General features: G+C 58.3%; 110 protein-coding genes and 1 tRNA gene (2 of these 111 running past the window's edge). 51 read left to right on the top strand and 60 right to left on the bottom strand.

The genetic code is table 11. The annotated features are described in order from the left end of the window. The 15 genes from nuoG to K5D32_RS04845 all read right to left on the bottom strand — a co-directional run. A protein-coding gene (gene nuoG, locus K5D32_RS04915) for an NADH-quinone oxidoreductase subunit NuoG (RefSeq protein ID WP_221599401.1) crosses the window boundary here: on the bottom strand, positions 1–1,055 show its 5' end (the start). 1,660 nt of this gene lie to the left of the window's left edge; only the first 1,055 of its 2,715 coding nucleotides appear in the window; the start codon lies at positions 1,053–1,055; its stop codon lies off the left edge, out of view. Between the two features lie 133 nt (positions 1,056–1,188). Then, positions 1,189–2,544 (bottom strand): NADH-quinone oxidoreductase subunit NuoF, encoded by a 1,356-nt coding sequence (nuoF, locus tag K5D32_RS04910; RefSeq protein WP_221576850.1) that lies wholly within the window; start codon positions 2,542–2,544, stop codon positions 1,189–1,191. After that, positions 2,541–3,038 carry an NADH-quinone oxidoreductase subunit NuoE gene (nuoE, locus tag K5D32_RS04905; protein ID WP_025259477.1) on the bottom strand — a complete coding sequence of 166 codons (498 nt, stop codon included), beginning with the start codon at positions 3,036–3,038 and terminating at the stop codon, positions 2,541–2,543. The genes nuoF and nuoE overlap by 4 nt, the downstream gene beginning before the upstream one ends. A 2-nt stretch (positions 3,039–3,040) precedes the next feature. Further along, positions 3,041–4,822, bottom strand: coding sequence for an NADH-quinone oxidoreductase subunit C/D (gene nuoC / locus K5D32_RS04900; RefSeq protein WP_221576851.1), 1,782 nt, complete (start codon positions 4,820–4,822; stop codon positions 3,041–3,043). Positions 4,823–4,894: 72 nt separating this feature from the next. Continuing rightward, entirely contained in the window at positions 4,895–5,569 is a 675-nt protein-coding gene (locus K5D32_RS04895; RefSeq protein WP_025259479.1) for an NADH-quinone oxidoreductase subunit B family protein, read from the bottom strand. Positions 5,570–5,579: 10 nt separating this feature from the next. Further along, positions 5,580–5,993, bottom strand: a complete 414-nt coding sequence (locus tag K5D32_RS04890) for an NADH-quinone oxidoreductase subunit A (RefSeq protein ID WP_221576852.1) — start codon at positions 5,991–5,993, stop codon at positions 5,580–5,582. Between the two features lie 455 nt (positions 5,994–6,448). Beyond that, entirely contained in the window at positions 6,449–7,774 is a 1,326-nt protein-coding gene (aceA, locus tag K5D32_RS04885; RefSeq protein ID WP_025259481.1) for an isocitrate lyase, read from the bottom strand. A gap of 507 nt (positions 7,775–8,281) precedes the next feature. After that, on the bottom strand, positions 8,282–9,022 hold the full coding sequence (locus K5D32_RS04880; protein ID WP_221576853.1) for a secretin N-terminal domain-containing protein: 741 nt from the start codon (positions 9,020–9,022) through the stop codon (positions 8,282–8,284). Between the two features lie 187 nt (positions 9,023–9,209). Beyond that, positions 9,210–9,632 (bottom strand): GNAT family N-acetyltransferase, encoded by a 423-nt coding sequence (locus K5D32_RS04875; protein WP_198728214.1) that lies wholly within the window; start codon positions 9,630–9,632, stop codon positions 9,210–9,212. Further along, positions 9,625–10,791: a cupin domain-containing protein gene (locus K5D32_RS04870; RefSeq protein WP_198728215.1), complete on the bottom strand. Its 1,167-nt coding sequence runs from the start codon at positions 10,789–10,791 to the stop codon at positions 9,625–9,627. Before K5D32_RS04870 ends, K5D32_RS04875 begins: the two co-directional genes overlap by 8 nt. Before the next feature lie 61 nt (positions 10,792–10,852). Beyond that, positions 10,853–12,223, bottom strand: coding sequence for an adenylosuccinate lyase (gene purB, locus K5D32_RS04865; protein ID WP_221599400.1), 1,371 nt, complete (start codon positions 12,221–12,223; stop codon positions 10,853–10,855). A 130-nt stretch (positions 12,224–12,353) separates the two neighbouring features. Further along, positions 12,354–12,974, bottom strand: coding sequence for a high frequency lysogenization protein HflD (gene hflD, locus K5D32_RS04860; protein WP_198728217.1), 621 nt, complete (start codon positions 12,972–12,974; stop codon positions 12,354–12,356). After that, positions 12,974–14,104 (bottom strand): tRNA 2-thiouridine(34) synthase MnmA, encoded by a 1,131-nt coding sequence (gene mnmA / locus K5D32_RS04855; RefSeq protein ID WP_221599399.1) that lies wholly within the window; start codon positions 14,102–14,104, stop codon positions 12,974–12,976. The genes hflD and mnmA overlap by 1 nt, the downstream gene beginning before the upstream one ends. A gap of 60 nt (positions 14,105–14,164) precedes the next feature. Continuing rightward, entirely contained in the window at positions 14,165–14,611 is a 447-nt protein-coding gene (locus tag K5D32_RS04850) for an NUDIX hydrolase (protein WP_221592677.1), read from the bottom strand. Between the two features lie 220 nt (positions 14,612–14,831). Beyond that, on the bottom strand, positions 14,832–17,057 hold the full coding sequence (locus K5D32_RS04845; protein WP_221576856.1) for an NADP-dependent isocitrate dehydrogenase: 2,226 nt from the start codon (positions 17,055–17,057) through the stop codon (positions 14,832–14,834). Between the two features lie 441 nt (positions 17,058–17,498). Between K5D32_RS04845 and icd the strand changes: the two genes are divergently transcribed. Next, positions 17,499–18,755: an NADP-dependent isocitrate dehydrogenase gene (gene icd / locus K5D32_RS04840; protein WP_221599404.1), complete on the top strand. Its 1,257-nt coding sequence runs from the start codon at positions 17,499–17,501 to the stop codon at positions 18,753–18,755. 81 nt (positions 18,756–18,836) lie between these two features. Here icd and cspD read toward each other — a convergent pair whose 3' ends face one another. Beyond that, positions 18,837–19,109: a cold shock domain-containing protein CspD gene (cspD, locus tag K5D32_RS04835; protein WP_025259491.1), complete on the bottom strand. Its 273-nt coding sequence runs from the start codon at positions 19,107–19,109 to the stop codon at positions 18,837–18,839. A 225-nt stretch (positions 19,110–19,334) separates the two neighbouring features. On the opposite strand from cspD, the gene clpS reads away from it, so the two are divergent. Next, positions 19,335–19,697 carry an ATP-dependent Clp protease adapter ClpS gene (gene clpS, locus K5D32_RS04830; protein WP_025259492.1) on the top strand — a complete coding sequence of 121 codons (363 nt, stop codon included), beginning with the start codon at positions 19,335–19,337 and terminating at the stop codon, positions 19,695–19,697. Positions 19,698–19,727: 30 nt separating this feature from the next. Then, entirely contained in the window at positions 19,728–22,001 is a 2,274-nt protein-coding gene (gene clpA, locus K5D32_RS04825) for an ATP-dependent Clp protease ATP-binding subunit ClpA (RefSeq protein WP_221576857.1), read from the top strand. Between the two features lie 92 nt (positions 22,002–22,093). On the opposite strand, the gene infA is transcribed toward clpA, so the two are convergent. From infA to aat, 3 genes are all read right to left on the bottom strand, one after another. Beyond that, entirely contained in the window at positions 22,094–22,312 is a 219-nt protein-coding gene (infA, locus tag K5D32_RS04820) for a translation initiation factor IF-1 (protein ID WP_002553999.1), read from the bottom strand. 101 nt (positions 22,313–22,413) lie between these two features. After that, entirely contained in the window at positions 22,414–23,121 is a 708-nt protein-coding gene (locus tag K5D32_RS04815; RefSeq protein WP_025259494.1) for an arginyltransferase, read from the bottom strand. 48 nt (positions 23,122–23,169) lie between these two features. Next, entirely contained in the window at positions 23,170–23,859 is a 690-nt protein-coding gene (gene aat / locus K5D32_RS04810) for a leucyl/phenylalanyl-tRNA--protein transferase (protein ID WP_221599398.1), read from the bottom strand. 492 nt (positions 23,860–24,351) lie between these two features. Here aat and ftsK point away from each other — a divergent pair, with 492 nt between their 5' ends. The 6 genes from ftsK to cysG all read left to right on the top strand — a co-directional run bounded on the left by ftsK (position 24,352) and on the right by cysG (position 31,855). Continuing rightward, positions 24,352–26,754, top strand: coding sequence for a DNA translocase FtsK (gene ftsK / locus K5D32_RS04805; protein ID WP_221576859.1), 2,403 nt, complete (start codon positions 24,352–24,354; stop codon positions 26,752–26,754). 69 nt (positions 26,755–26,823) lie between these two features. Beyond that, a complete protein-coding gene (gene lolA / locus K5D32_RS04800; protein ID WP_221576860.1) occupies positions 26,824–27,447 on the top strand; it encodes an outer membrane lipoprotein chaperone LolA in 624 nt (207 codons plus the stop codon). Between the two features lie 19 nt (positions 27,448–27,466). Further along, entirely contained in the window at positions 27,467–28,789 is a 1,323-nt protein-coding gene (locus tag K5D32_RS04795; protein WP_221576861.1) for a replication-associated recombination protein A, read from the top strand. Then, a complete protein-coding gene (crcB, locus tag K5D32_RS04790) occupies positions 28,789–29,163 on the top strand; it encodes a fluoride efflux transporter CrcB (protein WP_221599397.1) in 375 nt (124 codons plus the stop codon). The genes K5D32_RS04795 and crcB overlap by 1 nt, the downstream gene beginning before the upstream one ends. 16 nt (positions 29,164–29,179) lie before the next feature. After that, complete coding sequence (gene serS / locus K5D32_RS04785) at positions 29,180–30,460, top strand: serine--tRNA ligase (protein WP_025259501.1); 1,281 nt, start codon at positions 29,180–29,182, stop codon at positions 30,458–30,460. After that, the gene (gene cysG, locus K5D32_RS04780; protein WP_221599396.1) at positions 30,461–31,855 is read left to right on the top strand and encodes a siroheme synthase CysG; all 1,395 of its coding nucleotides are present in this window, start codon (positions 30,461–30,463) and stop codon (positions 31,853–31,855) included. A 39-nt stretch (positions 31,856–31,894) separates the two neighbouring features. On the opposite strand, the gene K5D32_RS04775 is transcribed toward cysG, so the two are convergent. The 7 genes from K5D32_RS04775 to K5D32_RS04745 form a co-directional block, all read right to left on the bottom strand. Beyond that, positions 31,895–32,890: a glutathione S-transferase family protein gene (locus tag K5D32_RS04775; RefSeq protein WP_221599395.1), complete on the bottom strand. Its 996-nt coding sequence runs from the start codon at positions 32,888–32,890 to the stop codon at positions 31,895–31,897. A 107-nt stretch (positions 32,891–32,997) separates the two neighbouring features. Then, entirely contained in the window at positions 32,998–33,999 is a 1,002-nt protein-coding gene (locus tag K5D32_RS04770) for a glycosyl transferase family protein (RefSeq protein WP_221599394.1), read from the bottom strand. Further along, complete coding sequence (locus K5D32_RS04765; protein ID WP_221599393.1) at positions 33,996–34,331, bottom strand: TusE/DsrC/DsvC family sulfur relay protein; 336 nt, start codon at positions 34,329–34,331, stop codon at positions 33,996–33,998. The genes K5D32_RS04770 and K5D32_RS04765 overlap by 4 nt, the downstream gene beginning before the upstream one ends. Beyond that, entirely contained in the window at positions 34,328–34,627 is a 300-nt protein-coding gene (tusB, locus tag K5D32_RS04760; RefSeq protein ID WP_221599392.1) for a sulfurtransferase complex subunit TusB, read from the bottom strand. Before tusB ends, K5D32_RS04765 begins: the two co-directional genes overlap by 4 nt. Beyond that, the gene (tusC, locus tag K5D32_RS04755; protein WP_221592685.1) at positions 34,627–34,989 is read right to left on the bottom strand and encodes a sulfurtransferase complex subunit TusC; all 363 of its coding nucleotides are present in this window, start codon (positions 34,987–34,989) and stop codon (positions 34,627–34,629) included. The genes tusB and tusC overlap by 1 nt, the downstream gene beginning before the upstream one ends. Before the next feature lies 1 nt (position 34,990). Next, positions 34,991–35,383: a sulfurtransferase complex subunit TusD gene (gene tusD / locus K5D32_RS04750; protein ID WP_221599391.1), complete on the bottom strand. Its 393-nt coding sequence runs from the start codon at positions 35,381–35,383 to the stop codon at positions 34,991–34,993. Between the two features lie 102 nt (positions 35,384–35,485). Then, positions 35,486–36,157 (bottom strand): Bax inhibitor-1/YccA family protein, encoded by a 672-nt coding sequence (locus K5D32_RS04745; protein ID WP_221576870.1) that lies wholly within the window; start codon positions 36,155–36,157, stop codon positions 35,486–35,488. Positions 36,158–36,279: 122 nt separating this feature from the next. Between K5D32_RS04745 and K5D32_RS04740 the strand changes: the two genes are divergently transcribed. Next, positions 36,280–36,367: transfer RNA gene (locus K5D32_RS04740), tRNA-Ser, on the top strand. A gap of 121 nt (positions 36,368–36,488) precedes the next feature. Here the strand turns inward: K5D32_RS04740 and K5D32_RS04735 are convergent. Continuing rightward, positions 36,489–36,701, bottom strand: a complete 213-nt coding sequence (locus K5D32_RS04735; RefSeq protein WP_221599390.1) for a DUF6124 family protein — start codon at positions 36,699–36,701, stop codon at positions 36,489–36,491. A 460-nt stretch (positions 36,702–37,161) separates the two neighbouring features. Between K5D32_RS04735 and K5D32_RS04730 the strand changes: the two genes are divergently transcribed. After that, the gene (locus tag K5D32_RS04730; protein ID WP_260407216.1) at positions 37,162–37,734 is read left to right on the top strand and encodes a DUF4823 domain-containing protein; all 573 of its coding nucleotides are present in this window, start codon (positions 37,162–37,164) and stop codon (positions 37,732–37,734) included. Positions 37,735–37,786: 52 nt separating this feature from the next. On the opposite strand, the gene K5D32_RS04725 is transcribed toward K5D32_RS04730, so the two are convergent. Continuing rightward, entirely contained in the window at positions 37,787–38,176 is a 390-nt protein-coding gene (locus tag K5D32_RS04725) for a GFA family protein (protein WP_221599389.1), read from the bottom strand. 199 nt (positions 38,177–38,375) lie between these two features. Between K5D32_RS04725 and K5D32_RS04720 the strand changes: the two genes are divergently transcribed. The 4 genes from K5D32_RS04720 to K5D32_RS04705 all read left to right on the top strand — a co-directional run bounded on the left by K5D32_RS04720 (position 38,376) and on the right by K5D32_RS04705 (position 44,186). After that, positions 38,376–40,493, top strand: coding sequence for a TonB-dependent siderophore receptor (locus K5D32_RS04720; RefSeq protein WP_221599388.1), 2,118 nt, complete (start codon positions 38,376–38,378; stop codon positions 40,491–40,493). A 240-nt stretch (positions 40,494–40,733) separates the two neighbouring features. Next, positions 40,734–41,165, top strand: a complete 432-nt coding sequence (locus tag K5D32_RS04715; protein ID WP_221576874.1) for a LexA family transcriptional regulator — start codon at positions 40,734–40,736, stop codon at positions 41,163–41,165. Then, a complete protein-coding gene (gene umuC, locus K5D32_RS04710; protein ID WP_221599387.1) occupies positions 41,152–42,426 on the top strand; it encodes a translesion error-prone DNA polymerase V subunit UmuC in 1,275 nt (424 codons plus the stop codon). The genes K5D32_RS04715 and umuC overlap by 14 nt, the downstream gene beginning before the upstream one ends. A 134-nt stretch (positions 42,427–42,560) precedes the next feature. After that, positions 42,561–44,186: a methyl-accepting chemotaxis protein gene (locus K5D32_RS04705; RefSeq protein ID WP_221599386.1), complete on the top strand. Its 1,626-nt coding sequence runs from the start codon at positions 42,561–42,563 to the stop codon at positions 44,184–44,186. Between the two features lie 768 nt (positions 44,187–44,954). Here K5D32_RS04705 and solA read toward each other — a convergent pair. From solA to K5D32_RS04685, 4 genes are all read right to left on the bottom strand, one after another. Beyond that, entirely contained in the window at positions 44,955–46,130 is a 1,176-nt protein-coding gene (gene solA / locus K5D32_RS04700; RefSeq protein WP_221599385.1) for an N-methyl-L-tryptophan oxidase, read from the bottom strand. 379 nt (positions 46,131–46,509) lie between these two features. Beyond that, complete coding sequence (locus tag K5D32_RS04695; protein WP_221592693.1) at positions 46,510–47,196, bottom strand: amino acid ABC transporter permease; 687 nt, start codon at positions 47,194–47,196, stop codon at positions 46,510–46,512. Positions 47,197–47,198: 2 nt separating this feature from the next. Further along, positions 47,199–47,927: an amino acid ABC transporter permease gene (locus K5D32_RS04690; protein WP_221599384.1), complete on the bottom strand. Its 729-nt coding sequence runs from the start codon at positions 47,925–47,927 to the stop codon at positions 47,199–47,201. Between the two features lie 79 nt (positions 47,928–48,006). Next, complete coding sequence (locus K5D32_RS04685; protein ID WP_221592695.1) at positions 48,007–48,813, bottom strand: ABC transporter substrate-binding protein; 807 nt, start codon at positions 48,811–48,813, stop codon at positions 48,007–48,009. Positions 48,814–49,366: 553 nt separating this feature from the next. Between K5D32_RS04685 and K5D32_RS04680 the strand changes: the two genes are divergently transcribed. The 14 genes from K5D32_RS04680 to K5D32_RS04615 all read left to right on the top strand — a co-directional run bounded on the left by K5D32_RS04680 (position 49,367) and on the right by K5D32_RS04615 (position 60,038). Further along, positions 49,367–50,290: a sigma 54-interacting transcriptional regulator gene (locus K5D32_RS04680; RefSeq protein ID WP_038400296.1), complete on the top strand. Its 924-nt coding sequence runs from the start codon at positions 49,367–49,369 to the stop codon at positions 50,288–50,290. 117 nt (positions 50,291–50,407) lie between these two features. Beyond that, positions 50,408–50,614: an ATP-dependent helicase HrpA gene (locus K5D32_RS04675; protein WP_221599383.1), complete on the top strand. Its 207-nt coding sequence runs from the start codon at positions 50,408–50,410 to the stop codon at positions 50,612–50,614. 69 nt (positions 50,615–50,683) lie between these two features. Beyond that, entirely contained in the window at positions 50,684–51,664 is a 981-nt protein-coding gene (locus tag K5D32_RS04670) for a harpin HrpZ family protein (RefSeq protein WP_221599382.1), read from the top strand. Between the two features lie 86 nt (positions 51,665–51,750). Beyond that, on the top strand, positions 51,751–52,068 hold the full coding sequence (gene sctI / locus K5D32_RS04665; protein WP_308125046.1) for a type III secretion system inner rod subunit SctI: 318 nt from the start codon (positions 51,751–51,753) through the stop codon (positions 52,066–52,068). Positions 52,069–52,077: 9 nt separating this feature from the next. Then, entirely contained in the window at positions 52,078–52,863 is a 786-nt protein-coding gene (gene sctJ, locus K5D32_RS04660; RefSeq protein WP_221599380.1) for a type III secretion system inner membrane ring lipoprotein SctJ, read from the top strand. Beyond that, positions 52,860–53,483: a hypothetical protein gene (locus tag K5D32_RS04655; RefSeq protein WP_221599379.1), complete on the top strand. Its 624-nt coding sequence runs from the start codon at positions 52,860–52,862 to the stop codon at positions 53,481–53,483. The genes sctJ and K5D32_RS04655 overlap by 4 nt, the downstream gene beginning before the upstream one ends. After that, positions 53,449–54,027, top strand: coding sequence for a type III secretion system stator protein SctL (gene sctL / locus K5D32_RS04650; protein ID WP_221576883.1), 579 nt, complete (start codon positions 53,449–53,451; stop codon positions 54,025–54,027). Before K5D32_RS04655 ends, sctL begins: the two co-directional genes overlap by 35 nt. 70 nt (positions 54,028–54,097) lie before the next feature. Then, positions 54,098–54,319 carry a serine kinase gene (locus K5D32_RS04645; protein ID WP_025259532.1) on the top strand — a complete coding sequence of 74 codons (222 nt, stop codon included), beginning with the start codon at positions 54,098–54,100 and terminating at the stop codon, positions 54,317–54,319. Next, on the top strand, positions 54,306–54,719 hold the full coding sequence (locus K5D32_RS04640; RefSeq protein WP_221576884.1) for a type III secretion system chaperone: 414 nt from the start codon (positions 54,306–54,308) through the stop codon (positions 54,717–54,719). The genes K5D32_RS04645 and K5D32_RS04640 overlap by 14 nt, the downstream gene beginning before the upstream one ends. Before the next feature lie 58 nt (positions 54,720–54,777). After that, a complete protein-coding gene (gene sctC / locus K5D32_RS04635) occupies positions 54,778–56,730 on the top strand; it encodes a type III secretion system outer membrane ring subunit SctC (protein ID WP_260407208.1) in 1,953 nt (650 codons plus the stop codon). Positions 56,731–57,039: 309 nt separating this feature from the next. Then, a complete protein-coding gene (locus K5D32_RS04630; RefSeq protein ID WP_221576886.1) occupies positions 57,040–57,393 on the top strand; it encodes a negative regulator of hrp expression HrpV in 354 nt (117 codons plus the stop codon). 101 nt (positions 57,394–57,494) lie between these two features. Then, positions 57,495–57,893, top strand: a complete 399-nt coding sequence (locus tag K5D32_RS04625; RefSeq protein ID WP_221577009.1) for a type III secretion system chaperone — start codon at positions 57,495–57,497, stop codon at positions 57,891–57,893. Between the two features lie 146 nt (positions 57,894–58,039). Beyond that, the gene (locus tag K5D32_RS04620; protein ID WP_221599378.1) at positions 58,040–59,707 is read left to right on the top strand and encodes a pectate lyase; all 1,668 of its coding nucleotides are present in this window, start codon (positions 58,040–58,042) and stop codon (positions 59,705–59,707) included. 1 nt (position 59,708) lies between these two features. Next, positions 59,709–60,038 carry an HrpW-specific chaperone gene (locus tag K5D32_RS04615; RefSeq protein WP_221592701.1) on the top strand — a complete coding sequence of 110 codons (330 nt, stop codon included), beginning with the start codon at positions 59,709–59,711 and terminating at the stop codon, positions 60,036–60,038. Between the two features lie 331 nt (positions 60,039–60,369). Here the strand turns inward: K5D32_RS04615 and K5D32_RS04610 are convergent, their stop codons facing one another. Next, positions 60,370–60,978, bottom strand: a complete 609-nt coding sequence (locus tag K5D32_RS04610) for an aspartyl/asparaginyl beta-hydroxylase domain-containing protein (protein ID WP_221576889.1) — start codon at positions 60,976–60,978, stop codon at positions 60,370–60,372. Positions 60,979–61,090: 112 nt separating this feature from the next. Further along, a complete protein-coding gene (locus tag K5D32_RS04605) occupies positions 61,091–66,496 on the bottom strand; it encodes an AvrE-family type 3 secretion system effector (RefSeq protein ID WP_221599377.1) in 5,406 nt (1,801 codons plus the stop codon). Positions 66,497–66,945: 449 nt separating this feature from the next. On the opposite strand from K5D32_RS04605, the gene K5D32_RS04600 reads away from it, so the two are divergent. Further along, positions 66,946–67,692 carry a YkgJ family cysteine cluster protein gene (locus K5D32_RS04600; RefSeq protein WP_221599376.1) on the top strand — a complete coding sequence of 249 codons (747 nt, stop codon included), beginning with the start codon at positions 66,946–66,948 and terminating at the stop codon, positions 67,690–67,692. Positions 67,693–67,725: 33 nt separating this feature from the next. Here the strand turns inward: K5D32_RS04600 and K5D32_RS04595 are convergent, their stop codons facing one another. The 23 genes from K5D32_RS04595 to sctW all read right to left on the bottom strand — a co-directional run bounded on the left by K5D32_RS04595 (position 67,726) and on the right by sctW (position 89,928). Then, complete coding sequence (locus K5D32_RS04595; protein ID WP_221599375.1) at positions 67,726–68,382, bottom strand: HAD family phosphatase; 657 nt, start codon at positions 68,380–68,382, stop codon at positions 67,726–67,728. Positions 68,383–68,388: 6 nt separating this feature from the next. Continuing rightward, the gene (locus K5D32_RS04590; protein ID WP_221599374.1) at positions 68,389–69,576 is read right to left on the bottom strand and encodes a sugar MFS transporter; all 1,188 of its coding nucleotides are present in this window, start codon (positions 69,574–69,576) and stop codon (positions 68,389–68,391) included. After that, on the bottom strand, positions 69,573–70,487 hold the full coding sequence (locus tag K5D32_RS04585; protein ID WP_221599373.1) for an ABC transporter substrate-binding protein: 915 nt from the start codon (positions 70,485–70,487) through the stop codon (positions 69,573–69,575). Before K5D32_RS04585 ends, K5D32_RS04590 begins: the two co-directional genes overlap by 4 nt. An 8-nt stretch (positions 70,488–70,495) precedes the next feature. Beyond that, positions 70,496–71,092: a GDP-mannose pyrophosphatase NudK gene (gene nudK / locus K5D32_RS04580; protein WP_221592706.1), complete on the bottom strand. Its 597-nt coding sequence runs from the start codon at positions 71,090–71,092 to the stop codon at positions 70,496–70,498. After that, a complete protein-coding gene (gene mtnP, locus K5D32_RS04575; protein ID WP_221599372.1) occupies positions 71,089–71,997 on the bottom strand; it encodes an S-methyl-5'-thioadenosine phosphorylase in 909 nt (302 codons plus the stop codon). The genes nudK and mtnP overlap by 4 nt, the downstream gene beginning before the upstream one ends. Beyond that, positions 71,994–73,106: a fatty acid desaturase gene (locus tag K5D32_RS04570; RefSeq protein ID WP_221599371.1), complete on the bottom strand. Its 1,113-nt coding sequence runs from the start codon at positions 73,104–73,106 to the stop codon at positions 71,994–71,996. The genes mtnP and K5D32_RS04570 overlap by 4 nt, the downstream gene beginning before the upstream one ends. Positions 73,107–73,108: 2 nt before the next feature. Beyond that, positions 73,109–73,807, bottom strand: a complete 699-nt coding sequence (locus K5D32_RS04565; protein WP_221528198.1) for an HAD family hydrolase — start codon at positions 73,805–73,807, stop codon at positions 73,109–73,111. Then, positions 73,804–75,174 (bottom strand): NAD(P)/FAD-dependent oxidoreductase, encoded by a 1,371-nt coding sequence (locus K5D32_RS04560; RefSeq protein ID WP_221599370.1) that lies wholly within the window; start codon positions 75,172–75,174, stop codon positions 73,804–73,806. Before K5D32_RS04560 ends, K5D32_RS04565 begins: the two co-directional genes overlap by 4 nt. Further along, positions 75,155–76,243, bottom strand: coding sequence for a DegT/DnrJ/EryC1/StrS family aminotransferase (locus tag K5D32_RS04555; protein WP_221599369.1), 1,089 nt, complete (start codon positions 76,241–76,243; stop codon positions 75,155–75,157). Before K5D32_RS04555 ends, K5D32_RS04560 begins: the two co-directional genes overlap by 20 nt. After that, the gene (locus tag K5D32_RS04550; RefSeq protein WP_025259558.1) at positions 76,240–76,752 is read right to left on the bottom strand and encodes an NUDIX hydrolase; all 513 of its coding nucleotides are present in this window, start codon (positions 76,750–76,752) and stop codon (positions 76,240–76,242) included. Before K5D32_RS04550 ends, K5D32_RS04555 begins: the two co-directional genes overlap by 4 nt. Beyond that, the gene (locus K5D32_RS04545) at positions 76,753–77,862 is read right to left on the bottom strand and encodes a DegT/DnrJ/EryC1/StrS aminotransferase family protein (RefSeq protein ID WP_221599368.1); all 1,110 of its coding nucleotides are present in this window, start codon (positions 77,860–77,862) and stop codon (positions 76,753–76,755) included. A 38-nt stretch (positions 77,863–77,900) separates the two neighbouring features. Next, complete coding sequence (locus tag K5D32_RS04540; RefSeq protein WP_025259560.1) at positions 77,901–78,911, bottom strand: Gfo/Idh/MocA family protein; 1,011 nt, start codon at positions 78,909–78,911, stop codon at positions 77,901–77,903. A gap of 662 nt (positions 78,912–79,573) precedes the next feature. Continuing rightward, complete coding sequence (sctU, locus tag K5D32_RS04535) at positions 79,574–80,659, bottom strand: type III secretion system export apparatus subunit SctU (protein ID WP_216705444.1); 1,086 nt, start codon at positions 80,657–80,659, stop codon at positions 79,574–79,576. Positions 80,660–80,683: 24 nt separating this feature from the next. Then, entirely contained in the window at positions 80,684–81,481 is a 798-nt protein-coding gene (gene sctT, locus K5D32_RS04530) for a type III secretion system export apparatus subunit SctT (protein WP_216705445.1), read from the bottom strand. 1 nt (position 81,482) lies between these two features. Further along, entirely contained in the window at positions 81,483–81,743 is a 261-nt protein-coding gene (gene sctS, locus K5D32_RS04525; RefSeq protein ID WP_025259563.1) for a type III secretion system export apparatus subunit SctS, read from the bottom strand. A gap of 14 nt (positions 81,744–81,757) precedes the next feature. After that, positions 81,758–82,411, bottom strand: coding sequence for a type III secretion system export apparatus subunit SctR (gene sctR, locus K5D32_RS04520; RefSeq protein ID WP_025259564.1), 654 nt, complete (start codon positions 82,409–82,411; stop codon positions 81,758–81,760). After that, on the bottom strand, positions 82,408–83,472 hold the full coding sequence (sctQ, locus tag K5D32_RS04515; protein WP_216705446.1) for a type III secretion system cytoplasmic ring protein SctQ: 1,065 nt from the start codon (positions 83,470–83,472) through the stop codon (positions 82,408–82,410). The genes sctR and sctQ overlap by 4 nt, the downstream gene beginning before the upstream one ends. Position 83,473: 1 nt before the next feature. Then, positions 83,474–84,037, bottom strand: a complete 564-nt coding sequence (locus tag K5D32_RS04510) for a type III secretion system HrpP C-terminal domain-containing protein (protein WP_221599367.1) — start codon at positions 84,035–84,037, stop codon at positions 83,474–83,476. After that, on the bottom strand, positions 84,034–84,498 hold the full coding sequence (locus K5D32_RS04505; RefSeq protein ID WP_025259567.1) for a hypothetical protein: 465 nt from the start codon (positions 84,496–84,498) through the stop codon (positions 84,034–84,036). Before K5D32_RS04505 ends, K5D32_RS04510 begins: the two co-directional genes overlap by 4 nt. After that, a complete protein-coding gene (locus tag K5D32_RS04500) occupies positions 84,485–85,840 on the bottom strand; it encodes a FliI/YscN family ATPase (protein ID WP_221599366.1) in 1,356 nt (451 codons plus the stop codon). Before K5D32_RS04500 ends, K5D32_RS04505 begins: the two co-directional genes overlap by 14 nt. Next, complete coding sequence (locus K5D32_RS04495) at positions 85,840–86,826, bottom strand: FHA domain-containing protein (protein ID WP_221599365.1); 987 nt, start codon at positions 86,824–86,826, stop codon at positions 85,840–85,842. Before K5D32_RS04495 ends, K5D32_RS04500 begins: the two co-directional genes overlap by 1 nt. Before the next feature lie 10 nt (positions 86,827–86,836). Further along, entirely contained in the window at positions 86,837–88,942 is a 2,106-nt protein-coding gene (sctV, locus tag K5D32_RS04490) for a type III secretion system export apparatus subunit SctV (protein WP_221599364.1), read from the bottom strand. Next, entirely contained in the window at positions 88,939–89,928 is a 990-nt protein-coding gene (gene sctW, locus K5D32_RS04485; RefSeq protein WP_260407201.1) for a type III secretion system gatekeeper subunit SctW, read from the bottom strand. The genes sctV and sctW overlap by 4 nt, the downstream gene beginning before the upstream one ends. A 390-nt stretch (positions 89,929–90,318) precedes the next feature. Here sctW and K5D32_RS04480 point away from each other — a divergent pair, with 390 nt between their 5' ends. Both K5D32_RS04480 and K5D32_RS04475 read left to right on the top strand, forming a co-directional pair. Beyond that, positions 90,319–90,873 carry an RNA polymerase sigma factor gene (locus K5D32_RS04480; protein WP_025259572.1) on the top strand — a complete coding sequence of 185 codons (555 nt, stop codon included), beginning with the start codon at positions 90,319–90,321 and terminating at the stop codon, positions 90,871–90,873. After that, entirely contained in the window at positions 90,873–91,454 is a 582-nt protein-coding gene (locus tag K5D32_RS04475) for a GNAT family N-acetyltransferase (RefSeq protein ID WP_201003167.1), read from the top strand. Before K5D32_RS04480 ends, K5D32_RS04475 begins: the two co-directional genes overlap by 1 nt. 207 nt (positions 91,455–91,661) lie before the next feature. Here K5D32_RS04475 and K5D32_RS04470 read toward each other — a convergent pair whose 3' ends face one another. Both K5D32_RS04470 and K5D32_RS04465 read right to left on the bottom strand, forming a co-directional pair. Further along, positions 91,662–93,245, bottom strand: a complete 1,584-nt coding sequence (locus K5D32_RS04470; RefSeq protein ID WP_221576907.1) for an aldehyde dehydrogenase (NADP(+)) — start codon at positions 93,243–93,245, stop codon at positions 91,662–91,664. 160 nt (positions 93,246–93,405) lie between these two features. After that, positions 93,406–94,284 carry a LysR family transcriptional regulator gene (locus K5D32_RS04465; protein WP_221576908.1) on the bottom strand — a complete coding sequence of 293 codons (879 nt, stop codon included), beginning with the start codon at positions 94,282–94,284 and terminating at the stop codon, positions 93,406–93,408. 106 nt (positions 94,285–94,390) lie between these two features. Here K5D32_RS04465 and K5D32_RS04460 point away from each other — a divergent pair, with 106 nt between their 5' ends. The 6 genes from K5D32_RS04460 (at position 94,391) to K5D32_RS04435 (ending at position 99,828) form a co-directional block, all read left to right on the top strand. After that, positions 94,391–94,930, top strand: coding sequence for a GNAT family N-acetyltransferase (locus K5D32_RS04460; RefSeq protein WP_221592716.1), 540 nt, complete (start codon positions 94,391–94,393; stop codon positions 94,928–94,930). A 6-nt stretch (positions 94,931–94,936) separates the two neighbouring features. Then, on the top strand, positions 94,937–96,103 hold the full coding sequence (locus K5D32_RS04455; RefSeq protein WP_221599363.1) for an MFS transporter: 1,167 nt from the start codon (positions 94,937–94,939) through the stop codon (positions 96,101–96,103). Positions 96,104–96,256: 153 nt separating this feature from the next. Beyond that, positions 96,257–97,330, top strand: coding sequence for an ABC transporter substrate-binding protein (locus K5D32_RS04450; RefSeq protein WP_221599362.1), 1,074 nt, complete (start codon positions 96,257–96,259; stop codon positions 97,328–97,330). Beyond that, positions 97,317–98,315 carry an ABC transporter permease gene (locus K5D32_RS04445; RefSeq protein WP_221539944.1) on the top strand — a complete coding sequence of 333 codons (999 nt, stop codon included), beginning with the start codon at positions 97,317–97,319 and terminating at the stop codon, positions 98,313–98,315. The genes K5D32_RS04450 and K5D32_RS04445 overlap by 14 nt, the downstream gene beginning before the upstream one ends. Next, positions 98,309–99,103 carry an ABC transporter ATP-binding protein gene (locus tag K5D32_RS04440; RefSeq protein WP_221599361.1) on the top strand — a complete coding sequence of 265 codons (795 nt, stop codon included), beginning with the start codon at positions 98,309–98,311 and terminating at the stop codon, positions 99,101–99,103. Before K5D32_RS04445 ends, K5D32_RS04440 begins: the two co-directional genes overlap by 7 nt. An 80-nt stretch (positions 99,104–99,183) precedes the next feature. Then, positions 99,184–99,828 (top strand): TetR/AcrR family transcriptional regulator, encoded by a 645-nt coding sequence (locus K5D32_RS04435; protein WP_221539948.1) that lies wholly within the window; start codon positions 99,184–99,186, stop codon positions 99,826–99,828. 89 nt (positions 99,829–99,917) lie between these two features. Here K5D32_RS04435 and K5D32_RS04430 read toward each other — a convergent pair whose 3' ends face one another. Then, positions 99,918–102,659, bottom strand: coding sequence for a glycoside hydrolase family 3 protein (locus K5D32_RS04430; RefSeq protein WP_221599360.1), 2,742 nt, complete (start codon positions 102,657–102,659; stop codon positions 99,918–99,920). 484 nt (positions 102,660–103,143) lie between these two features. Between K5D32_RS04430 and K5D32_RS04425 the strand changes: the two genes are divergently transcribed. The 13 genes from K5D32_RS04425 to K5D32_RS04365 form a co-directional block, all read left to right on the top strand. Continuing rightward, positions 103,144–103,362: a hypothetical protein gene (locus K5D32_RS04425; RefSeq protein ID WP_122321665.1), complete on the top strand. Its 219-nt coding sequence runs from the start codon at positions 103,144–103,146 to the stop codon at positions 103,360–103,362. Positions 103,363–103,448: 86 nt separating this feature from the next. Further along, positions 103,449–105,173 carry a type II secretion system ATPase GspE gene (gspE, locus tag K5D32_RS04420; RefSeq protein ID WP_221576914.1) on the top strand — a complete coding sequence of 575 codons (1,725 nt, stop codon included), beginning with the start codon at positions 103,449–103,451 and terminating at the stop codon, positions 105,171–105,173. After that, positions 105,170–106,372: a type II secretion system inner membrane protein GspF gene (gspF, locus tag K5D32_RS04415; RefSeq protein WP_221592718.1), complete on the top strand. Its 1,203-nt coding sequence runs from the start codon at positions 105,170–105,172 to the stop codon at positions 106,370–106,372. The genes gspE and gspF overlap by 4 nt, the downstream gene beginning before the upstream one ends. A 24-nt stretch (positions 106,373–106,396) precedes the next feature. Beyond that, positions 106,397–106,828 (top strand): type II secretion system major pseudopilin GspG, encoded by a 432-nt coding sequence (gspG, locus tag K5D32_RS04410; protein ID WP_025259586.1) that lies wholly within the window; start codon positions 106,397–106,399, stop codon positions 106,826–106,828. 9 nt (positions 106,829–106,837) lie between these two features. Further along, positions 106,838–107,272, top strand: a complete 435-nt coding sequence (locus K5D32_RS04405; protein WP_221599359.1) for a GspH/FimT family pseudopilin — start codon at positions 106,838–106,840, stop codon at positions 107,270–107,272. Continuing rightward, a complete protein-coding gene (locus K5D32_RS04400; RefSeq protein ID WP_198728703.1) occupies positions 107,272–107,643 on the top strand; it encodes a type II secretion system protein in 372 nt (123 codons plus the stop codon). The genes K5D32_RS04405 and K5D32_RS04400 overlap by 1 nt, the downstream gene beginning before the upstream one ends. Next, the gene (locus K5D32_RS04395) at positions 107,640–108,272 is read left to right on the top strand and encodes a prepilin-type N-terminal cleavage/methylation domain-containing protein (protein WP_221599358.1); all 633 of its coding nucleotides are present in this window, start codon (positions 107,640–107,642) and stop codon (positions 108,270–108,272) included. Before K5D32_RS04400 ends, K5D32_RS04395 begins: the two co-directional genes overlap by 4 nt. Next, positions 108,269–109,003 carry a general secretion pathway protein GspK gene (locus K5D32_RS04390; protein WP_221576918.1) on the top strand — a complete coding sequence of 245 codons (735 nt, stop codon included), beginning with the start codon at positions 108,269–108,271 and terminating at the stop codon, positions 109,001–109,003. The genes K5D32_RS04395 and K5D32_RS04390 overlap by 4 nt, the downstream gene beginning before the upstream one ends. Further along, positions 109,000–110,055, top strand: coding sequence for a type II secretion system protein GspL (locus K5D32_RS04385; protein ID WP_221592720.1), 1,056 nt, complete (start codon positions 109,000–109,002; stop codon positions 110,053–110,055). Before K5D32_RS04390 ends, K5D32_RS04385 begins: the two co-directional genes overlap by 4 nt. Next, positions 110,030–110,641 carry a type II secretion system protein GspM gene (gspM, locus tag K5D32_RS04380; protein ID WP_221592721.1) on the top strand — a complete coding sequence of 204 codons (612 nt, stop codon included), beginning with the start codon at positions 110,030–110,032 and terminating at the stop codon, positions 110,639–110,641. Before K5D32_RS04385 ends, gspM begins: the two co-directional genes overlap by 26 nt. Beyond that, positions 110,638–111,168 carry a general secretion pathway protein GspN gene (locus K5D32_RS04375; protein WP_221576921.1) on the top strand — a complete coding sequence of 177 codons (531 nt, stop codon included), beginning with the start codon at positions 110,638–110,640 and terminating at the stop codon, positions 111,166–111,168. The genes gspM and K5D32_RS04375 overlap by 4 nt, the downstream gene beginning before the upstream one ends. After that, entirely contained in the window at positions 111,168–113,468 is a 2,301-nt protein-coding gene (gspD, locus tag K5D32_RS04370; protein ID WP_221576922.1) for a type II secretion system secretin GspD, read from the top strand. The genes K5D32_RS04375 and gspD overlap by 1 nt, the downstream gene beginning before the upstream one ends. Positions 113,469–113,542: 74 nt before the next feature. Then, on the top strand, positions 113,543–113,702 hold the 5' portion of the coding sequence (locus tag K5D32_RS04365; RefSeq protein ID WP_221599357.1) for an alpha/beta hydrolase. The gene runs 557 nt beyond the window's last position; only the first 160 of its 717 coding nucleotides appear in the window; its start codon is at positions 113,543–113,545; the stop codon falls past the right edge of the window.

The raw sequence follows: 113,702 nt of genomic DNA, 5'->3' as shown, positions 1-113,702 counted from the left end.
AGCACCTGCGCCACCAGACGGATACGCTCCAGTTCACTGGCTTCGATACCCGAGTAGAAATGCTCGGCACCGACCAGTTCGCGCAGCGCGTAGTTGCTTTCCAGGCTGGCGCGTGGCGAGCCGATACCGACGATGTTACGGCCGCGCAGCAGGTCGGCAGCCGTATCCAGCGCTGCATCCAGGCTCAGCTTGCTGCCGTCTGCCAGCAATGGCTGACGTGGGCGGTCTTCGCGGTTGACGTAGCCATAGCCGAAGCGGCCACGGTCGCACAGGAAGTACTGGTTAACCGAACCGTTGAAGCGGTTTTCGATGCGACGCAGTTCGCCGTAACGCTCACCGGGGCTGATGTTGCAACCGCTGGAGCAGCCATGGCAGATGCTCGGCGAGAACTGCATGTCCCACTTGCGGTTGTAGCGCTCGGAGTGAGTCTTGTCGGTGAACACACCGGTCGGGCAGACCTCGGTCAGGTTGCCGGAGAACTCGCTTTCCAGCACGCCGTCTTCGACGCGGCCGAAGTACACGTTGTCGTGAGCGCCGAAAACGCCCAGGTCAGTGCCGCCTGCATAGTCTTTATAGAAGCGTACGCAACGGTAGCAGGCGATGCAGCGGTTCATCTCGTGAGCGATGAACGGGCCGAGCTCCTGGTTCTGGTGGGTGCGTTTGGTGAAGCGGTAACGACGCTCGTTGTGACCGGTCATGACGGTCATGTCTTGCAGGTGGCAGTGACCCCCTTCCTCGCAGACCGGGCAGTCATGCGGGTGGTTGGTCATCAGCCACTCGACGACACTGGCCCGGAAGGCCTTGGATTCGTCATCGTCGATGGAGATCCAGGTGTTGTCGGTGGCCGGCGTCATGCAGGACATGACGATGCGACCACGGGTGTCGTTCTCGTCGTTGTACTGCTTGACCGCGCACTGGCGACAGGCGCCAACGCTGCCAAGGGCGGGATGCCAGCAGAAATAAGGAATGTCGAGGCCCAGCGACAGACATGCCTGTAACAGGTTGTCTGCCCCGTCGACTTCGAGCGCTTTGCCGTCTACGTGGATAGTGGCCATGGTTCAAAGTTCTTCGTTGGCCCGGTGTCAGCGGGCGTGGCTAATGGAATCTTGTTATTCGTGCGACTCGAAACAGCCTGTGGGGGCGCTGTCGCACGATGGATGAAGGGCAGGGCCCTTCACCTTTAAAGGGTCATGCGCCGACGATGATCGGTCGTGCCTGGGGTGGGATGGCGGCGCTGGTGGGCGCGATGCCTGCCTCGAACTCCGGGCGGAAATATTTGATCGCGCTGCCCAATGGCTCCACGGCTCCCGGTGCGTGAGCACAGAAGGTCTTGCCTGGGCCGAGGAAACCGACCAGACCGAGCAGCGTCTCGATATCTCCGGCTTGCCCTTCGCCTTTTTCCAGCGAACGCAGGAGCTTGACGCTCCATGGCAGGCCGTCGCGGCAAGGGGTGCAGAAACCGCAGGATTCGCGGGCGAAGAACTCTTCCATGTTGCGCAGCAGGGACACCATGTTGATGCTGTCATCTACCGCCATGGCCAGACCGGTACCCATACGGGTGCCGACCTTGGCGATGCCGCCAGCGTACATTTGCGCATCCAGGTGCTCTGGCAACAGGAAACCGGTACCGGCGCCGCCTGGCTGCCAGCACTTGAGTTTGTAGCCATCGCGCATGCCACCGGCATAGTCTTCGAAGAGTTCACGAGCGGTGACGCCGAATGGCAGTTCCCACAGGCCCGGGTTCTTCACTTTGCCGGAGAAGCCCATCAGCTTGGTGCCGTGGTCTTCACTGCCTTCGCGAGCGAGGGATTTGTACCAGTCGATGCCGTTGCCGATGATGGCCGGTACGTTGCAGAGGGTTTCGACGTTGTTAACGCAGGTCGGCTTGCCCCACACGCCGACAGCGGCGGGGAAGGGCGGCTTGGAGCGCGGGTTGGCGCGACGGCCTTCCAGGGAGTTGATCAGTGCGGTTTCTTCACCGCAGATGTAACGTCCGGCACCGGTGTGGACGAACAGCTCGAAATCGAAGCCGCTGCCCAGAATGTTCTTGCCCAGCAGGCCGGCTGCCTTGGCTTCTTCCACTGCACGGTTCAGGTGCTTGGCGGCGGTGGTGTACTCGCCACGCAGGAAGATGTAGCCACGGTAGGTTTTCAGTGCGCGGGCACTGATCAGCATGCCTTCGATCAGCAGATGGGGCAGTTGCTCCATCAGCATGCGGTCTTTCCAGGTGTTGGGCTCCATTTCATCCGCGTTGCAAAGCAGGTAGCGGATGTTCATGGATTCGTCTTTGGGCATCAGGCCCCATTTCACGCCTGTAGGGAAGCCGGCACCGCCGCGTCCCTTGAGGCCGGCATCCTTGACGGTCTGGACGATATCGTCCTGAGACATGTCGGCGAATGCCTTGCGTGCTGCCGCGTAACCGTTCTTGGCCTGGTACTCGTCGAGCCAGACCGGCTCGGCGTCGTCACGCAGACGCCAGGTCAGCGGATGGGTTTCTGCACTGCGCGCGATGCGGTTGGCAGGGCCGAAGGAAGTCAGGGTCATACGTAGCCCTCCAGCAGTTTGGCGACGCCAGCAGGCTGTACGTCACCGAAAGTGTCGTCGTCGATCATCAGTGCCGGAGCCTTGTCGCAGTTGCCCAGGCAGCAGACCGGCAGCAGCGTGAAGCGGCCGTCGGGAGTTGTCTGGCCCAGGCCGATGCCCAGCTTGCTCTGGATTTCGCCAACCACAGACTCATGGCCGCCGATGTAGCAGACCATGCTGTCGCAGACGCGAATGATGTGACGGCCGACCGGCTGACGGAAGATCTGGCTGTAGAACGTTGCCACACCTTCGACGTCGCTGGCTGGAATGCCAAGAATCTCGCCGATCGCGTAGATGGCGCCATCCGGCACCCAGCCACGTTCCTTCTGGACGATCTTGAGGGCTTCGATGGACGCCGCGCGGGAGTCTTCGTAGTGATGCAGCTCGTGCTCGATGGCCGAGCGTTCTGTTTCGCTCAGGGCGAAACGGTCTGTCTGGATAAGCGTGCTGTTCATGCTTAGCGGTCCACGTCGGCCATAACGAAATCGATGCTACCCAGGTACGCGATCAAGTCCGCGACCATGCTGCCTTTGATCACCGAAGGGATCTGCTGCAGGTGCGGGTAACTTGGAGTGCGGATCCGGGTACGGTAGCTCATGGTGCCACCGTCGCTCGTCAGGTAATAACTGTTGATACCCTTGGTCGCTTCGATCATCTGGAAGGATTCGTTGGCCGGCATGACCGGACCCCACGAAACCTGCAGGAAGTGCGTGATCAGGGTTTCGATGTGCTGCAAGGTGCGCTCTTTTGGCGGCGGCGTGGTCAGCGGGTGATCCGCCTTGTACGGGCCTTCCGGCATGTTGCGCATGCACTGGTCGATGATCCTGATGCTCTGGCGCATCTCTTCGACGCGAACCATGCAGCGGTCGTATGCATCGCCATTGGCCGCAAGCGGGACTTCGAATTCGAAATTTTCGTAGCCGGAGTAAGGGCGGGCCTTGCGCAGGTCGAAATCACAGCCGGTGGAACGCAGACCTGCACCGGTGACACCCCATTCCAGGGCCTCTTTGGTGTTATAGGCGGCGACGCCGATGGTACGGCCTTTGAGGATGCTGTTCTGCAGCGCTGCCTTGGTGTATTCGTCCAGGCGTTTTGGCAGCCAGTCGACAAACTCCTTGACCAGTTTCTCCCAGCCGCGTGGCAGGTCGTGGGCAACACCGCCGATGCGATACCAGGCCGGGTGCAGGCGGAAGCCGGTGATGGCCTCGATGACCTTGTAGGCTTTCTGGCGGTCGGTGAAGGTGAAGAATACTGGCGTCATTGCGCCCACGTCCTGGATGTATGTACCCAGGAACAACAGGTGGCTGGTGATGCGGAAGAACTCGGCCATCATGATGCGGATGGTGTCGACCTTCTCCGGCACCTTGATGCCTGCCAGCTTCTCGACCGAGAGCACGTAAGGCAGGTTGTTCATCACCCCGCCCAGGTAGTCGATACGGTCGGTGTACGGAATGAAGCTGTGCCAGGACTGACGCTCTGCCATCTTCTCGGCACCACGGTGGTGGTAACCGATGTCGGGAACGCAGTCGACGATCTCTTCGCCGTCCAGTTGCAGAATGATGCGGAATGCACCGTGAGCCGAAGGGTGGTTCGGGCCGAGGTTGAGGAACATGTAGTCCTCGTTCTCGCCGGAACGCTTCATGCCCCAGTCTTCCGGACGGAAGCGTGCGGCTTCCTCTTCCAGTTGCTGTTTGGCCAGGCTCAGGCTGTACGGATCGAACTCGGTGGCGCGAGCCGGGAAGTCCTTGCGCAGCGGGTGACCTTCCCAGGTCGGCGGCATCATGATGCGGCTCAGGTGCGGGTGGCCCGGGAAGTCAATCCCGAACATGTCCCACACTTCACGCTCGTACCAGTTGGCGTTAGGCCAGATGCCGGTGATGCTTGGCAGGCTCAGGTCGCTTTCGGACAGGGCCACCTTGATCATCACGTCACTGTTACGTTCTACCGACAGCAGGTGGTAGAAGACGGTGAAGTCTGCATCGGGCAGGCCGCGGCGATGGGTGCGCAGGCGCTCATCGACACCGTGCAGGTCGTAGAGCATGGAGTAGGGCTTGTTCACCTGTCGCAGGAACTTCAGCACCTCGACCAGGTGGGCGCGTGCAACCCACAGCACCGGCATGCCGGTACGGGTCGGCTGTGCCGTGAAGGCCTCGGCGCCAAAGCGTGTATTCAATTCTACGACGACGTCTTGGTCGTCAGCCTTGTAAGGCGGGATGTACAGAGCGGTGTCTGCAGTCATAGGTCTCAATCACTTCGGTCAACGTACAGAATCAACCCGTTCTTGTCTTTTTTATAAGAAGAACGGGCTGGATCAGACTTCGTCGGGGCTGCGCAGGTTGGTGACCTGGATGCGCTGTTCGCGGCGCTGTTCCTTTTGCGAAGGCATTTCGGCGCGGTAAACGCCTTGATCGCCGACGACCCAGGAAAGAGGGCGACGCTCCTGGCCAATGGATTCCTGCAGCAGCATCAAGCCTTGCAGAAATGCCTCTGGGCGGGGCGGGCAGCCGGGCACGTACACATCGACAGGAAGGAACTTGTCCACGCCCTGCACCACAGAGTAGATGTCGTACATGCCACCGGAGTTGGCGCACGAACCCATGGAGATGACCCACTTGGGCTCAAGCATTTGCTCGTAGAGACGCTGGATGATCGGTGCCATCTTGATGAAGCAGGTCCCGGCAATAACCATGAAATCCGCCTGACGCGGCGATGCCCGGATGACTTCGGCGCCGAAGCGTGCGATGTCGTGGGGCGCCGTGAAGGCGGTGGTCATTTCCACATAGCAACACGACAGGCCGAAGTTGTACGGCCACAGGGAGTTTTTACGCCCCCAGTTGACCGCGCCGTTCAGCACGTCTTCAAGTTTGCCCATGTAGATGTTTTTGTGGACTTGATCTTCTAACGGATCGGAAACGGTTTCCCGTTTGCCGATTGGATACTGCTCATTAGGAGCATCCGGGTCGATCCTGGTGAGATTGTATTGCATCGCCAAAGCCTCATTGTTTTAGCTTCGCTTGCCGTTTACGGCGACCTTCAGGAGCCCAATCCAGCGCTCCAACCCGCCATAGGTAGACAAGACCTGCCAACAGAATTGCTATGAAAACGAGTGCTTCGACGAATCCGGTCCAGCCGCTTTCGCGGACGGACACAGACCAGGCAAAGAGATAGAGGGCTTCAATGTCAAAGATCACGAATAGCATCGCGACCAGATAGAATTTTGCGGAGAGGCGCAGGCGCGCACTGCCGGTAGGCAGCATGCCGGATTCGAAAGGTTCGTTCTTGCTGCGACCCCAGGCCTTGCTTCCCAGCAGGCTTGAGACACCGAGCATGAAGGCACAAAGACCGACAACACCGAGAAGGAAAATGGCGAAGCCCCAGTTGTGGGCAATCAAACCTGTCGTTTCGGGCATGCTGGCAGTCCTTGGAATAGAGAGCAAAGGTCTCTGTGCTTGATAAAGAGTGAGTCCGTGACGATATGTCGCAGAGGGAGCATCGGATTGATTTTATGTGCAAATACTTGGCAAGTAAATTTTCTACATCAAAATTATTTAATGAATTAATCGGAATTCGGGGACATGAAGGGCTGCAGGGCTTGCTGGCCGGGCATTGCCAAGGTTTTAACCATTTATTTTTCTTAATAGGGAAAAGCAATAAAAGGAAATTTGAATGATAATTAATATCATTTGAATGAGCCTTTTTAGTTTGCCGGGGTGTTGGGTGCTCCTGGTCTATTTTATTAAGTCCTTACAGTTGTATCACTGCCAGCCTGATTAAAGGTTGTCCTGGATCAATGCCGGGTGCCTGGCAGAAAAGAACAGGCCGCCCGAGAGGGGCGGCCTGTTCTTGTTTTCAGCTGCTCCGCAGATCAGTGGAACTGCTCTTCCTCGGTGGATCCTGTCAGTGCGGTGACCGATGAGGTGCCACCCTGAATCACAGTGGTCATGTCGTCAAAGTAGCCGGTGCCCACTTCCTGCTGGTGAGCCACGAAGGTGTAGCCCTTGGCCGCGTCGGCGAACTCCTGTTCCTGCAGTTTTACGTAGGCAGTCATGTCGTTGCGGGCGTAGTCGTGCGCCAGATTGAACATGCTGTGCCACATATTGTGAATGCCGGCCAGGGTGATGAACTGGTGCTTGTAGCCCATGGCCGAGAGCTCGCGCTGGAATTTGGCGATGGTGGCATCGTCCAGATTCTTCTTCCAGTTGAAGGACGGCGAGCAGTTGTAGGAGAGCAACTGGTCGGGGTATTCCTTCTTGATGGCTTCGGCGAAGCGGCGTGCTTCGTCCAGATCCGGCTTGGCCGTTTCGCACCAGATCAGATCCGCATAAGGCGCGTAGGCCAGGCCGCGGGAGATGGCCTGATCCAGTCCGGCGCGCACCTTGTAGAAACCTTCATGGGTGCGAGCGCCCGTGACGAAAGGTTTGTCGTAAGGGTCGCAGTCGGAGGTCAGCAGGTCGGCAGCGTTGGCGTCGGTACGGGCCAGGATGATGGTCGGTACGCCAGCGACGTCGGCAGCCAGGCGAGCGGCTACCAGTTTCTGTACGGCTTCCTGGGTTGGCACCAGCACTTTGCCGCCCATGTGGCCGCATTTCTTGACGGAGGCCAGCTGGTCCTCGAAATGCACGCCTGCCGCACCGGCTTCGATCATGCTTTTCATCAGCTCATAAGCATTCAGCACGCCACCAAAGCCTGCCTCGGCATCGGCCACGATCGGTGCGAAATAGTCGATATAGCCTTCATCGCCAGGGTTTTTTCCGGCTTTCCACTGGATCTGGTCGGCACGGCGGAACGAGTTGTTGATGCGCTTGACCACGGTCGGGACCGAGTCCACCGGGTACAGCGACTGATCGGGGTACATGGATTCGGCGGAGTTGTTGTCGGCAGCAACCTGCCAGCCCGAGAGGTAGATCGCCTGTATGCCGGCCTTGACCTGCTGCACCGCCTGGCCGCCGGTCAGGGCGCCCATGCAGTTGACGAAGTCCTTGTCCGGGCGGAAAGACGGCTTGGCACCTTGCGTAACCAGATTCCAGAGCTTGTCTGCGCCCATTTTTGCGAAGGTGTGTTCAGGTTGAACCGAGCCACGCAAGCGGACGACATCAGCAGCAGAATAAGTACGGGTCACGTTTTTCCAGCGCGGATTTTCAGCCCAGTCTTTCTCGAGAGCCGCTATTTGTTGTTCGCGTGTCAGTGCCATGGAGATAAACCTCATTGTCAGGTTTTGGTTGGAAGATCCTGCTCCGCCAAAACGCCTCGTTTATCGAAGGCACGGTAGATGGCTGCTCGCTGCTCAGAGGTCGGCAATGGGCGCGGTGGCGACGGGTGAGCGAAGGGCTCAAGAGGGGAAGTAGAAAGTCCGGATGGCCTGAGTGGGCACTTTGGCTCGTGGATGCCTTTGTGCTTCGCTCGCAGGAGCTGTCCGATCAACCGTCAACGCTTCCGTCCCTTGGGACAACTTCGTTCCAGTCGTAACCTTGTCAAACTGCCTTGTGGGCAGTCTCGACAGGAATCGGCTCAGGCTTAGAGCGTCGATCCTGAGGCTTTTTGAAGGCCTCTGATTAGCGGGAGCGAGGCAATCATGCCTCGCTCTTTTTTGGTCGTCAAACGGTTTGTAGTGCTTTTTTGCGCTCACTACATCTTTGGTCCAATGCGACCGTTTGGTCACTAAAAGGCCCGTGGGTGCTGGGTTGCGTGCCATTGCCGATTATTCAAGGCTTTCGACCTTGACCCGCAGCGTCATGTCGTCGCGACCCTGGGTGGAATAGCGTTGGGCTATGCCGCGCTGATCGGCCACGGATTGATCGCTGGAAGCGGCCAGAGTGATCCATTCACCCAGTCTACCGCTGACCTGGCTGTCAGTACTCTGGACCTTGATAGCGTCCGGACGCTCCTGGCTCAGGCGGTCACGATTGGTGCTGATGTTCAGGTGAACGATATCGCCGGTTATGCTGGCCGTGACATAGAAACCCTGGGTGACATTGCGATATTCGGTATTGCTCTGCGGGTAGCCATAACCGTCTGTGCGGGTGGTGGTCAGGGGAACGCTCTGGCCGGTCTGGATCAGGGCCGGCGTGCCTTCGGTGGCTTGCACTTGCTGGACGCCGCCGTCACGGCTGGAAGTGCCGTAGCTGATGATGCGTGAGGGATTGGCGCCGTTGGTGGTGCTGACGGCATTGTCGCTGGTGTCGACGCTGATGAGCAGGCGCTTGGGGGCAGTATCCAGTTGCGAGATCAGGGCGCGAAGTTCTTCGATCTTGCGCGATTCGGCATTGACGATCAGCTGATTGCCGTAGGCACTGACCGAACCGTCCGCTCCCAGAAAGGATTTGGCGACGGGTAGCAAGTCTGCGCTGGTGCGGTAGTTGAGCGGGACGATTTCGGTGGCTGCGAGCGTGCAGGTGCTGAACGCGACAAGAAATGAGGTGAGCAGGGTACGTAACAACATGTCCAATCTCCGCGATGGGCGCGTAAAAACCGAGTGTGCCACTTTGTCGGCCAGGGGTGGGTACAAGTTGAACGGGCAGATGGCAAAACGCCCCGGCATTTCCTGTCTGAGCATAGTCATGCCGCAGGAAAATGAAGGGGCGTTGCGTTATGTAGTGCCTTTTAAAATGCCTACATAGCGGTCTGGATCAGGCCTCGCGCACCATGTCGACGTGCGGCAGTCCGGCTTCGAGAAACTCGTCGCTGACCACGGTGAAACCAAAACGCTGGTAGAACGCAACGGCTTGAACCTGCGCGCTGAGTTTCTGCTGCTTCAGGCCGCGGGTCTGTGCTTCGTCGAGTATGGCTGTCAGCAGCATTTCACCGGCTTTCAGACCGCGCCAGTCCCTGAGGACCGACAGGCGACCGATCTCGCCGTCCTGCAGCAGTCGTGCTGTGCCGACGGCATAGTCACCCTCGCGGGCCAGAAAATGTATGGCGTCGCTATCCTCCGAGTCCCATTCCAGTTCCGGTGGTACCGATTGCTCGGCAATGAACACGGCTTCACGAATACGCCGGATATCGGCGTTATTCTTCTGCCAGTCCGCGACGGATACGGTGATTTTATTCATCGGCAAATCCCAGGCTTCCTTGTTTTACGAGTTCGCAAATCAGATTGCGTCCCTCTTCATCGGCCAACCATTGGCCGAGGTTTTCGCTGTGCAGCGAATCGGCCGCACAAATCAATTTAAGCAGTTCGCGCAGGCTGCCCGGCAAAAGACGACTTTGGCCGCTGGCGAACAGTAGCAGATCGTCATCAACTTCAGACCAGGCCAGGCGTGCGCTTGGGTTACGAATGAGAACTGCGCCCTGTTCCAGGCTGTCGAGCAGGTCTTCTTCTTCCAGCTCCGGGCCTGTGACCAGTTCCGGATAGCGAGGCTCGGTCATGAACTGGCCAAACCAGGTCAGCAGCAGGCGTTCATCGCTCATGTGCTCGGCCAGCAGGGCCTTGAGGCGATCAAGGGCGTCGTGCTGGATCTGGTGTGGATCGCTGACCGGCTGTGCGTCGGCGTCGGTGTAGCGCTCTTCGTCCGGGATGAACTGGCTGAGGAAGTCGGTGAAGTGAGTCAGGACTTCGGCGGCGCTCGGCGCGCGGAAACCTACCGAGTAGGTCAGGCAGTCGTCCACGGCAACGCCGCAATGGGCGAGGCGCGGCGGCAGATACAGCATGTCACCGGGTTCCAGGGTCCACTCTTCGGTGGTCTGGAAGTCTGCGAGGATGCGCAGGTCGGCGTGCTGCAGCAGCGGGCTTTCTGAGTCGCACATCTGGCCGATCTGCCAGTGGCGCTTGCCATGACCTTGCAGCAGGAAAACGTCGTAGTTGTCGAAGTGCGGACCGACGCTACCGCCTGGTGCGGCGTAGCTGATCATGACATCGTCGATGCGCCAGCTTGGCAGGAAGCGGAAGTTCTCCAGCAATTCGCTGACTTCAGGTACGAACTGATCCACGGCCTGGACCAGAAGGGTCCATTCGCGCTCGGGCATCTTGCTGAAGTCGTCTTCGGAAAACGGGCCGCGACGCAGTTCCCATGGGCGCTCGCCGTTTTCGATGATCAGTCGGGATTCGACTTCTTCTTCCAGGGCAAGGCCAGCCAGCTCGTCAGGGTCGATCGGGCTTTGGAAATCCGGCATCGCCTGACGGATCAGGAGGGGCTTTTTCTGCCAGTAGTCACGCAGGAAAACACGCGCGCTCATGCCGCCCAGAAGTTGAAGAGGAATATCAGGATTCATTTGTAAGCCCTTGAAATGAAAACGCCCGGCACAGCCGGGCGTGTGCAAAAGTTGCTGCGGGTCAGATGCGCTTGGCTTGGGCCACGGCATTGCCGATGTAATTGGCCGGGGTCAGCTTCTTCAGCTCGGCCTTGGCCTCGGCTGGCATGTCCAGGCCATCGATGAAAGTTTGCAGTGCTTCAGGGCTGATGCCCTTGCCGCGTGTCAGTTCTTTCAGTTTTTCGTACGGGTTTTCGATGTTGTAGCGACGCATGACGGTCTGGATCGGCTCTGCCAGAACTTCCCAGCAGGCGTCCAGATCGGCAGCGATACGCTGTTCGTTCAGTTCCAGCTTGCCGATACCCTTGAGGCTGGCTTCGTAGGCAATGACGCTGTGAGCAAAGCCTACGCCCAGGTTGCGCAGCACGGTGGAGTCGGTCAGGTCGCGCTGCCAGCGGGAGATCGGCAGTTTGCTCGCCAGGTGCTGGAACAGTGCGTTGGCGATGCCCAGGTTACCTTCGGAGTTTTCGAAGTCGATCGGGTTGACCTTGTGCGGCATGGTCGACGAGCCGATTTCGCCTGCGATGGTACGCTGCTTGAAGTAGCCCAGGGAGATGTAGCCCCAGATATCGCGATCGAAGTCGATCAGGATGGTGTTGAAGCGCGCAATGGCGTCGAACAGTTCGGCGATGTAGTCATGCGGTTCGATCTGGGTGGTGTAGGGGTTGAAGCCCAGGCCCAGTTCGTCTTCGATGAAGGCGCGTGCGTTGGCTTCCCAGTCGATGTCTGCATAGGCCGACAGGTGAGCGTTGTAGTTGCCTACCGCACCGTTGATCTTGCCCAGCAGGGGCACTGCTGCGATCTGGGTGATCTGGCGCTCCAGTCGATAGACGACGTTGGCCAGTTCCTTGCCCAGGGTAGTCGGGGAGGCTGGCTGGCCATGGGTGCGCGACAGCATTGGTACGTCGGCGAAGCGCTGGGCCAGTTCGCGGATGGCGTCGGCGATCTGGCGCATCAGCGGCAGCATCACGTTATCGCGACCTTCGCGCAGCATCAGGGCGTGGGACAGGTTGTTGATGTCTTCGCTGGTGCAGGCGAAGTGGATGAACTCGCTGACCTTGTCCAGTTCAGGCAGCTTGGCAGCCTGTTCCTTGAGCAGGTATTCCACGGCCTTGACGTCGTGGTTGGTGGTGCGTTCGATTTCTTTCACGCGCTCGGCGTGTTCCACGGAAAAATCTTCAGCCAGGGCATTGAGGATGGCGTTGGCTTGCGCGGAAAACGGCGGTACTTCGCTGATTTGCGGGTGAGCTGCCAGGCGCTGGAGCCAGCGAACTTCAACCATCACGCGAAAGCGGATCAGGCCGTATTCGCTGAAAATAGGGCGCAGGGCCTGGGTTTTGCCGGCGTAGCGGCCATCAACAGGGGAAACCGCAGTGAGCGAAGAAAGCTGCATGGGGTGGTCTCGAACAGTCGGGCATCGAAAAGGGCGCGTATCATACATGAAATTTCAGTCCGACTGGGTCGGACTGACCAGCGTAGATCGCGTCGTGCCTGGTGGGTAAGGGTCGCAGTTGCGTGGCGGGTCAGCCGTGCATCAGCGGATAGAGTTCTTTCAATAACTTGCGTCGGCTGAAGACCAGTTGCCAGCGATGACCGCCAACTTGCCGCCACAGACGTGCCGAGCGAATACCGGCCAGCAACAGGGCGCGGATCTTCGAGGCATTGTTGGGTTGCTGCAGGTTGCGCATGTCGCCATGAACCTGAATGCGCTGGCGCAGGGTGCTCAGGGTGTCCTGATACAGCGCACCGGTGGCAGCGATCACGTTTTCATGGGCGATGCCAAAATGTTCGGCCTGGGACTGAATCTGCGGCAGACGTTTGCCGATTACTTCCAGCATGTCATCGCGCTTTGCCAGTTGCCGCTCAAGGCCCAGCATCGACAGGGCGTAGCGCAGCGGCTCGCGCTGCAGGGTCGCCGGGTCACGCTCCAGAGCACTGACCATGGCGCGATAGCCTTCGCGCAGGTTCAGGTCGTCGCCGCCGTACACGTCCAGCGTGTCCTTGGGGTCCAGCACCAGCAGGCTGCCGATCATGCAGCTCAACCCGGCCTCGCTGACCTGTCCGGTCTTGGCGATCCGGTCTACCAGTATGGCGGCCTGGAATACGCCGCCCAGAGCGATCAGTTGCTCCTGAATAGGGGTCATCAACGCTTGTCCTTGCTCTTCCAGGGTTCGGCTATTTCGATCACACCGCCCCCCAGGCAGATTTCGCCGTCATAGAACACCACGGACTGACCGGGTGTCACGGCGCGCTGCGGTTCATTGAATAGGGCGCGGTAGCCATCGGCGGTCTTTTCCAGCGTGCAGTGCTGGTCGCCCTGGCGATAACGTACCTTGGCGGTCAGTTTCTTCGGGCTGCTCAGGTCGATGGGGTTGACCCAGTAGATCTGCGAGGTCACCAGCGCCTGGGAAAACAGCCAGGGATGATCGTTACCCTGGCCGACGATCAGTTCGTTGTGTTCCAGGTCCTTGACCAGTACATACCAGGGATCATCGCTTGCGTCCTTCAGTCCGCCGATGCCAAGGCCCTGGCGCTGACCGATGGTGTGATACATCAGGCCGTTGTGGCGGCCGATGACTTCGCCTTCGGTGGTCTTGATTTCGCCGGGCTGGGCAGGGAGGTACTGGCGCAGGAAATCCGTGAAACGGCGTTCACCGATAAAGCAGATGCCGGTGGAGTCTTTCTTCTTGGCCGTCGCCAGACCGTGTTTCTCGGCAATGGCGCGTACTTCCGGTTTCTCCAGCTCGCCGACCGGGAACAGGGTGCGGGCGATCTGTTCGCCGCCCACGGCGTGCAGGAAATAGCTCTGGTCCTTGTTCGGGTCCAGGCCCTTGAGCAGTTCGGTGCGGCCGTCGATGTCGCGGCGGCGTACGTAATGGCCGGTGGCAATCAGGTCTGCGCCCAGCATCAGGGCGTAGTCAAGGAAGGCCTTGAACTTGATTTCCCGGTTACACAGGATGTCCGGGTTGGGCGTGCGACCGGCCTTGTACTCTTCCAGGAAGTGCTCGAACACGTTGTCCCAGTATTCGGCGGCGAAGTTGGCGGTGTGCAGCTTTATACCAATCTTGTCGCACACGGCCTGGGCGTCTGCCAGGTCTTCGCGGGCAGTGCAGTATTCCGTTCCGTCGTCTTCTTCCCAGTTCTTCATGAACAAGCCTTCCACCTGATAACCCTGCTCCATGAGCAGGACAGCGGAAACGGATGAGTCCACGCCGCCGGACATGCCGACTATGACGCGCTTGTTTTCTGGGTTGCAGTGGGCTGGATCACGCATGGGGATTCAATGGGTGGCCTTGAAAAGGACGCGATTCTATCAGGCTGCGGGCGTCGAGTCTCACGCCTTGTCGCGCAGCAGGGCAAGACTGAAGTGTTCGCCATTCAGATAATCATCGACACAGCGCAGGACCAGCTCGCTGCGCCAGCGGTGCTGCTGGGTCATGAGTTCATCGCGTGTCAGCCAGACCGGGCCGACAATGCCCTCGTCCAGGGCGTACTCGGGATGATGGCGCAGGGCCTTGGCTGCAAAGCAGATGCGCTGGTAGGTCACGCCATTGCTGGGCGCTGTATACAGATAAATGCCGATCACACTGGTCAGTTCGACATCCCAGCCGGTTTCTTCCAGGGTTTCTCGCACGGCTGCGTGTTGCAGGCTTTCGTTCGGGTCCAGGTGTCCGGCAGGTTGGTTGAGTACCTTCTGTCCGCCCTTGATTTCTTCGACGAACAGAAAGCGGCCCTGATCTTCGACGATCGTGGCGACGGTAACGTGGGCTTGCCATTCCATAATGTTGTTACTCGTGTATTGCGCAGTCTCTGCGCAAGTGGGAGCGGATTTATCCGCGAGACGTCATTGAGGTCCATGGATTCTCTTCAGCTTCACGGGCCTCTCGCGACTAAAGTCGCTCCCACAGAAAGCATGAGGCTCGGTCCTGAAATGCAAAAGCCCCGGTGCGTGGCCGGGGCTTGTGCAGGTCAGACGCTGTGAGGCGTCTGGCCGTTGCCACTTACAACGCGGCGATGGCTGCGTTCAAGGTTGCGCTAGGGCGCATGGCTTTGCTGGTCAGTTCAGCGTTGGTGAAGTAGTAACCACCGATTTCCACTGGTTTGCCCTGGACAGCGTTGAGCTCGGCAACGATTTTCTCTTCGTTGTCGGTCAGTGTCTTGGCCAGCGGGCTGAACTGCGCCTTGAGGGCGGCGTCGTCGTTTTGAGCAGCCAGAGCCTGTGCCCAGAACAGGGTCAGGTAGAAGTGGCTGCCGCGGTTGTCGATGCTGCCGACTTTGCGCGAAGGCGACTTGTTGCGATCCAGGAACTCACCGGTAGCCTGATCCAGAGTCTTGGACAGAACCAGAGCTTTAGGATTGTTGTAGGCATTGCCCAGGTGCTCGAGCGAAGCGGCCAGAGCCAGGAACTCGCCCAGAGAATCCCAGCGCAGGAAGTTCTCTTCGACGAACTGCTGAACGTGTTTCGGAGCCGAACCGCCAGCGCCGGTTTCAAACAGGCCACCGCCATTCATCAGCGGCACGATCGACAGCATCTTGGCGCTTGTGCCCAGTTCCATGATCGGGAACAGGTCGGTCAGGTAGTCGCGCAGTACGTTACCGGTCACCGAAATGGTGTCCTTGCCGGCACGGGTGCGTTCCAGGGTCAGCTTCATGGCTTCGACCGGCGACAGGATCTGGATGTCCAGGCCCGAAGTGTCGTGGTCGCCCAGGTACTTCTGGACTTTCTTGATCATGACGCTGTCATGGGCGCGAGCCGGGTCGAGCCAGAAAATCGCCGGGGTGTTGCTGGCGCGGGAGCGGTTGACGGCCAGTTTGACCCAGTCCTGGATAGGCGCGTCCTTGGCCTGGCACATGCGCCAGATGTCGCCGGTTTCGACGTTCTGTTCCATCAGCAGGTTGCCCTGGCTGTCGGTCACGCGAACCACGCCATCGGTCTTGATGTGGAAAGTCTTGTCGTGAGAGCCGTACTCTTCGGCTTTCTGAGCCATCAGGCCGACGTTTGGCACGCTGCCCATGGTGGTCGGATCGAAAGCGCCGTTTTTCTTGCAGTCTTCGATGACAGCCTGATAGATGGTCGCGTAGCAGCGATCCGGGATCACAGCCTTGGCATCGTGCAGTTGACCGTCGGTGCCCCACATCTTGCCGGAGTCACGGATCATTGCAGGCATCGAGGCGTCGACGATGACGTCGCTCGGTACGTGCAGGTTGGTGATGCCCTTGTCGGAGTTGACCATCGCCAGTTGTGGGCGAGTGGCGTAGACCGCCTGGATATCAGCCTTGATTTCAGCCTGTTTGTCAGCTGGCAGGGCGCCGATGCGGTCATACAGATCGCCGATGCCGTTATTCAGGCTGAAGCCGATTTCTTTCAGGATGTCTGCGTGCTTGGTCAGCGCGTCCTTGTAGAACTCGTCAACGATCTGACCGAACATGATCGGGTCGGAGATTTTCATCATGGTGGCTTTCAAGTGCACCGAGAACAGAACGCCTTGCTTCTTGGCGTCTTCGATTTCGGCGGCAATGAAGCTGCGCAGGGCTTTCTTGCTCATGACCGAGCAATCGATCACTTCGCCAGCCTTGACGCTGGTTTTCTCTTTCAGGACGGTAGTAGTGCCGTCTTTGGCGATCAGCTCGATCTTGACGCTGTTGTCAGCCTCGACCAGAGCGGCTTTTTCGCTGCCGTAGAAGTCGCCGCTGCTCATGTGAGCAACGTGAGCCTTGGAGTCGGCAGCCCAGGCGCCCATCTTGTGCGGGTGCTTGCGAGCGTAGTTCTTGACCGAGAGCGGGGCGCGGCGGTCGGAGTTGCCTTCACGCAGAACCGGGTTCACGGCGCTGCCCTTGACCTTGTCGTAGCGGGCGCGGGTTTCTTTTTCCGCGTCGGTGGACGGCGCTTCCGGGTAGTCCGGGATCTTGAAGCCTTGTTCCTGCAGCTCTTTGATGGTCGCCTTCAATTGAGGGACCGAGGCGCTGATGTTAGGCAGCTTGATGATGTTGGCTTCTGGCGTGGTGGCCAGTTTGCCCAACTCGGCGAGATGATCCGGCACCTGCTGATCGGCGCCAAGCGATTCGGGGAAGCTGGAAAGAACACGGCCCGCCAGGGAGATATCACGTGTTTCGACGTCGATATCGGAAGAGGCTGTAAATGCTTCGATGATTGGCAGAAGCGAGTAGGTGGCGAGTGCCGGAGCTTCGTCAGTGAAGGTGTAGATGATCTTCGAGCGGTTGGACATTGGTATTAACTCTCTGTTTTGCTGAGCATGCACAAAATCTCGATATGCGCAGGGTATGCACTCTTGCCCAAAGTTCGGTCATGGGCCCAAGTCGAGGTTTATTCGCGGTGATGTTGGGTGCATCAGTCGAGCGTCAAGCTGCCGGGCGTGGCCATGGTCACTGCCCGACGCATATATAAGGCTGAAAGTCTGGTTCCAGACACTTCGGCCTTTATGACTCTGCGGTCACGTCGCGAGTATATCAAACCCTTGGCGCCAAGCATTAATGCTATGCGTGCTATCGAATGGCGACTATTCGCCGTTGGTCGAACGAATGCGCTCAAGATCAAGGGTTTCGGGCCTTTTCGGCGGCTTCGGACTGGCGGGCTTTGCCTGTACCTGCGGGGCTGACTAGGCTCAATGGCTGTCAGGATGTCCACTCAGCACGCACCGGAGTCCCGCATGGCATATCAAAAAACAAGAATCCCCGCCGTCGGTGAGAAGATCACTGTCAACGCAGACCACTCCCTGAATGTCCCCGATAACCCGATCATTCCCTTTATAGAAGGGGATGGGATTGGCATCGATATCACGCCGGTCATGATCAAGGTGGTCGATGCGGCCGTCAGCAAGGCCTATGGCGAAAAGCGCAGGATTTCCTGGATGGAAGTCTATGCCGGAGAAAAGGCTACGCGGATTTACGACCCGGACACCTGGCTGCCTCAGGAAACACTGGATGCGGTGAAAGAATACGTGGTTTCCATCAAGGGTCCTCTGACTACGCCGGTCGGAGGCGGCATTCGCTCGCTGAACGTTGCCTTGCGCCAGCAACTGGACCTGTATGTCTGCCTGAGGCCTGTTCGCTGGTTCGAGGGCGTGCCCAGCCCTGTCAGGAAACCCGGCGATGTGAACATGACGATCTTTCGCGAAAATTCCGAAGATATTTATGCCGGGATCGAATGGAAGGCCGGATCTCCCGAGGCGACCAAGGTCATTCGATTTCTCAAGGAAGAGATGGGTGTCACAAAAATCCGTTTTGACGAGGATTGTGGCATCGGGGTCAAGCCGGTTTCCCGTGAGGGCACCCGGCGTCTGGCGCGTAAGGCGTTGCAGTATGTGGTCGACAATGACCGCGACTCGCTGACCATCGTGCACAAAGGCAACATCATGAAATTTACCGAAGGGGCCTTCAAGGAATGGGCCTACGAGGTGGCCGCTGAAGAGTTTGGGGCGACGTTGCTGGAGGGTGGCCCGTGGATGCAGTTCACGAACGCCCGAACCGGCAAGAATGTGATCGTCAAGGATGCCATCGCTGATGCGATGCTTCAGCAGATCCTGTTACGCCCGGCTGAATATGATGTCATCGCAACGCTGAATCTCAACGGCGACTACCTTTCCGACGCGCTGGCTGCCGAGGTGGGAGGGATCGGTATTGCCCCGGGAGCCAATCTTTCTGACACCGTGGCCATGTTCGAGGCGACGCACGGGACAGCGCCTAAATATGCTGGCAAGGATCAGGTCAATCCGGGTTCTCTGATTCTGTCTGCCGAAATGATGTTGCGGCATATGGGGTGGGTTGAGGCGGCCGATCTGATTATCAAAGGCACCAATGGCGCGATTGCTGCAAAAACTGTTACTTATGATTTCGAGCGATTGATGGAGGGCGCAACTCTGCTTTCATCGTCAGCATTCGGCGATGCCTTGATCGCGCACATGTGAAGCCTGTGCTGAGACGCAGCAGCCAGTTCAGTCATCCTGAACTGGCTGTTTCTTTATGGCTGGCGTATGTGGTGGTCTGCTTCAGGCCGACACATTAGCTGGCTTTTGTGCTGCGCTTGAAGCATCTGCGGATGTTGGAGCAGTAGCTGTGGACGCAGACGAGATATTCACGGCATGTAATCCCTTTGGGCCTTGAATGATCTCAAATTGGACCGGTTGGCCTGCCTTGAGCGTTTTGTAGCCATCCATTTGTATGGCTGAATAATGAGCAAACAGATCTTCATCTCTGCCATCGGCAAGAATAAATCCATAGCCTTTTGCATTATTGAACCACTTGACTTTACCACTGAGCATAGCCATATCCCTCTGCAAAGGACTCCGTCTGGAGTATCATCCACCTCAATCCGCCTGGCCTAAAAAAATTTTGGTTGACTGCGCGGACCCTTTTTACCCAATGTGGGCTCTATTGTTTGTAACACCGATTAGCTGATAGTCAAGGTCATGCAGCGGTCTATGTAAAAACCGGCCAGGCTGCGACTAAATTATTCAATCCGCTCTTTACACGAACCTTTCTTTACCATGCATGCAATCAGCAAGATTCGACTAACATTCAATCAGGACGGTCCGCAGTCACACGAGGACGACTCAGCTGGCATTGCGTTGCAGGACGCCAAGCCCACCCTGCAGGCGCCACCGATGTACAAGGTGGTTTTGTTTAACGATGATTACACCCCTATGGATTTCGTCGTTGAGGTTCTTGAGGTGTTTTTCAACCTGAATCGTGAGCTGGCTACCAAGGTCATGCTGGCCGTCCATACAGAGGGGCGGGCAGTATGCGGATTGTTTACCCGCGACATAGCCGAAACCAAGGCAATGCAGGTCAATCAATACGCCCGGGAAAGTCAGCATCCACTACTCTGTGAGATCGAGAAGGACGGTTAAACGCCGGCCACTTGGGTATGAGGTGAAGCTATGTTAAACCGTGAGCTCGAAGTCACCCTCAATCTTGCCTTCAAGGAAGCTCGTTCAAAGCGTCATGAGTTCATGACGGTCGAGCACCTCCTGCTGGCTCTATTGGATAATGAGGCTGCAGCCACTGTCTTGCGTGCCTGCGGCGCAAACCTCGATAAGCTCAAGCATGATCTGCAGGAGTTCATCGACTCCACAACCCCACTGATCCCCGTCCATGACGAGGATCGTGAAACCCAGCCGACGCTCGGGTTCCAGCGCGTGTTGCAGCGTGCAGTCTTCCATGTACAGAGTTCCGGCAAGCGTGAAGTGACCGGCGCCAACGTACTGGTTGCGATTTTCAGTGAGCAGGAAAGCCAGGCCGTCTTCTTGCTCAAGCAGCAGAGCGTGGCCCGGATTGATGTCGTCAATTACATCGCCCATGGCATCTCCAAGGTGCCAGGGCACGGCGAACACTCTTCTGAAGGTGAGCAGGATATGCAGGACGACGAGGGTGGTGAGGCTTCTTCCTCAGGCAATCCTCTGGATGCCTATGCAAGTAACCTGAACGAACTGGCGCGCCAGGGGCGCATTGATCCTCTGGTTGGTCGTGAGAGTGAAGTCGAGCGCGTTGCTCAGATTCTCGCCCGTCGTCGCAAGAACAACCCTTTGCTGGTCGGTGAGGCGGGCGTCGGCAAGACAGCCATCGCCGAAGGGCTGGCCAAGCGTATCGTCGACAATCAGGTTCCGGATCTGCTGGCCAGTAGCGTCGTCTACTCCCTGGATCTGGGCGCATTGCTGGCCGGTACCAAGTACCGCGGCGATTTCGAGAAGCGCTTCAAGGCGCTGCTCAATGAGCTGCGCAAACGGCCTCATGCCATCCTGTTCATCGATGAAATCCATACCATCATCGGTGCGGGTGCAGCTTCAGGCGGGGTAATGGATGCTTCCAACCTGCTCAAGCCGCTGCTGTCTTCCGGCGATATCCGTTGCATAGGCTCCACCACCTTCCAGGAATTCCGCGGGATCTTCGAGAAGGATCGTGCCTTGGCGCGTCGCTTCCAGAAGGTCGATGTCTCCGAGCCGTCGGTCGAGGACACCATCGGGATCCTCAGGGGTCTCAAGGGGCGTTTCGAGCAGCATCACAGCATCGAGTACAGCGATGAAGCGTTGCGTGCAGCTGCAGAGCTGGCGTCGCGTTACATCAATGATCGGCATATGCCGGACAAGGCGATTGACGTCATCGACGAGGCCGGTGCCTTCCAGCGCCTGCAACCGGTGGAGCGTCGGGTCAAGTGCATCGATGTGCCACAGGTTGAAGACATCGTTGCGAAAATCGCGCGTATTCCCCCGAAACACGTCAACAGCTCCGACAAGGAACTGCTGCGTAACCTGGAGCGCGATCTCAAGCTCACGGTCTTCGGTCAGGATGCTGCCATCGACTCGCTGTCCACGGCCATCAAGCTGTCCCGTGCCGGGTTGAAGTCGCCTGACAAGCCTGTCGGTTCTTTCCTGTTTGCAGGTCCTACCGGCGTCGGCAAGACCGAGGCGGCGCGTCAGTTGGCCAAGGCGCTTGGCGTCGAGCTGATTCGCTTCGACATGTCCGAGTACATGGAGCGCCATACCGTTTCGCGTCTGATCGGTGCGCCTCCGGGCTATGTTGGTTTCGATCAGGGCGGTCTGCTGACTGAAGCCATTACCCGTCAACCACATTGCGTGTTGCTGCTCGATGAAATCGAGAAGGCGCATCCGGAAGTCTTCAACCTGCTCCTGCAGGTCATGGATCACGGCACGCTCACCGATAACAACGGGCGCAAGGCGGACTTCCGCAATGTGATCGTCATCATGACCACCAACGCCGGTGCCGAGTCGGCAGCGCGGGCTTCGATCGGTTTCACTCATCAGGATCACTCGTCCGATGCAATGGAAGTGATCAAGAAGAGCTTCACGCCGGAGTTCCGCAACCGTCTGGACACCATCATCCAGTTTGGCCGCCTCAGCCACGAAGTCATCAAGAGCGTGGTCGACAAGTTCCTCACAGAGCTTCAGGCTCAACTGGAAGACAAGCGTGTACTGCTCGAAGTCTCCGACGCGGCCAGAAGCTGGCTGGCGCAGGGTGGCTACGATGCGGCAATGGGTGCTCGTCCGATGGCTCGCCTTATCCAGGACAAGATCAAGCGTCCCCTGGCCGAGGAGATTCTGTTCGGAGAGCTGTCGGAGCATGGTGGTGTTGTGCATATCGATATCAAGGATGGCGAGATCACCTTTGATTTCGAGACAACGGCAGAAATGGCCTGATGGAAGTCCTGCCTGGCCCTCGGTAAGGGGTGCCGGGCAAGCGGACAAACAAAACCGCCGGGCATATGCCGGTCGTTTTCGTCAGTACTAGCTTAACGGGCGCGGTAGGTGATACGCCCTTTGCTCAGGTCATAAGGCGTCAGTTCGACGCGGACCTTGTCACCGGTAAGAATACGGATGTAGTTCTTGCGCATCTTGCCGGAGATATGCGCGGTTACGACGTGCCCGTTTTCCAACTCCACACGAAACATGGTGTTGGGCAGGGTGTCGACGACAGTGCCTTCCATTTCGAAGCTGTCTTCTTTCGACATGCAGTAAAGCCCTCGGTATACAAATGAGTGGCCCGGTGCAAGTGGCGCCAGGCAAAAGCGGCGTGCATTGTGCCCGAAAAAACCTCTTTAAGCCAAGGGCTTCAATACAGAGTGACCCATCTTTGATTGGTCAACAGCTCGATGGGGCGATATTGGGTCTTGTAATTCATCTTTTTACAGTTCTTGATCCAGTATCCCAGGTACACGGCATGCAACTGAAGCCGGGCTGCTTCGGCGATCTGCCACAAGATGGCATAACGCCCCAGACTGCGCCGTTCTTCATCGGGTTCATAAAAGGTATAGACCGCAGAAAGGCCGTTGGGCAAAAGATCGGTCACTGCGACTGCCAGCAGGCGCTGATCCAGCCGGAACTCGTAAAAACGCGAGAAGGGCAGGTCACGTACCAGAAAAGTGGAGAACTGGTCGCGACTGGGTGGGAACATGTCGCCATCGGCATGGCGTTGTTCGATGTAGCGCTGATAAAGGTCGAAGTGCTCTTCGGTGAACGCTGGCTTGGTGCTGCGCACCTCAAGGTCGGTGTTGCGTTTGAGGATGCGTTTTTGCTGCCGGTCGGGCACGAAGAGATTCACCGGGATGCGCGCCGGCACGCAGGCGCTGCAATTCTGGCAGTGAGGGCGATAAAGATGGTCGCCACTGCGACGAAAGCCCATATCCGACAGGTCGGCATAGACTTGCACGTCCATGGGTTGGCTGGGGTCCAGAAACAGCGTGGTCGCCTGCTCTTCGGGCAGGTAACTGCAGGTGTGGGGTTGAGTGGCATAAAACTTAAGCCGCGCCAGCTCTGTCATGATCGCCCCCGTTATCAGAATCCATGAATAAGAGTGTATGCCAGCCTTTCAAACTCGACTAGGCAACCAGTCGGCGTTATTGGGCTGATCCAGATGCCGGTGCAAGTAGTCGGCAAATGTCTGGCGCGGGATCGAGCGGGCGCCGAAGCTGTGCAGGTGCTGGGTAGGCATCTGGCAATCGATCAATACGAACCCCCAGGCATTCAGACGTTCCACCAATGTGGCGAAGCCGACTTTAGAGGCGTTGTCGGTGCGGCTGAACATGGATTCGCCGAAAAACAGCTGCCCCATGGCCAGGCCATACAGCCCGCCCACCAGTGTGTCCTGGTCCCAGACCTCGACGCTGTGTGCATGTCCGCGTCGATGCAGCTCCATATAGGCCTCCTGCATCGAACGGGTGATCCAGGTTTCGTTAGCGTAGCTGCGAGGTTCGGCGCAGGCCTGTATGACGGCTGCGAAGTCCTGGTCGAACGTGACCCGATAACGCCCCTGACGCATGAGTTTGCTCAGGCTGCGCGACACGTGTATTTCGCTCGGCGGCAATACGGTGCGAGGGTCGGGTGACCACCAGAGAATGGGCTGGCCGTCCTGAAACCAAGGAAAGCAGCCATGCCGGTAAGCCTGTATCAACCTGTCGGCAGACAAGTCGCCCCCTGCGGCCAGCAGGCCGTTGGGTTCGCGCAGGGCTTTTTCCAGGGGTGGGAAAACAAGGCTGTTGCGTTGCAACCAGGTCAGCATGGCATCAGAACTTCGCGGTAGGGGAGGGCGCACGGGTGATCATTTGCAACTCTGTACAATAAATGCGGTCACAACCGGTCGCCATTATGGTGTGTGTCGCAAGGTTTCGGTAGTGCAGGTACAAGATGATAGCCCGATAGCTTTCGATCTTCTGTCTCGCTGATAGAATCACCTCATAAGCCTTTGTCACAAAAGAGAATGCATGCTCAAATTGAACGTCATGAGGAAGGCTATGGCCCGTTGCGGTCAGTCCCTGTATGAAAACGACGATCATTGGGCGTTAAAAGCCGCTGTGAAGAGCTTTCCTACAGACCTTGGGACCTACAAAGCCGTACAATGCCGACTTTGCGCGTTATCATTCAGGTCATCTGTTCTGCGGGTGTTTCAGAGGTTCGCGATCCCGTTTTCGGCTGGAGCCGGTCGATACCGTTCAGCAGCCGTTCATAGTCAATCAACGAGATGTTCGCGCTTGAGCGCAGGAAATAAAGCGTTTTGAAAAAATCCACCACAGCACCCAGCTCTGTTCCGCTCTGGCGGCAGCAACTGCATTACCGGCTCAAGGAAGGTGCACTGATTGCCTTTGGTGCCTTGTGCCTGTACCTGATGATGGCTCTGTTGACCTACGATCAGAGCGATCCGGGCTGGAGCCATACCAGCAGCTCCGCGCAAGTCCAGAACGCCGCAGGCCGTGCGGGTGCCTTCTGCGCCGATATCCTGTTCATGGTCGTTGGCTATTTCGCCTACATTTTCCCGTTGTTGCTGGCCATCAAGGCCTGGCAGGTCTTCAGTCAGCGTCACGAGCCGTGGCAGTGGAGCGGCTGGCTGTTCTCCTGGCGCCTGATCGGTCTGGTATTCCTGATTCTGGCCGGTGCAGCGCTGGCGCACATCCACTTTCATTTCGCAGCGGGCTTTCCGGGCTCGGCGGGCGGTGTGCTGGGTGAAGTGCTTGGCGATCTGGCCAAGAAAGCCCTCAACATCCAGGGCAGCACGTTGCTGTTTATCGCCTTGTTCCTGTTCGGCCTGACGGTATTCACCGACCTGTCCTGGTTCAAGGTCATGGATGTGACCGGCAAGATCACCCTCGACCTTATCGAGCTTATCCAGAGTGCTGCCAACCGCTGGTGGGTCGCTCGTACCGAGCGTAAGCAGATGGTCGCGCAGTTGCGTGAAGTCGACATGCGTGTCGACGAAGTGGTGGCGCCGGTCGTCCCCGATCGTCGTGAGCAGGTCAAGGCCCGCGAGCGTCTGATCGAGCGTGAAGAGTCCCTGAGCAAACACATGACCGAGCGCGAGAAACACGTGCCAGCAGTCATTGCTCCGGCACCTGCCAAGGCGCCAGAGCCGAGCAAGCGTGTCCAGAAAGAGAAGCAGGCGCCGCTGTTTGTCGACAGCGCCATCGAAGGCACCTTGCCGCCTATCTCGATTCTCGACCCGGCTGAAAAGAAACAGCTCAACTATTCGCCGGAATCTCTGGCGGCTGTGGGCCATCTGCTGGAAATCAAGCTCAAGGAGTTCGGCGTCGAGGTGACGGTGGATTCGATCCATCCGGGGCCGGTCATTACGCGCTACGAAATCCAGCCTGCCGCAGGGGTCAAGGTCAGCCGTATTGCCAACCTTGCCAAGGACCTTGCGCGCTCACTGGCCGTGACCAGCGTCCGTGTGGTCGAGGTGATTCCCGGCAAGACCACCGTCGGTATCGAAATCCCCAACGAAGACCGCCAGATCGTGCGGTTTTCCGAGGTGCTGTCCTCGCCCGAGTATGACAATGCCAAGTCGCCGGTTACCCTGGCGCTGGGTCATGACATCGGTGGTCGTCCGGTCATCACCGATCTGGCGAAGATGCCTCACCTGCTGGTTGCCGGTACGACCGGTTCCGGTAAGTCCGTGGGTGTGAACGCCATGATCCTGTCGATCCTGTTCAAGTCCGGCCCGGAAGACGCCAAGCTGATCATGATCGACCCGAAAATGCTTGAATTGTCGATCTACGAAGGCATTCCGCACCTGCTGTGTCCGGTCGTGACCGACATGAAGGATGCCGCCAACGCCCTGCGCTGGAGCGTTGCCGAGATGGAGCGCCGTTACAAGCTGATGGCGGCCATGGGCGTGCGTAACCTTGCCGGCTTCAACCGCAAGATCAAGGACGCCGAGGAAGAGGGCAACCCGATTTCCGACCCGATGTATCGTCGTGAAAGCATCCATGACGAAGCGCCGTTGCTCACCACTTTGCCGACCATCGTGGTGGTGGTTGATGAATTCGCCGACATGATGATGATTGTCGGCAAGAAGGTTGAAGAACTCATTGCCCGTATCGCCCAGAAGGCCCGTGCCGCGGGTATTCACCTGATCCTGGCAACCCAGCGCCCGTCGGTGGACGTCATCACCGGTCTGATCAAGGCCAACATCCCGACGCGCATGGCATTCCAGGTATCGAGCAAGATCGACTCGCGTACCATCATCGACCAGGGTGGTGCCGAACAACTGCTTGGCCACGGTGACATGCTGTACATGCCACCGGGCACCAGCCTGCCGATTCGTGTGCATGGCGCGTTCGTATCCGACGAGGAAGTCCACCGTGTGGTGGAAGCCTGGAAACTGCGTGGCACGCCAAACTACAACGACGATATTCTGGCTGGCGTCGAAGAGGCTGGTAGCGGCTTCGATGGCGGTAGCGGCGAAGGTGGTGAAGACAGCGAAAGCGATGCCTTGTATGACGAGGCAGTGAAGTTCGTTCTTGAAAGCCGCCGTGCATCGATTTCAGCCGTGCAGCGTAAACTCAAGATTGGCTACAACCGTGCTGCGCGGATGATCGAGGCGATGGAAATGGCGGGTGTCGTGACGTCCATGAACACCAATGGCTCGCGTGAAGTCATTGCGCCAGGCCCGATGCGCGACTGATTTAATCCCATAGCGCAGGTAGCGTGCCCGGTACGCTGCCTGCGCTTCATGAATCCAATGAGGAATCCCATGCGTCTTATCCGCATGTTGTTGGCAACTGCACTGACTTTCTCCGCGATCCCGGCCCATGCCGACAGCAAGGACGTGGCGCGATTGACCCAGTTGCTGGAAAAATCCCAGACCCTCACGGCGCGCTTTTCCCAGCTGACGCTGGATGGCAGCGGCACGCAATTGCAGGAAACCTCGGGTGAAATGGCCTTGCAGCGTCCAGGCCTGTTCAACTGGCACACCGATGCACCCCAGGAGCAGTTGATGGTTTCCGATGGCAAGAAGGTTTCCCTCTGGGACCCGGATCTGCAACAGGTCACTATCAAGACTCTGGATCAGCGCCTGACCCAGACGCCAGCCTTGCTGCTGTCCGGTGATGTGTCGAAGATCAGCGAAAGCTTCGATATCACTGCCAAGGAAGCCGGTGGCGTGATCGACTTCGTGCTCAAGCCCAAGACCAAGGACACCCTGTTCGACAACCTGCGTCTGTCTTTCCGTAACGGCATCATCAACGACATGCAGTTGATCGACAGTGTTGGTCAGCGCACCAATATCCTGTTCACCGGCGTCAAGGCGAACGAGCCGATTGCGGCCGGCAAGTTCAAGTTCGACATTCCCAAGGGTGCCGATGTCATCCAGGAATAAAGAGGCTTAACCTCAGACCATGGACCTGTTTCGTAGCGAACCGATAGCTCAGCCACTGGCTGCACGCTTGCGTGCGACCAATCTGGACGAGTATGTCGGTCAGGAGCACCTGCTGGCTCACGGCAAGCCTCTGCGTGAGGCGCTGGAGCAGGGGGCTCTGCACTCCATGATCTTCTGGGGCCCGCCGGGTGTGGGTAAAACCACACTGGCGAAGCTGCTGGCCAAGGTTTCCGATGCGCATTTCGAGACCGTTTCGGCAGTGCTCGCCGGGGTCAAGGAAATCCGTCAGGCTGTCGAAGTGGCCAAGCAGCAGGCCGGGCAATACGGGCGTCGCACCATCCTGTTTGTCGATGAGGTCCATCGCTTCAACAAGTCGCAGCAGGACGCCTTTCTACCGTACGTCGAAGACGGCACCCTGATCTTTATCGGCGCGACCACTGAAAACCCTTCGTTCGAGTTGAATAACGCCCTGCTTTCGCGAGCGCGGGTCTATGTCCTCAAGAGCCTGGACGAAGCCGCCTTGCGCAAGCTGGTGCATCGGGCGCTGAACGAAGAGCGTGGCCTGGGCAAGCATCACCTGAGCCTGAGTGATGAAGGCTTCGAGATGCTGATGTCTGCGGCTGATGGTGACGGTCGGCGCATGCTCAACCTGCTGGAAAACGCCTCCGACCTTGCCGAAGACGGTTCGCAGATCAGCGTCGATCTGCTGCAAAGCCTGCTCGGTGACAGCCGTCGCCGTTTCGACAAGGGCGGTGAAGCGTTTTACGACCAGATATCGGCGCTGCACAAATCCATTCGCGGCTCCAATCCGGATGCGGCCTTGTACTGGTTCGCGCGGATGATCGATGGTGGCTGCGATCCGCTGTATCTGGCCCGTCGCGTGGTGCGCATGGCCAGCGAAGATATCGGTAATGCCGACCCTCGCGCCTTGCCGCTGTGCATGTCCGCCTGGGATGTGCAGGAACGACTTGGCAGCCCGGAAGGCGAACTGGCGGTGGCCCAGGCGATTGTTTATCTGGCCTGCGCGCCCAAGAGCAATGCGGTGTACATGGGCTTCAAGGCGGCGATGCGCGAAGCCACCGAACACGGCTCGCTGGAAGTCCCGCTGCATTTGCGCAATGCTCCGACCAAGCTCATGAAGCAACTGGGTTATGGCGAAGAATACCGCTACGCCCACGACGAACCCGATGCCTACGCGGCCGGTGAAGACTACTTTCCTGAAGAACTGGAACCACGCGAGTATTACAAGCCGGTGCCTCGTGGCCTGGAGCTTAAAATCGGCGAAAAGCTCAAACATCTGGCTTCATTGGACGCCGCCAGCCCTCGTCAGCGGAGAAAGTAGTGATTCAGACGATTCTTGCGGTGTCCGTAGCCGGTATCGCTGGTACATTATTGCGCTTTGCGACAGGAACCTGGGTAAGCGCCAACTGGCCGCGGCATTTCTATACGGCAACGCTGGCGGTGAATATCGTCGGGTGCCTGATAATCGGCGTGCTTTACGGCCTTTTTCTGATTCGCCCGGAAGTGCCCGTCGAGGTTCGTGCCGGCTTGATTGTCGGCTTTGTAGGCGGTCTGACGACCTTTTCATCCTTTTCACTGGATACGCTGCGCCTGCTGGAAAGCGGGCAAGTACCGATGGCACTGGGCTATGCGGGTATCAGCGTGTTCGGCGGGCTGCTCGCAACCTGGGTTGGCCTGTCCCTGACCAGACTTTGATAGACGAGAGAACGATATGCTCGATTCCAAACTGTTACGTACCCAACTTCAGGACGTAGCGGATCGCCTGGCTTCCCGTGGCTTCACACTGGACGTAGCGCGCATCGAATCGCTGGAAAACCAGCGCAAGACGGTACAGACCCGCACTGAACAGTTGCAGGCCGAGCGTAATGCCCGTTCCAAATCCATTGGTCAGGCCAAGCAACGCGGCGAAGACATCGCGCCGTTGATGGCGGATATCGACCGCATGGCTGAAGAGCTCAACAGCGGCAAGAAAGAGCTGGACAGCATTCAGTCCGAGCTGGACGCCATGCTGCTGAGCATGCCGAACCTGCCTCACGAGTCCGTGCCGGTGGGCGCTGACGAAGACGAGAACGTCGAAGTGCGTACCTGGGGCACGCCTGCTTCCTTCGATTTCACCGTTCAGGACCACGTTGCCCTGGGCGAGAAGTACGGCTGGCTGGACTTCGAAACCGCCGCCAAGCTGTCCGGCGCACGCTTTGCCCTGCTGCGCGGGCCAATCGCCCGTCTGCACCGCGCTCTGGCGCAGTTCATGATCAACCTGCACATCAACGAGCACGGTTACGAAGAGGCTTACACGCCTTATCTGGTCCAGGCACCTGCCTTGCAGGGCACCGGTCAGTTGCCGAAGTTCGAGGAAGACCTGTTCAAGATCTCCCGCGACGGTGAAGCGGATCTGTACCTGATCCCGACGGCAGAAGTGTCGTTGACCAACATCGTTTCCGGCGAAATCCTCGACCCGAAACAATTGCCTCTGAAATTCGTTGCCCACACGCCATGCTTCCGCAGCGAAGCCGGTGCTTCGGGGCGCGATACCCGCGGCATGATCCGCCAGCATCAGTTCGACAAGGTCGAGATGGTACAGATCGTCGCTCCGGACCAGTCCATGGAAGCGCTGGAAGGCCTGACCGCCAACGCCGAGCGCGTCCTGCAACTGCTGGAACTGCCATATCGCGTACTGGCGCTGTGTACTGGCGATATGGGTTTCAGCGCCGTCAAGACTTACGACCTTGAAGTCTGGATTCCGAGCCAGGCCAAGTTCCGCGAGATTTCGTCGTGCTCCAACTGCGGCGACTTCCAGGCGCGTCGCATGCAGGCCCGCTGGCGCAACCCGGAAACCGGCAAGCCGGAACTGGTTCATACCCTGAACGGTTCGGGTCTGGCTGTTGGCCGTACTCTGGTCGCGGTGCTGGAAAACTACCAGCAGGCTGACGGTTCGATCCGTGTGCCTGAAGTGCTCAAGCCTTACATGGGCGGCATCGAGGTCATCGGTTAAATGGAGTTCCTGCCGCTGTTCCACAATCTGCGTGGCAGTTGGGTGCTGGTCGTCGGTGGCGGCGAGATTGCCTTGCGCAAGTCTCGCCTGCTGGCCGAAGCCGGTGCGCTGTTGCGGGTGGTCGCGCCCGACATCGAAGAACAACTGCGCGAGTTGGTCGAGCGCAGCGGTGGCGAATTGATCCTTCGCGGTTACAGCGAAGGCGATCTGGACGACTGTGTACTGGTGATTGCCGCCACCGACGATGAACCGCTCAATGCCCAGGTGTCACAGGACTCCAGGCAGCGTTGCGTTCCCGTCAATGTGGTGGATGCGCCAGCCCTGTGTACGGTTATCTTCCCGGCCATTGTCGACCGTTCACCCTTGGTGATTGCGGTTTCCAGTGGCGGCGATGCACCCGTGCTGGCGCGTCTGATCCGCGCCAAGCTGGAAACCTGGATTCCTTCTACTTATGGCCAGCTGGCCGGGCTTGCGGCGCGTTTTCGCACTCAGGTCAAAGGGCTGTTTCCGGATGTGCAGCGGCGCCGGGCGTTCTGGGAAGATGTTTTCCAGGGGCCTATCGCCGACAGGCAACTGGCAGGGCAGGGCAGCGAAGCCGAACGGCTGCTGATAGCCAAGATCGCGGGCGATGCGCCCAAGGCTCAAGGTGAGGTGTATCTGGTGGGTGCCGGTCCTGGTGATCCGGACCTGCTGACCTTCCGCGCCTTGCGCCTGATGCAGCAAGCTGATGTGGTGCTGTATGACCGTCTGGTGGCTCCAGCCATTCTCGACCTTTGCCGTCGTGACGCCGAGCGGGTCTATGTGGGTAAGCGTCGCGCCGAGCATGCACTGCCTCAGGATCAGATCAACCAGCAACTGGTTGCCCTGGCCAAAGAGGGCAAGCGCGTTGTGCGTCTGAAGGGCGGTGATCCGTTCATCTTCGGTCGGGGTGGCGAAGAGATCGAAGAACTGGCTTCCCATGGCATTCCGTTCCAGGTTGTGCCGGGCATCACGGCGGCCAGTGGCTGCGCGGCGTATGCCGGGATTCCGCTGACCCATCGCGATTATGCGCAGTCGGTGCGATTCATCACCGGGCACCTGAAAGATGGCACCAGCAACCTGCCTTGGGATGATCTGGTTTCGCCTGCGCAAACCCTGGTGTTCTACATGGGTTTGATCGGGCTGCCGATCATCTGCGAGCAACTGATCAAGCATGGTCGTTCGGCGGATACACCGGCTGCATTGATCCAGCAGGGCACGACTTCCAGCCAGCGCGTCTTCACGGGCACTCTGGCCAACCTGCCTCAACTGGTGGCCGAGCATGAAGTTCATGCTCCGACACTGGTGATCGTGGGGGAAGTGGTTGTGCTGCGTGAGAAACTGGCCTGGTTTGAAGGCGCACAAGCCAGCGTTTGATCTTTGGGATAGTCCGCTTGCGGGCTATCCGTCCTCACCTCAGCTCCAGATTCCCTTGCCAGACAAACGCTCGCGGTCATGGCTGGCGTCCAGATTCAACGCCGGACCTTTCGGAACGATGCCTGTCGGGTTGATGGTGCGATGGCTGGCGTAGTAATGGCCTTTGATATGCTCAAGGTCGACTGTTTCGGCAATCCCCGGCCACTGATACAGCTCCTGCAGCCAGTTGCTCAGGTTGGGGTAGTCGGCGATGCGCCGTAGGTTGCACTTGAAGTGGCTGTAATAGACCGCATCGAAACGCACGATGGTGGTGAAGAGCCGAACATCGGCTTCGGTCAGGTATTCACCTGCCAGATAGCGATTTTCTCCCAGCAGCTTTTCCAGCACATCCAGCTCGCTGAACAAGGCATCGAAGGCTTCTTCGTATGCGCCTTGGGAAGTGGCAAAGCCTGCACGGTAAACACCGTTATTGACCGCCGGATAAATCTGCTCGTTGAGCGTGTCGATCCTTGATTGCAGGGCGTTCGGGTACAGGTCCAGATGATTGCCGGTCAGATCGTCGAATGCGGAGTTGAACATACGGATGATCTCCGCCGACTCGTTGCTGACGATACGCTGCTGCTGTTTGTCCCATAGCACCGGCACCGTGACGCGGCCGGTATAGTTGGCATCGTCTGCGGTGTAGCGTTGATGGAGAAATTGCAGATTGTCGAGTGGGTCGCCCGTCGAGCCGGTCTGCGGGTCGAAGGTCCAGCCATTTTCCAGCATCAGCCAACTGACCACCGAGACGTCAATCAGGCTTTCCAGGCCTTTGAGCTTGCGCAGGATCAGAGTCCGGTGAGCCCATGGGCAGGCCAGCGATACATACAGATGGTAGCGCCCCGACTGAGCTGCAAAGCCGCCTTCGCCGGTTGGGCCGGGTTTGCCGCTGGCCGTGACCCAGTTACGACGCTGGGCATTCTCTCGTTGGAATGCCCCGTCCTTGCTGCTTTCGTACCACTGGTCATGCCAGCGTCCTTCGATGAGAAGGCCCATGTCTGACTCCAATCTGTAAATGAATATAGGTTGTGAGTCAGTCTAATCGAGTTGGTTCGACAGAAAAGCGCAAAGAGTGGCCTTTCATGATCGACTAAATCGATAGGTTACAGGGCCTTATCTCGACGATCCCAAAAGCTTTGTGCTTGCTCGAAGGCTTTCTCGCGTTCAACTCCCAAACCGCGCAAGGCCAGCGCAATGGTGGAAATCAGGGCGAGTTGCGGGTAACTGTCCTCGATTTCGCCGCGCCACAAGGCCACCAGTTGCTGTGGTTCCAGGGTTGCGGGTTTGACATGGCGTCTTGGCGAGAGCGCAGGCCATTCCTCATCCCAGGCTTGCCCGTTGCTGGTGCCGTACAAATGGCTGATGGTGTCGGGGTTGATCTCGATTTCGCCGCCATCGCCCTTGACCACAATGGCATTGTCGCCCAGCAGCGTGCTGGCTTCGCGATGCACGCTTTGATAGCCAGGGTGAAAGATACTCTGCAAACCGCAGCGGGCATTCAGTGGATTGAGCACCCTGGCCAGGGAGTGAATCGGCGAACGCAGGCCCAGGGTGTTGCGCAGATCAATCATGCGCTGCAACTGCGGAGCCCAGTCGCTCAGCGGGATAAACGCCAGATTGTGTTGCTCCAGTGCGCTTTCCACCGCCTGCCAGTTGCGGCACAGCGGGATATCCAGCAGACCGAGCAATTGCTCGGTATAGAGCCGCCCGGCGGTATGCGCGCCGCCGCCATGCAGCAGCACCTTGATACCGTTTTGCGCCAGGCACTTGGCGGCCAGCAAATACCAGGGCAGGTGGCGCTTCTTGCCAGCGTAGGTCGGCCAGTCGATATCCACCTGCATAGGCTGGGCCGTCAGACGTTCGCGGACCGCTTCGGTGAAGCCGGCCAGTTCTTCCGGGCTTTCTTCCTTGTGGCGCAACAACATCAGAAAGGCACCGAGTTGCGTGTCCTCGACCTTTTCATCAAGCAGCATGCCCATGGCTTCACGGGCTTCTTCGCGAGTCAGGTTGCGGGCACCGCGCTTGCCTTTGCCCAGAATGCGGACGAACTGGGCAAAAGGATGCTCGGCAGGTGTTTCTGTGACGAGGGGAGCGTAATCGTTCATATGCAATTGGTCGGCTTCGGCAGGCCCGCCAGCTTGGCGGCCAGTTTGGCGGGAGTGCCATTGAACAGGCGGTTGAGGTGCATGCTGTTGCCTTTCTCCGGCCCCAGCTTGAGTGCCGTGTACTTGATCAGCGGGCGCGTGGCGGGCGAGAGCTGAAACTCTGCATGGAAATTTCGCAGCAGCTCCAGGATTTCCACATGCTCGGGGCTCAGGGCAATACCTTCCTCGGCAGCCAGCGCGTGGGCCACTTCCAGGGACCAGTCGTTCAGGTCCTGGAGAAAGCCATCCTTGTCCAGCGCAATGCTGCGTTCGGAAACTATCAGCTGTTTCATAACCAGGTATTGACCTTGTCGAAACGGATTGACAGCTCGACGAAGCCCGGATAGTCCACGCCAGTCGCGCCCTCGGGCAACTGCAGATTGCGGGCTTTCATATCTTCATCCAGCGCAAACAGCTTGAGTGCGGGCAACCGTTTTTCCAGTGTCTGCAAGGGTGTGCTGGCTGGCATCAGAGCGTAAGTCGCATCGCCGCACAGCAGCAGACCGTCGTCCGGTCCCAACAGGCTCAGGCAGCTATCCAGCCGAGTGTCGGCAAAGGGCGAGTGAGAAAGAACGTGCAAGGTAGCCATCAGATCGTTATCACTTGGTCGTAGCGGTCAATAAGGGCCGATAACTCGGCTCTTGCGGACAGATGATTGATTTCGGCATCCAGTTTGGCGTGAGGTATGCCGCGTGCTGCCAGGCTTTGGCCGCAGGCGTAGACATCTTCCACGCCAAACATCGACAGGGCTTTCAGATTGGCGGTGAGGTCTTTTTGTTGCAGGGCTGAGGCATTCTGCTGCGGCAACAACTGAAACACGCCGTCATCCATGAACAACAGGCCAACCGGCAAATCATAGGCGCCGCCCGCCAGCACGATATCCAGCGCTTCACGGGCACTCGTGCCTGCCCAAGGGGCTTGGCGGCTGATGATCAACAGTGACTTGGCCATTTCAAGGTCCTCCGAAACAGATCAACCGATCCGCCGATTGCACGGCATCGTGCAACTGGCCCAACCCGGACAATTCCCAGGGCTCAAGGAGGTTGGCGGACGGGCGCTGATAGCGTTCGGCTTCCTCTGTATTCAGCACGCCACGACGCAGGGCAGCGGCGATGCAGACCACGCCATCAAGCTGGTGCTTAACGATGAAGTCGCGCCATTGGCTGGGCAAATCCTGCTCATCCTGTGGCGATACGACATTGGCCGAAGCGCTGTGGACGCCATCCTGATAAAAGAACAGACGCACAATCTCATGGCCGCCTGCCAACACGGCTTCTGCAAACAGCAGGGCGCGTCGGGAAGAGGGCGCATGGGCCGCGGAAAAAAGGGATATGGCGAATTTCATTGTCGGCTCTGTCGGCGGAACATGCGCAATGATAAAGAATTCACGAAGGCTGGACAGCAAAAAGCCCGCGAAGGCGGGCTTTTTGTTGAAACCGGACAGCTATCAGTCGTCGCGGCTCATGATGCCGAAGATCTGCAACAGGCTGACGAACAGGTTGTAGATCGATACATACAGGCTGACAGTCGCCATGATGTAGTTACGCTCGCCGCCATGGATGATGGCACTGGTCTGGAACAGAATGCAGACCGAGGAGAACAGCACGAAACCTGCGCTGATCGCCAGTTGCAGACCGCTGATCTCGAAGAACAGGCTGGCCAGTACGGCACCCATCAAAACGAAGAAGCCAGCCGTGATGAAACCACCCAGGAAGCTCATGTCCTTGCGGGTCATCAGCACATAGGCCGACAGACCACCGAACACCAAGGCAGTCATCGCGAACGCCGAGCTGACAACTTCAGCACCGCCCGCCATGCCCAGATAACGGTTGAGGATCGGGCCAAGCAGGAAACCCATGAAGCCGGTCAGGGCGAACGTCGAAACCAGACCCCAAACCGAATCACGCAGCTTGTTGGTGAGGAAGAACAGGCCGTAGAAGCCGATCAGCACCACGAAAATGTTCGGGTAGCCGACGCGCATCTGCTGGGCTACAAATGCCATGACGCCGCTGAAAGCCAGGGTCAGAGCGAGAAGACCGTAAGTGTTGCGCAGGACACGACTAACCTCTAGCTGGTCGGCCTGCATGCCGGTTTTAAGGGCGTAATCCTGTTCGCGCATTGCGAAACTCCTTCCTGTTGAAATGTTGAGTTGCAAAGATCATAACAGAGGCGCTGCAACTGGCCACCCAGAGAGTTTGACAGCTTGTTTCATTCCGGTATTATGGCGCCCGCAACGCAAGTGGAAGTATGGCCGAGTGGTTTAAGGCAGCAGTCTTGAAAACTGCCGACTGTAACAGGTCCTAGAGTTCGAATCTCTATGCTTCCGCCATATTCGATACGTCAAAGCCCTGATTATTCAGGGCTTTTTCGTTTCTGGCCTTCGGTGGCCTTCGCGAATGAATTCGCTCTTACGCGTACTGCGTGGGAGCGGATTCATCCGCGAAAAGCCCCTAACGCATCTCCACCGACGCCAACGACCGCTCCAGCTCAGCCTTGGCCATACCAATCAAATGCACCACCGAAAACGCCAGGTCGCGTTTCGGGCCGTTTAGGCTGTCTCCGGTTTCGTAGGCGGTGGCTGCTGCGCAACGCAGCAGGGCGCTGACGTGCAGAAGGGATTCTTCGAGGTTTTTATGCGGTGGATCGGGGGTTACTTTTATCATGAAGGTTGCCTATGAGATAAGGCCACCTGCCATTCGCTGCTAAACGAACAAGGGTGGCGACTTTGACGCGGGTTAGCAGACCGGGGCAACCTACAAATCCGGCGCACTCGAAAGTGCCCCACGCAAAGCCGCCATAAGCGGTACTTGCGCGTTGTATGTCACCCACAGGCTGCTAAACCCGATCACTGATATTCAGCGACGACCGCAGCCTAGAGCCCGAAATCACCCCGCGCAAGGCCTCGGGATTTTCTCGGAAACTTCATGCAGAGGAAAGGGAAAAGAGTGTCGGATAGGGTTGTAGGAGGTAGCTTTTTCGTTAGCAAGCGTAAACTTCTCAGGTGAGTATGCATCTGTCCAGCTTGCCACTCACATCAGGCTCAAGGCTTACCACTTCCGAGAAAAAATTTGCTCAATTCACACGCTGGGTATTGGCTCTCCACGGATTTTTACGCATGCTTTGATGGCTTTTTATAATCATCAAATAAATGGCCATGAAGGCCAGAACAAGGATGTCCCCATGCGCTTTCCCTTTATTTTTGCATTTGTCGCTGTGCTGGCTGGCTGCGCCGATTCTCATTCGTGGGTTCCGCAGCAGAACGGTTCTGCACGGGTCACTGCGACCGATCGCATTTACATCTCGACGCCTGTGGATGGTGAGTACGGTAACCGCACCTACACAGGTTCTGGACGTAATACGTCCAAAATATTCTCCAATGCAATGAGCGCAAGAAACCGGTTTGTCAGGGTTGGCGCAGTTTCAGGAAACTTCGATGATGCAATTGCCCAAGCTCAGCGCGCCAATCAGGACATATTGGTTTTCCTCTCCATCCAGCACTGGGAGGACAGGGCTACGGAGTGGTCGATGATTCCTGACAAGGTTGAGGTCAAGGTAGATGTGGTTCGCATTCAAACTGGTGAGGTGATCAGTTCCGGGATCATCCGAGGCAAGAGTGGGCTTGCTACTTTTGGTGGCGATCATCCTCAGGATTTATTGCCAGAACCGGTTGATGAGTTTGTCTCGTCACTCTTCTGATCCTGACGTCGTATACTGCTGTCGGTTTGTTGCGATGCAACAAACCGAGCATTCATCCCTCATCCACATACGCCCAGGTATCAGCCCCATCAAAGTGGCGAACGGGTGTGGAGCTGATCAGTTCCTGACTGAAATTATTGATGTTCACGCCAATTCTGGCGCTGGCTTCAGGTTGAATCTCTTCCCAGTGGGTCGCACATCCACAGTTCTTGCAGCGGATCGTTCTCAGGGTTTCTCTGCCCCACACGTATGCCTGGGTATTTTGAGGGTGGCCCTCGAATTTCACGGTTCCTGCTTCGTAGTAAGCCCAAAGCGCACCGAGTCTTAGGCAGAGCGAGCAATTGCATTGGGTGGCATGGGCTGGCTGATGCGCCAGTGTCAGGCGCACGCTCCCGCAGTGGCAGGAGCCTTCCAGTTTTCCACTTTTAGCTTCGGTTTGCATGTCAGTTCCGTGTCCAGATTCAGGTTTTTGCCCAAGATACTTGCGGGGGCGTGAAGTCTCCATTCCGGCGGAGTCTGCCAGCCGATTTCCCGTTAACAGTCGCCCTGAAAATATTTTCAAAAATCAGGTGAGGTAACCACGCCCGTCATCCGTGTAAGTAAATGGGAATTATTCCTTTTACTATGTCGGAGTCATTTACGTGGCCAATACGCTTTTTCGCCTGAACGCTTCTGTTCTTCTCTGTTGCGCGCTGCCTTGTCTTGCGGTGGCTGCCGAGCCTGCCACTGAGCTGCCTGTCAGTGTCATCCAGTCTACCTCCGACGCTGACAGTTACACCCGCACGGAAGCTTCCACGGCGAGCAAGGGAACCACGCAGATTCGGGACGAGGCGCAAACCGTCAACACGGTTGCCGCCCAGACCCTCGATGACTATCAGGTCAAGGACCTGAACGATGCCATGCGTTTTGTCAGCGGCGTCATTCAGACCAATACCTTGGGTGGCACCAAGGATGCGTTGATCAAGCGCGGGTTTGGCAGTAACGACGACAACTCGATCATGCGAGACGGGATTCGCTCGGCGATTGGTCGTAACCTCGGCGCAACCACCGATCATGTGGAGGTGCTCAAAGGCCCGGCGTCGTTGATGTACGGCGCGCTGGAGCCCGGTGGGCTTATCAATGTCATCAGCAAGCAGCCGCAGTTCAGTCGCAGCACGACGCTGACCGGCTCCGCTTTCAGCGAGGGTGGTGGTTCGTTCGGTCTGGATACGACCGGCCCGCTGGGTGATACCGGTCTGGCTTATCGTTTGATCGCTGAGCGCGGCCACGAAGATTACTGGCGTAACTACGGCGTTGACGAGCACACGCTCATTGCGCCGTCGATTGCCTGGGTGGGCGAGCGTGCGAGTGTTTCCCTGGCCTATACCTACAACGATTACTCCAGCCCGTTCGATCGCGGCACGGTATTCGTCAATGGGCGTCCGGCAGACATCAGTTATCGCGATCGTCTGGATGAGCGATGGGCCAAGACGGTGGGCATCAGCCAGAGCACGACCGCGAAATTCGAGTACCAGCTCAATGACGCATGGCGTAGCCGGCTGACCTATGGCTGGACTCAGGATCGCTACAGCCTGGCGATAGCCCAGCCGAATACGCTGACCGGCAATAACCTGCGTCGAATCGCCAACGGCGGTCACTATGATTACGAGAGCCGTTATACCGCTCTGGATCTGATGGGCGACCAGCAGTTGTTCGGCCAGCGACACGAGATCACGGTCGGCGTCGACAACGAATCGCTGGATAAATACCGTGGCAAAACCTACCGCAATGCCAACACTGCCGCAGGCAACCTCAATATCCAGAACCCGGTATATGGCAACCTGGCGGAGCCTGCGACCATCAGCCCGACCCAGAGCAACGCAGAAAACAACCTCGTCACCACCTCGGTGTATTTCAAGGACAACTGGCACCTCAATGACCGCTGGATTCTGGTCTTCGGTGGTCGTCAGGAGCACTGGGATCAATACAGCGATCAGGGGCTGGGCAGTTCCTATGCGCCTGGTGCCGATTCAAATGGCGATAAATTCATTCCCTTCGGCGGGATCGTCTATCAGCCGACCGAAACGGTCGCCCTCTACGCCAACTACAGCCGCTCGTTCGTTCCCAACGATGCCGATGATGCGGGCAACAGCTTCAAGCCCACCGAAGGTCGCAGCTACGAAGTGGGGATCAAATACACCCCTGTCCAGGCACTCAACGTGAATCTGGCGGTGTACGACATCGTCAAGAAAAACCTGGTCAACAGTGTTCTGCAGAGCAACGGCGACAGCCTCGATGAGGCCGTGGGCAAGGCGGGTTCCCGTGGTATCGAGCTGGATGTTACCGGTGAATTGTCCGAGAACTGGAGCATGATCGGCACCTATGCCTACAACCGTACCAAGGTGCTGAAGAACCAGGAGTCGCCAGAGCAAGAGGGCAATCGCCTGCCCAATGCGCCGATGCATACTGCCAGCCTGTACCTGACTCACCATCTCGCGCTGCCGGCCGAAACCGGCAAATGGCATATGGGTGCCGGTGCCCGATATGTAGGCGAGCGTCCGGGGGATAATGCCAACAGTTTCTGGATGGACAGCTACACCGTGGCCGATGCCTTTGTGCGCTGGGATCTGCCGACACATGACTACAAGACCAGTCTGCAACTGAACATCGACAACCTGTTCAACAAGGAATACTACCCGTCCACAACCGGCAGCAGCTCATTGCAGGTGGAAGAGGGCGCGCTACGTACCGCCCGGGTGACCGCCAGCGTTACGTTCTGATGGTGCTGGTCGGCGCTTGCCATTCATGAGGCGCCTTCACAGTTTTTTTACATTGGGGCAGGTAATGTCGTAACTGCTCCTGAGAGAACTTTAAGCCCGCTCCCCCCATCGCGGGCTTTTCTTTGCCTGGAATTTGGCAGGTTGCCAGTGTCCTGATGTCACCCGTCGATATCAGATTGACCCCAGGCAGGTGAAACCCAATACTGTATTTTCATACAGTATTGGGTTTCAGGTTCACACATGACTGCCACCATTCTTGGTCCCTTGTCGACAGAGGGCGAAAAGCTCCCGTTTCATTCCTTTAATGTGCCCGCAGGGTTCCCGTCGCCAGCGACGGATCACATCGAGAAGCACATTTCTCTGGATGAGTTGTGCGAAATCCGCTCGCCGCATGTGTATCTGGTCAAGATCGAGGGTGACAGCATGCAAGGCGCAGGCATTTACGGTGGCGATCTTGTGATTGTCGATCGCAGTCTTTATGCCGAGCATGGCGATATCGTCATTGCTGCGCTGAATTCCGAGCCGGTATGCAAGCGCCTGCACATGCGTGACAACGTGTTCATCCTGCAGTCGGAAAACAGCAAGTATCCACCGCGCCTGGTGACTGAAGGTGATGAGCTGGTGATATGGGGCGTTGTGAAATATAGCGTTCGCGTCCATGACAAGACCTGATCCCGTTTTTGCGCTTGTTGACTGCAACAGCTTTTACGCCAGTTGCGAGCGCGTCTTTCGGCCTGATCTGTCCAGAACACCGATTGTGGTGTTGTCGAACAACGACGGCTGTGTCATTGCCAGATCCTACGATGCCCAGCCATTCGTGAAGATGGGCGCTCCTTATTTCCAGATCCGGGATGTGCTGCGTGAGAAGGGCGTGGCGGTCTTTAGCAGCAACTATGCGCTGTACGGCGACATGAGCGAGCGGGTGATGACAATCATTGAATCCCTGGTGCCCTCGGTCGAGGTCTACAGCATCGATGAAGCCTTCGCGGATTTGACCGGCATTGCCGGTGACTTGATTGCATTCGGCCGCACCGTCCAGGCAACCGTCGAGAAGCGAACGGGTATCCCGGTCGGAGTGGGTATTGGCCCTACGAAAACGCTGGCGAAGCTGGCCAACCATACGGCCAAGCGACTGCAGGCTCATACGGGTGGTGTGGTCGATATCTGTAATCCGGTCAACCGTGCCTGGGTATTGCGTAAAACGAAGGTGGGAGAGGTGTGGGGCGTTGGCCGGCGGATGAAAGCGCATCTTGAGGCCCTGAATATCAAGACTGCCATGGACCTGGCGCAAGCTGACCCACGGATGCTCAGGAAGAAATTCAGCGTGATCATCGAGAAGACGGCTCGCGAGCTTGCAGGAACCTCTTGTCTTGAGCTGAACGAGCCGGATCCGCCCAGACAGGAAATCTGTTGCAGCCGCATGTTCGGCCAGCGGCTGACCGGGATCGCTCCCATCAAGGAAGCGGTTGCGACCTACATGATGCGCGCATCCGAAAAGCTTCGGGCCCAGCATTCCTTGTGCAAGAAGATCCGGGTGAGCATCCGCACAGGCATGTTCGATTCAGATGATGCGAAGTATGCCAATGGTGCTCTGGTCGAGCTGCCGTATCCCACCAACGATGTGCGTTTGATGACCCGGTTTGCAGTGGGTGCCGTGGACAGGATCTTCCGCCCCGGCTTTCGCTACAGCAAGGCCGAGGTGCTGTTGTTCGATCTCGGAAAACCTGGCGAATTTACTGAAGATCTGTTTGCCCAGGTGCAGCCGGCAACCAGCGACAAGGTGATGAGTGTGCTTGACCGGATCAATGGACGTTGGGGGCGAGGGACATTGCGTGCGGCGAGTGTCCCGGTAAACCCGGACTGGGCCATGCGTCGGGAAATGATGAGTCAGAGGTTCACGACGAACATCGATCAGTTGTGGGTGGTGAGGTGATTTCCCCTGTGAAATAGGGCTTTTTCATGCTTTTACCTCTTTTTCGCCTCTGTTTACCGACGGTCAGATCCCCCTCAAGAAAAAAGCACCACGCCGATAAGTAAGAAACATCCCCCCGCTGTGGAGTACCCGCAATGATGCGACGTCTTAACCTGGCCCCCCGCTCAGCCCTGTGCTTTGGCTTTTTCTGCCTGATGTTATTGCTTCAGGGTGGGTTGTTCATGCGCCAGGCCGAGAAGCTCAATGAGGCTGAGAAACATGTTGAAACCAACGTGCTGCCCAGCGTCAAACTGCTCGGTTCGCTGGATCGGGAATTCGTCAGCCTGCGGGGTAACAATGCTCGCTTGCGCAATCCTCTGGAGCCACAGGAGCGCAAGACCAAGGCTATCAGCGATATTCAGCAGTCCCGTCAAGTGATCGGTGAGTACAGCGACTCCTTGGCCAAGTTGCTTGTCACCGCTGAAGGTCGGCAAGCCTTCGGTGAGCTCAAGCAGGCCATTACCAGTTATAACGCCATTCAGGATCGCTACCTGTCGGAAACGGCAGCGGGCAATCTGGAAGCTGCGGTAAAGACTTCCAATACGGACATGAAGGCCGCTGCGGAACTGACCGAGGCCGCGCTGCAGAAGCTGATCGGCGTGAACGACATGAAAGCCAAGCGTGCAGGCGACAAGGCTGATGCTGCTTACCACGGAACGGTGGTGATGGTGATCCTGTTCGTGGTGCTGGGAGCGACAGGCACCGTGCTGCTTGCCTGGCTGTATACCCGCAGCCTGACTGTGCCTATCAGCGAAGCGCTGGAGATCGCCCGGCGTATCGCAGCCAACGATTTGACCCAGCCCATCAAGCAAGAGGGCACCGATGAAGCGGCGCGACTGGTCGGTTCGCTGGCCGTGATGCAATCCAATTTGCGTGGCGCTCTGGCCACCATCCTGGACTCGGCGTCCCAGTTGGCCTCGACTTCCGAAGAAATGCATGTCGTTACTGAGGACGCCTCGCGCACGACTCTGCGCCAGAGTAACGAGATCGAAATGGCCGCAACCGCGGTTACCGAAATGAGCGCTGCGGTTGATGAGGTCGCCAGCAACGCTGCGGCGGCCTCGACGTCGGCGGCGCAGTCCACCAAGGCGGCGCTGGATGGCCGCGCTCAGGTGGATGAAACGGTCGCCGCGATCAATCTGATGGTGGCCAAGGTGGGAGATACTTCTGCCGAGGTGCGTGAGCTGGCGACCATGGCCACGGATATCAGCAAGGTACTGGACGTCATTCGTGCCATCGCCGAGCAAACCAACCTTCTGGCACTCAACGCCGCCATCGAAGCGGCCCGGGCGGGTGAGGCCGGTCGTGGATTTGCCGTGGTGGCCGATGAGGTGAGGGCGCTGGCGCATCGCACCCAGCAATCGACCCGGGAAATCGAGCAGATGGTCAGCTCGATCCAGACCGGTACTCATCAGGCGGTGACGGCCATGGAGCAGACCAGCCATCAGGCCCACAACACGCTGCAACTGGCCAATGGTGCCGGGCAGGCATTGCTGGCCATTACCGACTCCATCGGCCAGATCAACGAGCGTAATCTGATGATCGCCACCGCCGCCGAAGAGCAGGCTCAGGTGGCGCGAGAGGTCGATAGAAGCCTGGTGAGCATTCGTGACCTGTCGGCTCAGACTTCCGAGGGCGCAAACCAGACGACCATCGCCACTGCAGAGCTGTCCAAGCTGGCGACAAACCTGAGCCGCATCACCAAGCAATTCCAGGTATAGGACATGTAAAGCCGCCCGGTTGTGGGGCCGGGCGGTATCTGGCGTGGTAACAGAGGGCATCAGAGCACGGATGTTTTTTCGTCACGTAGCAAGGCGCTCATCACGTTCTTCCTGGGCGTATTTGTAGAGTTGAAGTACGCGCAAGTCATCACCTGCGGGGGCGCCGCAGCTGGCTTTATAGTTCTGATATCGCTCTAGGCCTTATGATCCAGCTCTTTTGAAATTTGCAAACGAGTTGCCGTTGCGCTTTAACCTTTACTGAAAAATGCCTGCATTCTTTCTGCTCGGTAGTAGAGTTTTTATTCAAAAATTACTTTGCCATTGGATCCCCTGATTCTGAACGCTTCAGGAGAATGGCTGTCAAAGGCGCGCTCAGATCCACTCTTGCAGCAGATGCCTCAAAAGCCCTTGATGATGCGCTGCCGAAAAACTCTGCACGAAAACCTGACCAGATTGTCCGTTTTTGGCGCGATTATGGCGGCTTCATGCTGATTTTCGTCTTGTCCGGCTTTTGTCCGGGCAGGTGTTGATTAAATGGGTGGCGGCCACAAACTCAAAGTTAATGAATAACTAATGTTCAACTATTGTGAGTGTTCAGAAGGGGGGCTGGCTTTACGATATCTGAATTTTAGCTGTCAGTTTTTTGTTATCAGATTTAATAACCATCAACTTTGACCAGATTGGTTCCGTTTACTTTGTCCAGATAAGCCTGCCGACGAGTTGGCAAGTTTCTCGACGTGTATCACTCGGCAGCAGGTCGTTGGATTTTTATTCTTCTAACTTGAAACGCTTCAACGAAAACGCCGACAAGTCCACATCACTCTTTCCCTGAATACACTGTTGGGCCAGCGCCTGTCCAAGTCCGGCGGAATGTTTGAAGCCGTGCCCCGAACAGGCGGATACAACGGTCACGTTTTTAAGGCGAGGGTGTTCATAGATGATGAAGTGGTAATCCGGTGTCACCGTGTAGGCGCATACGGAGGATCTGACGACCCTGGAGGACAGCCCGGCTATCTTGCCGCTGACCTGGGTCTGGAACATTTCCTGTTCTTCTGCGGGCGTGATGCTTCGGTCCAGCGTCTCTGGCTGTGAGACGTCGATATATTGCTCGGTGGCCATCTTCATACTGCCTTCGCCCGCCAGCGGCGGGAAGCCGTAGTTGATATCCACCTCGCCCGGCCCGTGGGTGAGGATGAAGCTGGGTGAGACGGGCGCGAAGACCGCCTGTTCTGCCAGCTCAAACCAGAACAGCTTTTGCCGGCAGACCCTCAGCAATCGATCGAAAGGCGCTCCGAGCAGGTCGGCAGACCACATACCAGCACTGACGATGACTTTGTCGGCCAGGATCGAGCCTTTATCGGTCGTGATGCGTACGCCTTCGCCATGAGTCTGTAAGTGAGTGACGGTTTCGTCTGTCAGGATTTTGGCTCCATGCGCTTTGGCCAGTTTGAGTTGCACGGCGATGCAGCGCTCTGGCCGCACATAACCACCGTCGGGTTCGAAGTAGCCGATGGCGCTATCCAGTACCGGCGCAAACTGCGGGAATCTCTGGCGAATGGACTGCGCCGACAAGACTTCATGCTTCACGCCATAGGCCTTCGCCAGTGCGATGGTCTTGTGGGTGAAGTCTTCTGGGGCTTGCGAGTCGTAAGCCGGATGGGAGCTCATCACCAGCACGCCGCATTGCTCGAACAGAGACTCGCCGGATAGCGCTTCCAGATCCCGCCATATGGCGTGAGAGTTGCGCACCAGCGGCAGATATTGCGGGCCTTCACCGACGCAGAGACGGGTGATGCGCGTGTCGCCGTGGCTGGAGCCATAAGTATGTGGCGGGTTGTGGCGATCCACGCCAATGGCACTGACTCCGGCTTTAGCTAATTGATAAAGGGTTGCCGCGCCCATGGCTCCCAGGCCGAGAACTGCCACTTCACACCGTTTTTCCATCTGCAGGCCGCCTCGAAAAAGCGCTTATTTCAGAGAACGAGTGTATTTGAGGCAACAGTCAAAAAGGCATAAGCACAGGCCTGAACTGCATAGTCTTGTCGAATCGGTGGGTAAGGGCAGGGTGTGCAAAAAACTTCACATCATCGATGAATTTTGACTTGCGCTCCCATGCGTTTTTCAGGTTCGGATTTTTTGAAAAGTTGTCCACGGAAAACGTGGGTATGTCTGTGGGTAACTTTTTGTAAGCCACGTTCTACGTGGTCTGTGGCTGTGTGGTTATTTTATGAACAGCTCATGAAGTGTACCTGCCCCGTGACCTTTAGAGTGCTGAAAATGGATCCTGAATTCGCGAATAAGCGCACAGAATCCGATTATTTTTTCAGCTTTTTTTCGCGCTTCCGGCGCCCGTGAGTCGATTGGCCACCAAGTCCAGTGCCGAGCAGATGATGAAGTACACCAGAGCGATGAACAGGAAAATTTCGGTGGGGTAAACCATGACCCGGTTGCTGACCTGGGTTGCCACGAACGACAGTTCCCCGACACCGATCACGTAGGCCAGCGAGGTATCCTTTATCAGGGATATCCATTGATTCAGGAAGGAGGGCAGCATGATCGGCAGTGCCTGGGGCAGAATGATCAGGCGCAGCACTTGCCACGGGCTCATGCCCAGCGCCTTGGCGGCTGCCCATTGGCCTGAAGACAGGCTGAGGATGCCCGAGTGGACGGAGTGCGCCAGGTAGGCGCCGCCAATCAGCGAGAGGGCGCAGACCACGGTGAACAAGGCCGGGACATCGATCTTGAACAGGATCGGCAACAGGAAGTAGGTCCAGAAAATCAGCATCACCACCGGAATGGCGCGAAAGAAACCCAGCACTCCCAGCAATACCCAGCGTGTCCGGCCGCGCACCAGCACCAGAGCTACTCCCAGCACCAGGCCCAATGCGGCGGCCAGAACGCCTGACAGCAGGCTGAGAATCAGCGTCAGTGCCGCACCGCCCAATGGCCCGTTCGGATACGCGCCTACCATCAGGTAGGCGAAGTTGTCGCTTATGACTGAAAAGTCCATGGTCAGGCCGCTCCCTGGCGATAACGCTTGCTGTGCTGGATCATCTGGCCGATGGCTTCGATCAGCGCGATGCTCACGATGTACAGCAAGGTAGCGATACCGAAGGCCTGGAAAGCCTTGAAGGTTTCGGTTTCGACCTGACGCGAGGCATAGGACAGTTCGGCCAGGCCGATGGCCATGGTCAGCGAGGAGTTTTTCAGCACATTCATGTATTGCCCCAGCAATGGCCCAAGCGCCGTGCGCACGGCTTGAGGCAGCACGACATAACGCCATACTTGCGCGGGGCGCAGCCCCAAGGCTTGTCCGGCAGTGTGCTGCTGGGCGCGCACCGAAGCGACACCGGCGCGAAACTCTTCGGCGATGAACGCACTGCTATAGAGCATCAGGCCCCAGAAACCGGCAATGAACTCGAATGACGGCCATTCGATCAGCAGGCCTGCCAGGTTCACTTCGTGAGGCATGTTCAGCCAGCTGACCAGCGCTTCGGGCAACAGGGCGCTGACCCCGAAGTACCAGAAGAACAACTGCACCAGCAGAGGCGTGTTGCGAAACAGCGACAGATAGCCCCGTGCAGGCCAGGACCAGAGACGCGAAGAGGAAATGCGTGCCAGGCAGACCAGAAAGCCAAGCACTGTGGCGCTCAGGCAGACCAGGATCGACAGGCCTAGCGTGAGCAGAAATCCATCGAACAACAAATGCAGGTATTGCGGGCCCAGCAGTTCACCGAACATCAGACGCAACATCCATCCAGAATTGAAAGAGCCCGCCGGGTTGTCCGCAGCGGGCTACCGAGAAACGGATCGCTCGGGATCAGCTCTTGTCACCGATCTTGAACAGACGGGCCAGAGGTGTCGGGGTGTTCGGGCCGAACCAGGTGTCATAGATCTTCTGGGCCTGGCCTTTGGATTCCAGCTCTACCAGCGTCTGGTTGACGAACTCGGTCAGTGCGGTTTCGCCTTTCGGAATTCCGACTCCGATCAGGTCGTTGGAGATGGTGAAGGGCGGGACTTCGTATTTGTCCTTGTCCGGCACGTTGGCCAGCAGACCGATCAGTTTCGGGCCGTCCTGAGTGATGGCCTGCACGTTACCGTTGCGCAATGCGGTAAAGGCAAAAGGCGTATCATCGTAGGCAACGACTTTTGCACCGGGGAATTTCTCGCGCAGCACGCCTTCGTTGACGGTGCCCTTGTCGACGCCTACGCGCCATTTGTTCAGGTCATCCGGATTCTTGAGCGTGCCTTTCTTGACGATGAACTGCTGGCCCGAGGAGAAATAGGGGGTGCTGAAGTTCACCTGTTCGGCCCGCTCCGGGGTGATGGTGAAGTTGGCCAGGACCAGATCGACCTTGTTGGCCACCAGCAACGGCACCCGGTTTGCAGGGTTTGTGGGTTGCAATTGCAGCTTCACGCCCAGTTTGTCAGCGATGGCCTTGGCATAATCCACATCCAGGCCCTCTATTTGCTTGCTTTTTGCATCTACAAAACCGAACGGCGGATTGCTGTCGAAAGCAGCCACCCTCAAGACACCGGATTTTTTGATGTCTTCCAGGCGGTCGGCGTGAGCCAGACCTGAAAGAACGGCAAGGGACAGGGCAGTAATGGCAGTCAATTTTTTCATGAGTTCTCAACACTTTATGGATGATTCTGGTGAGGAGTGTTGCAGCTCATGGATAATCTTAAAAAGAATATAAAGTAATCTTGTAATTCTTTTTTGGAATATGTAGGGTCGTGTGCTCCTTTGCATGTCTGGAGCGTCAGAGGGCGCTTATGCGTGCAGTTGTTAGAGCGCGCAGGACATGTATATGAATCAAGGTGAAAGATGTGCCAGAACTATACGACGTTTTTATTACGCGTTCGGAAAACCGAATAAGAACGCACTTTCCCTACCATAAACGGCCGGGCTCTTAAACGACTTGCAAAGTTGCAAGGCCGTCTCGGTGCAATGATGCTTTCGTCTCGGTTTTTACATGCTGCCTGTCCTCCCGGTGCCTTTACCGAGAAATCAATGGTTTTAATAGAAAATCAAAACGAGATAATTGCTGGACGTTAATTTAAAGTACCCGTTTCGCGGCGTCAGTCGTCGACAGAGTGTCGAGATTCGTCTGCGAGGGTATTCCTGACATTCAGCGGAAGTGTTTATCATCGCAAGGAGATGGATGGATGAGGGCTTTATGAATACTGACTCTTCGCAGATGGAGCATGAGGTCCTCGATATCTTTGGCACGCTGCAGTCGTTTATCCGCAAGGCGGCTCCGCTCAACGTCGACATGGTGCTGGAGGGGGAGACGGGCACCGGCAAGGACACCCTGGCACGACGCATTCACCAGCTGTCGGGTCGCGAAGGTCCTCTGGTCGCACTCAACTGTGCCGCCGTGCCCGAGCAACTGGCCGAGAGTGAGCTTTTCGGGGTCATGGCCGGGGCATACACCGGCGCATCCAAGTCGCGGGCCGGCTATATAGAAGCGTCCCACAACGGGACGCTCTATCTGGATGAAATCGACAGCATGCCGTTGCTGCTCCAGGCAAAGCTGCTGCGCGTGCTGGAAATGCGCGGAATAGAGCGCTTGGGCTCGACACGTTTCGTGTCGCTGAACCTGCGTGTGATTGTCGCGACACAGACGCCGCTGGAAAAACTGGTAGAGGAGGGCAAGTTTCGGCGAGATCTGTTTTTTCGCCTGAACGTCATCAAGATCCAGTTGCCTACCCTGCGCTCACGCCTTGACCATCTTCCCTCGCTGTTCGAGCGTTTCGTCATGGAGACGGCTCAGAAGCATCATCAGCCGCTTCCCCAGCGCGATCCTGCCGTGCTCAACCGCCTGCTCAGTCATCGCTGGCCCGGCAATATCCGCGAGCTCAAATGTGCGGCAGAGCGTTTCGTTTTGGGTATGTCACCGTTGGGCACCGACGAAGATCCGCACCTGGAAGGTAATGTTCCTCTCAAGGGTTATCTTCGCCAGTTCGAAAAGGCTCTCATTCAGGATTGTCTGTCGCGTCATCCCAAGTGTATCGAGTCCGTGATCAGTGAACTGGGCATTCCCCGACGCACGCTTTATCACCGCATGAAAAGTCTCAGCATCAACTCGCCGGAGCCGTAGTTTTTTCTTTACTTCCTCATTCGTGCATTCGCATGGAACCGCTTCTGAAAATCGACCACTCAATGTTCGAACACCAATTTGGTGTCCAAACCATCTCGATGATCAGGAGTAATAACTATGGCTGGTACCGCTTCCCTCGGCGCTTCGATGTCCGCAATGACCCTGATGGACTCCACCGCTGCTGCAACCACAATGATGAACGCCCAGGCCCAATCGACCAAGATGCAAACAGATACCATCAACGGTATCGCCAGCGCCTATCAGGACTCTGCCACCAAGTCGCAGAACGCTTCTCTGAACACCGCTAAGGCGATCAACTACTAAGTGGTTATCGCGCCCTCTTGGTTCATGCCAGGAGGGCTTCAATCTGCTCGGTTTTCAAGGAGTAAATATATGATTCCTTCTTCTTCGATAGGCGTTCCACAAAGCGGCTTCCAGAGTACTTTCGCGAGTACGCAAATGTCGGCTGTGCAGTCTGATCCTAACGGCACTGCTGGCAAGGTCGCTTCATTGCTTAGCGATTCGTTGTTTGAAAAGTCAGGCAGCGGAGCCAACATTCGCGACACTGATAATCCATTGCTCGGCATGGTTGCCGATTACATGGACCGCAATCCTGACCAGTTCGGAAAACCGCACGACGCCAACGGCAAGGTCAATGGCTGGCGCGACGAGCTGTCGGAAGACAAGTATCTCAACGGCAATGAGAAAGAGTCCTTTACCAAGGGGCTTGAAGGTCTGATCAACGAATTCCTCAGCGGTGGCTCCAAAGGCCAGAACGTCTCGGGCGGTTCGGGTTTCGGTTCGGGTTTCGGTACGGGTAACGCGGGTTTCAATACCGGCAATACAGGCACCCCCTCTGCGTCAAACTTTGGCGGTTCGCCTGCTGCCAGTGGCGGTGCGGCTTCCGGTGGTGGTCTTCAGGAGCTGCTGTCTGCTTTGCTGGGCAGCCTGGGCGAAGAAAAGCTCGACAACCTGCTGAGGCCAAATACCGCTCCGAACGCCCAGAGCGGTCAGATGAGCTTCAACTTTGAGGACAAAGACGTTCTCAAAGAGGTCTCGCGCTTCATGGATATGCATCCTGAAGAGTTCGGAAAACCGGACGGCAAGTCGAAGGACTGGATGGGAGAGCTCTCCGAGGGCGACAACGTCATGTCCAAGGCTGAAGGCGAGCAGTTCCAGAAAGCCATCAACATGATCAAGGGCGAAATCAAGGATAGCGCTCAAGGCAACTCGCTGGGCGGTCTGTTTCCCAATGCGGAACAGAATTTCCAGAACGGTGGCGCCGGCAACACCTTGAAGACCGATGCCAGCATCGCGGCAGGCAACGTTCTGTCCGTTCTGGTTCAGCAAAGCGTCACCGACTATCGCGGTTGATCTGTAAACCTTCGTCTTGGCAGGAGAAAGCAAACATGGCCGTTACTCGCGTATCAACACATCACACTGGCCTCTTCGAGACAGAGGTGACATCGCCACCATCTGGTCCTACTCCTGCCGAGGCGGACATTGCCTGGTTCAATGCCGCCATGCGCTCTGCAGAACCCAAGCCTGCCAGCGATTCACAAATGCTGGTGTCGCCGATTTCCAAGGCATCGACTGCTTACCAGAAAGAGTCTGAGAGGGTTGATCGAGACCTGCAACGAGCAGCCCGATCGACTGACCCGAAAATGTTACTTGACGCCAACCGTTCCCTGTCTTCCTTTTATCTGGAAAGCCTGCTCAGTGCCAAGCTGGTGAGCAAGGCGGCCCAGAGTGTGGAAAAACTGACCAGTCTGCAATAAGGCCCGACTATGCACCCCAAGGCAATCAGGCTGGCCATCCTTATGCTTTTGGCGTTAATGATGGCTGGTTGCGGCGACCGTATGGAGCTGCATCGCGATCTGACCGAGCAAGATGCCAACGAAGTGTTGGCAGAGCTTGCGGGTAAAAACATTGACGCGCAAAAGCGCCTGGACAAGGGTGGAGTCGCCGTCCTGGTTTCCACGCAGGATATTTCCCGTGCGGTGAAGGTGCTGGAGGCTGTAGGCCTGCCTCGCCGGTCACGCTCGACGCTGGGGGAAGTATTTCGCAAGGAGGGTGTGATTTCCTCTCCCATGGAAGAACGGGCGCGCTATATCTACGCCTTGTCTCAGGAACTGGAGCAGACCCTGTCGCAGATCGATGGTGTCGTGGTTGCCAGGGTGCATGTCGTGCTGCCCGAGCGCATCGCGCCGGGGGAGCCGGTACAGCCGGCCTCGGCGGCGGTGTTCATCAAATACCGCCCGGACCTTGAGCCCGACAGCGTATTGCCGCGTATACGGCGCATGGTTGCCAGCAGTATTCCCGGCATGGCCAATGCGGACGAGAAAAAACTGGCAGTGGTGTTCGTACCTTCTCAGGGTTATCAGGAGTCGGTGCCAATGGTCAGTGTCGGGCCGTTCACCATGGCCCGCGACCGCCTGGAGTTCTGGCAGTGGATGGCGGTGCTCTGTACGTTCGGGATCGCCCTGATGCTGGCTGGCCTGTGGGCACTCAACCCGCAATGGCGACAGCGCTTCATGCCGCGGCCTGCTGTAGCAGCGGAACCGCCGAAATGAAAGTGAGTGAGCCGCAGGCGCTGGTCTGGGTATGTTGGTGGACCCAGGGCTGGCGCCAGGCCCATGAAAGTTGGCAACTGCACGATTCGGCAGGCATGAGCGCCTCAACCTTGAGGTTGCTGGGGCAGGTCGATGACGCAATGGTCGACCGCTACCTTGGCATGACCTCGACCCTGCCGCCCGCACCCGATGCCCTGTTGTTGCCCTTGCTGGAGCTGGACGATGAGCAATGGGCGCTGGCACTCGAACTCTGTGTGGGGATCTGTGCGGGCAGTCGTGTGCCGCGCCCCGATAGCCTGGACGAGCCGGCCTGGCTCTGGTGTCGGCGCTTGGGCAGGGCCTTGCAGCCCGGACACTGGCTGCCTGAACACTGGGACGCCCGACAGCCTCGGGTTGCGGGCCTGAGTCTGTTGAGAGCGTGGGTCGGTGACCGGCTCTGGCAGCGACTGCGGGTCAAGTTCGCTCGTGATGCCGTGGATCAGGCCGAGTGCCTGTCATTGGATGACATACCCCAAGCCAGATTGTGTGCCTTGTGGCAGGCCGTGGGTGGGTACGTTTTGAGCAACAGCATTGAGGGAAGTCCGCATGTTGACCAGTCGCAGTCTGACGCTTACCAGTAACCGCTCCACGGTTAACGAGCCGCTTCTGCGCCGGGAAGTTCTTGAGCAGAGCCTGCTGGCAGAGGAGCTGCTGGAAGATGCCCGTGCCCGTGCCCGGGAAATTCTTGAAACTGCCGAGGCTGAGGCCGAGGCGTTGCGTCGGCGCTGCGAAGAAGAAACCTGTGCCGAGGTCTGGCAGCAGGCCCAGTCATTGCTCGATGATCTGCGCGAGCAACGGGAGCAGACACTGGCAACGATTGTCGAGGCAGCTGAAGACCTGGTGCAGCAGGCATTGAAGCTTGTGCTGGGTGAGTTGCCGGACGGCCAGAAAGTCGGCGCAGTCCTGCGGCAACTGACCTCTGCCAGCCCCAACGAAGAGTCGGCCCTGATCTATTGCCACCCCGACCAGATACCGCTGCTTGCCCAGAGCCTGGAAGAGCAGGGGCAGTTGGGCTGGACGTTGCGAGGTGATCCGAATCTTGATCTCGATGCCATCAGCCTGCGCACCGAACATGGGGATTTCAGCCTGAGCTGGAGCGCCCTGCAACGTCATCTTTGGCCTTGACCGGAATATTCTGGAACCAAACTCCTGCGCTTGCCACTCAGTCATGAGTTCCCGAACCAGGAGTATTACCATGCTTTCTTCCGATGCACTCAGACGCCGTCTCGACAACAACTTCGAAAACACTCAAAAGGATCTGGACTCGGCTGCACTGAGTCTGGACGCCTTCTCCCCGGATGATTGGCACGCCTTCAACTCGGCTATCCGGCAGTCCTCGACTGCCAGCTGGGCTGTGAACCAGGAGATTGTGGTCAAGCACAACCTGGCCAAGGCAATCATCAATGAAATCCGCTGATCTGACCGTTGCTGTCGAGCGTTGGCTCGACAGCAACGAACCTGTCTTGTTGTTGCAAGTCGATCAGCAGCCGTTAAGCATTAAACGCAGCAATGCAGGGCTGGTTTATCTCGCACCTTTGAGCGCTGCATGGCGCGGTGGTGATGCGGATCTTGAAGCCGCTTTGCGTCTTTCCGGACCCAGCATCAGGCGTTTTCGTGGCGCACTGGCACTCGATCCAGAGACCAGCCATCTGTGCCTTGTGCAATACGAGAAGTTTCAGAGCACGGCATTGGTCATCCAAGACATCGAAAGCCTGGTTAACCAGCGCGATGTCTGGGAATCGATGCTTGAACCCAGGAAGGTGACCCCGCCAAGGCCATTCATGCGCCCTTTGGCACTGAGAGGCTCTTATGTTTAAGCAATGCTTGAAACGACTGCTCTGCTTTGCGCTGCTTGGCATGCAGGCAGAGGTTGCCATGGCTGCTGTACCTGAAGAGTGGCGCCAGTCTGCTTATGCCTATGAGGCAGCCCAGACTCCCTTGAGCACCGTGCTTAAGGATTTTGCCAGCTCCTATGGCGTGGGCCTGGAGATGAATGGCGTCAGCGGTGTGGTGGATGCAAAGATTCGCGCGGGCAATGCCCAGGAATTCCTGGACCGCATGGCCCTGGAACATCAATTTCAATGGTTCCTGTACAACGGCAAGTTGTACGTGAGCCCACAGTCGGGGCAAGTCTCGCAACGGCTGGAAGTGTCGTCCGATGCCGCCCCCGACCTGAAGCAGGCGCTGACCGACATCGGTCTGCTGGACAAGCGTTTCGGCTGGGGCGAACTGCCGGATGAAGGCGTGGTGCTGGTCAGTGGTCCGGCTCGCTATATCGAGCTGATCCGCGGTTTCAGCAAGGAAAAGGTCAAGGCCGAAGAGAAGCAGCAGGTCATGATGTTTTCGTTGCGCTACGCCGCCGTGGCCGATCGCGAGATCCACTATCGGGAGCAGAGCATCAACATTCCCGGTGTTGCGACACTGCTCGATGGCTTGCTGGACAGCAAGCAGGTCGTACCGCCTTCCCCCCAGGACCCTATGGCCAACATCCAGGCTTTGCAGGGCATGGCGGATATCGGCCGCAACAAGATCATCAACCTGGCCACTGACCGTACCGCTTCGCGTGACAAGCCCAAGGCTGGCAAGACCTCCAGCAATCGCAAGGTTGTCGCCGATGTGCGCAACAATGCGGTGTTGATCTATGACAACCCGGACAAGCGCGACATGTATCAGCAGTTGATCCAGCAACTGGATCAACCGAGCAATCTGGTGGAAATCGACGCCATCATTCTGGATATCGATCGTACCCAACTGAGCGCTCTGGAATCTCGCTGGTCGGCGCGGGCCGGCTCGGTGAACTTTGGCAGCTCGCTACTGACCGGTGGTTCGGCCACGCTTTCCATCAGTGATTTCGATCGCTTCTTTGCCGACATCCAGGCGCTTGAAGGGCAGGGTGTGGCATCCGTGATCGCCAGGCCTTCGGTGTTGACCCTGGAAAACCAGCCCGCCGTGATCGATTTCAGCCGCACCGCGTATATCACGGCCACCGGTGAGCGGGTCGCCAACGTGCAATCGGTCACTGCCGGGACCAGCCTGCAAGTCATACCTCGTACCATTGCCGGTGCGCAGCCCAATCGCTTCCAGTTGATCATCGATATCGAGGACGGCCAGCTCGATCGTTCTCGTGACGGCGAAACCCCGGATGTGAAGCGAGGCACGGTCAGCACCCAGGCGGTCATCAGCGAAAACCGTTCGTTGGTGATTGGCGGGTTTCATGTCGATGAAACCGGCCAGCGTCATGACAAGGTGCCGCTGCTGGGTGACCTGCCTGTTCTGGGGCCGCTGTTCACTTCCAAGCGCCAGGAGGTTTCACGACGCGAGCGTCTGTTCATCCTCACGCCAAGGCTGATTGGTGACCAGATCGATCCTGCGCGCTACATCGCCACTGAAAACCGTCCACAACTGGACAAGGCGCTGGCCCTCAGTGGTTCGCCCAACAGTCGCGAGCGCAAGAAAATAGCCATCTCCAACGCTTTTGCCGACCTGGTCAAGGGACGCATCCCGAGTGATGTTAAAGAGGCATCGTCTGGTGTGCGTCTGGGGGACCTGTGTAGAGTGGGGAGTGGGCTTTCGATTGATCCTGCGCGGGGTCAATGGTTTGGCGGTAATGGCTTCGATATTGCTGTCGGAGTCGTGCGCAATAACAGCAGCAAGGCTCAGGATTTCTCTCTGGCATCATGCTCCGGGGGTCGTACACTTGCTGTAACAATGTTGCCTGCCGGGCGCCTTCAGCCGGGTCAATCAACTGAAGTGTTTGTGGCAACCCGGCCGGTGGCGACGATTGCGACACCTGCCAGCCCTGCCAGAGTCTCAATACTGCCGCCTTGAAACCGATAGGATGGAGAAAGGTTTCAGGCACAGTGACATCTATTGTTTAAATAGCGACACAACCCATTAACACAGTACTTTTCAGGGCCGAATTCAGTACAGTCCGTTTGTAGGGAGAATCCGAAATGAAGTTGTTACATGCAGGTGCCTTATTTATTGTTACTCTCTTGCTGAGTGCGTGTGCGACAATGCAATCATCTTGTTCTGCCAGTGAATGCCAGCAAGTTGACGCCAACAGTTCCGGCCTTAAAGTTTGGTGGTCTCCTGAACTGCGTAATGACGCAACTGAATACACTACGGTACATCTGAATGACTGAAACGATTCTGCGTAGTAGCGACCAGCGAGATTTCCTTGTCAGCATCGGCGAGCAGCAGCCGAGTACCTGGCAATGGGCCCCAGGTATCGATTTCGTGTATCGCCGAGACAGTGTGGGCTGGGGGCTGGCGCTGATGATAGAGCGCCAGGCCCAGCGGCCCAACCTGTTTTCCGACACGCTCAAGCGCCGCTTCGAGAACGTCGAGTCCTATGACGGTTACTATCTCTGCCTGGACAATCAGCAACGGTTCGTCGTCTGGCACGAACTGGGTCGTGATTATCGACGCGAAGACACCTTGCATGGCCTGCTCAGTGAGTTCCTCACATTGACCGGGTTTAAACACTAGGTTCAGAATATTTATTCCAGCCGGAACCGCTCGCCATTAATTTTCCACTCAGTTGTCGCAATGGATCCATTTTGAGCAACGACAAACTTGAGGAAAATTCAATGGCGAACTCCCAACGCGATGCGCAACGTTTTATTGCGCGTCTTAGTGAAACACTCGGTACATCTTTAACCCTCCAAAATGGTGTCTGTGCTTTGTATGACAGCCAGAACCGTCAAGCCGCCGTTATCGAAGTGCCCAAGCTCAGTGACAATGTGGTTATTCATTGCAGTCTGGGCCAAGTGCGCAAGAGCCAGGAAAACATGCAGCGTCTGCTCAACATCAACTTTGATGTTGCAAGTCTGCGTGGCTGCTGGCTGGCCCTTGATCAGCAAGAGCTGCGTCTGTGCACCCAGCGTGAACTGTCTCGTCTCGACGAAGTGCAGTTCTGCGATCTGGTCAACGGCTTCATCACGCAGGTCCAGCAAACCCGTACCACCGTTCAGCCCTTGCTGAATTGAGTATTTGTTTGGGAACCGTCTGTCGGCTGTTGCCACACAACGGTGAGTGCCACTACGGGGTTGATTCTCTAGATGGCACTACCCCCGGCCAGAACGGCATCGATTGCCGTACTCCGGACACTCTCAATGAAGGAACGAGGTAGAAAATGGCTGATATCGCGGGTATTTCGGGTTTTTCCCAAAGTGGTCTTTCCGGTCTTTCGGGACTATCCGGTGGTCTGGGTGGGGCTACAGCTGGTGCTGCCACGGGGCAGGGCGGACAATCCGCTCTGGAGCAACTGGCTGGCATGCTGGCTGAAATGTTGCTCGGTTCCGGTGGCGGTGCTGGTGCTGGTGCTGGTGCCGGCGCAGGTTCGGGTTCCGGTGCGGGCCAGGCTGGCAAGTCGGGCCAGAGCGACATCGACTCCTTGCTGCAGTCCCTGCAAGGCGGCGAGCAGAAGGATGGCAGTTCCAAGGGTGCTAACGGCACTGGTGACCAATCGCCCAAAGAGCTGCTGACTCAGGTTCTGATGGCCCTGTTCGAAAAAGTTCTTGGCGGCTCCGACTCTTCGTCGGGCACGGGTGAAGGTGGCGGTAATGGTTCGGGTTCCGGCTCAGGTTCCGGTTCACCGGTAAGCGGTGCTGGTGGCACTGGCGGTGGCGGCACCAAAGGCCTTGAAGGTCTGGGCTCAGGCCAGGGCCTGGGTGGTGCTCAGGGCGCAGGTGGTGGTTCCGGCAGCGTCGAAGACCTGGTCAACACCCTGATGAAAAGCCTGGGCGGCGGTTCTCTGGATAACTCGATCCAGCCGACTTCCGATGGTGGTGGCCAGGTTTCCCAGGACGGCAAGCTCAAAGAGCTGCTGGAAATGATCGCCCAGTTCATGGACAGCCATCCGGAAACCTTCAACCAGCCGTCTGACTCCTCCAGCAAGGGGACTGGCGGTGGTGGCGGTGGCGGTGCTCCGGCTGGTGGCGGCGGCGGTGGTGCTCCAGCTCCATCTCTGGGCGGCGGTGGTGGCGGCGGTGGTGCCCCAGCTCCATCTTTGGGTGGCGGTGGCGGTGGCGGTGGCGGTGCAGCTCCAGCTCCATCTGTGGGTGGTGGCGGTGGCGGCGGTGCAGCTCCAACTCCATCCATCGGTGGCGCGGCCCCGACTCCTGGCGCAGGCAGTCCTGCAGGTACTGGTTCTGCTGGTTCATCGACTCCTGTGTCCTTCCCGACTGCTTCGGGTAGCCCGACCGTAGTCAACGAAACGATCAAGGTAGGTCCGGGCGAAGTGTTCGATGGCCAGGGCAAGACCTTCACTGCCGGCCCTAGCCTGGGTGACGGCGGACAGGGCGAAGGACAGAAGCCAATCTTCGAGCTGGCTGAAGGTGCCACTCTGAAAAACGTGACCTTCGGTGAAAACGCAGCGGATGGCGTGCATGTCCGTGCTGGCAACGAGAAAGCTGTAAATGTTGATAACGTTCACTGGACCAACGTCGGTGAAGATGCGCTGACCGTGAAGGGCGAGGGCGGTGCCAAAGTCACCAACCTGAACATCACCAACAGCAGTGCCCAAGGCGCCAATGACAAGATCTTCCAGCTCAATGCCGACGCCAACGTGACCGTGGATAACTTCAAGGCCAAGGACTTCGGTACTTTCATGCGCACCAACGGTGGGCAGCAGGGCAACTGGAACCTGGACCTGAAGAACGTCGACGCTGAAAACGGCAAGTTCTCCTTCGTCAAGAGCGACAGCGAAGGCCTGAACCTGACCACCAGCGGCATCAACCTGAAGAACGTAGAGCACCCTTACGACAAGCTGCCGGGTTCTACCAACCACAAGGAGGTCTGATATGACAGCGACGCAACAAAAGCCTGAAGAAGTCTCCTGGTCTTCATTGGTACGCAAGGGCGGTTACCTGACGCCTGAGCAGCGTCAGGCGTTTGAAAATGCAATCGCTCTGGTCAACGAGCGTCTGCAGAGTACTCTCGACAAGCCGGGTAACCGGGTCAATGGCCAGTTCAGTCTGAACAACTACATTGACAGCCTGGAGTCAGACTTCAAGCGCGATGCCGGTACCGACGAGCTACGTGGCGATGCTTCACTGACAGCTTTCTGGATCGTGCGGTTGCTTGCTGATCGCTTGCTGGAAGCAGCAGGAGCAAGGCCGGTCGTGCACTGACAGTGCGTAAGGCGGGAAACAAAACGGGCTCTTGAAGAGCCCGTTTTTTTATGGGTGCTGTTTGCATTTGCTGACTGACACTACCCTGATAGTAGCGAATTTATTCGCGAGAGGCCCGTGAAGCTGAAGAAATCTATCGTCCTCAATGACGTCTCGCGAATGAATTCGCTCCTACGGGAGGGGGGAATTCATTCCCAAAGGGCCATCAAATCCGATAAATATACGTCGTTTGAAACCCCACCTTGCGAATTCATTCTGCTCAAAACACAGACACAAAAAATCCCACAGGCGTTACGCACGCTCTGTGGGACGGGTGCAGCGTTTGCTTCAATCAGTGCTTCATGAACTTCTCTTTCTCGAACTCCATGTAAATGATGGTCCGTTGTACGGGGGTAGCGTTGACGGCGAAGTGGTCCAGCGAGCCATCGAAGATCGCGCCTGTGCCCGGTTTCTGGTGATAGAACTCGCCCGCCACGTTCAGGTAGGAGTAGTTGGCCTCGTTGGCGGCGCTGAGGGTGATATGCATCTGCAGCAGCCCTTCACCGGTCAGTTCCGGGTGGCGATGCAGGCTCAGCAAACTGTGAGGGGCCATGCGCGCCAGGGCCACGACTTTGATGCCCTTGAGCGGCTGGAACAGCTCCAGCGTGCGAGGCATGGTGGCCTGGGCAGGGCCGATAGGCGTGTCCCGGAACAGCAGCGCATATTGCGTCCAGTTGCGGTTGCCCCCTTCGGCACCCCATCCCTTGAGCCAGCCGTAATCGCCACCCTGTTGCAGGTATTCGGTCAGTTCTTCGTGTACTTGCTGGTGCTGTTTGTTGGTACGGTCGATATCGAGCAGAGGGGCATCCAGAGCCGCGAGTTCTTCCTGGATCACCGAGCAATTGGCGACCAGGTTGGCCAGTTCCGGAAAATCTTCGAGCGCATAAAAGGCGGTAGTCATTTTCAAGGTTCCTTTGAACAGGTAAGACACAGAACAAGTGAAGGCTCGCATCGTCATTCTTCCTACGCTGCGAGCCTGTTTTTACGTCAGTGAGCAGGGGACAGGAGCCTGTTTAGCTCTTGAGTTCCAATCCGCTTTTTTTCAGCTCTTGCGCTACGGTTTTCTGGTCTTGTGATGCTCTGGAAATCTCACCATTCACGTAGTAGGCCTTGGGTTTGTCCTGATCTTCGCCATAGCTGAAGTTCACCTTGGCGAGGGTCTGGTTCACGGCCATGGAGGCAGAGCTGCTACCACTGATCAATGGCGTGGGGGTTGTAAAACCGTCGGTCTGTGCTGCGCTCTTGAAGACCGAAATGGCCAGGATCCGCATGTTGTCCCGGTCACTAAGCAGATCGAACATCTCTTTTTGCGTGAGGGTGCCGTCACGGCTGCCAGCATCGACTCTGTCGAAGACATGGTCCTTGGGCTCCAGGCGAACCCGTGCCAGGGTGCCTGGCTGGCTTTGAAACTCTTTGAGTATCGACTTGAGTGCCGGGTCCTGATCGATCAGCTTGGCGATGTTCTCCGCGTTGCTGGTCTGATGATTGCCGTAGATCACACTCATGATCTTGGAAGTGAGGTTCTGCGAGTCCAGGCGTGCCAGGTTGGTGTAGTTACTTTCAAAGCGACCATTGTCCAGTACGCTGTGCTTGTTGACCGAGGCTTCCTGCTGGGCCGTGGAGCGTTTCAGGGAGCGTAGGGCAGCGTATTGATCATCGTTTTCCGGCGTCTTGCTGGCAAAGAAATCATTGAGCCCCTTGAGGTGAATCTGGATTTTCTCCTTGGCGCTCGCGTCCTTGTACTCCGGTTGTGTGTGGTCAGCCAGCCGGGTCAGCTCGGCCTTTGAGGCCTTGTCCTTGAATGCATCGCCCAACGAGGTGGCAAGCTTGGTCACGTTGGCCGTGGTCAGTGGTGCCGCCTCCTTGAACTGGAACTTGATCCGCTTGGTTGTCTTGTCGTCAAGAGAGGCGGTTCCCGTGATCCCGTTGGTGCTGGTTATTGCCTGGGAACCGGGGGCCGAGCTCGGGGTTGGATTCGTATGGCCGCCGACTACCTGAGCTCGGGCGAAAGCTCCTGCGTTGACGTTGTTGAGCAGACGAACCCTGTTCTGGGACTTTTCATCCATGCGACTGGTATCGTTTTCCTGACTCAGTTTTTGCCAGGTGAAGTTGGCAAGATTGACGTTGGCGGTGAAGCCGGCGCCGAAGCGTGCAGAAGCTGTCAATGGCTTGCTGTCATGATCCGACATGCCCAGTTGCACGCGGAACTCGGTGTTGGCCCCGGCAGTCAGGTCGACATTGACCCGCTTCATTTCATGGGCCTTGTGGTTTGCGCCTTCCTTGAGAACGTCCAGTGCCGTCAGCTTGCCTGTGAACAGGTTGTCGACGAACTGATCGATCTTTTCATCCGGCACTGTAAATGCCACACCGGTACGTTGGGTGTGGGTGCCCGCAAGTGTTATATCGCCTCCTACGCGAAAGGCCAGCGCGCCACGTTTTTCATTGCCCAGATCCAGGGTAGTGAGTTTTGCGTACTCTCCTGCGGTCGTGATATCCGGCAGTACATCCTTGCCGACTCCCACGGTACCGCTGAGCAGGTTGGCACGCTCACGCAGCAGATAGACTTCCACACCCTTGTCGCCGCGTTCGGCTGCGAAAGCGTAATTGCGAGTGTTGTTGTACTGCCCACTGGGGAATGGACCAGTCACGTGTTTGGCAATACCGATGAAGGGCGTACTGAGGGTCATGCCGTAACTGCGTGAAAGGCTGATTTCGTCGTCCGGAAATTCCAGTTGTTTCAGGGCATTCTTGAATTTGTCAGCCAGTTCCGCCTGATCCTTGCTGCCGGTGGCGGCGCGCATATTGACGCTGGTGGCGTGATCCGGTTTGTGGAAACCATTGAGGAAGGCCTTGATCCCGTCGTAGGATTTTTCTATCTGGTAGTGCTCGGTAAAACCCATGTCCGAGACTTGCTTGATCGGATTTTCCCCATAGGTCTTGTCGCGCAACTGGGTCAATTCGTTCTTGATTGCCTTTATCTGGGCATTCTTGTCGGGGCCATCGGGGATTTTTTCGGCTTTATCCAGCAGCTTTCCGACCTCATTGAGGGTTCCGATATCCAGAGCCAGGCGAGCCTTGGTCAGAGCGTGTTCATCGTGTCCATGGCGACGCTTGTCCGCGGGCGTATCGGCATCCAGATGTCTCATCTTCATGCCCATGCCTTGCAGGGACTTGAGTAAGGCACCGGTCGGGTTATCAGAGGAGGGAGATACTTTGTCCAGGGCACCCTGAGTCAGTGCTATCAGGTCATTCTTGGCTTCATTACGTTTTGGAGGTGCGGACTCCGTTTTACTGGCCGCTTTTTTCCCCTTCTCCGTCGGCTCGCCATGAAGATTGAGCAAGCCAGCTTTTTCGCCCAGGGTCATGACCGCCTTGCGACTATGGTTCTCCAGTTCTTCGCGGAAGGACTCCAGGCTTTCGGTCAGTGCCTTGCCTTCTTCCCCGATATCCAGTTTGGAGATACGAGTCTTCAGGTCGTGGCCTGCTTCCGGGGCCTTGCCTGGCGCCTGACGGATGTCCTTCAATTCGTGGAACAAGGGGGCCTGGGCGTTGTAGACGTCGGCCAGACCGTCCCGGCCGTTGATCTTGTGGTCGATATAGTTCACCACGTTCTTGGCTGGCCGCACTTCCGTGTCGAGCTTGATAACGTGTGCCTTTATGAACTCTGACGTGCTGGATTTATGGCCTTGTTCTATACCACTGCGTCCCAGCATGTTGGAGGTAATACGTAAGGTACCGACTCCGGGAATGCTCTTGGTTATCATGCCGTCGTCGAGTCGCTTGAACATGTTGCTCAATTCGTTCTGATCGGCAGGACGATGGTCAATGGTTTGCCATTTCTTGTCTTTGAGCTGGTAGGAACCATTATTATTGGGGTCGTTTTTCAGCGTAATGCTGAGCGTGTTATCTACTTCTGTGCGAATACTGGCTATCTCACTCCCAAAATGGAGGGGTATTTTTTGCCATTTGGATTCGCCATCGGTTCTGGACTCCGATGTTTTGGAGCTTGAAGGTTTGTCTGCTGCTGCAGCGGATGTTGAAGGCTTGGTCTCAGCAGTTGCAGACGTTGACGGTTTAGCCTCATCAGGCTTTTTCTGCCAGTCCTCTTTGAGCATGAAAAACAGCTCGCCATTACTGGTCGCAGCATGCACGCCATTGGCGTCCATGGTCAGGTGAGCAACAGTACCTTCCAGGCCATGGCGAGTCATTTCGCTCGGATCACCGTCCTTGTGGTGGGCGGTCATACGGCCTTTATCATCAACAGCGACAAACTGTTTGTCGTTGTACATGGCGAAGTCTTTGATCACACGGTCTTCCAGACCCGCGATGGCATCGCCCAGTTCGACCTTGGTAGAGCGGGGCGTATCTTTCAGATTGTGGGTGTCATTGAAAGTACTCTTGCCGTAATCGGGGGTCACTTTCAGCTCGTGAACCTTGCCGTCCTTGAGCACATAGGCATTGCCGTCGATGCCACGTTTCAATGCGTCAATGTCTTTGACGCCGCTGTCTTTCCAGGCCTGGGTGGTCGAGTCCCATGTCTGGATGCTGCCATCCACCAGGCCTACACGACCGTTTCGGTGCAGGTCATAAGTGTTCTCCGGGGTTGGCGCGCTCTTTACAGGCAGGCCCTGAGTATTTTCCAGAACCTTCACATCCGAAAGGTTCCAGCCGCTCTGGAGGCTGGAGGTCTTTTCGTCCAGTGTATGAGAGTGAACCTGGCCGGCACCGTCCTTGATCAATGCATGCAGTTGCCCGTCATCGCCACTCATGAAACCAGTGACTTGCTGACGTCCACCCAGCTTGCCCTCTTCGGGCTGGTAGTTTTTCTCCGGCGAAAGTTTCAGAACTCCGGTGTCGGTCTTGAGCTCGTCGCGCGCGGCGCTATACAGCTTTCCTTCGGTATCGGCGACGAACAGGCGATCCTTGGTCAGGCCGATGCTGCTGGCTTCGGATTTGCCATCGTTGAGGTCGAGTGTGATGTGCAGTTCAGGCACTTCCCCCATCTTGCCCAATTGAAGGGTCTGGGTGTCCTTGCCCGCAAGCATGGCCACAGTCCCGTCGGAGGCGACCGAATGAGCTCCCAGATCCTTGAGTGTCATTTCGGTTTTTTTCTCGCCGGACAGGCTGATCAGCGAGTCGCCGCTACGGGCGTAGAGTTTGCCGTCACCTTCTGTCGAAAGGCTGCTGAATTTCTTGTCGCCTGTATCGGGAAGGGGAGTCCACTTGAGCGTGTCAGACTTGAATTGATAAAGCTTTTCGTCATGCACGCGCAGAGTCTGACCACTGCTGTCCTGATGGGCACCGCTCAAGTGCGCGATATGAGCTTTGTCCGGCAGCGCTTGTGTGACAGTCGATTTCAGGCCTTCGAGGCTCATCGAGTTGCCTTGGCGTTGCAATGCTACGCTGCCTGGCTTGCTGCCTGACGGCACATCCAGCGATTTACTGCTGCGCAACAGGGTGAAGCCTGTGTCGCTCTGCTGCATCTTGAGCAGATGCCCCTTGGGTTCGAGCAAGACCTGATCGTTACCTTTGCCCGTCGTTTGATGGGCCAGATAGGTTTTATCCTTTTTCCCCACCGTGTCCTGGAGCAGGGTATTCAAGGCCGGCGGGCTGAAGTTCTCGAAACTGGCCTTGCCTTTCTTGTCCAGAGTAACGGCGTTGCTGCCGGGTTTTGCAAGAGGCTCCCGGCCATCGTTAAGGTTGGGCCCCAAGCCATCGCCGACACTCATTCTGGAGTTCGATGTGCGACTGGCATGAACCCCGTTCTGCACCGTCTGCTCAGTACGGGAAAGTTTCGGTGATCCGGCCTGAGTGATCTCCTGCTTCGATGACGTACCGGCTTCTTTCTGGATGTGCGTCTCTTTGCCGGATTCACCTGCGATGCGCTTGCCTTCGGCTTTCTTCGATTTCGAGGATTCGGCCTGATCCCCCCCCATCAAGGCTTGTTCCATTTTGGTTGAGCGCAACGGCCAACCCATGCCCTCTGCTTTCGGGGCTACCGGGTCATTCTGTGCCTGAGGGATTGCTTCGGACTTGGCGCTGCTCTTTGAGTCCTCGGATTTTTTTGAACTCGTGGACTCAGCCTTGGATTCTCCCATCAGAGAGCGGCCCAGCTTTTCTCCGGGACGCAAACGCGCGCCCCGGATTTGTTGTGCGGCTGCCTTGGCCGCCAGATCATCAGGATCCTGAGTCTGTATTTCAGACTGTACGCTGCTTTGCACGCCGATCTTTGGCGTGGCCTGCAGATCCTGAGTTACCGGGCCGGTTTTTGCGGTTGAATGCTGAGCCAGTTTTTCCAGCGATGTGGTTGTACGCTGCGTCGGTGGCTGGTTTTGCTGGTTGAGCCCTTGCGGGTTATGGCCTGAGGACGTCGCGCCATGTATCTGGCTCGTACCTAGTGTGTTGTTAAGCGGAATCATGAGCATTCTCCGTGTCATGGGCTGACCGGAACAACCTCGCTAAGGCTGTCCTGGCCGTAAAGGAAGGTTTCCTTTGCCCTGAGTGGAAATGCCCTGTGACTTGGTTCCAGCATGGCGATGCTGTTTGCGGCTTTGCCTGGCTTATGGGACGAGATGCTTCTCTTTGAAATACCCGGCTACAACTGTGTCGATATTGATACGTTCGGAAACTGTTATTTTTCTCGCCACGACTGCATCAGTGTCATCTCGCTGCTACGTAGCTCGCATTTCACCCGCAACAGTCCTCAGGTTGATGCTGGTGTATCAGAACGCACTACATTTACTTGCCCATCACCCCGGCTGACCAGCAGCAGGTGAATGTCCAGGACCCTGTTTTTCAAACATTCGACCAGATTATGGGCGCCGACCCCGTTCGCCCTTGAAAAGACACCTGTAGCTCAGGATGGAATATGCAAAACACTGTAATTCGCTATAACTGCGTGGGCTGCGGGATCTGCTGCAAAGGTCGTCTCATACCGCTGACGCTGAACGAGGCCGAACAATGGCTGGCCCGCGGACATGATGTCGCGGTGGTGCTGGAGGCCTTCAACGAACTGACCTGGCCAGCCGACTCAAGACAATATGCCCACGGAGCAGGCCGGTCGGTCGCGGTCAACAGTGCCGAGAGCAGCATCCGCGTTATCGCAGTGTTCGTTGGCAATGCTCTTGAGCAGTGCCCGAATCTGCGTGCGGATAACCTGTGTGGCATTTATGAAGAGCGCCCGCTGGTGTGCCGGATCTACCCGATGGAAATCAATCCGTTCATTGAAATGAGCAGTGACAACAAGATCTGTCCGCCCGAGTCCTGGGGCAGTGGAGAAATTCTTTGCACCGACGGCGTGGCCAACCCCGAGCTTCAGGCGCTGGTCAATCGGTCCAGACAGGCCGATGTAGAGGACGCTGCAACCAAGATCGCCGTCTGCGCGCAACTGGGGATCAAGGTCGCGAGCTGGAAGGAGAATGCGTTTGCTGTCTATTTCCCGGAGCGCTTGAAGCTGATCGATGCGATACGCCACAGCAAGGAAGCCGCAGTAGATGACTGGACCGAGGGCTGGAAGGTGCGGGCGGACGATTCAGAACTGCGCAAGCGCCTGATGGAACACAGGGTTACGCTGGCCAGCAGTGAGGCTGCCGATTATATCTTTCACAGGATTTAGGATGGGTGGACAGAACTGTCCACCTCACTTGCATCACGAAGACGACTTCAACAGATTCCACAGAACCTCATCATTGAAGTCACGGATCACGCTCTTGGCACCCGCTTCTCGCAGCTGCTTTTCATCAAGCCCCGACAAGACGCCGAAGGTATGGATGCCAGCAGCGTTCGCTGACTGTACGCCCGCCAGCGAGTCCTCGAAGGCCAGTGCGTTGTCGGCGTTCACGCCCAGCAATTCCAGGGCGGTGAGGTAGGGCATGGGGTGAGGCTTGCCGCGCTCCAGTTCCCCGCCGATGACGATGGTCTCGAAACGATCGACGATCCCCAGGCCGGTCAGCATGGCCATGGCGTTTTCTCGCGGAGCGTTGGTCACCACGGCAGTGAGCAGGCCGACGTTTCGGGCATGATCGAGGATGCGCAGCACACCCGCTACCGGAATGGTTTCGCCCAGTTGAGCGCGGAACATGGCTTCTTTCTGCGCCGCCATATCGGCATATCGCGAGGCGGGAATGTCGGGGAACAGGCCTCCGAAAATCATGTCATCCGGGAAGCCCATGACATTGGCCTTGTAGTAGCTGATGTCCATTGAGCGATCCCAGCGTGCCAGCAACTGGTTGTAGGCGTTCAGGTGCAATTCATCGGTATCGATGAGGGTTCCGTCCAGATCGAACAACAGCGCAGAAAGGGCCATTGGTTCTTACTCCTTTAAGTGTTCAGTAGTGTTGCCCAGTGACCAGACACCCCGCAGGGCCGGCACCAGCGGCAACATGAGCAGGGGATAGACGATCAGCAGGCTGAAGGCGGCTTCGACCCCTATGCGTTCTGACAGCACCCCCAGCAGAAATGGTGCCAGCAACAAGGCAATGCCCACGGCCTGTGATGCCTGGGTGCTGAGCGCCGAGCTTGCGTGGGGCGCGATGCGCATGGCAGAGCCCAGAATCAGCGGGAAGAAATTGCCCAGACAGGCGCCCAGTACAAAGATGAATATCGCTGTACCGACCAGCCCCTCTGTAAACGACAGCACCAGCAGTGTAGCAATGGCGCTCAGAATCACCGAACTCAGCAATGTCAGCGGTGATATACGACGCAAGGCATAGCTGCTGGCCAGACGTCCGCAGACGGTGCCGGCAAAGTACAGGCTCATCAAAGTTGCAGCCACCGATGCGCTGGTCTGCACATGGGTCTTGATATATTCCGCACCCCAGAAGCCCACACCCCATTCTGCGGAGATCCCCAGTATCACCAGCGCCCACAGACTGAGCCGGGTCAGGCGCTGCGCATTCGTGGTGTCCGTGATTGTTTCCGGCGAGGCAGTCTGGTCAGGCTCTGGTCGATGGATCGTCTGCGGTGCGCAGAACATCACCAGGGCCCACGCACTGACGATCAGCGGAGCCGTGCGCCAGGACAGTCCCATGGCTGTCGCTGCACCCACCAGCAGCGCACCTCCCAGCACACAGAGCCCTGCCACAATGTGCGCTTCCACCAGTTTCGCGGCAGCCTGCTGGCGATAGCGTTTGCCGAGCATGGCTTGCCCGACGGCCATGACCAGCCCACCGGACAAGCCCATGAGGACGCTGCCCGGCAAGGTCATGGGCAAGCCGCCCGCGATGGCAAACAGTCCGCTCGCCAGCACAATCGAGCCTATTGCGATACGGCCTGTACCGATGGGTAAAGCCCTGCGCTCCAGCCAGCGATACGGAATGCCGATCAGTACCAGCCCCAATGCATAGGCGGCAAAATGCAGACCGGTCCAGCGCAGGTCCAGACCGAATTCGGCACGCAGAAAGGGCATCAGGGGGCCGAGCATGCCTTGTTGAGCACCGAACAGCCCGAACATCAGGTAAATCGCCCAGGGGCGTCGCTCCGTGTGAGCTGTGTCTGTCATAGGCCAGCCTTTGTATCGAACAGTGAATGCCAGCGTGCGCAACGAGCAACCTTGGTGTGGCTGGCCTCGATGGCATCCAGCGCTTTCAGCTCGACCGCTGCCAGTGTGTCGCTGGACACACCGCCGACCACGACCTTGCCGTAGCTTCTGCTGATTGCCGCAGCATGCGGCGAGAGCATCCAGTTGAGCGCCTTTATCGCCTCGGTTGCCCGTGACGAGCCGGCGCGGCAGCCGAATACTTCAAACTCGTAGCGCCGGGCATCATCGGGTACGCACCAACGCAAAGAAGGATGCTGCACAGCTGCTCGAGTGGCCGCCGTGGACACAGTCACCCCGACCCATGCACGGCCTTCAAGTACGGCTTCTATCGGCGCCGTCGAAGATCCGCTGATCGAAGGTCTTAGCTGCGCAACGTCGGCCAGCATCTCCCAGGCCCCATCGCCGTAATGCTCCAGCAGTGCGCTCAGGTGCAGATAGCCTGCGCCCGAGCGGGCCGGGTCCGGCAGGGCAATGCGTTGCGACCATTCCGGTGCGCAAAGCGCTTCCCAGGAAAGCGGCGGCCTCAGGCCGTGTGCGGCGAGCACCTGCGGGTCATAGCAAAAGGCAGGCACGAAGCCTGACGGGCTGAACCAGCGCCTGTCGGCTGCAACCGCCTCGGGAGGTAATGTCGAGTCATCCAGGCCGTCAAGAACCCGCAACTGTGAAGCCAGTGCGGGATCGAGGAGGGCGGTGGCAGCGGTTCCCAGCAGCAGGTCCCAGTCACCCACCGTGCCGTTGATCACCCGCTCGATCAACTCCGAAGTGGACCAGCGCGACAGGCGCACAGGCACGCCGATATGCTCGTTGATACTTGCCATGAACTCGGCAAGCTCTGCGTGTTCCATCGAACTGATAGCGTTAAGTTCATCCATGCCCGGCCTCAATCCAGCAGTCGATGCAGTTTGGCATATTGCAGTAGCATGATGGTCTTGCCGTCGCAGATCGCGCCGGTCTCGATCATCGACAGTGCTTCGTCCAGAGGCAGTTCGAGGACTTCGATGTCTTCGCCTTCGTCCTCAAGACCGCCTCCGGCGCTCAGTTTGTCTTCGTCGAAATACTCCCCGACAAAAAAGTACAAGCGTTCGGTGACCGATCCCGGGCTCATGAAGGCTTCAAACACCTTGCGTACTTCCTGGATGCGATAACCGGTTTCTTCCTCGGTTTCCTTGCGGATGCAGGTTTGAGGGTCGTCCCGGTCCAGCAAACCGGCGCAGGTTTCGATCAGCATGCCGTCGTGTTCGTTGACGAAGGCGGGAAAGCGGAACTGCCGGGTCAGGACGACAGTCTGTTTCAGCTTGCTGTAGAGCAGAATGGTTGCGCCGTTGCCCCGGTCATAGGTTTCACGGGTCAGGGTGCTCCAGGTGCCGTTATTGCTCTGAAAGTCGTACGTGGTCTTGCGCAGGACGTACCAGTTGTCCGACAGCACTTCGACCTTCTTGATCTGCACCCGGTCCTTGGTAGGAATGGCCTTGCTCATGGTTTGGCTCCCAGGTGAGTGGCGTTGGGCGCAACGGTCAGCAGGCGTGCGACCATCTCTGGATCGCGATGCTCCGGTGCCGTCATCACGGCCGTATCCAGCGCGTGGTCGCACCCGGCCGGGCAGGCGCCCTGGTGTTCACCCAGCCGGGTGACGGCTTCGGTGACCAGACGGCGGGTCAGGGTAAAGGTGTCGGCCATGCGCTCGGCAACCAGGGTGGCGTTCACGTCTTCGTGGGACTCGTGCCAGCAATCGAAGTCGGTGGGGATGGCAATCATCGCGTAGCAAAGCTCTGCTTCGCGAGCCAGCTTGGCTTCGGGCATGGCGGTCATGCCGATCACGGTGCCGCCCCACTGGCGATAAAGGTGGGATTCGGCACGGGTCGAAAACTGTGGTCCTTCCATGACCACATAGGTGCCGCCATTGCGGGCTTGCACGTCAGCGGTTTGTGCGGCGGTTGCCAGTACCGAGCGCATGCGTCCGCATACCGGGTCGCCAAACGGTACATGGCCCACCAGACCGGGTCCGAAGAAAGTCTTGTCACGCTTGATCGTGCGGTCGATGTATTGATCGATCAGCACGAAGCTGCCCGGTGGCGCATCGTGGGTCAGGCTGCCCACGGCACTGACCGATAACACCTGCGTACAGCCGACACTGCGCAGCGCGGCGATGTTGGCCCGCACATTGATGAACGCTGGCGGGATGGTGTGTCCGACGCCATGGCGTTGCACGAAGGCCACCGGCACATTGTTGAGCGTGCCCAGAGTGATGGGCGATGAAGGTTTGCCGAACGCCGTCTCGCACTCGACCAGTTCTATGTCCTTCAAACCGGGCAGTTGCTGAAGACCACTGCCGCCAATGATGCCGATACGTTGAACCTGCTGCTGTGTCGATGAGTTATTCACACGCTGCCTCTCGTATTCAGGGTGTTTTCTGGGTGTCCGGTGGTCACCAGACGTTCATACAGTTCGGAAAGCGCAGTGGGTGCGCTGCCGCGCTTGAGCAGCAGGCCTTCACTGGCGTTGTTGCTGTAGCGGGGCTCATGAATTTTCAGGTGCCGGTCGATGGCTGGCAGGTAGTTCCAGCGAACGCCTGGGTACAACGAGTGGGCCAGATGGTAGGCATCGGACGTCGGTGCGATGAACACGCGGATCAGCCATCCGCTGATGCCGAAATAATCGGTGGGGCGGCCTGCCAGGTATTCGAGGTCGCGTCGGTCTCTGGATGTTCCTTCGATAAACCAGCGATGCTCGGTGAGCAGCGATACCCAGGCAAAGACCGGGTATGAGGTCATCAGCGGCACCAGCCAGCCAAACAGCACGCCTTTCCAGCCGCCAGCCCAGTAGAGCAGGGCGGTGACGGCTATCAGACACAGTACCCGGAGCACCGTCGTCAGCCGCGAATGGTTCAACAGGCTGTTGCGTGCCATGGTCGTCAGGTTGACCCAGGCGCCACCAGGCGTCAGCGGGTAAAGCAGCAGCGCATGGAAACTGCTGGATGAAATACCTGCCACATAGCCACCGGCCTGGACCCTGGCCCGGTTCGGATCACGGTCGGGGTGATTGGGATTGCGATGGTGTTCCATCGTGTGGGTCTGATGGCGACTGCGCATGTCGCGTTTGAACGCTGGAAACTGATAGAAAACGTTACTCAGCCACCACTGCCATTCATGGTTGGGGCACAACGCGAAATGCACGGCATTGTGTCCGAATTCCTGCAGGGCGCGCAGGCGTCCGCCGCTCCAGAGCACCACCCCCAGCCACATCAGCGGCGTCGAGTAGATCGATGCCAGCAGCACGGCAGCCACGATATCCAGCCAGGTCCAGATGAAGGGCAGTGGCGCGAGCCATCCATCCCATGGCCGGTAGTAGTGTTCCTTGCGACCGGCAATCCGTGGCTCCAGCTTCAGCAGCCGCAGAATGCGCTGATGGTCGCGGTAGTAAAAGGCGACCATCGCGCGCAATGCCAATGCAGTCGCGATCAGGCCGATCAGCACCATGTGCGAGGTGGTCATGGTCAGGCCTCCCCGGTTTCGGCGCAGAGTGCCTGAGCAGGCGCAAAGCGTTGCAGCAGTTCGTCCAGGCTGTTGAACAGCGGCGCACCGCTGACGCGCAGTCGCTCGCTGTTCTGATGGCCTGTCGAGACCAGCACCGGCGACCAGCCCACCGCATTCGCTACCTCGAAATCGTGCAGCGTGTCGCCGACGAACAGGGTTCGTGAGGCGGGTGTCCCCAGCGTCTCTTGCAGCACAATGGCCTCGGCCGTCTTGCTGGTCGCCTGGTTATGGCTCAGCCCCACGACATGTTCGAAATAGTCATACAGGCCTTTGGCCCGAAGGGTCTGCACCAGCACATCGCAATGGGACGCCGAGAGTATCGAGACGCCGATACCGGCACGTTTTGCGGCGTCGAGAAACTCGATCACGCCAGGGTGCAGCGGGCAGTGCGCGACATTCGCGTCGAAGTGCTCCAGATAACGCTGGACGATGGTGGAGAAGGGCACGCGATCCAGATCGAAACCGAGCGCCGCGTAGAAACCGGCAATGGGAAAGTCGAACTGAGCCCGGTACCGCTCAGCGGTAATGGGTGGGACATCGAAGTGCTCGCCGCAGCGATTTACGGCGAAGACAGCAAGATCGATATCGTCGATCAAGGTACCGTTCCAGTCGAACACCACATGTTCGATGCCGGAAAAATGCAGGGGGTCGTCGATCATTGTCGGCTGTTCCAGGGAAGTAGGGCATTGAGTGCGATGCGCGACACAATCGCCGGCGCGTAGAGCCGGTTGGGGTCCACCACCAGATTGGTCACTCCGATTTGTGTTTCCAGCGCCCGGCGATTGTTTGCCGAGAGCTTGCCAAGCCCGGCGCCGTACCAATGATCGAAGCGGGTGCGCCAGGTGCGTTCACCGCTGGTTTCCGGGAAGCGGAAATCCTCGGTTGTGGCCATGTTCCAGGCACCGTCAACCACGCCACACAACAAGCCTTGCAGCTGATGACAACTGAGCGAGGGCGTCAGCAGCGCGTGCAGGTGGTTCTCGATGCAATCAGCTTCGAGTGCGCCGATGGTCATGCCCTGGCTGTACAGCGGGTTCATGCTGCTCAGGGCATCACCCACGACCAGCAAACCTTCCGGCCAGTGGGCGAGGCGGTCGTAATGGGTGCGGCGGCTGCCGGGCATCTTGAAGGTGAAGACTTCCGAAAGCGGCTCGGCCTCGCGGATGACTTCGTGGATATCAGGCACCGGCAGGTTGGCCAGTGCCTGCAGAAAATCGTCCGGGTCCTTGCCGGGAAAGTGGCCGAACCAGCCACCGGTGGTCACCATCCAGCGGTCACCCTCGATGGGGCTGATGACCCCCATGGAGCGTTGTTCCGGAGCCGTTGGCAACACCAGCAGCACTTGCCATTGCTCGGCGAAAGCGGGGAGCCGCTTGTAGATGCGCGATGCATAACCCAGCTCGGTCTTGACCACGCTGTTCTGCACCGTGCCGAAGCCGGCTTCTTTCAGCCAAGAGGGCATGTGCGTGCCCCGGCCACTGGAGTCCACCAGCAAGTCGCAGGGCAGGTGTTGCGCACCCGAGCCGTTGTCGATGTTCACGCCTTTGACATGGCGCTGTCCGTCGGCACCGGCAAACTCGATCCCTGTCACTCGCGTGCCGGACAGAATCTCGACCTGGGGTACTGTCGTCAGGCAGCGGCGCAACTGGTTGTCGATGAGTCTGCGGCTGCAATAGTGAGCATGGATGCCGCTGCGGTAACGGTTTTTCCAGCGACCGCGCTGATACCACTTCACATCGTGTCCCAGATCCGCGACCTGGGCACCGTCCTGTTCCAGCGCACTCAGCAGGCCCGGGAAAATGCCTTCCATGATCTGCTTGCCACGCAACAGCAGAAGATGCACGTGGTGTTCCTGTGGAAGGCTCTGGCGCGGACCGGTTTCGTCGTAGAAATCACTTTTCTCGATCACGGTGACACGCTCGAAGCGCCGCGCCAGCACGGCAGCGGTCAGGCAGCCGGTCACGCTGCCGCCGATCACCACCGCATGGCCCGAGCGTGTGCCCGATTCAGTTGGGAGAGTAGTCATTGAGCACCTTGGCGATGTAATGCAGGTCGTCGTCCTTCAGATCCGGGTGCAACGGCACCGTCGTCAATGAACGCAGCAACCTGGCGGCGTTGGGGCAATCGCGGTGATACCGGGTCAGTAACGGCAGTTGGTACAGCGGCTGGTTGTCGTACTTGCCGATATCGGACTCGATACCGTGCCGTTGCTGGTAATGCACCAGTTGGCGACCGTCATGCCCCACCGATTGCAGCAGCAGCGAATAACCGTTCACCACGCCACCGGGGACCACCGGCATTTCGCGAAACGCCGGGTTGTCCAGCAGGCTCAGAAGCCGTTCGCGATTGCTCAGGCGTTGCTTCAGATGTGCATCGAGCTGACGTGACCGGGCCAGGCCCAGGGCAGCCTGCAGCCCGCCCAGTTTCAGGTTGATGCCCAGGGACTCGCCGGTCAGATTGCCGAAGCGGGTGTAGGCGCGAATCCGCCGTGCCCGCTCATCGTCATCGGTCATCACGAAGCCGCCTTCGCCGGTGGAGATGAACTTGCAGTCATGGGTACTGAAGCAACTGATGTCGCCATGACGTGCCAGCCACGTTCCGTCCAGACGGGTCATGTGGGCGTGAGCCAGATCCTGGATCAGCGGTATTCCTGCTTCCTTCACAAAAGCCCAGGTCGCGTTCGAGTTGACCGGATAACCCCACATCGGTACTTCGATCACTGCACAGGTCCTCGGCCTGATACAGCGCCGCAGATCCAGCGGGTCCAGGCCGAAACTGTCCGGCGCGACATCGCAGAACACCGGCACAAGCCCCATCGCGAGAATGGGCAGTACCGTACAGATCGGTCCTGTCGGAGCGACGATGACTTCATCCCCCGGCCGGAAGTCGACGCCGGCCAGCGCGGCCGTCACCGAAGCCGCACCGGACGACACCGTAATCACATGCTTGATGCCGTACAGCGCAGAAATCGCGGCCTCGTATTCCTCGACAATCGGCGAAGTGCCGGTCAGGCCCGAGTGCAGGGCCCTTTCAAGCTCGCGAAGGTCGTCAGCCGAGTGCAGGGTGCCTTTCTGGGTAACGGTTCTCAGGTTCATGGCGACACCTTTTTCCCCACCAGATCCCACAGCGCATCGTCTGCAAAGACTCGGTCTACCATTCGCCGGAAGTTGGGAAACATCTGCAGCGCTGCCGTTTCCTGATGGCTGAAGAAGCGCGCATTTTCCACCTCTCTGTCGTCCGGGCAGGCGAGCAGAGGGGTTGCCGTGACATAGATCAGGTCCAGGTGATAGTGCGGCCCGCGCTTGTCATCGATGTATTCGCACAACACCCGGTAGGGTTGATGCAATACGGTGACGTCGGTTTCGATATCGGCAAGTTCTTCATCGCGCTCGCCAAGCAGTTCGGCGCGGATGCCCGTTTCCTCGAAAATCTCCCTCAGTACGGCTACGTCGGGTGTTTCTCCCTGTTCGATATGGCCGCCCGGATACAGCCAGACACCGAGCTTGCGGTGATGCAACAGCAGCATCTTCCGGTCCGGGTTCAAGACGAACCCGGACGCGGTGAAATGCCGATCCAGTTGTGAGCGATCGAGAGGGGCCGTCATTCAGGCGGCACCGTACTGGTTGATGCGTTCTGCCATGTAGTCCAGTTCCGTCTGGGTAATATCCGGATGAACCGGAATTGTCGTCATGCCTGCCAGCAAGGCTTCGGCATTCGGACACTCGTTGCGGTATTGGGCAAGTGCCGGGAACTCATAGAGCGCCTTGCAGCCATAGCGCTTGATGTCGGAAGGGATGCCCGCATCATCGAGGTAGTCGATGAAAGCACGGTTGTCGGCAAAATGTAGCTCAAGGTTGAGGAAGTAATAGTTCGGCTGGCCGCCATCGATGATTTTTTTCTCCCGGACCTTGCTGTGATCCAGCTTGCTGAGGAAGTAGGCCGCGTTTTCCCGGCGTTTCTCGATTTGCCCGGCCAAGGACGCCAGACGGCTGCCGCCCAAGGCTGCCGGCAGTGCCGCGAGCTTGTAATTGAGACCGAAATCCTTGCCATTGAGGTTGCCGAAGCGGCTGTAGTCGCGGCAGCGCTTTGCCAGTGCATCGTCGTCGGTGAGGATGAAACCGCCTTCTCCGGTCGCCAGTGGCTTGCGCTCGTGGGTGCTGAAGCAGGACAGGTCACCGAACTGCGACAGTGGACGGCCCTGCAGGGTCGTGCCATGGGAATGAGCCAGGTCCAGAATCAGCTTGATGCCCAGTTCATGGGTCAGCAGGCGCAACTCGTCGACTTCGGTCGGGTAGCCCCACATCGGGATGTCGATGATGGCCTTGGTGTTCGGCGTGATGCGAGCCTTGATCGAGGCCGGGTCTGCACCGAAGCCATGGGCGCGGGTATCGACGAAGATGGGGTTGGCGCCGGCGGCAATGATCGGGTAGATGGTACACAGCGGGCAACTAGGCGTCAGCAGGACGTCATCGCCCGGGCCTACGCCCGATGCGTAAATAGACACGCTGAGGGCTGCGCCGCCTGACGACACGGCAATGGCATGCTGCGCCTCGAACCACTCGGCAAGTTTGCTTTCGTATTCGCCCACCACGTCGCTGGTGCCCGACAACGGACGTTCCAGGGTCAGTTTCATGGTGAGCAGGTCGTCCGCGTATACCGGGCGATATTTATCGGAAACGGGTGCGTTTACGGTATTTGAAAGATTGGCTGACATTTCATGTATTCCATTACAGGCTGTGGATGGACCGAGGCTCACGCGCTAAGGGCAAGGTTTTGTTCGGCGGCGTCGCAGATGCTCTCGATCACCTTGTAGGTCGCACGCAAGCTTTCAAAGCTCGCTTCAAAGGCGGTGTTGGTGCGCACGGCATGGAAGAACTTTTCCAGCTCGCCGAAATAACCGCTGCGCTCATAGCCCGAATCCAGTGGCCCTGGCTGCCACGCCCCACGCCAGCGTTTGGCAGTACCTGTGGCACTGGTGCCGTGTTCCGGCTCGTGCATGGTGATGTTCCAGAGGTTGTTGAGCTCCACCATCATTGAGTTCGAGCTGACAATCTTCATGTCGAATTCAAAGTAGGGGAACAGGGTGCCGCTGAGCAGGCTGACACTGGCACCTGTGGTGAATTGCAGCTCGAGGCTGACCAGCAACGAGTCGCCATGACGCTGCACCCGGGACTCGATATCACGCAGTTCGCCGCCACCGAAGGTCACGCCCAGGTCGATGGTGTGAATGGCCTGGGCCAGCAGGAAGGAACGCAGTGTCGAGTCCAGGCCCCAGAGCGGCGACGTGGGTTTGCTTGCATAGTGGTTGAGCTGAACATGCACGGTCTGGCCGAACTGTTCGGTGCTGGTCATCTTGCGCAACTGCTGCATGGGCTTGGCGAACTTGAAGTTCATGCCGACGCCGGTCACCACTTTGGCATCGTTGCTGGCAGCGATCAGTGCTTCCAGTTCGTCAAGGGTGAAGCAAGGTGGTTTCTCGACGAATACGTGTACACCCTTGGCCATGGCCTTGAACGAAAGGTCGCGGTGCGCCTGGGGCGGGCAGGCCATGACCACCGCATCGAGTCTGGCGGATGCCAGCATTTCGTCGAAGCTGTCGGTGATCATCACGTTGGATACGAAACGATTGATTTGTTCGGCACGGGTACGGTCACTGTCGCAGACCGCCACGATACGAATATCCGGCATTTGCAGAAGTGTGGGCAGCAGATTTTCCTGCATCTGTGCGCCGAGACCAACGATACCAACTCTGAGTCCAGTCATAGTTATCTCCATCTTGGAAAGATTAATATTTCATTGGAAGTACGGACGAGCGCGTACACGAATTCCGTAACGGATTGTCGGGCGGACAAACCGAAGAAGTTCAGCGTTCGTCTTAAACGGTTAGAGCAAGGGGTGTGTATTGAGCCGGCTAATGAAAATGCTCTTCGCTGTTTTCAGCCAGTCTTGTGAGGGGGGGCATCAAGTCAGGAATATTAAGGGGCTGCCGGGTGTCGCAAGCGTCGCGCATCAGGTCTTGAGAGCGGGGTGTGAGGATGTTCCCGAACCGGGAGCGCAATGAGATTGCAAGGGCCGGGTTTGCTTCGGAAAGTGCGAACATTCTTGCGAACTGTTCATGTGTTGCCTTGAACGAAGAACGGCAGTTGCTTTTCTGATCAGTATTCATAATACAAATCTTCCGTGATTGCCTGATTCAAACTTCAACAGAGTCCGTGTTGAAGCCACTTCGTCAGTATGTCTTGCTGACTGAGTACGAGGCTGAATCTATAGGCGGGCTTTGTGCGTGGCAACCCGGTATATAGAACGGAAAATTATAAAAGGCAGTGCGTTATTTGTTCGTTGGGTATTAAGTGTTTTTGTTACTCTGGTAAGTAGATTGATTTATAAGGAAAAAATTCGGCGTATTTTTATTTGTTGATGAGGCCTCAATAGTGAGGCATCTCGATCGTGTCCCCTTTTGCCTGTTCATCGATTTCGCGCAACAAACGATAAACCTGCGCCACAGCCTGCAGGGTGGCTCGTGGAATGAACTGCCCGACGTTTTCGCGATACAGCGTCCGTGCCAGCCAGACGAAGCGCACCACAGGCACGCCAGCCTTGCGGGCGCGCTCGATGAGTTCCCGGGCATCGGCGTCGTGACCCTTGCAAATGATACGCGGCAGCGGAGTCTGGTCAGGGCGATAGAAGAGCGCCACGGCAAAGTGGGTCGGGTTGACCAGCAGCATGTCGGCGTCTTCGACCGGTGCCTGGGTCGGGGCCGCGGAGCCGGGTTTTTCGGAGATTTCCCGTGCCAGGGACTTGCGGTGGGACTTCATGTGCGGGTCGCCTTCGGACTCCTTGTATTCCTTGCGGATGTCTTCATGGCTCATGCGCTGACCCTTGATGAAGAAGTACTTCTGCAGGGCGAAGTCAAGGATTGCCAGCACCAGCAGCAAACCCAGACAGATACGTGACAGACGTCTGAACAGGTCGACCAGCGCTTTCCAGTAACTGTCCAGATCCGTCTGGGCAAGACCGATCAGGTCGCCCAGTGACGGCGGCAGCAGCCAATACAGCACGAGGGTGATCATCACCGCCTTGCACAGGCTGTTGAACAGGTTGAACAACTGGCGCGAAGAAAACATCTGCTGGAACTGATTGATGGGGTTCAGACGCTCGAAGTCCAGCTTCAGGGCCTCGGTGGCGAACAGCGGCCCGAACTGGACCCAGCCGCCCGCCAGGCGCATGACTACGGCAATCCCCAGGACCGGGAGCATGAACAGCAGCAACTCCAGGCCAGCCTTGGTCATCACCTCGCCAAGGGCGGCGCCGAAGGGCCGATCCAGCTCCATGATGGGCAGAATCATCAGCTCTTTGAGACGCTCCATGCCGGAGTCCACCATGGCCAGGATCATCTCGATCAAGGCCGCGAAAATGAACAGTTTGGGAATATCCTGACTTTGCCCGACCTGACCTTTCTTGCGTGCGTCGTCGAGCTTTTTCTGCGTGGGTTCTTCTGTTTTTTCGCTCATGGTCAGGCTTCCGGCAGAGGGCGGTCAGGGGATCTGCAACATCAGCGGCAGCAAGTGCTTCAAGTCTTTCAGTTCATCCAGGCGCCCTTCGCCAAGCCAGGTGAGCATGGGCATGTACAGCACCAGAAAGCCCAGGCCCACCAGACTCTTGGCAGGCATCGCCAGGGTCGAGACCTGCAGTTGCGGGCTGTACAGGCTGAGGATCGCCATGCCGAATTCGATCAGCAGCAACAGGCCTACCAGCGGCGCGGCGTACAGCACCATGAAGCGGAACGTGCTGGCGACCAGCTTGAGATAGACTTCGAACCCCTCGGGGCCGGTGACGGGTACCCATTGGGTAGCGGGCCAGATCAGATAACTGTCCCACATGATCTGGGTCAGGGTGGCGTAACCGCCGCCCAGGATCATCAGCAGGATCATGACCTGCTTGAGCATGTGGCCCAGTTCCGAGGTGTTGTCGCCCAGTGCCGGGTTGATCTGGCCGCCCACCAGCGCGCCACGCTGGTTGTCGAACAGGCAGCCGATGGACTCGAACAGCCAGAAGGGCATGGCCAGCAACAGGCCCAGCAGCAGACCGATGATGCTTTCCTTGAGCAGCAGCGCCGTCAGGTCCAGCCAGTCGAGGGTCTGACCGGTGAGAGACGCGCGAATGCCGGGCATCGGAAACAGGGCCAGGGCCAGCACGATGGTGTGCCGCAGCATACCCTTGAGTTCGGTGAACGCGAACGCCGGAATCAGGAACAGGCACGGGTATAGCCTTGCCATGCCAATGGTCAGGGCAATGATCGATTCGCTGACTTCCTTGAACGGGAGTTCGAACATCTCAAGGCCTCGTCTGACCGATCATGTTGAAAGACAGGTAGGCCAGTTGCATGAGTTCGATACCTATCCAGCGTCCGGTCAGCGCCAGTGCCACGCCAACGGCAACCAGCTTGATGGCGAATGGCAGAGTCTGATCCTGCAACTGCATCACCGCCTGCAGCAGCGAGGTGATGACACCGACAATCACCGCCACGATCAGCGCCGGAGCGGACAGCACCACCACCAGCAACATGGCCTGCTTGAAAAGCGTCAGGGTTTCCATAAAGCCTCGGCGGATCACATGTAGCTGTAGAAGAGCCCGTCGAGCAGGCGGGTCCAGCCATCCACCAGCACGAACAGGAGGATTTTCAGCGGTAGCGAGATGGTCATCGGCGCAACCATCTGCATGCCCAGGGCCAGCAGAATGTTCGAGACAATCAGGTCGATGACGATGAACGGGATATAGATCAGAAAGCCGATCTGAAAGCCGGCCTGCAATTCGGACAGCACGAAGGCCGGCACCACCAGCAGCAGGTCATCGCGGCTGGCCTGGGACGACATTTCCTTGGGCCACATGCGCTGGGTGTTTTCCAGCAGGTGGGTCTGGATGTCCGGGTCGATGTTGCGGGTCATGAACAGGCGCAGCGGCTCGATTACATGTTTGCCGGCGCTTTCCATGGCGGCAAAGTTGTCCAGCCGATCGGGGAGTTTCTTGACCCGTTGCCCCATTTCGTTGAACACCGGCGCCATGATGAACAGGGTGGCGGCCAGGGCAATGCCATACAGCGCCATGTTCGGCGGCGCTTGCTGGACACCGATGGCGTTGCGGGTGATCAGCAACACCATGGCGATCTTCAGGAAGGCCGTGCAGATGATCATCAGCAATGGCACCAGTGACAGGGCCCCAAGAAACAGGGCCAGCGTCAGTGGGTTGGCATCCTGCAGGTTCACCGCAAAGCTTCCATGCGGGTGATTTGCAGACCCAGGCGTCCTTCGACATCCACCAACTCGCCATGTGCCAGGGCACGTTCGCCATGAAACAACATGGCATTGCCCGGCGCGCAGCCGTTGAAGGTCAGTACGGAGCCGACAGACAGTGAGCGCAACTGACCCAGACTCAGAGAAAGATTGCCCGCCCGCAACGTCAGGGCCAGGGCCAGGTCGTTGAAGCGTTCCAGATCGTCGCTTCCGTCAGCTGCGTTTTCGGCGAAGTCTTCGTGTTCCTGTAGATGGATATCGTCGAGCAGAATCGGGTTATCGCTGTCGGACGCCGCAAAGTGGTCGATAGTGGCATTCATGGTGTCTTGCTCCAGTTCGGTAAGGGTGAAGCACAATGCGTTGGCGGATTCCTGGACCAGGCTCAGGCGGCAGGAGCCCAGTTGCAGTATTCCGTGGCCATCGGGGGTAAACAGTGGGTGATCAGGCAGCAGCACATCGCCCGGGCGCAGGCCTTTCAATTGCTTGTAGGTCAATGCCAGATGGCCCAGCAGCAACGGGGTATTGATGGGCCACGGCCAGGTTTTGCCGACGGACCTGTGCTGCCATTGGCCGCGATCGAGCAGGTCGAGCAGGGTGGCGGGCGGTGCCGAGAGCCGCGAGCAGACCCGCAAACCGTTGATGCGCGCTTCCAGCAGGCAGTCCAGCCCTTGCTCATTGGGCTGATCCAGCGGTTGCAGGGAGCCGAACAGGTGTTGCAGTTCCGGGCTCAGGTAATGGTTGTAAAGCTGCCAGTACCATTGATGGTCTTCGCTGTTGTCCGATTGCTGCAACAGGGCCGGGCAACTGGACAGCAGGCCCAGCAGGGCTTCGGTGTTGGTCAGTCGCAAAGGTCCGGACGCACATTCCAGATGACCTTCGTCAACGCTCTGGCCGGGCATGGGCGCCAGGCGCAGGGCCAGTTGGCCTCTTTGCCGGTTGAGCTGGAAAGGCAGACTCAGACCGGTGCCTATCCGCTGCCTGATCGAAGCCTCGGTGGTGCTGACGGGTCTGAGGGCAAGTGCCTGTGCATTCATTTCAATGACCTGCCTGATCGAGAGTGAGCCTGACGCGACGTCCCAGCCGCTGGCTGAGCCATCCACGACTGGCTTCGCGGTTTTCCTGACAGCGCTGCAAGGCGCTTTCACGGGCAAAGCGCAGGGCAATATCCAGACCGTCGCTGCGCGGGATGACCTGCACGGTCACCTTGCCCAGTTCCGGCAGCTCGACGATGGCCTCCATGGGTTCCATTTCATTGCTGGCCAGGTGTTCCTCGATCGGGTTGAGCAGGGAATCCCACAAGGCTTCGACCGGTGCCGGTGGCAACGAGGCATTGCCGCCATGCTTTTCCCCGTCGCGCCAGCCATCGCTCAGCCCTTGTGGCTGGTCGTTGCCCAGCCAGAAGACGTTGTCGCTGGACGCGGTCATCATCTGCTCGAAGAGTTCGCCTTCTTCCAGGGTTTCATGAGGCACATGCTCGCCGCGCTCGTGTTTGATGGGCGTGGCCGTGTTCTCGCTGCTGCTGTTATTGCTGCTGCGCGGCCTGGGTGGCTCCTGCGGGCGAGGAGGCGTGGGTTTGTGGGGGACAGGCTTGGTGTTCATGAGGCCTCCCGAGCGAGATCCATCAGGTAATCGAGTTTTTCAACATCACGCTGGCGTTTGCGCAGTTCCGTGTGGCTGTCGTCAGTCCACATTTTCTGCTGGCGATGTTCATGCTGCAGATTGCTCAGGTGCTTTTCGTTGCGCTCGATATGCCGGATGGTCTGACGCTCCTGTGCCAGCCAGTCATTCATTTCGCTCAGGGGCAGCGGGCGGTTTGAATGGCGCTCGCGCTGCTCGATGCGTGACTGCCGATAGGCCTGGTGCAACGACTCAAGGTCCTGGGTCATCTGATGCAGACGGGTCTGCAGCTCGTTGAGCACCTGGTTCTGGCGACGCCAGGCCTGTTCGGCCAGGGTCAGGCGATGCCGACGGATCGGCGCCAGGATATCCAGGGTCTCGCCAAGGCTGTTCATTTGCGGATCATTGGCCGAATCCAGCAGGTCAAGGTCATCGTGGGACATCAGCAGTTACCTGTATGAGGTGGTCCAGGGTGTCTTCCAGCGACACCGGATCTCGTAGCGATTGCTGCAGAAAATCCATGATCTGATCGCGCGATTGCACAGCGAAATCGGTCAGTGGATCGTTCCCCTGTTGGTACTCACCCAGCTTGATCAACATTTCAACTTGCTGATAAGCAGCCAACAGTCTGCGTATCTGTGTGGCACCCTTGACCTGTTCGGTTCCCACCACATTGCTCATCGTTCGACTCAGGCTGGTGAGAATGTCCACGGCCGGGTAATGACCGCGCTCTGCCAGGCGTCGCGAGAGCACGATATGGCCGTCCAGCAGAGAGCGAACTTCGTCGGCTACCGGGTCGTTCATCGAGTCCTGTTCGATCAGCACCGAATACAAGGCGGTGATTGCGCCGGCCCGTGTCCGCCCGGCGCGCTCCACCAGACGCGGCAACAGACTGTAGACCGACGGCGGAAGCCCGCCGCGACCGGCCGGCTCGCCACTGGCCAGGCCGATTTCCCGCTGGGCCCGTGCGAAACGGGTGAGGGAGTCGATGATCAGCAAGGTCGATTTGCCCTGCTGTCGAAAGCCTTCGGCGATGGTGGTGGCGGTGAAGGCGGCCCGGGCACGCTCCATACTGCTGCGGTCCGAAGTGGAGCAGACCAGCACGGTTCGCGAGCGCAGTTCTTCGTCCAGCTCGTGGTCGAGAAACTCGCGCAATTCACGTCCGCGTTCACCGATCAGACCGAACACAATCGCCTCGCAGGGCGTATTGCGCGCCATCTCTGCCAGCAGCGTGGTCTTGCCGCAACCGGCACCGGCAAACAGCCCGACCCGCTGGCCTTCGCCAAGGGTCAGAAGCCCGTCGATGGCGCGCAGGCCGGTGGACAGCGGCGCTTCGATCCTGGGGCGCTCGGTTGCGGGTGGTGCATCGCGAATCACCGGCTGGGCACCCGCTGCGCCGGACAGGGCAAAGGCCGAAGGTCCGTCACCGCTGAGGGAGCGGCCGAAACCATCCAGCACCGAGCCCAGCAGGTATTCACCCACCACCAGACTGTGGGGCTGGAACAGTGGCCTGACCGGCGCGCCGATGGCGATACCGTCCAGCGCCCCGAGGGCCGCGAGCAAGGTGTGTTGGCGATCGAAGCCCACGATTTCGGCCATGACTTCACTGCCGTCGGCCCGACGGATTTCGCACAGATCCCCGATACGGGCCTGAGGCATGTGGCTGTGCAAGAGGATGCCTTTGACACCGGCGATACGGCCCATGACCTCGACCGGTGCGCAGCGTTGAAGTCGCTCGCTGTGTTCCTGGCGCCAGCTGTCCAGAGGTGTCAGGGTCGATTCCATCACCAGCTCACCTCCACACGCCGCTCACCCTCGAACACCACTTTGTGTTCATTGATGTCCACGAAGCGCACGCCATCGACTTCATCGCCCAGGAACAGGCGTCGGCCATCGCTGGTCAGGACACTGGCCAGGCGTGTGTTACTGATCTGAATAATGGTGAAGGGCAATTCGGCAGTGGCGGCGGGCAGGGCGTTGAGCACTTGCAGCGGGCTTTTGTACTGGCGATCGAAGTGCAACAGCATGCGCGAGGTGGATTGCAGCAGGTCGTCTTCGTCGAAAGGGCCGTGCAGGAATATCTTTCCTTCTTCTTCGGCCAGGGTGATGCGCTTTTGCAGCTCGCGTTCTTCGAGCATCTTGGTGAGGACTTTCTTGACCTCGGTCGCATCCTTGAGCTCGATTTTGGAGGGCTTGATCGGCGCGGGCGGTGCAGGCTCCTGTTGATTGACCAGCCAGAACAGCGCGCCCAGAAAGACCACCAGTGAACCGGCCAGCAGTAAAGGCCCGAGCAGTGAACGCGGTGCCCGTTTGAGCGCCGGTGCTTCACGCTCTGCCACAAGTTCCTCGGGTTTCGGTTCAGGTTCAGGGGCGTATGCCTGTTCGAGTTCCGGGTCGTTGAGGGCCTGTGCAAAGTCCCGTGCAGAAGCCTCAGGTTGTTCTTCGTCCTCTTCTGTCGGCCATTCGGTGTTGGCGCTGAGCACCGATAACCACACGCCATTGAGGGCAAATGGCGTACCCGGCTCAAGCTGGGTGATGCCCTCGATCTTGTGGCCCTCGCTGTCGGTGACTGCGCCTTCGCTGCTGGCCAGCGACCAGGTGCTGTCCACCAGCCGCAGCATGCAGTGGCTGTCCTTGATACCGGGATCGTACAGCGCAAGGTCTGCGCCGCTGGATGAGCCGATGCTCCATTGATCGCCGTTCAAGGGCAGTGCCGCGCCCCGATGCAGGCCGGTCAGTACCCGTAATTCGTAGTGTTTCTTGGTTTCCATAGGGACTCCATCAGGCCATCAGGGCTTGTGCTTCATCCAGGTCGATGCGACCCAGAACCTTGACTTGCACCGTGGATAACAACTCGGCGAAAGACAGCACGGGTACGTGGTTGAATTCTTCTGCCAGCAGGCTGTGCAAGGGGCTGCGCAGGTCCTGGGCTACCAGCAATACAGCCTTGGGACTGGATGGCGGGTTCGATTGCAGGGCAAAGGCTTCGCGCAACTGTTCGAGCAGCGCACTGCCCAGCTCGGGTTCGAGGGCAAAGTAGGACTCGTTCTGGGTCTGGCGCAGGGCATCGCGCAGCAACACTTCTGTTTCCGGCGTCACCAGCCAGGTATTGAGGGTGTTTTCTTCGCTGTGCTGATGGCAGATCTGCGCTTTCAGGGCGATGCGTACATAGTCGGTCAGGGCATTGAGGTCGCGCTCATGCTGGCCTTGTTCGATCAGGGTTTCGGCAATCGGCCTGACCGAGCGCAGGGAAACCAGTTCGGCAGAAAGACGTTGCAACACGGCAGCAAAACGCGCCAGAGGCAAGGTGCGTTGCAGCTCCTGGGCCAGTTCCGGTTGTTCGGACTCCAGCCAGCTGAGGATCGCCTTGCTTTCCTGAAGACCGATGAATTGCGGGCCGGTGGCCTGGAAGGCGCGGCTCATGCGCTCCAGGATCAGCTCATGAGGCCGTATGCCGACGATGTCCTCGTCCTCGAACAGCGGATCGTTTGCATCCACCCACATCCACTGGGCTTCGTCGCGGTCGACACGTCCGGGTTCGCCGGGCTGGTCTTCCTCGACATCACGAATATCGACGGCCACGTGGGTCAGGGAAACGGTGGCGCGAATGAAAGGCACTTCATAAACGCAAAAGCGAAATTCATCGATTTCGCAATTCTGCGTGAACTCTATATCGAAGGAGGGCAGCGTCAGGCCGAAGTTGTGAACCAGTGTGTTGCGGCGCTGGCGAATGCCTTGAACCAGCATGTCGAGCTCCATCAAACCCTGATGGCTTGGGTGAAACTGCAGCAGGTAGGCCCGTGACGGGTTGAAGCGGCGGATATCCTCTCGACCATTGAGTTCGGGCGCTGCATTGCGGGCGGAGCCGACCTGATCCTGATAAAGCTCTTTCTGACGAATCCGCCACAACTGGATCAGACCGCTGAACAGGCACAGAGAGCTGATGCACGCAAACACAAGGGTCGGCATCCCCGGAATCAGGCCGAACCCCATCATCCCGATGGAGGCGAATACCCAGGCCTTTGGCTGGCTGGTGAGCTGTTCGGCGATTTCGTGACCGATGTTGGCGTCGGCGGTCTGACTGTCCGGGGCTACACGGGTGATGATCATGCCTGCGGTCAGGGAGATCAGCAGCGCAGGGATCTGAGCGATCAGGCCGTCACCGATGGTCAGTACCGAATACAGGTGCATGGCGTCACCGGCTTCCATGCCGTGCTGCAGCACGCCGATGGAAAAGCCACCGATCAGGTTGATGAATACGATCACCAGGCCGGCGATGGCATCACCCTTCACGAATTTCATCGCGCCGTCCATCGCACCGAACAGCTGGCTTTCCTTGGACAACTGTTCACGGCGATGCCGGGCTTCGCGCACGTTGATCAGGTTGGCCCGCAGGTCGCTGTCGATGGACATCTGCTTGCCGGGCATTGCGTCCAGGGTGAAGCGTGCCGCCACTTCCGCAACCCGCTCCGAGCCCTTGGTGATCACCAGAAAGTTGACGATGGTCAGGATCAGGAAGATCACCAGGCCCACCGCCAGGTTGCCGCCGACCACGAAGCTGCCGAATGCTTCGACGATATGGCCGGCATCCTGTTGCAGCAGAATCAGGCGAGTGGTGGCAATCGACAGGGCCAGGCGAAACATGGTGGTCAGCAGCAACACTGCCGGGAAGGTCGAGAACGCCAGCGGGCGCGGCAGATACATCGCCAATACGATAAGCAATGACGAAATACAGATGTTCAGGGCGATCAGCACGTCCACCAGCGCGGTGGGCAAGGGCAGGATCATCATGAACACGATGGCCATGACCATGATCGCGCCGACGATTTCCGTGCGCTTCATCACGGCCAGCGCGAGGCTGTTCAGTGCATGGATGATGCGGATCATTGGATGGTTCTCCCGGCATCTTCCATGCCCATGGCCTTGCGTTCCTGGCGAGACAATTCATCCATCAGGCCCTGCAACAGGCGCAGGCCGTTCTGGCGGGTCTTGAGGTCCTTCCATAACGGGAGGGGCAGGTTTTGCAGCAACGGATACAGGCCGTTGAAGAACAGCGGTTGCAGGTTGGGCGTGCGGCCAATGGTTTCTTCGGCCAGCAGCGTCAGGTCGCGGGCGAAGAAACCGTTGCCGCAGAAGCGCAGCACCCGTTTGCTCATGCCCAGTGCGGTCATGGCGCTGTCGGGAGATTTCTTGGCCAGGCGTTCAAGCAGCGCCAGGCAGGTTTTCAGCAGGTTATTCAACTGGCCGCTGGCGCCCAGGCCTCGCAGCATCGAGCGCAGTACGCCGCCCGGCAGTGAAGGAGCGAGGGCGGCAATGTCGTCGGCCAGCGCCCGTTGCAGGGTGCGCAGGCCGCGGGCGAACTGATCTTCATTGAAGCGTTCGAGCAAGGCTTCCAGCAGGCTTGCCAGCGGCTGCTGACCGACGATTGCCTTGTAATAAAGCTGGCGCATCAGGCTGCGTTGCTGCGGGTCGCTGCTGAACAGGGCAATGGCGCTGGCGGTATTCAGACCGGCGCGAATCTTGTCACCGTGTGTCAGACGCAGCTCTTCAAGCATGGTCTGAGCCTGGTCGTGACTGGTTTCGCTGCCTTCGGCAACGGACAGGCGCACCACCTGCTGCAACAGAATGTCGGCCCGCGCCGGGTCGTTGTCCGCCATCTTCAGCAGGTCAGGCATCGAACTGCCTTGCTGCATCATCTGGATCTGCATGCGCCTGGCCTGCTGCTCCAGGGTTGGCTGCTCGCTGTTATCGAGCAGGCGGTACATCTCGGCCAGCTTCTCGATGCGTTCGATACGTTGCGAACTGCCGGACTCGCGAACATGTCGCTCGTCCAGTCCCTTGCTGTGGCGCTCCACGCTTTCGCTGAACTTCATCGCCACTTCTTCCATGGAATCGAGCAATGGATTCTTGGGGGCGAACGATCGTGTTTCCGCAACAGGCGGGCGAGGGAGCGGCTCCAGGTCAGCAGGCCGCATATCTGGGAAGGAGTTGATTTTCATGGGCTGCGCTATCGCCTCGGAACATGTGTTTGCTGAGTGGCGTTTAAGCGCAACCGGTTCCTGCAATCCGGTGTTTTGAATGCTGTGCCAGTTCTTGCACAGCCTTTATGTCGAGAATGCAACAAATGGCACAAAACCCCCTTTTTCGTGCCTGTAAATCCTTATAAAACAATGACTTGAAAATATTAAATAGTTGGTACGTTCGCTGCTCTCCTTATCTGGCCACTACTGGCAAAAGTTACTTATGGATATGGAGATACAACCGTGGAAGTCAAAGGCATGCAGCGCGAAGGGAAAGTCATTGGTGTTATCGCACTGGACTTGGGTGGCCTTGCTAAAAGCAGCGAGAAAAAGCTGCGAGGTTTCATCGCTAAACGTGTGTTCAATCAGGCGGATGTCGATGACCTGATGCAGATGACGTATCTGGAAGCCTGGCGCAACCAGCACAAATACCTGGGCACCTCCCGGCCTGAAACCTGGCTGTTCGGGATTGCAGCCAACCTGGTGAGGAACCATTTCAAGACCTTCTATAACCAGCCTCAGTGCATGGAGCTGACCGACTCCGAACTGGAAAACCTGGAACATGGCCACGACCCAAGCCTGGTCAGCGATTTCCAGCGCACCCTTGGCCGTACCCTCGAAGCCATCGAAGAGCTTTCGGTGGACATGCGCACTGTCATTCAACTGGTGGTCGATTCGGACATCAGCTACCAGGATGCTGCGCGTCACCTGGATATCCCGATTGGCACCATCCGCTCACGATTGGCCCGTGCCCGTGGACAGCTCAAATCCAGCGTTTATTCCAAGGAGATTCACTGATGAACAGTTTTGTCCCTAAACCCGAGCTGCCACGTCTGCCACGCGGTATTCGCGAGTTCACTGAAGACGACCTCGAAGCCATGATGAACATCTTCAATGAAACGGCGGGCAGTGGTGCCAACTCGCCGGTTACCCGGCCGATGACCTACGAAGAAGTGAAGTTCTACGTCAACCTCTACAAGCGCGATGGCTTGCCGGTCTACGTTTACGAGCGTCGCGGCGAAGTCCTGGGCTGGCTGTCGATCAACCGCTTCAGTTGGGGAACGCAGGCCTGCTACAGAACCGGAGAAACGGCCATCTACGTGCGCGGCGACCATTTCGGCAGTGGCATTGGCGTCCTGCTCTGCAAGGCGACGGTCATTCTGGGGCAGCAGGCCGGGCTCGAGAATCTGGTGGCCTGGATCATGGCGGCCAACACTCCGAGCCAGAAGATCGTCACGGCGGTGGGTGCGCACCTGTGGGCTCGCTTGCCTAATATCGCCCGCTTCGGTGAGCAACGTTCCGACGTTCTGCTGTTTGGTCTGCCATTGGGGCAGTCGTTGAACGTGCCGGTGCGGATCAACGTTTCGGAGGCTGTCTGATTCGCCAGCGTTGAAAAAAGGGTATGCACTGGCTGAAGGTGCATACCGTGTTATCTACCGCACGACCGTATTGACGGTCGATGCGGTGCTGATTCCGGCCAGGACCGGCACAAGGTCCTGGCAATCCGGCACAAGGTCACAGTTGTGGATGCAAAAAAAACGGCGCAGCCCTTTTCAGGCCGCGCCGCTGTTTTTTGTGGCTACCGATCAGACGATAGGCTGGTCGCTCCACTCGCCATTGACCAGACGCTTCAGGCCCAGCGGGTTGGCGTTCTGCAGGGCAGGTGGCAACAGGCTGTCAGCCTGGTTCTGATAGCAGATCGGGCGCAGGAAACGATCGATGGCCAGGCTGCCTACCGAGGTGCCGCGGGCATCGGAAGTCGCCGGGTAAGGACCGCCGTGGACCATTGCATCGCAGACTTCGACGCCAGTCGGGTAGCCGTTGATCAGAATGCGACCGACTTTCTCTTCCAGCAGCGGCAGCAGCCAGTTGTATTGGGTCAGGTCTGACTGCTCGCCGATCAGGGTCGCGGTGAGCTGACCACGCAAGGCCAGCAGCGCTTTCTTCAGTTCGGCATCGTCAGCGACTTCGATCACCAGCGTGGTCGGGCCGAAGACTTCTTCCTGCAACAGTTCGTCACCGTTGAGCAGCAGGCTGACATCAGCCTTGAACAGTTGCGCCTGAGCCTGCTTGCCTTCCTGCGGCTTGCCTGCCAGATGCGTGACGCCCGGATGTGACAGCAAGTGTTCGACACCTTTGCTGTAGCTGCGCAGACCACCGGCGTTAAGCATGGTTTGTGGAGCCTGGCCGCCCATGTGCTCGGTCAGTTGCTCAAGGAAGGCCGAGAAGGTTGCAGAGCGCAGACCGATCACCACACCAGGATTGGTGCAGAACTGGCCAGCACCCATGACAACCGAAGCCGCCAGATCCTTGGCCACGGTTTCGCCGCGTGCTGCCAACGCTTCCGGCAGCAGCACCACCGGGTTGATGCTCGACATTTCCGCGAAGACCGGAATCGGTTGTGGACGCTCGGCGGCCATCTTGCTCAGCGCATTACCGCCGCCCAGGGAACCGGTGAAACCGACAGCCTGAATGGCCGGGTGCTTGACCAGACCTTCACCGACGCCATTGCCGAAGATCATGTTGAACACGCCTTTTGGCATGTTGGTGCGTTCGGCTGCACGAATGATTGCACTGCCCACCAGATCGGCGGTGGCCATGTGACCGCTGTGGGCCTTGAAGACGACCGGGCAGCCGGCAGCCAGCGCAGCGGCGGTATCTCCACCGGCGGTGGAGAAGGCCAGCGGGAAGTTGCTGGCGCCGAAGACGGCGACCGGGCCGACACCGATGCGGTACTGGCGCAGGTCGACACGTGGCAGAGGCTTGCGATCCGGCAGCGGCAGATCGATGCGGGCACCGAGGTAATCGCCACGGCGCAGGACTTTGGCGAACAGGCGCATCTGACCGCTGGTACGACCACGTTCACCCTGGATACGCGCTTGAGGCAGAGCGGTTTCCTGGCAGACGATGGCGACGAAGTCATCGCCCAACTGGTCGATCTCGTCAGCGATGGCTTCAAGGAACTCGGCGCGACGGGCCGGGCTCAGTTGACGGAATTCAGGGAAGGCCTCTTTGGCAGCCAGAGCAGCGGCATCGATTTCGCCATCGGTGGCCTGGGAGAAGCTGTACGGCAGTTCTTCACCGGTCGTGGCGTCGAGGCTTTTCTGGTGGATTTGACCCAGGGCGCTGCGGCCGCCAGCGATGAAGTTGTGGCCGAGAATGTTAGGCATCGGTATCTCCTGTTGTTTTGACGTTGGAGACAGGTCCGGATGAAAGCGGGACCTGCGCTCCTTTATGGGTTGCCGAATCTATAAAGGTCAGCAGTCATCGTACAACTTGGCCGACAGCATATGCAACTGCCAAAGCAGCATATGGGGCTAACAGAACCGCTCAGCCGCGAAGCGCATCCAGCACCTTGCGCAATGCCTTGCTCACCGGTTTGTCCTGCCGCAACACGATGCCCAGTGTACGGCTCAGCCCCGGTGTCAGGGCATGAACCTGCAACCCGCGCCGATGATGGGTAGCCGCCACCGACATACGGGGCACGATGCTGTAGCCCAGGCCCGCCGCGACCATTTCCTTGATGGCCTCGATGCTGCCCAGCTCCATCACCGGTTTGATGCGGATGCCCGCCTGTAAGTACCACTCGTTGATGAGCAGGCGTGTGCTGCTGCCTGCTTCGAACACCACCAGCGGGTAATCGCTCAGTGCCTGGGGTGTGAAGGCTTCGGGCAACAGCTCTTGCTGGATGGCGAAAATTGCCACGAATTCATCTTCCAGCAACGGCGTGACCTCCAGGCTGCGGCCCGAAGCGGGCAGGGTGACCAGAGCCAGGTCCAGACGGTTTTCTTCAACGGCCTTGAGAATGCCGTCGGTATTGCCGGTGCTGACCCGCACGTCCAGGTCCGGGAAGCGTCGCCGCAGGTCTTGCAGCATCGGTGGCAGCAGGTGAATGCAGGCGGTTGCCCCGGTGCCAATGGCGATTTGTCCGGCGATGCCATGGGCGTGGCTGGAAAGCTCCAGCATGGCTTCTTCGACCACCGCATCGATGCGCGAGGCATGTTCCAGCAAGGTGCTGCCTGCCGAAGTGGGTTTGATGCGCTTGCCCACCCGCTCGATCAATCGCAGGTTCAAATGCTCTTCCAGTTGCCGCACTTGCAGGCTTACCGCTGGTTGGGTCAGGTTCAGGCGTTCGGCTGCCGCCGAGAAGCTGCCGTGGGTGATGACCAGCGAAAAGGTGTGCAGATGATTGAGGTTCAGTCGGCGCATGGCAAAGTTTTACTTATGCTGAGGATGAGGAATCATAGCTTTGTTTATGGTTCGCCGCCCTGCATCATTGCCTTCATTCAATAGCACCCGCCAAAGAGTTTTAAAGATGACCGATGCCCTGATTCTGCGTGACGCCCGCGATGACGATATGCCTGCGGTCCAGGCGATCTATGCCGAGCATGTGCTGGAGGGGATTTCCAGCTTTGAACTGGAGCCGCCGAGCCTGGCGGAAATGCGGCGTCGACGCGCCGAAGTACTCGCCAAAGGCTTGCCTTACCGGGTCGCCGAGCGCCACGGAGAAGTGGTGGGATATGGCTATGTCACGCCTTATCGGCCACGTCCCGGCTACCGGTTTACCGTGGAAGACTCGGTTTATGTGCGCAGTGGCCTGGGCGGTCTGGGCATCGGTCAGGCACTGCTCGCAGAAATGATCGAACACTGCGTACAAGGCGGCTGGCGGCAGATGATCGCCATTATCGGTAACAGCGAGAACATTGCGTCGCTCCGCCTGCACGAGCGCCTGGGCTTCCATCGTGTCGGGGTCTTCGAGTCGGTGGGTTTCAAGCACGGACGCTGGGTCGATACCGTGCTGATGCAGCGAGCCTTGGGCGACGGTTCGCTCAGCCTGCCTGAACCTGCTGTGTGAAACCGGGTGAACGGCTCGGGGTTGCCCCGGCATGCAGTGTTGCGACTGGGCGTTGCGCAGTTGATCAATTGGGGCGTGACGTTTTACCTGCCGGGCGCTTTTGGCAACGCCATTGCCCATGACCTGGGCTGGAGCGGGCAGCGGGTCTTTGCCGGATTATCGGTGGCGATGCTGGTCATGGGGCTGGTTTCGCCACTGGTTGCCCGCCTGATTGAGCGCCTGGGCGCACGACAGGTGATGCAGTTGGGGACGTTGCTCAATGCTGTCGGCTGCTGCGCTCTGGCACTGTGTCATGGCCCGACGCTGTACTTCATGGCGTGGTGCATCCTTGGCGTCGGGATGCGTTTGTCCCTTTACGATGCGCTGTTTGCAGTGCTGGCCGGATTACTGGCTGCCAGAGCCCGTCCTCTGATGATGCAGATCACTTTGCTGGGTGGCCTGGCATCTGCGGTATTCTGGCCCTTGGGCCATCACTTGCAAGAGATGTTCGGCTGGCGCAGTGCGCTCGGGGTGTATGCCGCTCTGGCCTTGCTCGGCGGGCTGTTGGCGGGCGGACTGCCGAACGCCCGCATAGCTTCTATAGAGGAACGTGCTGAATCCGGTGAGCCAGCGATTGTTATGCCCTGGCTGCCGCAGATCGGCTATGCCCTGAGCATGATGCTGATCGGCTTCATGTCCGCGGGTCTGTCGGCGCACTTGCCCGCCATGTTGGCAGGGTTAGGTGTGCCGCTGGGGCTGGTGGCCTTGTGGGGAATCGGGCAAACCTGCGCCCGTCTGTTGCAGGTAATGCTTGGGCAATCGCTATCGGCGCTAAGTCTGAATGTCTGGGTGGGCGCCGGTCTGACACTGTGTTTTACCGTGGCGCTCTTTAGCCAGGGGCGAGGCTGGCTGGCCTGCCTGTTCCTCTTTGGTTATGGCGCCATGAACGGCCTGTGTACTTTGCTGCGTGCCAGCCTGCCGTTCGAGCTTTTTGCCCATGCCTGTTACCCCCAGTTGCAGGGCAGATTACTGGCACCGGGGTTTCTGTGTGCGGCGGGCGCACCCTGGTTCTACGCTATGGTGCGTGAAACTTCAGGAGATCGCGGGCTGGTATTGCTCTCGCTGGCCATCAGCCTGCTGGTGTGGGGCCTGGCGATTATCCTGCGGCGCTACGCTCGGTTTTCTGTCAGTTGATAGACTATTTGCATATTTATTTAGAATTTAAATGAATTTATAGAATGTCTGGCCCGGTGATATGGTTTTAACCAGTTGCTGGATCCTTGAGAAAAGTTATTAAAACTTCTCGGTGAAGGCCTTCACCGTTTTCATTCTCAAGGAACGACCCGCATGCCCGCTTTTGATTCGTTAACCCGTCGCCGCTTGCTGGGATGGGCCAGTGCCGTTCTGGCCAGCCCTTTGCTGCTGTCGTTGCCGCGTTCCGGCTGGGCAGTGGATGAGCATGCCGGGCATCTGAGTCATCCGGATATCGAGCCTGCCGGTACTGGCGATTTCATTCGCCTGGACGAGCCGCGGGCGCTCAAGCTGGCGGTCAACCTCAATGCAGTCTGTCTGGCACCGGTGGTCATCGCCCATGGTCAGGGCTTCTTCAAGAAGCACAATCTGGACGTGGAGCTGGTCAACTTCGGCAACTCCACCGAGGTGCTGCTGGAAGCCATTGCCACCGGCAAGGCTGATGCCGGTGTCGGCATGGCACTACGCTGGCTCAAGGCGCTGGAACAGGGCTTCGACGTCAAGCTGACGGCAGGCACCCACGGCGGCTGCCTGCGCCTGCTCAGTGCCGTCAACAGCCCGGTCAACAAGCTCGAAGACCTCAAGGGCAAGGCCATTGGCGTAACCGACATGGCCAGTCCTGACCGCAATTTTTTCTCGGTGCTGCTCAAAAAGCATGGCGTTGACCCGGTGCGGGATGTGGACTGGCGTCTTTACCCCGCAGACTTGCTGGGGACGGCGCTGGAGCGGGGGGAGGTGCAGGCTGTCAGCGGCAGCGACCCGTTCATGTATCGCCTGATCAACGCCGGCAAGGCGCGTGAACTGTCCACCAATCTGGTGGAGGAGTACGCCAACCTGAGCTGCTGTGTGGTGGGTGTCACCGGCAAGCTGGTGCGCGAAGAAAAGCGCGTGGTGGCGGCCCTGACTCAGGCGATTCTCGAGGCTCACGCTTACGCCGTGAAACATCCCGAAGTGGTCGCCAAGGGCTTCCAGGCTCATGCCTTGAACACCTCGGTGGAAGAGGTTCAGGCGATCCTTCACGACCATACCCACGGCCATCATGCCGTCGGCGCGGCATTGACCAAGGAAATCCAGACCTACGTCACGGACCTGAAAACCGTCGAAGTCATTCGTCAGAGCACCGATGCCGTTGAATTCTCCAGGGAGATTACCGCCGATGTCTTCAGTTGAGGCTTCCACCCTGGCGACTGACGAATCCCGCCAGGCTTTCGGATTCTGGAAGCTGGGTGCGGTGGCGGTTTTTGCCTGGATCGTTGTTGCCGCATTGACCTTGTACCTGCCCAACGCCACGCGCAAATGGCCGATGACCGAAGGCCTGGCGAATCTGTGTCTGGCGGTTGCGCTGCTGATCCTGCTGGCCGGTATTGCCGGGCGCTGGTCTGACGGATTGGCGCGTCGGGCTCAGGCGGCAGGCCCGTGGCTGATTGCATTGCCGATCCTGTTGGGTATCTGGGAAGTGCTCACGGCCAAGTCGGGTTTGCTGCCTGTGCCATTTTTTGCACCGCCACAAGCCTTGCTGGATGTCTACGTCGAAGACTGGCCGCGTCTGCTGGAAAGCCTGCTGCATTCGGCCCTGTTGCTGGGTACTGGTGTGGCGCTGGGGGCCGTGACCGGTTTTATCGCCGGGGTCGCCATTGGCTGGTCGAGCAGCATAGGCTACTGGCTGCATCCGGTTCTGCGCATTCTGGGTCCGGTGCCTTCCACAGCCCTGTTGCCGTTGTGCTTCTTTCTATTCCCCACGAGCTGGAGCGCCAGTGTGTTCCTGATTGCGCTGGCCACCTGGTTTCCGGTGACGGTGCTGACCTGGTCGGGGGTTGCCAGTGTCGACAAGGCCTATTACGACGTGGCGCGTACGCTGGGTGCCAAGCCCGGCTTCCTGATTTTCAACGTGGCGATTCCTGCTGCCTTGCCCCATGTGTTCGTCGGGCTGTTCATGGGCCTGGGGGCATCTTTTTCGACGCTGGTGGTGGCCGAGATGATGGGCGTCAAATCCGGGATCGGCTGGTATCTGCAGTGGGCGCAAGGCTGGGCGGCCTACGCCAATATGTACGCTGCGCTGCTGATCATGGCGCTGGCGTGTTCCGGTCTGATCACGGCGCTGTTTCTGATTCGTGACCGTCTGCTGGATTGGCAACAAGGAACCATGAAATGGTAGCGGCAGCTCAGGCTTCAAATCCTTCACCGCAAGCCGGGCTTGCATTGCGTATCGATAACCTCAGCCATGGTTTTGCTCTGGATGGCCAGCGCTTGCCGGTGCTGGACAAGGTTTCACTGGATGTCGCACCCGGCGAGTTTGTCGCGTTGCTCGGGCCTTCGGGGTGCGGCAAGTCTACCTTGCTGCGGCTGGTGGCCGGGCTTGAACCCGCCGATTCCGGTTCTTTGCTGGCCGATGGCGTACCCATTGGCGGCCCTGACCCTTCACGGGTCGTGGTGTTTCAGGACCCGACTCTCTATCCCTGGCGTCGGGTGTGGGACAACGTGGCGCTGGGTCTGCAAGCCCAGGGTTTGCTGAAAACCCATTCGGCCAAGGTCGATGCCGCGCTGGCCAAGGTCGGGCTCAGTCAGTTCGGTCGTGCTTATCCACGGCAATTGTCTGGCGGCATGGCGCAGCGGGTGGCGCTGGCACGCGCCTTGGTCAACGAGCCGCGCTTGCTGATTCTCGACGAGCCGCTGGGCAAGCTCGATTCCCTCACCCGGATTGCCATGCAGCAGGAACTGATCGACCTGTGGCAGCGCCAGGGCTACACCGCGCTGTTGGTGACCCACGATGTCGAAGAGGCGTTGCTGCTGGCCAATCGGGTGATCGTTTTCAGCGACCGGCCTGCCAGTATCAAGGCGCAACTGACCATCGAGCGTCCTTATCCACGTCATCGTGACGATCCTTATCTTGTTGACCTGCGCCGCCAGATCCTTGGCCTGCTTGGGTTGGGTGAGCGGTGGTAGACGATAGTCGGTCGCGCCACGGGATTGCGACCTGCCGCCTGAGTGAGTAGGGTACGCGCCTGAACAAGAAGGAGCCTGCCATGACCCGGCACAACCCACAGGACACGGGGTCGCCAGCCATCCGGCAACGACGTGCGCCCAAAGGCGAAAAGCGCCGCGAAGAACTGCTCGATGCGGCCTTGCAGGTATTCTCCCTGGAAGGCTATACCGGCGCGTCCATGGCCCAGGTGGCGGGGATTGTCGGCATATCCGTTGCAGGCTTGCTGCATCACTTCCCCAGCAAGGTCTCCCTGTTGATGGGCGTGCTGGACCGGCGCGATGAAGTCAGCCGCAAGATCGCCGACGAAGTTCGTGCAGAAAACAACCTCACCGGCCTGCTGGGCAGCCTGCGTGCGATCAACCGCTCCAATGCCACGGCACCGGGCGTGATTCGTGCGTTCTCGATTCTCAATGCGGAAAGCCTGCTGGAAAGCCATCCTGCCTGGGAGTGGTTCCAGACACGTTACCAACGGATCTACCAGCGGCTGCTGGCACAGTTTTCGGAGTTGGTGGAAAGCGGGGAAGTGCGTGCGGATGTTAATTTGCCAGCACTGATCCAGCAGATCCTGGCGATGATGGACGGGCTACAGATCCAGTGGCTGCGTTTCCCGGAGCAGGTTGATCTGGTGGAAAGCTTCGATACCTACATTGCGCAGGTCGATCAAACCATAAGGCGTACCCGGTAGGAGCGAATTCATTCGCGAGAGGCCGATACATTCAAAGCAAATGCATCGTCTTCAATGCCATCTCGCGAATAAATCCGCTCCTGCGAAGGTTATTCGGTTTCCTGCTCAAACACCCCACCGGTCTTCACAGCCGGCTTGCTGACATTCACCGAGTTCAGTGCCGAACGTGGCAGCGGGTTGCTGGTGGTGGTCGAGAGTTCCTGACGGAACGAGTTGACCAGCTTGGCGTTCAGGCGGATGTCCTGAGACGAGCTGCCCAGCGACAGGTTGAAGGTGTCGGCATCCACCACCCACTTCTTGGCGTTGACGTCGTAGTAAGCCAGCGAGCGATCGTTGAGCTCGATGGTCACGCGCTTGCTTTCACCCGGCTGGAGGAACACCTTCTTGTAGCCCTTGAGCTCCTTGAGGGCGCGTTCGACTTTCGGGTTCTGCTGGCCAACATACAACTGCGCGACTTCCGAACCACCGACCTTGCCGGTGTTGGTCAGGTCGAACGAGACCTTGATCGGCGTATTGCCCACCGCTACGCCCGGCGTAACGCTGATATTGCTGTAGCCGAAGGTGGTGTAGGACAGGCCATAGCCGAATGGGTAGAGCGGCTTGATGCCTTTCTTCTCGTAACCGCGATAACCCAGCAGCAGGTCATCCTTGTAGTCCATTTCCTTGAGCGTATTCTCGTTGTCGAATTTCGGGAAAGACGCGTAGGCCGGGTTGTCTTCGATATTGCGTTCGATACTGATCGGCAGCTTGCCCGACGGGTTGACCTTGCCGAACAGGATTTCGGCCAGCGCCTGACCACCGTTCTGGCCCGGGTAGAACGCATGCAGTGCCACCGGAACCTGATCGATCCAGTCGCTCATTTTCAGAGCAGTACCGCCGTACATGGTCACTACGGTATTGGGGTTGACCTTGGCGATGTTCTGAATCAGCTCGTTCTGATACTCAGGCAGGTCGAAGCTGTGGTCGAAACCTTCACCTTCGTATTCGGCACTGTTACCAACGGCAACCACTACCGCATCGTAGCCGGACAGATCCTGAGGTGCGTTCAGTGCAGCCCAGCTCAGTTGTACGCCCACCAGGCCGCCCATAGTCGACAGGTAACCGGCACGGCGCGAGTATTCGAGTTTCACGTCGTAACTCTTGCCGGCTTCCAGGTTGATCTTGGCGTATTCCGGGATGGTTGGCGGAATGTTGTTGCCCGGCAGTGGCTTGCCGTCGCCGTTGTCGATGATCTTCTTGCCATTGACGTACAGGCGTACGGCACCGTCGGCACGAACCTTGAACACCTGCTCGCCGCTCTGGGTCGGGGTGATCTTGCCGGTGTAGCGAACCGATGTGGACGAGGTGTCGCCAGTGAGCGAACCGGAAGTCGAACCCTTGCTGGTGTAAGGGTCGGAGGCTGAGGTATTGCTGTCGAATGGCAGGTCGGTGTCGTTCGCCCAGTCCAGATCGACATGGCTTTCAGTACGGGTCACTGCCGCATCGCCGGACCAGTTGGCGTTGCTGAAGTACTCGGCCTTCATGCCTTTCACGTCGTCGCCAGCGATATTGGTGCTGGTCCACTGAGTGGTTTTCGGGTCCAGCGACAGGCCGTCGATGAATTCGACCTTGGCGTTCGGTGCGATCTGCTGCAGGCCGCTCAACTCGCTGACGTAGCGGGTTGCCTGCACGTTGGCGCTGCCGAAACCGGTAGGCGGTGCATATTTGGCCAGGTTGCCGACCACAGCGATTTTCTTGACCTTCTGCTTGTCCAGCGGCAGCAGGTCGTTCTGGTTCTTGAGCAGCACGATACCTTCGCGGGCGGCGTTCAAGGCGACCTTGTTGCTGGTGGCGCTGTTCATGTTGTGGGTGGTCAGCGGCGTCTTGGTATCGAACTTGTACAGGTAGATCTGCTTGAGAATGCGGCGGACCTTGTCGTCGATGGTTGCAGCGCTCAACTCACCACTGTCCAGGTAAGGCTTGAGGATGGTGCTGTTCATCTGGTAGCCCATCATGTCCAGGTCGGTACCTGCCTGGGCAGCGTTCAGACCATGGACGACAGCGTTGTAGTCGCTCTGTACGAAGCCCTTGAAGCCCCATTCCTTCTTGAGAATCTGCTTGATCAGGAGATCGTTTTCACAGGCGAACTCGCCGTTCACTTTCTGGAAGGCGCACATCATCATGGCGACGTTGCCGTTCTTGGCAGCCGATTCGAACGCAGGCAGAGACATCTCGCGCAGTACGCGCTCATCCATGAGCTGGTTCAGGTTGAAACGGTTGCTTTCCTGGTCGTTGGCCGCGTAGTGCTTGGCGTTGGCCCACACACCACGTGCCTGGATGCCGTTGATGACGCCGGGTGCCAGGCTGGCGCCCAGGAACGGATCTTCACCGGAGAGGTATTCGAACGCACGGCCGCCGTAGGGCATGCGATACAGGTTCATGCCCGGGCCGGTGATGAACTGATAGCCGCCAGTGGCGGTGTCATAACCCAGGGCACGGCCCAGGTCGATGGCGCGGCGCGGGTTCCAGGTAGCGGCCAGGTTGGGACCGGACGGATAGACCACGCCCTGATCGTTGCCTTCGCTGGTGTAACGCACACCGACGCCACCATCGGCACCGTGAATCTGCGGAATGCCGTACTGGGACAGTGGCTTCACGTCCCAGCCGCCGGTACCACCGATGTAGGCCAGTTTTTCTTCCTGGGTCATCTTGTCCAGGGTCTTTTGCGCGGCCTTTTCGGCGCGAGCCTCACGAGCTTCCTGCTGAGTGGCGTCGGCAGCGTGCACCTGAGATACAGCCAATGCCAGCAGGGCCAGGGCCGACTGGGCGCCGATCATTTTCCGTTTGTTCATGCGTCTCTCCAACAACGTTTTCAATAAGGGTTCATGCAGTGAGAAGTGGCGACGGGGGTCGCGGGCTTCATGACTTTTCGTTGGGCAACAGTTTCCCGTCGCCGCGATTCAAAGTGTTTTAACTTCAAGCGGATGTTGCTGTTTTATGAAAGTTCAATCATGTAAGTATTATTTAAGTTTTGCTGTTTTGTTTGATTTCAAGTGGCCATCACTAGGAGGTGTCTGAAACTAACAAATCGCAACAATTAAGACGAAAGCTTCGATAAAAAGTCAAATAAAAATGTGTTTTTGTTGTTTTTTGACTTTTTTCTTTACAATTTTGGAACTCTTGTTAAACCTACTGGTCGATTGGTTTAAGAATTTTCGAGCCCTGTCTTCAGGGTCGAAAGCCGCCTGATGGTCAGCAGCTTAGTTGCCAGGCCTGATTCGGTTTCTTGGCCTTGCTTGATGTAACCCTTGAATTTAGTTGGTTGGAGTATTTGCTATGAAGTTGTCGATTTTTGGTGCGGGTGTTGTTCTGGGTATGGCGCTTAGTGGCGCGGTAGTTGCGGCTGAAGCAACGGATGCAGATGCGACTTCCGGTGCAAGCGACTCCACGGTGATGACTCAGACTCAGGACACCAAGGCTACTCGCAAGCAGAACACCGAAACGACCAAAGGCGGTCGTCCTCAGAGTTCGACTACTCAGAAACAGTCCGATTGATGTAAGACGTTTCTGAGCATGGCCTCCCTCGCTATGGGGGAGTGCTGTAGTCTATGCCCCTCCGATGTGTACAGATTTCCTCCCAAATGCAGTCAGAACCCGTCGATGCTACTCAGCTCCTGATTCCCGATGCCGCTCAGGTATGTGCCTGGCTGATGGGCAATGCCGGTCTGAAAACCCAGGATCTTGAGCGAGCACAGCGCTTGCAGCAGGAGTCCGAAGGCACAGACCTGCTGGCTCTGTTGACCCGGTTGGGTCTGGTTTCCGAATTCGAGCTGGCCCGTGCCTGGGCTGCTTTATTGAATGCCCCGCTATTGATGGCCGAAGCTGCGCCGCCCTTGCTTGACCCTTTGCCAGCTTTGACCGAGCGCTTCATGCGCCATTATCAAGTGGTGCCGGTGGGGTGGAGTGACAACGGTTTGCAGGTGCTGGCGGCGAACCCCGCCGTGTTGTATCCGTTCCAGGCCATTGCCTATGCCTGCGAAGTGCCGGTCAGTCTGTCTGTGGGGCCGCGCAATGAAGTTGAAACCCTGATCGAGCGCTATTACGGGCAGGGACGTTCGGCCATGGGCACACTGATTGAAAACCTCGATGAAGACGGCGGTTCGCTGGAAGACATCGAGCATCTCAAGGATCTGGCTTCCGAAGCGCCGGTGATTCGTCTGGTCAACCTGATCCTGCAGCGTGCAGTCGAACAGCGGGCCTCTGACATTCATATCGAACCTTTCGAGAGCCAGCTCAAAGTGCGTTATCGCATCGATGGCGTATTGCATGAAGCCGAAGCGCCGCCTTCCAGTTCATCGGCAGCCGTGATTTCCCGGGTCAAGATCATGGCCCGCCTGGACATCGCTGAACGCCGTCTGCCTCAGGACGGACGCATCATGTTGCGCATCCAGGGTAAGGAACTGGACTTGAGGGTTTCTACCGTGCCCACCAGTTTTGGCGAGTCGGTGGTCATGCGTCTGCTGGATCGCCAGACCATCGATTTCGACTTCCCGAGCCTGGGTTTCGATGGCGAGCGTCTGCAGCATTTCCTGGATGTGCTGGAGCGCCCCCACGGGATTCTGCTGGTGACCGGCCCGACCGGTTCCGGCAAGACCACCACGCTTTATACCGCCTTGTCGCGGCTCAACACTGCCGAGCGCAAGATCATCACCGTTGAAGACCCGGTGGAGTATCAGCTCGAAGGCATCAATCAGATTCAGGTCAAGCCCGCCATCGGCCTGGACTTTGCCGGAGCGCTGCGCTCCATCGTGCGTCAGGACCCGGACGTCATCATGATTGGTGAGATGCGGGACCTGGAAACCTGCCGTATCGCCATCCAGTCCTCGCTGACCGGTCACCTGGTGCTTTCGACCCTGCACACCAACAGCGCGGCGGCGAGTATCACCCGCTTGCTGGACATGGGTGTGGAAAGCTACCTGATCGCTTCTACGGTCAACGGTATTCTGGCCCAGCGACTTGTGCGTCGTCTGGACCCGGCTACCCGTGAAGCCTTCGATGCGCCGCCGGAACTGATCGCCGAGCACGGGCTTGAGCGCTTTACCGACGAGCGTCCGATTCGCCTTTATCGACCCCGTGCCGATGCGCCGGGCGGCGGTTATCGCGGGCGCAGTGCAATTACCGAATTGCTGGTCATGAATGAAGAGTTGCGCAGCCTGCTGATGCGTCATGCCGATGCCGCGACTCTGGAAGAGGCCGCTCGACGTGGCGGCTTGCGCACCTTGCATGAAGAAGGTTTGCGCCAGGCTGTGGCGGGCGTGACTTCTCTGGAAGAAGTGCTGCGCGTCACCCGTGGTGACGGCTCATGAGCCTGTTCAAGTTTCGTGCTCTGGATGCTTCGGGTGCCGTGCAGAACGGTGCACTGGAAGCCAGGGATCAGGAAGCAGCCGTCGCTGCCCTGCAAAAGCGCGGCCTGATGGTGCTGCATATAGAAAGTACCGGCCTGGGCGGTTTGAGCCGTGCCTTTGGGCGTGGGCTGTTGAGTGGCGCGGCCCTGGTGAGTTTTACCCAGCAACTGGCGACGCTGCTGGGTGCTGGCCAGCCTCTGGAACGATCTCTGGGAATTCTGCTCAAACAGCCCGGCCAGCCGCAGACCAGAGCCTTGATCGAGCGGATTCGCGAACAGGTCAAAGCCGGTAAACCGCTGTCTGTCGCCCTGGAAGAAGAGGGCAGCCAGTTCTCGCCGCTGTATATCAGCATGGTGCGAGCCGGTGAGGCTGGCGGTGCGCTGGAAAGCACCCTGCGTCAGTTGAGCGATTATCTGGAGCGCAGCCAGTTGCTGCGCGGCGAAGTCATCAATGCGCTGATCTATCCGGCGTTTCTGGTGGTCGGTGTGCTGGGCTCCCTGGCTTTGCTGCTGGCTTATGTGGTGCCGCAGTTCGTGCCGATCTTCAAGGACCTGGGCGTGCCGATCCCGCTGATTACCGAGGTCATTCTCGGCCTTGGGCAGTTTCTGGGGGATTACGGTCTGGCGCTGTTTGCCGGGCTGATTGTGTTGGCCTGGACCATGGCCGTGCGCCTGCGCGACCCGCAGCGCCGCGAACGCCGTGACCGTCGCTTGCTGGGTATCCGGGTTATCGGCCCGCTGTTGCAGCGAGTCGAAGCTGCACGCCTGACTCGCACCCTGGGTACCTTGCTCAGTAATGGCGTGGCGTTATTGCAGGCGCTGGTCATCGCCCGACAGGTCTGCACCAACCGGGCCTTGCAGGTGCAGGTTGAACAGGCGGCAGAGTCGGTCAAGGGCGGCGGCACACTGGCCAGTGCCTTTGGTGCCCAACCGCTGTTGCCCGATCTGGCATTGCAGATGATCGAGGTCGGCGAACAGGCTGGCGAACTGGACAGCATGTTGCTCAAGGTCGCCGATGTCTTCGACGTGGAAGCCAAGCGCGGCATCGACCGCATGCTCGCGGCGCTGGTGCCTGCGCTGACGGTGGTCATGGCAGGCATGGTCGCGGTGATCATGCTGGCAATCATGCTGCCGCTGATGAGCCTGACCAGCAATATCTGAATTCATGAATGAGGAATGACCCCGATGAATCTTAATCGTACGCGCTTCAAACCCGGACGCCGACAGGGCGGTTTTACCCTGCTGGAAATGCTTGCCGTGATTGTTCTGCTGGGCATCGTGGCGACCATTGTCGTGCGCCAGGTGGGCGGTAACGTCGACAAGGGCAAATACGGCGCGGGCAAGGCGCAACTGGCCAGCCTGGGCATGAAGATCGAAAGCTATGCACTGGATGTCGGCTCGCCGCCCAAGACTTTGCAGCAACTGGTGGAAAAGCCAGGCAATTCTTCGGGCTGGAACGGTCCTTACGCCAAGCCTTCGGATCTCAAGGATCCGTTCGGCCATGCGTTCGGCTACCGCTTTCCGGGTCAGCACGGCAGCTTCGATCTGATTTTCTATGGTCAGGACGGTCAGCCTGGTGGTGAAGGCTACAGCGCCGACCTGGGCAACTGGGAGTAAGGAGGCGTCATGAATTCTCCTGTCGCGAACCGCGGTTTCACCCTGATGGAAATGTTGGTGGTGCTTGTGTTGATGAGCATCGCCGTAGGTCTGGTGGGTTTCGGTTTGCAACAGGGTCTGAGTGCTTCCAGCGAGCGTCGTGCCGTGGGCGATATGGTCGAAGCGCTTCGGGCGACCCGGGTTCGGGCGATTGTCACCGGACAGCCGGCCCGCACCGTGTTCGATTTGCGCAAGATGACCTTCAAGGCACCGGGCAAGCCTGTGCGGCACTGGCCAGAGCGCCTGCAGGTGAACATGCAGACGGCCGCCGATCTTGGATCTGCGGTGGAGTTTTACCCTGATGGCGGTTCCAGTGGCGGCAACCTCACGCTGGTCAATGGTGATCGTCGCTGGCGGATCGATATCGGCTGGCTGACCGGCAGCGTTCAGGTCCGAACACTCTGATGAACACCTCGCAGTCAGGTTTTACGCTGCTGGAAATGCTGGCGGCCCTGACCGTCATGGCGTTGTGCAGCAGTGTGCTGCTGGTGGCGTTCGGGCAGAGTGCCCGCTCATTGCAGCAGGTGTCTCACAGTGACAGGCTCAGTCATGCTGCGCGCACGATTCTGGATCAGGAAAGCGCCGGCCCGCTGGCAAACGGCACGCGACAGGGCGCATTGGCCGGTATCGACTGGACCCTGAGTATTCGCCAGATGCCGGGCCGTGGTACCCAGTCGCGTCTGTTTCGTCTTGACCTGACGCTTCAGGAAGATCAGCGTCGAGCGCAGTTCAGTACCTTGAAGCTGCGCGGTGTGTCAGCCGGAGCGGGATTTTGAAAACGTCTCAGCGTGGTTTCACGCTGCTGGAAATCATGCTGGTGCTCAGCCTTCTGGGCATCTTGCTGGTATTGATTGCAGGTGCGTTGCTGGGTGCCAATCGCGCGGTATTGAAGGCCGAGCGCTATACGCAAAGCCTTGATGAAGTGAGGGCGACGCAGTCATTCCTGCGCAGTTCGATTGGCCAGGCATTACCGCTGGACACATCCGAGGACGATAGCGTCAGCAACGGGTTTTTCGAGGGTTCGGCCCAGCAATTGCAGTTCGTTGCGACCCTGCCTGGTGAACTGGGTGGGGGTATTCAGCGTCATACTCTGCAATTGAGCGGGCCAGAAGGGCAGCGCGACCTGCAAGTGGCGTTCGAGCAGATCAGGTCGGGCCCTGGAGGCACGATTGTGCAGCCATGGGGCGAGCCTCAGGTTCTGCTGAATAATGTGCAGACGCTGACGTTCAGTTATCGCGGTTTCTCGCCCAAGGGCAAGCCGACCGGATGGCTGGCCGACTGGCCATGGCCAAGCCGCCTGCCCAGTGCCGTACGCATCGATATGAAGTTGAACGGGCCGGTGCCCTGGGTCAGTGAAGTGGTTGCCTTGCGTCTGGACCTGTCCGGCGGAGCAGGGGGCCAATGAAGCGCTTTTACCCGCATCAGCAGGGCGTTGCGCTATTGGTGGTGCTCTGGGTACTGGCACTGCTGAGCCTGTTGCTCGGCGGGCTGGCCGGCTGGGTGCAACTGGAAAGTCGCCAGGCGCTCTGGCTGCGGCAGAACACCCAGGCGATTCTGGCGGCCGAAGCGGGCATGAACATGGCGATACAAGGTCTGCTCGATCCGGCGCAGCGCAAGATCTGGGTAGCGGATGGACGTCCGGTTGCCTTGAAGTTCGATGACACTCAATTGCTCGTCAGTGTGCGCAGCGAGTTGGGCAAGCTGGACCTCAACAGTGCGCCGGTTGCGGATATTTCCAGGCTCTTGCAGGCCTGTGGTGCTGCGAAAAACCAGGCAAGTGGCATCGCGCAGTTTCTTGAGGCGCAACGCAGCGGTGGGCAGCCGCCGTTGCGGGTGATCGAAGAGATCCGCCAACTGCCGGGCATGAATCAGGCGCTGTATGTCTGCCTGGTGCCGGAAGTCACGCTTTGGAGTGGTCTGGAGCGGCCTGATCCTGCATTTGCAACAGCTTTGATACGCCGCAGTCTGAACCTGCCGAACCAGAGCCCTGCCGGGGCCGATCCCGGCGAAGTTCTGTTCATCGACAGCCAGGCACAACGACCGGGTGGTACGTCCGCCCATTTACAAATCACGGTTTTATTGAGTCCAGCGGGGGAAAACGCACAACCTTACAAGGTGCTGCGTTGGCAAGAATGAATTCATTATCAGCACGTCTGGCGCCTGTCTTCGCGTTGCGCGACCGGGTTGCCCAGCAGTGGCGTGGAAGTCTGGCACAGCGTGGCTGGCAGTTATGGCTGGTGGAGCTACAGGCTTGCCTGCCGGTGCGTGTGCGCCAATGGCTGGTTCAGGAAACTGTCGAGCAGGTCTACCCATGGCCGCTGCCATCGCACATGCCCAAAGCATCTGCCGATGCGCGCCGGATCCTGCTGCTTTCTCCAGCCGATGTGTTGGTGCAGACCCTGCAATTGCCCTCTGCAGCGGCCCGTAATCTATCCACGGTGGTGGGTTACGAGCTGGACCGCTTTACCCCGTTCGATGCCGGACAACTGTACTTTGTCGCACGACAGGAAAGCCGCAGTGCCAGTTTCATTCAGGTCACGCTGGTGGCCATTCTGCGCGAGCGCCTGGATCACATTCTTGCCGAGTGTGCGGCACAGGGTTTACAGCCTGATGCCGTTGATGTGGGCACTCCCGAGCAGCGGATGGGCATCGATCTTTTGCCGACTCCGTTGCGCTCGAATCAGGTTCGCTCCGGTCATCGTGTGCAGCGCTGGCTGCTGTGGAGCTGTGGTGCCTTGTTGCTTGGCCTGATGTTGCTCTGGCTCAACGACCGACAGCGTTTGCTGGACGAGATGCAAGCCAGCGTACAGGCGCAAAAGGCTCAGGTTGCCGAAGTCCAGAAGCTGCGCCAGCAATTGACCAATACCCGAGGTGCGGCCAATTACCTGATACGTCGCAAGGCGGCTCAAACGCCTTTGTCGGCATTGCTCAGCGAGTTGACCGCCTGCCTGCCTTCGGACACCTGGATCGAAAGTCTGGAAATCAGCGACAGCGCCGAAATCTCCTTTTCCGGCCAGAGCGCCAAGGCCAGCGCCCTGATTGCCCGGGCCAAGAATTGCCACAGCCTGGATAACGCGCAGTTTCAGGGCGTGATCCAGCCCGATAGCCGGACCGGCAAGGATCAGTATTCCCTGCGTGCCCATCTGCATCAGGAGAACGTCGATGCGCCGTCCACTGACAAACCGTGAGCGTCGGGGCGCTGCCCTGATCGTTCTGGCGCTGGTGCTTTATCTGGCCTACTGGCTGTTGATCGACAGCTGGTTTGCCGGCCCGTTGCGTGAAATCAGCGAACAGACCGAGCAACTGCGCGAACAGCAACAGCGTTATGCCGGTTTGCTGCAACAGGGCGACTCCCTGCGCCAGCAACTGGAACAGGCCCGTAACGATCCGGCCAGCAGCACCAGTCTGTTGCCGGGTCAGGACCCCAGTGCCGTGGCCGCCGACCTGATGCAGCGCATTGCCGACCTGATCAACAGTCACGCCACAACTGGCGGTGGCTGCGCCTTGACTCAGCGCATGCCGATCACTCCCGAGCAAGACAGCGCCGAGCCTTATCGGCAGGTCAAGGTCAGCCTGACGCTGAACTGCGCCATCGAGCCGCTGACGGCCATCCTGCATGCGCTGGAATATCAGCGCCCTTTTCTGTTCGTCGATGAAATGAGCATACGCCGCAATGCCAATGCTCCGGAAACCGGCGGTGCGGGCAAGCTGGTTGTGCATCTATTGGTGCGCGGTTACTTGCAACCGGCATCGGCCGGGGAGGACGAGCAATGATCAGTGCCTTGCGTCCTGTCGAATGGGCATTGCTGGGGCTGGCAACCTTGCTGGCTGCCCTGATTGCTCTGGTGTTCAGTGGTGCCGTTCACTCGCCGGACTGGCTGCCCGAAAAAGCGCCGCGCAATCCGGTCAACCATTCGGCACAAGCCCAGCGCGCCCCCGAAGCGAGTCTGGACAGCCTGTCCAATACCTGGAAAACCCCGCTGTTCAGCACGGATCGCAGCCCGGATCGTGCGGTGGAACAAGCCAATGTGCAGGCCACCAGCCTGTCGGGCATGACCCTGAGCGGTGTCATCATCGACGGCTCGCTGCGGGTTGCGCTGCTCAAGCAGAAAGATGGCCCGGCCCTGAAAATCAAGCAGGGCCAGCGCCTTGCAAATGGCTGGACGCTGGACAGTGTCGAGCCCATGCAAGCCACATTCAGTCTCGATGGCCGCACCCAGGCCTTGCGTCTGCCCGCACCGCGTCTGCCGCCGCCATCGAATACGCCCCCTATTACCTTAACCAACGATTCAGCCCCGTGATGGGTACCTTTTCTGGAGTTCCTGCCATCGCTACCTTGCGCACACCCCTGCTTTGTCTGGCCACTGCCGTCGCTCTTGGCGGCTGCGCGACTGCGCCTGACTCTCTTGACCCCGACAACGGCATGCTGCAGGAAGCACTGCAAGGCACGGGTTCCCAACGTCCTCCGGTAGATCCTCGCACCGAGCATGCTCCTGTCGACGTTCAGACACAGCCTGCGGCGATTTCGCCACAGCGGCAGATCATCAAGGGTAATCAACGGTTTGTCCGTACGCCGTCGGCTTCGCCTGCCGCCCAGGCCGAGACCGGCGATATCGTGTTCAACTTCACCAACCAGCCGATCCAGGCGGTGATCAACAGCATCATGGGCGACCTGCTGCATGAGAACTACAGCATTGCCCAAGGCGTGAAGGGCGATGTGAGCTTCTCCACCTCCAAGCCGGTGAACAAGCAGCAGGCGCTGTCGATTCTGGAAACGTTGTTATCCTGGACCGACAACGCGATGATTCGCCAGGGCGACCGCTACGTGATCCTGCCTTCAAATCAGGCTGTGGCGGGTAAGCTGGTCCCGGAAATGCCGGTGGCGCAACCCGGTGCCGGCATGTCGGCGCGGCTGTTCCCGCTGCGCTACATCTCGGCCACTGAAATGCAGAAGTTGCTCAAGCCCTTTGCCCGTGAAAATGCCTTCCTGCTGGTCGACCCGGCCCGCAATGTCCTGAGCATGGCGGGTACACCCGATGAGCTGGCCAACTATCAGGACACCATCGACACTTTTGATGTCGACTGGCTCAAAGGCATGTCGGTTGGCGTCTTCGGTTTGCAGCGTGCTTCGGTCAGCGAGCTGATGCCTGAGCTGCAAAAGATCTTCGGTCCCCAGAGCGGCATGCCACTGGCGGGCATGGTGCGCTTTTTGCCCATCGAACGGACCAACTCGGTGGTGGCGATTTCCTCCCAGCCCGAGTATCTGAGCGAGGTCGGCCAGTGGATTCACACCATTGACGAAGGTGGCGGCAACGAGCCGCAGATGTACGTCTATGATGTGCGCAACATGAAGGCCACCGACCTGGCCAAATACCTGCGCCAGATCTACGGCACTGCCGCCATCAAGGATGACTCTCCGGCCAGGGTCGCGCCGGGGTTGCGCACGGCCACGCTGTCGTCGCCCAATTCCAGTGGTGGCTTCGGTTCCAGTTCCGGCCTCAACGGCAGTTCCGGCGGTCTGGGCAACAGTGGCGGGTTCGGCAATAACCGTGGCATGAACAACAACGGTGGCATGAATAACCAGAATGCCGACGACAGCGAGGCGCAGGAAGAAGATCAGGGCAGCGATTCTGCTGACAGCGCCCAGGGTTCGAACGCCAGCAAGAGCCTGGACTCCAGCACCCGGATCACTGCGCAAAAGAGCAGCAACCAATTGCTGGTCCGCACACGTCCTGCGCAATGGAAGGAAATCGAATCGGCCATCAAGCGCCTCGACAATCCGCCACTTCAAGTGCAGATCGAAACCCGGATTCTGGAAGTCAAACTCACCGGCGAACTGGACATGGGCGTGCAGTGGTATCTGGGCCGTCTGGCGGGTAACTCCGCAAGCACCACGGTAGCCAACACCGCAGGCAGCCAGGGCGCACTGGGTTCCGGCGGGGCCGGGCTGGGCGCAACGGATTCGCTGTTCTACTCCTTTGTCAGCAGCAACCTGCAGGTTGCATTGCGCGCCCTGGAAACCAATGGCCGCACCCAGGTGTTGTCGGCTCCGTCGCTGGTGGTCATGAACAACCAGCAAGCGCAGATCCAGGTGGGTGACAACATCCCCATCAGCCAGACCACGGTCAATACCAACACCTCCGACACTACCCTGAGCAGTGTCGAATACGTGCAGACTGGTGTGATTCTGGATGTGGTGCCACGTATCAATCCGGGCGGTCTGGTGTACATGGACATCCAGCAACAGGTCAGCGATGCCGACACCTCCGGCGTTACCGATGACAATGGCAACCCGCGTATTTCCACGCGCTCGGTGGCGACTCAGGTTGCTGCGCAAAGCGGCCAGACCGTGTTGCTGGGTGGTCTGATCAAGCAGGACAATGCCGAAACTGTGAGTTCTGTGCCTTATCTGGGACGTATTCCCGGTTTGCGCTGGCTGTTCGGGGCGACCAGTAAATCGAAGGATCGCACCGAGCTGATCGTGCTAATTACCCCACGGGTCATCACCAGCAACAGCCAGGCACGTCAGGTCACCGACGACTACCGTCAGCAGATGCAGTTGCTTAAACCGCAAGCCTCAGGCACCAGCCTGCAGAACTAAGCAGCTATCATGAGGCTCGACGCCCACTCACGGCACTGCCGCTGGCAGGCAGTGCCACTGGAGGATATGGACACATGTTGAAGTTTCTTGCCGTCTTGCTGTTTGCCTTCTCGAGTCTTGTGCAGGCAGAAAACACGTTGCACAACGATCTGCCTCTGAAATACCTGGCTCAGGCCAGCGCGGATGCGCCGAACAAGCCGCTGGTGATCTTCATCCACGGTTCCGGCAGTAATG

Source organism: Pseudomonas cichorii (assembly GCF_019719005.1).
GTDB lineage: Bacteria > Pseudomonadota > Gammaproteobacteria > Pseudomonadales > Pseudomonadaceae > Aquipseudomonas > Aquipseudomonas cichorii_E.
Note: the sequence above shows the minus strand (reverse complement) of the source record. Positions and strands in the feature narration are given on the sequence as shown.

Bases quoted from the DNA above. Each gene is read 5' to 3' on its own strand.
- nuoF (WP_221576850.1), bottom strand. From the start codon at position 2,544: ATGACCCTGACTTCCTTCGGCCCTGCCAACCGCATCGCGCGCAGTGCA.
- nuoE (WP_025259477.1), bottom strand. From the start codon at position 3,038: ATGAACAGCACGCTTATCCAGACAGACCGTTTCGCCCTGAGCGAAACA.
- nuoC (WP_221576851.1), bottom strand. From the start codon at position 4,822: ATGACTGCAGACACCGCTCTGTACATCCCGCCTTACAAGGCTGACGAC.
- K5D32_RS04895 (WP_025259479.1), bottom strand. From the start codon at position 5,569: ATGCAATACAATCTCACCAGGATCGACCCGGATGCTCCTAATGAGCAG.
- K5D32_RS04890 (WP_221576852.1), bottom strand. From the start codon at position 5,993: ATGCCCGAAACGACAGGTTTGATTGCCCACAACTGGGGCTTCGCCATT.
- aceA (WP_025259481.1), bottom strand. From the start codon at position 7,774: ATGGCACTGACACGCGAACAACAAATAGCGGCTCTCGAGAAAGACTGG.
- K5D32_RS04880 (WP_221576853.1), bottom strand. From the start codon at position 9,022: ATGTTGTTACGTACCCTGCTCACCTCATTTCTTGTCGCGTTCAGCACC.
- K5D32_RS04875 (WP_198728214.1), bottom strand. From the start codon at position 9,632: ATGAATAAAATCACCGTATCCGTCGCGGACTGGCAGAAGAATAACGCC.
- K5D32_RS04870 (WP_198728215.1), bottom strand. From the start codon at position 10,791: ATGAATCCTGATATTCCTCTTCAACTTCTGGGCGGCATGAGCGCGCGT.
- purB (WP_221599400.1), bottom strand. From the start codon at position 12,223: ATGCAGCTTTCTTCGCTCACTGCGGTTTCCCCTGTTGATGGCCGCTAC.
- hflD (WP_198728217.1), bottom strand. From the start codon at position 12,974: ATGACCCCTATTCAGGAGCAACTGATCGCTCTGGGCGGCGTATTCCAG.
- mnmA (WP_221599399.1), bottom strand. From the start codon at position 14,104: ATGCGTGATCCAGCCCACTGCAACCCAGAAAACAAGCGCGTCATAGTC.
- K5D32_RS04850 (WP_221592677.1), bottom strand. From the start codon at position 14,611: ATGGAATGGCAAGCCCACGTTACCGTCGCCACGATCGTCGAAGATCAG.
- K5D32_RS04845 (WP_221576856.1), bottom strand. From the start codon at position 17,057: ATGTCCAACCGCTCGAAGATCATCTACACCTTCACTGACGAAGCTCCG.
- icd (WP_221599404.1), top strand. From the start codon at position 17,499: ATGGCATATCAAAAAACAAGAATCCCCGCCGTCGGTGAGAAGATCACT.
- cspD (WP_025259491.1), bottom strand. From the start codon at position 19,109: ATGCTCAGTGGTAAAGTCAAGTGGTTCAATAATGCAAAAGGCTATGGA.
- clpS (WP_025259492.1), top strand. From the start codon at position 19,335: ATGCATGCAATCAGCAAGATTCGACTAACATTCAATCAGGACGGTCCG.
- clpA (WP_221576857.1), top strand. From the start codon at position 19,728: ATGTTAAACCGTGAGCTCGAAGTCACCCTCAATCTTGCCTTCAAGGAA.
- infA (WP_002553999.1), bottom strand. From the start codon at position 22,312: ATGTCGAAAGAAGACAGCTTCGAAATGGAAGGCACTGTCGTCGACACC.
- K5D32_RS04815 (WP_025259494.1), bottom strand. From the start codon at position 23,121: ATGACAGAGCTGGCGCGGCTTAAGTTTTATGCCACTCAACCCCACACC.
- aat (WP_221599398.1), bottom strand. From the start codon at position 23,859: ATGCTGACCTGGTTGCAACGCAACAGCCTTGTTTTCCCACCCCTGGAA.
- lolA (WP_221576860.1), top strand. From the start codon at position 26,824: ATGCGTCTTATCCGCATGTTGTTGGCAACTGCACTGACTTTCTCCGCG.
- K5D32_RS04795 (WP_221576861.1), top strand. From the start codon at position 27,467: ATGGACCTGTTTCGTAGCGAACCGATAGCTCAGCCACTGGCTGCACGC.
- serS (WP_025259501.1), top strand. From the start codon at position 29,180: ATGCTCGATTCCAAACTGTTACGTACCCAACTTCAGGACGTAGCGGAT.
- cysG (WP_221599396.1), top strand. From the start codon at position 30,461: ATGGAGTTCCTGCCGCTGTTCCACAATCTGCGTGGCAGTTGGGTGCTG.
- K5D32_RS04775 (WP_221599395.1), bottom strand. From the start codon at position 32,890: ATGGGCCTTCTCATCGAAGGACGCTGGCATGACCAGTGGTACGAAAGC.
- K5D32_RS04770 (WP_221599394.1), bottom strand. From the start codon at position 33,999: ATGAACGATTACGCTCCCCTCGTCACAGAAACACCTGCCGAGCATCCT.
- K5D32_RS04765 (WP_221599393.1), bottom strand. From the start codon at position 34,331: ATGAAACAGCTGATAGTTTCCGAACGCAGCATTGCGCTGGACAAGGAT.
- tusB (WP_221599392.1), bottom strand. From the start codon at position 34,627: ATGGCTACCTTGCACGTTCTTTCTCACTCGCCCTTTGCCGACACTCGG.
- tusC (WP_221592685.1), bottom strand. From the start codon at position 34,989: ATGGCCAAGTCACTGTTGATCATCAGCCGCCAAGCCCCTTGGGCAGGC.
- tusD (WP_221599391.1), bottom strand. From the start codon at position 35,383: ATGAAATTCGCCATATCCCTTTTTTCCGCGGCCCATGCGCCCTCTTCC.
- K5D32_RS04745 (WP_221576870.1), bottom strand. From the start codon at position 36,157: ATGCGCGAACAGGATTACGCCCTTAAAACCGGCATGCAGGCCGACCAG.
- K5D32_RS04735 (WP_221599390.1), bottom strand. From the start codon at position 36,701: ATGATAAAAGTAACCCCCGATCCACCGCATAAAAACCTCGAAGAATCC.
- K5D32_RS04730 (WP_260407216.1), top strand. From the start codon at position 37,162: ATGGCTTTTTATAATCATCAAATAAATGGCCATGAAGGCCAGAACAAG.
- K5D32_RS04725 (WP_221599389.1), bottom strand. From the start codon at position 38,176: ATGCAAACCGAAGCTAAAAGTGGAAAACTGGAAGGCTCCTGCCACTGC.
- K5D32_RS04715 (WP_221576874.1), top strand. From the start codon at position 40,734: ATGACTGCCACCATTCTTGGTCCCTTGTCGACAGAGGGCGAAAAGCTC.
- umuC (WP_221599387.1), top strand. From the start codon at position 41,152: ATGACAAGACCTGATCCCGTTTTTGCGCTTGTTGACTGCAACAGCTTT.
- K5D32_RS04705 (WP_221599386.1), top strand. From the start codon at position 42,561: ATGATGCGACGTCTTAACCTGGCCCCCCGCTCAGCCCTGTGCTTTGGC.
- solA (WP_221599385.1), bottom strand. From the start codon at position 46,130: ATGGAAAAACGGTGTGAAGTGGCAGTTCTCGGCCTGGGAGCCATGGGC.
- K5D32_RS04695 (WP_221592693.1), bottom strand. From the start codon at position 47,196: ATGGACTTTTCAGTCATAAGCGACAACTTCGCCTACCTGATGGTAGGC.
- K5D32_RS04690 (WP_221599384.1), bottom strand. From the start codon at position 47,927: ATGTTCGGTGAACTGCTGGGCCCGCAATACCTGCATTTGTTGTTCGAT.
- K5D32_RS04685 (WP_221592695.1), bottom strand. From the start codon at position 48,813: ATGAAAAAATTGACTGCCATTACTGCCCTGTCCCTTGCCGTTCTTTCA.
- K5D32_RS04680 (WP_038400296.1), top strand. From the start codon at position 49,367: ATGAATACTGACTCTTCGCAGATGGAGCATGAGGTCCTCGATATCTTT.
- K5D32_RS04675 (WP_221599383.1), top strand. From the start codon at position 50,408: ATGGCTGGTACCGCTTCCCTCGGCGCTTCGATGTCCGCAATGACCCTG.
- K5D32_RS04670 (WP_221599382.1), top strand. From the start codon at position 50,684: ATGATTCCTTCTTCTTCGATAGGCGTTCCACAAAGCGGCTTCCAGAGT.
- sctJ (WP_221599380.1), top strand. From the start codon at position 52,078: ATGCACCCCAAGGCAATCAGGCTGGCCATCCTTATGCTTTTGGCGTTA.
- K5D32_RS04655 (WP_221599379.1), top strand. From the start codon at position 52,860: ATGAAAGTGAGTGAGCCGCAGGCGCTGGTCTGGGTATGTTGGTGGACC.
- sctL (WP_221576883.1), top strand. From the start codon at position 53,449: ATGTTGACCAGTCGCAGTCTGACGCTTACCAGTAACCGCTCCACGGTT.
- K5D32_RS04645 (WP_025259532.1), top strand. From the start codon at position 54,098: ATGCTTTCTTCCGATGCACTCAGACGCCGTCTCGACAACAACTTCGAA.
- K5D32_RS04640 (WP_221576884.1), top strand. From the start codon at position 54,306: ATGAAATCCGCTGATCTGACCGTTGCTGTCGAGCGTTGGCTCGACAGC.
- sctC (WP_260407208.1), top strand. From the start codon at position 54,778: ATGGCTGCTGTACCTGAAGAGTGGCGCCAGTCTGCTTATGCCTATGAG.
- K5D32_RS04630 (WP_221576886.1), top strand. From the start codon at position 57,040: ATGACTGAAACGATTCTGCGTAGTAGCGACCAGCGAGATTTCCTTGTC.
- K5D32_RS04625 (WP_221577009.1), top strand. From the start codon at position 57,495: ATGGCGAACTCCCAACGCGATGCGCAACGTTTTATTGCGCGTCTTAGT.
- K5D32_RS04620 (WP_221599378.1), top strand. From the start codon at position 58,040: ATGGCTGATATCGCGGGTATTTCGGGTTTTTCCCAAAGTGGTCTTTCC.
- K5D32_RS04615 (WP_221592701.1), top strand. From the start codon at position 59,709: ATGACAGCGACGCAACAAAAGCCTGAAGAAGTCTCCTGGTCTTCATTG.
- K5D32_RS04610 (WP_221576889.1), bottom strand. From the start codon at position 60,978: ATGACTACCGCCTTTTATGCGCTCGAAGATTTTCCGGAACTGGCCAAC.
- K5D32_RS04605 (WP_221599377.1), bottom strand. From the start codon at position 66,496: ATGATTCCGCTTAACAACACACTAGGTACGAGCCAGATACATGGCGCG.
- K5D32_RS04600 (WP_221599376.1), top strand. From the start codon at position 66,946: ATGCAAAACACTGTAATTCGCTATAACTGCGTGGGCTGCGGGATCTGC.
- K5D32_RS04595 (WP_221599375.1), bottom strand. From the start codon at position 68,382: ATGGCCCTTTCTGCGCTGTTGTTCGATCTGGACGGAACCCTCATCGAT.
- K5D32_RS04590 (WP_221599374.1), bottom strand. From the start codon at position 69,576: ATGACAGACACAGCTCACACGGAGCGACGCCCCTGGGCGATTTACCTG.
- K5D32_RS04585 (WP_221599373.1), bottom strand. From the start codon at position 70,487: ATGGATGAACTTAACGCTATCAGTTCGATGGAACACGCAGAGCTTGCC.
- nudK (WP_221592706.1), bottom strand. From the start codon at position 71,092: ATGAGCAAGGCCATTCCTACCAAGGACCGGGTGCAGATCAAGAAGGTC.
- K5D32_RS04570 (WP_221599371.1), bottom strand. From the start codon at position 73,106: ATGACCACCTCGCACATGGTGCTGATCGGCCTGATCGCGACTGCATTG.
- K5D32_RS04565 (WP_221528198.1), bottom strand. From the start codon at position 73,807: ATGATCGACGACCCCCTGCATTTTTCCGGCATCGAACATGTGGTGTTC.
- K5D32_RS04560 (WP_221599370.1), bottom strand. From the start codon at position 75,174: ATGACTACTCTCCCAACTGAATCGGGCACACGCTCGGGCCATGCGGTG.
- K5D32_RS04555 (WP_221599369.1), bottom strand. From the start codon at position 76,243: ATGAACCTGAGAACCGTTACCCAGAAAGGCACCCTGCACTCGGCTGAC.
- K5D32_RS04550 (WP_025259558.1), bottom strand. From the start codon at position 76,752: ATGACGGCCCCTCTCGATCGCTCACAACTGGATCGGCATTTCACCGCG.
- K5D32_RS04545 (WP_221599368.1), bottom strand. From the start codon at position 77,862: ATGTCAGCCAATCTTTCAAATACCGTAAACGCACCCGTTTCCGATAAA.
- K5D32_RS04540 (WP_025259560.1), bottom strand. From the start codon at position 78,911: ATGACTGGACTCAGAGTTGGTATCGTTGGTCTCGGCGCACAGATGCAG.
- sctU (WP_216705444.1), bottom strand. From the start codon at position 80,659: ATGAGCGAAAAAACAGAAGAACCCACGCAGAAAAAGCTCGACGACGCA.
- sctT (WP_216705445.1), bottom strand. From the start codon at position 81,481: ATGTTCGAACTCCCGTTCAAGGAAGTCAGCGAATCGATCATTGCCCTG.
- sctS (WP_025259563.1), bottom strand. From the start codon at position 81,743: ATGGAAACCCTGACGCTTTTCAAGCAGGCCATGTTGCTGGTGGTGGTG.
- sctQ (WP_216705446.1), bottom strand. From the start codon at position 83,472: ATGAATGCACAGGCACTTGCCCTCAGACCCGTCAGCACCACCGAGGCT.
- K5D32_RS04510 (WP_221599367.1), bottom strand. From the start codon at position 84,037: ATGAACACCAAGCCTGTCCCCCACAAACCCACGCCTCCTCGCCCGCAG.
- K5D32_RS04505 (WP_025259567.1), bottom strand. From the start codon at position 84,498: ATGTCCCACGATGACCTTGACCTGCTGGATTCGGCCAATGATCCGCAA.
- K5D32_RS04500 (WP_221599366.1), bottom strand. From the start codon at position 85,840: ATGGAATCGACCCTGACACCTCTGGACAGCTGGCGCCAGGAACACAGC.
- K5D32_RS04495 (WP_221599365.1), bottom strand. From the start codon at position 86,826: ATGGAAACCAAGAAACACTACGAATTACGGGTACTGACCGGCCTGCAT.
- sctV (WP_221599364.1), bottom strand. From the start codon at position 88,942: ATGATCCGCATCATCCATGCACTGAACAGCCTCGCGCTGGCCGTGATG.
- sctW (WP_260407201.1), bottom strand. From the start codon at position 89,928: ATGAAGTTCAGCGAAAGCGTGGAGCGCCACAGCAAGGGACTGGACGAG.
- K5D32_RS04475 (WP_201003167.1), top strand. From the start codon at position 90,873: ATGAACAGTTTTGTCCCTAAACCCGAGCTGCCACGTCTGCCACGCGGT.
- K5D32_RS04470 (WP_221576907.1), bottom strand. From the start codon at position 93,245: ATGCCTAACATTCTCGGCCACAACTTCATCGCTGGCGGCCGCAGCGCC.
- K5D32_RS04465 (WP_221576908.1), bottom strand. From the start codon at position 94,284: ATGCGCCGACTGAACCTCAATCATCTGCACACCTTTTCGCTGGTCATC.
- K5D32_RS04460 (WP_221592716.1), top strand. From the start codon at position 94,391: ATGACCGATGCCCTGATTCTGCGTGACGCCCGCGATGACGATATGCCT.
- K5D32_RS04450 (WP_221599362.1), top strand. From the start codon at position 96,257: ATGCCCGCTTTTGATTCGTTAACCCGTCGCCGCTTGCTGGGATGGGCC.
- K5D32_RS04445 (WP_221539944.1), top strand. From the start codon at position 97,317: ATGTCTTCAGTTGAGGCTTCCACCCTGGCGACTGACGAATCCCGCCAG.
- K5D32_RS04440 (WP_221599361.1), top strand. From the start codon at position 98,309: ATGGTAGCGGCAGCTCAGGCTTCAAATCCTTCACCGCAAGCCGGGCTT.
- K5D32_RS04435 (WP_221539948.1), top strand. From the start codon at position 99,184: ATGACCCGGCACAACCCACAGGACACGGGGTCGCCAGCCATCCGGCAA.
- K5D32_RS04430 (WP_221599360.1), bottom strand. From the start codon at position 102,659: ATGAACAAACGGAAAATGATCGGCGCCCAGTCGGCCCTGGCCCTGCTG.
- K5D32_RS04425 (WP_122321665.1), top strand. From the start codon at position 103,144: ATGAAGTTGTCGATTTTTGGTGCGGGTGTTGTTCTGGGTATGGCGCTT.
- gspE (WP_221576914.1), top strand. From the start codon at position 103,449: ATGCAGTCAGAACCCGTCGATGCTACTCAGCTCCTGATTCCCGATGCC.
- gspF (WP_221592718.1), top strand. From the start codon at position 105,170: ATGAGCCTGTTCAAGTTTCGTGCTCTGGATGCTTCGGGTGCCGTGCAG.
- gspG (WP_025259586.1), top strand. From the start codon at position 106,397: ATGAATCTTAATCGTACGCGCTTCAAACCCGGACGCCGACAGGGCGGT.
- K5D32_RS04405 (WP_221599359.1), top strand. From the start codon at position 106,838: ATGAATTCTCCTGTCGCGAACCGCGGTTTCACCCTGATGGAAATGTTG.
- K5D32_RS04400 (WP_198728703.1), top strand. From the start codon at position 107,272: ATGAACACCTCGCAGTCAGGTTTTACGCTGCTGGAAATGCTGGCGGCC.
- K5D32_RS04390 (WP_221576918.1), top strand. From the start codon at position 108,269: ATGAAGCGCTTTTACCCGCATCAGCAGGGCGTTGCGCTATTGGTGGTG.
- K5D32_RS04385 (WP_221592720.1), top strand. From the start codon at position 109,000: ATGAATTCATTATCAGCACGTCTGGCGCCTGTCTTCGCGTTGCGCGAC.
- gspM (WP_221592721.1), top strand. From the start codon at position 110,030: ATGCGCCGTCCACTGACAAACCGTGAGCGTCGGGGCGCTGCCCTGATC.
- K5D32_RS04375 (WP_221576921.1), top strand. From the start codon at position 110,638: ATGATCAGTGCCTTGCGTCCTGTCGAATGGGCATTGCTGGGGCTGGCA.
- gspD (WP_221576922.1), top strand. From the start codon at position 111,168: ATGGGTACCTTTTCTGGAGTTCCTGCCATCGCTACCTTGCGCACACCC.